This is a genomic window from Pseudomonas sp. S3E17, assembly GCF_024168685.1.
GTDB classification, from domain to species: Bacteria; Pseudomonadota; Gammaproteobacteria; order Pseudomonadales; family Pseudomonadaceae; genus Aquipseudomonas; species Aquipseudomonas marginalis.
Map to the genome: position 1 here is coordinate 6,614,419 of NZ_JALJWE010000001.1, position 110,672 is coordinate 6,725,090.

The 110,672-nt window shown below is 60.7% G+C and carries 114 protein-coding genes and 2 pseudogenes (2 of these 116 only partly in view); 64 read left to right on the top strand and 52 right to left on the bottom strand.

Going from position 1 to position 110,672, the window contains the following annotated elements; all coding sequences use genetic code 11:
- Positions 1-282 carry the 3' portion of a class I SAM-dependent methyltransferase gene (locus J3D60_RS30050; RefSeq protein ID WP_253493778.1) on the top strand. 27 nt of this gene lie to the left of the window's left edge, so 282 of the gene's 309 nt are visible here — the last part of the coding sequence; its start codon lies beyond the left edge, outside the window; the stop codon is at positions 280-282.
- A gap of 4 nt (positions 283-286) precedes the next feature.
- On the opposite strand, the gene J3D60_RS30055 is transcribed toward J3D60_RS30050, so the two are convergent.
- From J3D60_RS30055 to J3D60_RS30065, 3 genes are read right to left on the bottom strand one after another with little or no spacing between them, the layout of a single operon-like run.
- Complete coding sequence (locus J3D60_RS30055; RefSeq protein WP_253493779.1) at positions 287-2,032, bottom strand: Gldg family protein; 1,746 nt, start codon at positions 2,030-2,032, stop codon at positions 287-289.
- A 15-nt stretch (positions 2,033-2,047) separates the two neighbouring features.
- On the bottom strand, positions 2,048-2,773 hold the full coding sequence (locus J3D60_RS30060) for an ABC transporter permease (protein WP_065939987.1): 726 nt from the start codon (positions 2,771-2,773) through the stop codon (positions 2,048-2,050).
- Positions 2,770-3,696 (bottom strand): ATP-binding cassette domain-containing protein, encoded by a 927-nt coding sequence (locus J3D60_RS30065; RefSeq protein WP_065939986.1) that lies wholly within the window; start codon positions 3,694-3,696, stop codon positions 2,770-2,772. Before J3D60_RS30065 ends, J3D60_RS30060 begins: the two co-directional genes overlap by 4 nt.
- Before the next feature lie 212 nt (positions 3,697-3,908).
- On the opposite strand from J3D60_RS30065, the gene J3D60_RS30070 reads away from it, so the two are divergent.
- Positions 3,909-4,871, top strand: coding sequence for a hypothetical protein (locus J3D60_RS30070; RefSeq protein ID WP_065939985.1), 963 nt, complete (start codon positions 3,909-3,911; stop codon positions 4,869-4,871).
- Between the two features lie 111 nt (positions 4,872-4,982).
- Complete coding sequence (gene greB / locus J3D60_RS30075; protein WP_027606972.1) at positions 4,983-5,456, top strand: transcription elongation factor GreB; 474 nt, start codon at positions 4,983-4,985, stop codon at positions 5,454-5,456.
- Between the two features lie 46 nt (positions 5,457-5,502).
- Here greB and J3D60_RS30080 read toward each other — a convergent pair whose 3' ends face one another.
- Together J3D60_RS30080 and J3D60_RS30085 are read right to left on the bottom strand one after the other, a co-directional pair.
- Complete coding sequence (locus tag J3D60_RS30080) at positions 5,503-8,013, bottom strand: ABC transporter permease (RefSeq protein WP_065939984.1); 2,511 nt, start codon at positions 8,011-8,013, stop codon at positions 5,503-5,505.
- Complete coding sequence (locus J3D60_RS30085) at positions 8,013-8,696, bottom strand: ABC transporter ATP-binding protein (protein ID WP_253493783.1); 684 nt, start codon at positions 8,694-8,696, stop codon at positions 8,013-8,015. Before J3D60_RS30085 ends, J3D60_RS30080 begins: the two co-directional genes overlap by 1 nt.
- Positions 8,697-8,706: 10 nt before the next feature.
- Here J3D60_RS30085 and J3D60_RS30090 point away from each other — a divergent pair, with 10 nt between their 5' ends.
- From J3D60_RS30090 to J3D60_RS30100, 3 genes are all read left to right on the top strand, one after another.
- Positions 8,707-9,312 carry an arylesterase gene (locus tag J3D60_RS30090; protein WP_065939983.1) on the top strand — a complete coding sequence of 202 codons (606 nt, stop codon included), beginning with the start codon at positions 8,707-8,709 and terminating at the stop codon, positions 9,310-9,312.
- A 58-nt stretch (positions 9,313-9,370) separates the two neighbouring features.
- Complete coding sequence (locus J3D60_RS30095; protein WP_003172705.1) at positions 9,371-9,664, top strand: hypothetical protein; 294 nt, start codon at positions 9,371-9,373, stop codon at positions 9,662-9,664.
- A gap of 74 nt (positions 9,665-9,738) precedes the next feature.
- Positions 9,739-10,707 (top strand): L,D-transpeptidase family protein, encoded by a 969-nt coding sequence (locus tag J3D60_RS30100; protein WP_253493784.1) that lies wholly within the window; start codon positions 9,739-9,741, stop codon positions 10,705-10,707.
- Between the two features lie 138 nt (positions 10,708-10,845).
- Here the strand turns inward: J3D60_RS30100 and oprI are convergent, their stop codons facing one another.
- The gene (oprI, locus tag J3D60_RS30105; protein WP_003172710.1) at positions 10,846-11,097 is read right to left on the bottom strand and encodes an outer membrane lipoprotei OprI; all 252 of its coding nucleotides are present in this window, start codon (positions 11,095-11,097) and stop codon (positions 10,846-10,848) included.
- Between the two features lie 611 nt (positions 11,098-11,708).
- On the opposite strand from oprI, the gene J3D60_RS30110 reads away from it, so the two are divergent.
- Entirely contained in the window at positions 11,709-11,990 is a 282-nt protein-coding gene (locus tag J3D60_RS30110; protein ID WP_027606976.1) for a GNAT family N-acetyltransferase, read from the top strand.
- 77 nt (positions 11,991-12,067) lie between these two features.
- On the opposite strand, the gene J3D60_RS30115 is transcribed toward J3D60_RS30110, so the two are convergent.
- Together J3D60_RS30115 and J3D60_RS30120 are read right to left on the bottom strand one after the other, a co-directional pair.
- Positions 12,068-13,144, bottom strand: coding sequence for a 3-deoxy-7-phosphoheptulonate synthase (locus tag J3D60_RS30115; protein ID WP_065939982.1), 1,077 nt, complete (start codon positions 13,142-13,144; stop codon positions 12,068-12,070).
- A 130-nt stretch (positions 13,145-13,274) separates the two neighbouring features.
- Positions 13,275-13,709, bottom strand: coding sequence for a PilZ domain-containing protein (locus J3D60_RS30120; protein ID WP_065939981.1), 435 nt, complete (start codon positions 13,707-13,709; stop codon positions 13,275-13,277).
- Between J3D60_RS30120 and J3D60_RS30125 the strand changes: the two genes are divergently transcribed.
- From J3D60_RS30125 to cysB, 5 genes are all read left to right on the top strand, one after another.
- Complete coding sequence (locus tag J3D60_RS30125) at positions 13,708-14,094, top strand: co-chaperone YbbN (protein WP_027606979.1); 387 nt, start codon at positions 13,708-13,710, stop codon at positions 14,092-14,094. The genes J3D60_RS30120 and J3D60_RS30125 overlap by 2 nt on opposite strands.
- The gene (locus J3D60_RS30130; protein ID WP_253493785.1) at positions 14,091-15,044 is read left to right on the top strand and encodes a putative 2-dehydropantoate 2-reductase; all 954 of its coding nucleotides are present in this window, start codon (positions 14,091-14,093) and stop codon (positions 15,042-15,044) included. Before J3D60_RS30125 ends, J3D60_RS30130 begins: the two co-directional genes overlap by 4 nt.
- A 15-nt stretch (positions 15,045-15,059) precedes the next feature.
- Positions 15,060-15,977 (top strand): 5'-nucleotidase, encoded by a 918-nt coding sequence (locus J3D60_RS30135; RefSeq protein WP_065939979.1) that lies wholly within the window; start codon positions 15,060-15,062, stop codon positions 15,975-15,977.
- A 53-nt stretch (positions 15,978-16,030) separates the two neighbouring features.
- Entirely contained in the window at positions 16,031-16,531 is a 501-nt protein-coding gene (locus J3D60_RS30140) for a universal stress protein (RefSeq protein WP_027606982.1), read from the top strand.
- 104 nt (positions 16,532-16,635) lie between these two features.
- A complete protein-coding gene (cysB, locus tag J3D60_RS30145) occupies positions 16,636-17,610 on the top strand; it encodes an HTH-type transcriptional regulator CysB (protein ID WP_003189876.1) in 975 nt (324 codons plus the stop codon).
- 4 nt (positions 17,611-17,614) lie between these two features.
- Here cysB and J3D60_RS30150 read toward each other — a convergent pair whose 3' ends face one another.
- Both J3D60_RS30150 and J3D60_RS30155 read right to left on the bottom strand, forming a co-directional pair.
- Positions 17,615-18,097: a GreA/GreB family elongation factor gene (locus J3D60_RS30150; RefSeq protein WP_027606983.1), complete on the bottom strand. Its 483-nt coding sequence runs from the start codon at positions 18,095-18,097 to the stop codon at positions 17,615-17,617.
- Between the two features lie 5 nt (positions 18,098-18,102).
- The gene (locus J3D60_RS30155) at positions 18,103-18,471 is read right to left on the bottom strand and encodes a hypothetical protein (RefSeq protein ID WP_065939978.1); all 369 of its coding nucleotides are present in this window, start codon (positions 18,469-18,471) and stop codon (positions 18,103-18,105) included.
- Positions 18,472-18,603: 132 nt separating this feature from the next.
- Here J3D60_RS30155 and earP point away from each other — a divergent pair, with 132 nt between their 5' ends.
- On the top strand, positions 18,604-19,737 hold the full coding sequence (gene earP / locus J3D60_RS30160) for an elongation factor P maturation arginine rhamnosyltransferase EarP (RefSeq protein WP_253493786.1): 1,134 nt from the start codon (positions 18,604-18,606) through the stop codon (positions 19,735-19,737).
- A 48-nt stretch (positions 19,738-19,785) separates the two neighbouring features.
- Entirely contained in the window at positions 19,786-20,358 is a 573-nt protein-coding gene (locus tag J3D60_RS30165) for an elongation factor P (protein WP_003172723.1), read from the top strand.
- A 64-nt stretch (positions 20,359-20,422) separates the two neighbouring features.
- Here the strand turns inward: J3D60_RS30165 and J3D60_RS30170 are convergent, their stop codons facing one another.
- From J3D60_RS30170 to J3D60_RS30185, 4 genes are all read right to left on the bottom strand, one after another.
- A complete protein-coding gene (locus J3D60_RS30170) occupies positions 20,423-21,439 on the bottom strand; it encodes an alpha/beta hydrolase (RefSeq protein ID WP_253493787.1) in 1,017 nt (338 codons plus the stop codon).
- 27 nt (positions 21,440-21,466) lie between these two features.
- Positions 21,467-21,886 (bottom strand): organic hydroperoxide resistance protein, encoded by a 420-nt coding sequence (locus J3D60_RS30175; RefSeq protein ID WP_253493788.1) that lies wholly within the window; start codon positions 21,884-21,886, stop codon positions 21,467-21,469.
- Positions 21,887-22,121: 235 nt separating this feature from the next.
- Entirely contained in the window at positions 22,122-22,574 is a 453-nt protein-coding gene (locus tag J3D60_RS30180) for a MarR family winged helix-turn-helix transcriptional regulator (RefSeq protein WP_065939974.1), read from the bottom strand.
- Positions 22,575-22,653: 79 nt separating this feature from the next.
- Positions 22,654-23,604, bottom strand: coding sequence for a LysR family transcriptional regulator (locus tag J3D60_RS30185; RefSeq protein ID WP_115488072.1), 951 nt, complete (start codon positions 23,602-23,604; stop codon positions 22,654-22,656).
- 108 nt (positions 23,605-23,712) lie between these two features.
- Here J3D60_RS30185 and J3D60_RS30190 point away from each other — a divergent pair, with 108 nt between their 5' ends.
- Positions 23,713-24,462 (top strand): sulfite exporter TauE/SafE family protein, encoded by a 750-nt coding sequence (locus J3D60_RS30190; protein ID WP_027606990.1) that lies wholly within the window; start codon positions 23,713-23,715, stop codon positions 24,460-24,462.
- On the opposite strand, the gene J3D60_RS30195 is transcribed toward J3D60_RS30190, so the two are convergent.
- The gene (locus J3D60_RS30195; RefSeq protein WP_253493791.1) at positions 24,452-25,333 is read right to left on the bottom strand and encodes a LysR family transcriptional regulator; all 882 of its coding nucleotides are present in this window, start codon (positions 25,331-25,333) and stop codon (positions 24,452-24,454) included. The two genes, J3D60_RS30190 and J3D60_RS30195, sit on opposite strands and share 11 nt — an antisense overlap.
- Before the next feature lie 70 nt (positions 25,334-25,403).
- Here J3D60_RS30195 and J3D60_RS30200 point away from each other — a divergent pair, with 70 nt between their 5' ends.
- Both J3D60_RS30200 and J3D60_RS30205 read left to right on the top strand, forming a co-directional pair.
- Positions 25,404-25,610, top strand: coding sequence for a DUF1127 domain-containing protein (locus tag J3D60_RS30200; RefSeq protein ID WP_065924439.1), 207 nt, complete (start codon positions 25,404-25,406; stop codon positions 25,608-25,610).
- Positions 25,611-25,655: 45 nt separating this feature from the next.
- Positions 25,656-26,876, top strand: coding sequence for a winged helix-turn-helix domain-containing protein (locus J3D60_RS30205; protein WP_253493794.1), 1,221 nt, complete (start codon positions 25,656-25,658; stop codon positions 26,874-26,876).
- 61 nt (positions 26,877-26,937) lie between these two features.
- Here J3D60_RS30205 and J3D60_RS30210 read toward each other — a convergent pair whose 3' ends face one another.
- A complete protein-coding gene (locus J3D60_RS30210) occupies positions 26,938-28,284 on the bottom strand; it encodes a class II 3-deoxy-7-phosphoheptulonate synthase (protein ID WP_027606994.1) in 1,347 nt (448 codons plus the stop codon).
- Between the two features lie 124 nt (positions 28,285-28,408).
- Here J3D60_RS30210 and J3D60_RS30215 point away from each other — a divergent pair, with 124 nt between their 5' ends.
- Positions 28,409-29,164 (top strand): spermidine synthase, encoded by a 756-nt coding sequence (locus J3D60_RS30215; RefSeq protein ID WP_065939972.1) that lies wholly within the window; start codon positions 28,409-28,411, stop codon positions 29,162-29,164.
- 1 nt (position 29,165) lies between these two features.
- Here the strand turns inward: J3D60_RS30215 and J3D60_RS30220 are convergent, their stop codons facing one another.
- Positions 29,166-29,957 carry a crotonase/enoyl-CoA hydratase family protein gene (locus J3D60_RS30220; protein WP_065924442.1) on the bottom strand — a complete coding sequence of 264 codons (792 nt, stop codon included), beginning with the start codon at positions 29,955-29,957 and terminating at the stop codon, positions 29,166-29,168.
- A 422-nt stretch (positions 29,958-30,379) separates the two neighbouring features.
- On the opposite strand from J3D60_RS30220, the gene J3D60_RS30225 reads away from it, so the two are divergent.
- Positions 30,380-32,053, top strand: a complete 1,674-nt coding sequence (locus J3D60_RS30225) for a DEAD/DEAH box helicase (RefSeq protein WP_017136163.1) — start codon at positions 30,380-30,382, stop codon at positions 32,051-32,053.
- A gap of 69 nt (positions 32,054-32,122) precedes the next feature.
- On the opposite strand, the gene J3D60_RS30230 is transcribed toward J3D60_RS30225, so the two are convergent.
- Positions 32,123-32,890, bottom strand: a complete 768-nt coding sequence (locus J3D60_RS30230) for a class III extradiol ring-cleavage dioxygenase (RefSeq protein WP_065939971.1) — start codon at positions 32,888-32,890, stop codon at positions 32,123-32,125.
- A 105-nt stretch (positions 32,891-32,995) separates the two neighbouring features.
- On the opposite strand from J3D60_RS30230, the gene J3D60_RS30235 reads away from it, so the two are divergent.
- Positions 32,996-33,652, top strand: a complete 657-nt coding sequence (locus J3D60_RS30235) for a thiopurine S-methyltransferase (protein WP_253493796.1) — start codon at positions 32,996-32,998, stop codon at positions 33,650-33,652.
- A 54-nt stretch (positions 33,653-33,706) separates the two neighbouring features.
- On the opposite strand, the gene htpX is transcribed toward J3D60_RS30235, so the two are convergent.
- Both htpX and J3D60_RS30245 read right to left on the bottom strand, forming a co-directional pair.
- Positions 33,707-34,594 (bottom strand): protease HtpX, encoded by an 888-nt coding sequence (gene htpX, locus J3D60_RS30240; RefSeq protein ID WP_065939969.1) that lies wholly within the window; start codon positions 34,592-34,594, stop codon positions 33,707-33,709.
- A gap of 303 nt (positions 34,595-34,897) precedes the next feature.
- Positions 34,898-36,109, bottom strand: coding sequence for a pyridoxal phosphate-dependent aminotransferase (locus tag J3D60_RS30245; RefSeq protein ID WP_065939968.1), 1,212 nt, complete (start codon positions 36,107-36,109; stop codon positions 34,898-34,900).
- A gap of 202 nt (positions 36,110-36,311) precedes the next feature.
- Between J3D60_RS30245 and msrB the strand changes: the two genes are divergently transcribed.
- From msrB to J3D60_RS30260, 3 genes are all read left to right on the top strand, one after another.
- The gene (gene msrB, locus J3D60_RS30250; RefSeq protein WP_065939967.1) at positions 36,312-36,704 is read left to right on the top strand and encodes a peptide-methionine (R)-S-oxide reductase MsrB; all 393 of its coding nucleotides are present in this window, start codon (positions 36,312-36,314) and stop codon (positions 36,702-36,704) included.
- A 218-nt stretch (positions 36,705-36,922) separates the two neighbouring features.
- Complete coding sequence (locus J3D60_RS30255; protein ID WP_027607003.1) at positions 36,923-37,408, top strand: glutathione peroxidase; 486 nt, start codon at positions 36,923-36,925, stop codon at positions 37,406-37,408.
- Positions 37,405-37,896 carry a MarR family winged helix-turn-helix transcriptional regulator gene (locus J3D60_RS30260; protein ID WP_141157124.1) on the top strand — a complete coding sequence of 164 codons (492 nt, stop codon included), beginning with the start codon at positions 37,405-37,407 and terminating at the stop codon, positions 37,894-37,896. Before J3D60_RS30255 ends, J3D60_RS30260 begins: the two co-directional genes overlap by 4 nt.
- Here the strand turns inward: J3D60_RS30260 and J3D60_RS30265 are convergent.
- A complete protein-coding gene (locus tag J3D60_RS30265) occupies positions 37,850-40,159 on the bottom strand; it encodes a response regulator (protein WP_253493799.1) in 2,310 nt (769 codons plus the stop codon). The genes J3D60_RS30260 and J3D60_RS30265 overlap by 47 nt on opposite strands.
- A gap of 163 nt (positions 40,160-40,322) precedes the next feature.
- On the opposite strand from J3D60_RS30265, the gene J3D60_RS30270 reads away from it, so the two are divergent.
- Positions 40,323-41,213, top strand: a complete 891-nt coding sequence (locus J3D60_RS30270; RefSeq protein ID WP_027607006.1) for an ATP-binding protein — start codon at positions 40,323-40,325, stop codon at positions 41,211-41,213.
- On the top strand, positions 41,210-41,692 hold the full coding sequence (locus J3D60_RS30275; RefSeq protein WP_115488079.1) for a GAF domain-containing protein: 483 nt from the start codon (positions 41,210-41,212) through the stop codon (positions 41,690-41,692). Before J3D60_RS30270 ends, J3D60_RS30275 begins: the two co-directional genes overlap by 4 nt.
- Positions 41,693-41,721: 29 nt before the next feature.
- On the opposite strand, the gene J3D60_RS30280 is transcribed toward J3D60_RS30275, so the two are convergent.
- The 8 genes from J3D60_RS30280 to J3D60_RS30315 all read right to left on the bottom strand — a co-directional run bounded on the left by J3D60_RS30280 (position 41,722) and on the right by J3D60_RS30315 (position 50,500).
- Positions 41,722-45,354, bottom strand: a complete 3,633-nt coding sequence (locus tag J3D60_RS30280) for a transporter substrate-binding domain-containing protein (protein WP_253493802.1) — start codon at positions 45,352-45,354, stop codon at positions 41,722-41,724.
- Positions 45,355-45,362: 8 nt separating this feature from the next.
- The gene (locus J3D60_RS30285) at positions 45,363-45,983 is read right to left on the bottom strand and encodes a response regulator transcription factor (protein WP_065939963.1); all 621 of its coding nucleotides are present in this window, start codon (positions 45,981-45,983) and stop codon (positions 45,363-45,365) included.
- Positions 45,984-46,239: 256 nt separating this feature from the next.
- A complete protein-coding gene (locus J3D60_RS30290; protein WP_065939962.1) occupies positions 46,240-46,635 on the bottom strand; it encodes a response regulator in 396 nt (131 codons plus the stop codon).
- A 171-nt stretch (positions 46,636-46,806) separates the two neighbouring features.
- Entirely contained in the window at positions 46,807-48,138 is a 1,332-nt protein-coding gene (locus tag J3D60_RS30295; protein ID WP_115488082.1) for a deoxyguanosinetriphosphate triphosphohydrolase, read from the bottom strand.
- A 71-nt stretch (positions 48,139-48,209) separates the two neighbouring features.
- Entirely contained in the window at positions 48,210-49,373 is a 1,164-nt protein-coding gene (locus J3D60_RS30300) for an EAL domain-containing protein (RefSeq protein WP_065939960.1), read from the bottom strand.
- A 90-nt stretch (positions 49,374-49,463) separates the two neighbouring features.
- Positions 49,464-49,802 (bottom strand): hypothetical protein, encoded by a 339-nt coding sequence (locus J3D60_RS30305; protein WP_065939959.1) that lies wholly within the window; start codon positions 49,800-49,802, stop codon positions 49,464-49,466.
- Positions 49,799-50,182 (bottom strand): phage holin family protein, encoded by a 384-nt coding sequence (locus tag J3D60_RS30310; RefSeq protein ID WP_065939958.1) that lies wholly within the window; start codon positions 50,180-50,182, stop codon positions 49,799-49,801. The genes J3D60_RS30305 and J3D60_RS30310 overlap by 4 nt, the downstream gene beginning before the upstream one ends.
- A 3-nt stretch (positions 50,183-50,185) precedes the next feature.
- Entirely contained in the window at positions 50,186-50,500 is a 315-nt protein-coding gene (locus tag J3D60_RS30315; protein ID WP_012723021.1) for a YqjD family protein, read from the bottom strand.
- A 345-nt stretch (positions 50,501-50,845) separates the two neighbouring features.
- Here J3D60_RS30315 and J3D60_RS30320 point away from each other — a divergent pair, with 345 nt between their 5' ends.
- The gene (locus tag J3D60_RS30320) at positions 50,846-52,054 is read left to right on the top strand and encodes an ammonium transporter (protein ID WP_065940001.1); all 1,209 of its coding nucleotides are present in this window, start codon (positions 50,846-50,848) and stop codon (positions 52,052-52,054) included.
- Here the strand turns inward: J3D60_RS30320 and J3D60_RS30325 are convergent.
- Positions 52,041-53,777: a monovalent cation:proton antiporter-2 (CPA2) family protein gene (locus J3D60_RS30325; RefSeq protein WP_253493804.1), complete on the bottom strand. Its 1,737-nt coding sequence runs from the start codon at positions 53,775-53,777 to the stop codon at positions 52,041-52,043. The genes J3D60_RS30320 and J3D60_RS30325 overlap by 14 nt on opposite strands.
- 194 nt (positions 53,778-53,971) lie before the next feature.
- Here J3D60_RS30325 and J3D60_RS30330 point away from each other — a divergent pair, with 194 nt between their 5' ends.
- The 3 genes from J3D60_RS30330 to J3D60_RS30340 all read left to right on the top strand — a co-directional run bounded on the left by J3D60_RS30330 (position 53,972) and on the right by J3D60_RS30340 (position 55,576).
- Entirely contained in the window at positions 53,972-54,208 is a 237-nt protein-coding gene (locus J3D60_RS30330) for a glutaredoxin family protein (RefSeq protein WP_027607016.1), read from the top strand.
- 74 nt (positions 54,209-54,282) lie between these two features.
- A complete protein-coding gene (locus tag J3D60_RS30335) occupies positions 54,283-54,618 on the top strand; it encodes a hypothetical protein (protein WP_003209087.1) in 336 nt (111 codons plus the stop codon).
- Between the two features lie 67 nt (positions 54,619-54,685).
- On the top strand, positions 54,686-55,576 hold the full coding sequence (locus J3D60_RS30340) for a pseudouridine synthase (RefSeq protein ID WP_253493807.1): 891 nt from the start codon (positions 54,686-54,688) through the stop codon (positions 55,574-55,576).
- A 55-nt stretch (positions 55,577-55,631) separates the two neighbouring features.
- Here J3D60_RS30340 and J3D60_RS30345 read toward each other — a convergent pair whose 3' ends face one another.
- Positions 55,632-55,853, bottom strand: a complete 222-nt coding sequence (locus J3D60_RS30345; protein WP_010211805.1) for a YgdI/YgdR family lipoprotein — start codon at positions 55,851-55,853, stop codon at positions 55,632-55,634.
- 81 nt (positions 55,854-55,934) lie between these two features.
- Positions 55,935-56,537 (bottom strand): molybdenum cofactor guanylyltransferase MobA, encoded by a 603-nt coding sequence (gene mobA, locus J3D60_RS30350; RefSeq protein WP_253493808.1) that lies wholly within the window; start codon positions 56,535-56,537, stop codon positions 55,935-55,937.
- 76 nt (positions 56,538-56,613) lie between these two features.
- Here mobA and moaB point away from each other — a divergent pair, with 76 nt between their 5' ends.
- Both moaB and glp read left to right on the top strand, forming a co-directional pair.
- On the top strand, positions 56,614-57,153 hold the full coding sequence (gene moaB, locus J3D60_RS30355) for a molybdenum cofactor biosynthesis protein B (protein WP_141605862.1): 540 nt from the start codon (positions 56,614-56,616) through the stop codon (positions 57,151-57,153).
- Complete coding sequence (gene glp / locus J3D60_RS30360) at positions 57,137-58,363, top strand: gephyrin-like molybdotransferase Glp (RefSeq protein WP_253493809.1); 1,227 nt, start codon at positions 57,137-57,139, stop codon at positions 58,361-58,363. The genes moaB and glp overlap by 17 nt, the downstream gene beginning before the upstream one ends.
- Before the next feature lie 220 nt (positions 58,364-58,583).
- Here the strand turns inward: glp and J3D60_RS30365 are convergent, their stop codons facing one another.
- Positions 58,584-58,913: an EscU/YscU/HrcU family type III secretion system export apparatus switch protein gene (locus J3D60_RS30365; RefSeq protein WP_065939955.1), complete on the bottom strand. Its 330-nt coding sequence runs from the start codon at positions 58,911-58,913 to the stop codon at positions 58,584-58,586.
- Positions 58,910-60,487: a flagellar hook-length control protein FliK gene (locus tag J3D60_RS30370; RefSeq protein WP_065939998.1), complete on the bottom strand. Its 1,578-nt coding sequence runs from the start codon at positions 60,485-60,487 to the stop codon at positions 58,910-58,912. Before J3D60_RS30370 ends, J3D60_RS30365 begins: the two co-directional genes overlap by 4 nt.
- Positions 60,488-60,686: 199 nt before the next feature.
- Between J3D60_RS30370 and ccmA the strand changes: the two genes are divergently transcribed.
- From ccmA to J3D60_RS30420, 10 genes are all read left to right on the top strand, one after another.
- Positions 60,687-61,322 carry a cytochrome c biogenesis heme-transporting ATPase CcmA gene (gene ccmA, locus J3D60_RS30375; RefSeq protein ID WP_253493810.1) on the top strand — a complete coding sequence of 212 codons (636 nt, stop codon included), beginning with the start codon at positions 60,687-60,689 and terminating at the stop codon, positions 61,320-61,322.
- Positions 61,319-61,987, top strand: a complete 669-nt coding sequence (gene ccmB / locus J3D60_RS30380) for a heme exporter protein CcmB (RefSeq protein WP_065924458.1) — start codon at positions 61,319-61,321, stop codon at positions 61,985-61,987. The genes ccmA and ccmB overlap by 4 nt, the downstream gene beginning before the upstream one ends.
- Before the next feature lie 86 nt (positions 61,988-62,073).
- A complete protein-coding gene (locus tag J3D60_RS30385; protein WP_065924459.1) occupies positions 62,074-62,829 on the top strand; it encodes a heme ABC transporter permease in 756 nt (251 codons plus the stop codon).
- A complete protein-coding gene (ccmD, locus tag J3D60_RS30390) occupies positions 62,826-63,002 on the top strand; it encodes a heme exporter protein CcmD (RefSeq protein WP_003172771.1) in 177 nt (58 codons plus the stop codon). Before J3D60_RS30385 ends, ccmD begins: the two co-directional genes overlap by 4 nt.
- On the top strand, positions 62,999-63,454 hold the full coding sequence (gene ccmE, locus J3D60_RS30395; RefSeq protein ID WP_027607026.1) for a cytochrome c maturation protein CcmE: 456 nt from the start codon (positions 62,999-63,001) through the stop codon (positions 63,452-63,454). The genes ccmD and ccmE overlap by 4 nt, the downstream gene beginning before the upstream one ends.
- A 3-nt stretch (positions 63,455-63,457) precedes the next feature.
- Positions 63,458-65,446: a heme lyase CcmF/NrfE family subunit gene (locus J3D60_RS30400; protein WP_253493812.1), complete on the top strand. Its 1,989-nt coding sequence runs from the start codon at positions 63,458-63,460 to the stop codon at positions 65,444-65,446.
- The gene (locus J3D60_RS30405; RefSeq protein WP_253493814.1) at positions 65,443-65,979 is read left to right on the top strand and encodes a DsbE family thiol:disulfide interchange protein; all 537 of its coding nucleotides are present in this window, start codon (positions 65,443-65,445) and stop codon (positions 65,977-65,979) included. Before J3D60_RS30400 ends, J3D60_RS30405 begins: the two co-directional genes overlap by 4 nt.
- Entirely contained in the window at positions 65,976-66,449 is a 474-nt protein-coding gene (locus J3D60_RS30410) for a cytochrome c-type biogenesis protein (protein WP_065939952.1), read from the top strand. The genes J3D60_RS30405 and J3D60_RS30410 overlap by 4 nt, the downstream gene beginning before the upstream one ends.
- Positions 66,442-67,626 (top strand): c-type cytochrome biogenesis protein CcmI, encoded by a 1,185-nt coding sequence (gene ccmI, locus J3D60_RS30415; RefSeq protein ID WP_253493817.1) that lies wholly within the window; start codon positions 66,442-66,444, stop codon positions 67,624-67,626. Before J3D60_RS30410 ends, ccmI begins: the two co-directional genes overlap by 8 nt.
- Before the next feature lie 16 nt (positions 67,627-67,642).
- On the top strand, positions 67,643-68,038 hold the full coding sequence (locus J3D60_RS30420; RefSeq protein WP_065939950.1) for a hypothetical protein: 396 nt from the start codon (positions 67,643-67,645) through the stop codon (positions 68,036-68,038).
- A 175-nt stretch (positions 68,039-68,213) separates the two neighbouring features.
- On the opposite strand, the gene J3D60_RS30425 is transcribed toward J3D60_RS30420, so the two are convergent.
- A complete protein-coding gene (locus tag J3D60_RS30425; protein ID WP_253493820.1) occupies positions 68,214-68,489 on the bottom strand; it encodes a DUF6124 family protein in 276 nt (91 codons plus the stop codon).
- A 396-nt stretch (positions 68,490-68,885) separates the two neighbouring features.
- On the opposite strand from J3D60_RS30425, the gene J3D60_RS30430 reads away from it, so the two are divergent.
- The 4 genes and pseudogenes from J3D60_RS30430 to J3D60_RS30445 all read left to right on the top strand — a co-directional run bounded on the left by J3D60_RS30430 (position 68,886) and on the right by J3D60_RS30445 (position 72,170).
- Positions 68,886-69,476: a histidine phosphatase family protein gene (locus tag J3D60_RS30430; protein WP_253493822.1), complete on the top strand. Its 591-nt coding sequence runs from the start codon at positions 68,886-68,888 to the stop codon at positions 69,474-69,476.
- A gap of 78 nt (positions 69,477-69,554) precedes the next feature.
- Positions 69,555-69,722: pseudogene (locus tag J3D60_RS30435) on the top strand (alpha-D-ribose 1-methylphosphonate 5-triphosphate diphosphatase); the annotation flags it as partial.
- Entirely contained in the window at positions 69,722-70,294 is a 573-nt protein-coding gene (phnN, locus tag J3D60_RS30440) for a phosphonate metabolism protein/1,5-bisphosphokinase (PRPP-forming) PhnN (RefSeq protein ID WP_253493824.1), read from the top strand. The pseudogene J3D60_RS30435 and the gene phnN, both read left to right, overlap by 1 nt.
- A gap of 394 nt (positions 70,295-70,688) precedes the next feature.
- A complete protein-coding gene (locus tag J3D60_RS30445) occupies positions 70,689-72,170 on the top strand; it encodes a M57 family metalloprotease (protein WP_253493826.1) in 1,482 nt (493 codons plus the stop codon).
- 30 nt (positions 72,171-72,200) lie between these two features.
- Here J3D60_RS30445 and J3D60_RS30450 read toward each other — a convergent pair whose 3' ends face one another.
- Positions 72,201-73,082 (bottom strand): LysR family transcriptional regulator, encoded by an 882-nt coding sequence (locus J3D60_RS30450; protein WP_253493828.1) that lies wholly within the window; start codon positions 73,080-73,082, stop codon positions 72,201-72,203.
- Positions 73,083-73,278: 196 nt separating this feature from the next.
- Here J3D60_RS30450 and J3D60_RS30455 point away from each other — a divergent pair.
- Positions 73,279-73,466: pseudogene (locus J3D60_RS30455) on the top strand (type II toxin-antitoxin system HicA family toxin).
- Between the two features lie 11 nt (positions 73,467-73,477).
- Positions 73,478-73,882 (top strand): type II toxin-antitoxin system HicB family antitoxin, encoded by a 405-nt coding sequence (locus tag J3D60_RS30460; protein WP_253493830.1) that lies wholly within the window; start codon positions 73,478-73,480, stop codon positions 73,880-73,882.
- On the opposite strand, the gene J3D60_RS30465 is transcribed toward J3D60_RS30460, so the two are convergent.
- Positions 73,879-75,075, bottom strand: a complete 1,197-nt coding sequence (locus tag J3D60_RS30465) for an MFS transporter (RefSeq protein WP_253493832.1) — start codon at positions 75,073-75,075, stop codon at positions 73,879-73,881. The genes J3D60_RS30460 and J3D60_RS30465 overlap by 4 nt on opposite strands.
- Positions 75,076-75,216: 141 nt before the next feature.
- Between J3D60_RS30465 and J3D60_RS30470 the strand changes: the two genes are divergently transcribed.
- Positions 75,217-75,831, top strand: coding sequence for a DUF5666 domain-containing protein (locus tag J3D60_RS30470; RefSeq protein ID WP_253493833.1), 615 nt, complete (start codon positions 75,217-75,219; stop codon positions 75,829-75,831).
- A gap of 55 nt (positions 75,832-75,886) precedes the next feature.
- Here J3D60_RS30470 and J3D60_RS30475 read toward each other — a convergent pair whose 3' ends face one another.
- The 8 genes from J3D60_RS30475 to gcl all read right to left on the bottom strand — a co-directional run bounded on the left by J3D60_RS30475 (position 75,887) and on the right by gcl (position 85,235).
- Entirely contained in the window at positions 75,887-76,891 is a 1,005-nt protein-coding gene (locus J3D60_RS30475; protein ID WP_027607038.1) for a sulfate ABC transporter substrate-binding protein, read from the bottom strand.
- 96 nt (positions 76,892-76,987) lie between these two features.
- Entirely contained in the window at positions 76,988-77,812 is an 825-nt protein-coding gene (locus J3D60_RS30480) for an ion transporter (protein ID WP_027607039.1), read from the bottom strand.
- Between the two features lie 31 nt (positions 77,813-77,843).
- Positions 77,844-78,719 (bottom strand): urea transporter, encoded by an 876-nt coding sequence (locus J3D60_RS30485; protein WP_253493834.1) that lies wholly within the window; start codon positions 78,717-78,719, stop codon positions 77,844-77,846.
- Positions 78,720-78,856: 137 nt separating this feature from the next.
- The gene (gene pyk / locus J3D60_RS30490; protein ID WP_253493835.1) at positions 78,857-80,272 is read right to left on the bottom strand and encodes a pyruvate kinase; all 1,416 of its coding nucleotides are present in this window, start codon (positions 80,270-80,272) and stop codon (positions 78,857-78,859) included.
- A complete protein-coding gene (locus J3D60_RS30495) occupies positions 80,262-81,542 on the bottom strand; it encodes a glycerate kinase (RefSeq protein WP_253493836.1) in 1,281 nt (426 codons plus the stop codon). Before J3D60_RS30495 ends, pyk begins: the two co-directional genes overlap by 11 nt.
- 54 nt (positions 81,543-81,596) lie before the next feature.
- Positions 81,597-82,487, bottom strand: a complete 891-nt coding sequence (locus tag J3D60_RS30500) for a 2-hydroxy-3-oxopropionate reductase (RefSeq protein ID WP_253493837.1) — start codon at positions 82,485-82,487, stop codon at positions 81,597-81,599.
- Between the two features lie 179 nt (positions 82,488-82,666).
- Complete coding sequence (gene hyi, locus J3D60_RS30505) at positions 82,667-83,449, bottom strand: hydroxypyruvate isomerase (RefSeq protein ID WP_065939938.1); 783 nt, start codon at positions 83,447-83,449, stop codon at positions 82,667-82,669.
- A gap of 10 nt (positions 83,450-83,459) precedes the next feature.
- A complete protein-coding gene (gene gcl / locus J3D60_RS30510; protein WP_253493838.1) occupies positions 83,460-85,235 on the bottom strand; it encodes a glyoxylate carboligase in 1,776 nt (591 codons plus the stop codon).
- Between the two features lie 256 nt (positions 85,236-85,491).
- Between gcl and J3D60_RS30515 the strand changes: the two genes are divergently transcribed.
- Positions 85,492-85,932 (top strand): heme-binding protein, encoded by a 441-nt coding sequence (locus tag J3D60_RS30515; protein WP_253493839.1) that lies wholly within the window; start codon positions 85,492-85,494, stop codon positions 85,930-85,932.
- A gap of 114 nt (positions 85,933-86,046) precedes the next feature.
- Here the strand turns inward: J3D60_RS30515 and J3D60_RS30520 are convergent, their stop codons facing one another.
- Positions 86,047-86,652, bottom strand: a complete 606-nt coding sequence (locus J3D60_RS30520) for a TetR/AcrR family transcriptional regulator (protein WP_065939935.1) — start codon at positions 86,650-86,652, stop codon at positions 86,047-86,049.
- A gap of 135 nt (positions 86,653-86,787) precedes the next feature.
- Between J3D60_RS30520 and J3D60_RS30525 the strand changes: the two genes are divergently transcribed.
- Entirely contained in the window at positions 86,788-87,702 is a 915-nt protein-coding gene (locus J3D60_RS30525; protein ID WP_253493841.1) for a DUF808 domain-containing protein, read from the top strand.
- A 72-nt stretch (positions 87,703-87,774) separates the two neighbouring features.
- Here the strand turns inward: J3D60_RS30525 and J3D60_RS30530 are convergent, their stop codons facing one another.
- The 4 genes from J3D60_RS30530 to J3D60_RS30545 all read right to left on the bottom strand — a co-directional run bounded on the left by J3D60_RS30530 (position 87,775) and on the right by J3D60_RS30545 (position 91,231).
- A complete protein-coding gene (locus J3D60_RS30530) occupies positions 87,775-88,278 on the bottom strand; it encodes a hypothetical protein (RefSeq protein WP_065939933.1) in 504 nt (167 codons plus the stop codon).
- 211 nt (positions 88,279-88,489) lie between these two features.
- A complete protein-coding gene (locus J3D60_RS30535) occupies positions 88,490-88,957 on the bottom strand; it encodes a hypothetical protein (protein ID WP_253493842.1) in 468 nt (155 codons plus the stop codon).
- A 194-nt stretch (positions 88,958-89,151) separates the two neighbouring features.
- Positions 89,152-89,940, bottom strand: coding sequence for a VacJ family lipoprotein (locus J3D60_RS30540; RefSeq protein WP_027607049.1), 789 nt, complete (start codon positions 89,938-89,940; stop codon positions 89,152-89,154).
- Positions 89,933-91,231, bottom strand: a complete 1,299-nt coding sequence (locus J3D60_RS30545) for a serine/threonine protein kinase (RefSeq protein ID WP_027607050.1) — start codon at positions 91,229-91,231, stop codon at positions 89,933-89,935. The genes J3D60_RS30540 and J3D60_RS30545 overlap by 8 nt, the downstream gene beginning before the upstream one ends.
- Before the next feature lie 236 nt (positions 91,232-91,467).
- Between J3D60_RS30545 and J3D60_RS30550 the strand changes: the two genes are divergently transcribed.
- Entirely contained in the window at positions 91,468-91,836 is a 369-nt protein-coding gene (locus tag J3D60_RS30550) for a hypothetical protein (protein ID WP_065924484.1), read from the top strand.
- A 35-nt stretch (positions 91,837-91,871) separates the two neighbouring features.
- Here J3D60_RS30550 and J3D60_RS30555 read toward each other — a convergent pair whose 3' ends face one another.
- On the bottom strand, positions 91,872-93,425 hold the full coding sequence (locus J3D60_RS30555) for a glycosyl hydrolase family 17 protein (RefSeq protein WP_253493843.1): 1,554 nt from the start codon (positions 93,423-93,425) through the stop codon (positions 91,872-91,874).
- Between the two features lie 332 nt (positions 93,426-93,757).
- Here J3D60_RS30555 and J3D60_RS30560 point away from each other — a divergent pair, with 332 nt between their 5' ends.
- The 3 genes from J3D60_RS30560 to J3D60_RS30570 all read left to right on the top strand — a co-directional run bounded on the left by J3D60_RS30560 (position 93,758) and on the right by J3D60_RS30570 (position 96,838).
- The gene (locus J3D60_RS30560) at positions 93,758-94,609 is read left to right on the top strand and encodes a glycine betaine ABC transporter substrate-binding protein (protein ID WP_027607053.1); all 852 of its coding nucleotides are present in this window, start codon (positions 93,758-93,760) and stop codon (positions 94,607-94,609) included.
- Between the two features lie 262 nt (positions 94,610-94,871).
- The gene (locus tag J3D60_RS30565; protein ID WP_027607054.1) at positions 94,872-95,183 is read left to right on the top strand and encodes a DUF485 domain-containing protein; all 312 of its coding nucleotides are present in this window, start codon (positions 94,872-94,874) and stop codon (positions 95,181-95,183) included.
- Complete coding sequence (locus J3D60_RS30570) at positions 95,180-96,838, top strand: cation acetate symporter (RefSeq protein WP_065939930.1); 1,659 nt, start codon at positions 95,180-95,182, stop codon at positions 96,836-96,838. The genes J3D60_RS30565 and J3D60_RS30570 overlap by 4 nt, the downstream gene beginning before the upstream one ends.
- A 163-nt stretch (positions 96,839-97,001) precedes the next feature.
- On the opposite strand, the gene gltA is transcribed toward J3D60_RS30570, so the two are convergent.
- Complete coding sequence (gene gltA / locus J3D60_RS30575; protein WP_027607056.1) at positions 97,002-98,291, bottom strand: citrate synthase; 1,290 nt, start codon at positions 98,289-98,291, stop codon at positions 97,002-97,004.
- 365 nt (positions 98,292-98,656) lie between these two features.
- On the opposite strand from gltA, the gene sdhC reads away from it, so the two are divergent.
- The 10 genes from sdhC to brnQ all read left to right on the top strand — a co-directional run.
- On the top strand, positions 98,657-99,031 hold the full coding sequence (gene sdhC, locus J3D60_RS30580; protein ID WP_003172804.1) for a succinate dehydrogenase, cytochrome b556 subunit: 375 nt from the start codon (positions 98,657-98,659) through the stop codon (positions 99,029-99,031).
- On the top strand, positions 99,025-99,393 hold the full coding sequence (sdhD, locus tag J3D60_RS30585; protein WP_003172805.1) for a succinate dehydrogenase, hydrophobic membrane anchor protein: 369 nt from the start codon (positions 99,025-99,027) through the stop codon (positions 99,391-99,393). Before sdhC ends, sdhD begins: the two co-directional genes overlap by 7 nt.
- A 3-nt stretch (positions 99,394-99,396) precedes the next feature.
- A complete protein-coding gene (gene sdhA / locus J3D60_RS30590; RefSeq protein WP_053255229.1) occupies positions 99,397-101,169 on the top strand; it encodes a succinate dehydrogenase flavoprotein subunit in 1,773 nt (590 codons plus the stop codon).
- Between the two features lie 11 nt (positions 101,170-101,180).
- On the top strand, positions 101,181-101,885 hold the full coding sequence (locus J3D60_RS30595) for a succinate dehydrogenase iron-sulfur subunit (RefSeq protein WP_003172807.1): 705 nt from the start codon (positions 101,181-101,183) through the stop codon (positions 101,883-101,885).
- Positions 101,886-102,146: 261 nt separating this feature from the next.
- Positions 102,147-104,978 carry a 2-oxoglutarate dehydrogenase E1 component gene (locus tag J3D60_RS30600; protein ID WP_115488112.1) on the top strand — a complete coding sequence of 944 codons (2,832 nt, stop codon included), beginning with the start codon at positions 102,147-102,149 and terminating at the stop codon, positions 104,976-104,978.
- A gap of 44 nt (positions 104,979-105,022) precedes the next feature.
- Positions 105,023-106,249 carry a 2-oxoglutarate dehydrogenase complex dihydrolipoyllysine-residue succinyltransferase gene (gene odhB / locus J3D60_RS30605; RefSeq protein WP_065939928.1) on the top strand — a complete coding sequence of 409 codons (1,227 nt, stop codon included), beginning with the start codon at positions 105,023-105,025 and terminating at the stop codon, positions 106,247-106,249.
- Positions 106,250-106,350: 101 nt separating this feature from the next.
- Positions 106,351-107,787: a dihydrolipoyl dehydrogenase gene (lpdA, locus tag J3D60_RS30610; protein ID WP_027607060.1), complete on the top strand. Its 1,437-nt coding sequence runs from the start codon at positions 106,351-106,353 to the stop codon at positions 107,785-107,787.
- Between the two features lie 204 nt (positions 107,788-107,991).
- Positions 107,992-109,158, top strand: a complete 1,167-nt coding sequence (gene sucC, locus J3D60_RS30615) for an ADP-forming succinate--CoA ligase subunit beta (protein WP_003233235.1) — start codon at positions 107,992-107,994, stop codon at positions 109,156-109,158.
- A complete protein-coding gene (gene sucD, locus J3D60_RS30620) occupies positions 109,158-110,039 on the top strand; it encodes a succinate--CoA ligase subunit alpha (protein ID WP_003172813.1) in 882 nt (293 codons plus the stop codon). The genes sucC and sucD overlap by 1 nt, the downstream gene beginning before the upstream one ends.
- Before the next feature lie 355 nt (positions 110,040-110,394).
- Positions 110,395-110,672: the 5' portion of a branched-chain amino acid transport system II carrier protein gene (brnQ, locus tag J3D60_RS30625; RefSeq protein WP_253493844.1), read on the top strand. 1,036 nt of this gene lie beyond the right edge of the window; the window shows 278 of its 1,314 coding nt (coding positions 1-278); the start codon lies at positions 110,395-110,397; its stop codon lies off the right edge, out of view.

Below are 110,672 nucleotides of genomic sequence, written 5' to 3' on the forward strand. Positions count from 1 at the left end.
CTGGCCCCGATCACTGCGGACCTCACCCCGCGCAATCCAAAAATCCTCCTGGGCGGCAAGCATCAGCCTACGCTCTTACGTTATCTGGACGGGTGGCCACGTCGTAGCGGGCGGCCATCGGCATTCTTGATTCAGTTTGTGGAAGATGGCGATTCTCTTGCCCGGTTTGCGAATAACAGCTTCGATCTTGCGGTTATCCAGGCCCCCAGCGCCAGCGACGCGCAGGAAGTCATCCGACAATTGACCCGCATTGCCCGGCAGGGCCTGATTGCCAGGCGTTGAACGCTCAGTAGAGCGCGACTCCCGCCTGTAGTCGACGCCGTCGATTGCAGCGAAAAACCACCCAGGCAACCAGGCATAGCGTCAGGGGGATCGCCAAGGTCACAACCATTTTTATGACGAACTCCAGGCGATGTACCTGCGCGTATGCCTCGGCCCTCAAGGCATGTAATTCCATTGGTAAGCGCAGGCGTTCCTTGTTGAGTGCAACCAATTGGGTGGTGGTGTCTACTGTCTGGGAGCCGAGTGTGATCTGCGTTGGGCGCAGCATTTGCCATTCCTGTTCTGTTCGTAGCAAGCGTTGTTCCAATTCAGTCGCCTTCTGCGCGTAAGCGTGTGCGGCGCTGTCGCGCATCTGGTCCAGCCTGTTCGGCGATCGTTGCGCCGGCGCGCGCGGGCGAATAGTGGTCAATACATCACCGGCGGACAAGTTATCCAGCGTATTCAAGATAAACAGCGTGTTGCCGTCGGGCGCTGGGCTATTGACTTGATCCGTGAGCAAATCGGTGTCGGCGACTACCACCACATGGATCTGCGCCGCTTTTTGCACACCTGCCGGCTGTCCTCCAATACCATCGGGAAATGCTGAATAGGCAGGCCCCTCTATACGGGCTGCAATCACATGGCGTTGCGCTTGGCTGGAGGCCTCATCGGCCGCTGAATCGAACTCGGGTGCTGAGGCAAGCCGCTTGGTCTCCCGCAACTCGGATTGCCCGGAGCTGTATAGAAGAGGGGTCAGGGTGGTGCGACCTTTCTGACGGCGAAAGAGCGCGCCGCTGCTCGATACCGTCACGGTATTCAATTTCCAGGTGCTCGGGTCGTCTGTCTTCATCGCCTGCCGGGGCAGGGTCAACCGGCCCGGAAGCTGCACTGTGAGCTTCCCGTTCACAAGGGGGAGCGACGCCGCGTAGCGGTGGTCCAGCAGAAATTTGTCCGCTGGCATCTGTATCCCCCAAGCGGCAAGCAAATCAGGCAGTCGGTTGTTGGCGGATGTGATGTTCGAGCTTTGCTCGCTCAGGGGGTCGATAAATGCCATCAACTTACCGCCCTTCAAGACAAACTGTTCAATCTGATACATCGCTTGCTCAGGTAACGCCTGTGGATGCACGACCATGAGCGTCTTGACCTGTTCCGGTACGGGGTCGGTGGCCGCTTCGAGGTTAACCAGATTGAAATGTCGCTGCAGTTGTTTCAACAATCGACCAGAGGATTCTCCCATCGCCACCCCTGATAGCAGTCCGATAACGGGGCGCTCCGGATGCTGCAACTTGTAGATCAAATGACTGATTTCATATTCGAGCAATGGCTCACGGTCCAAGCTGAATGATTCGATACGTTGTGCCCCGTAGCCGGCTCGGGTACCGATCAGGCCCATGAATCCCCCATTGTTGTCGAGGCCAAACAACCTGGCTTTGTAGGCGTCTTCTGAAAAAGGCATGGGATCTATAAGGTGCAGGTTGATCATGCCTTTCGCTGCTTTTTCGTACTCCATCAACCGGTCTTCGATGCGCTTGCCATAGCGCTTCAAGGCGTAGCTTCGTTCAGGGGCGTCATGGGCATTGAAAAAATACAAATCCATAGGGCTTTCCAATGACGCGAGTAACTGTCGTACTTGAGGCGATAGGGTATGAGTTTTTCCTTGTGAGAAATCCCATCGAATATCCGGAATCTTTCCTACCCAAACTAAGTTAAACGCCAGGAATAGTAACAGGATGACAGTGAGTGTCATGCCGGTGCGCAGAGTAGGTCGCATGGAGGGCTTTCCTTCTCAGCTGTGTTTGTAGTTGAGAGTTACGGTCGTCGCTGCGAGAAACGCTAAGATCATGCTGATGAAGTAAAGCGTGTCGCGAAGTGTCAACTTTCCGTTGTCGATAGCGCTGTATCTCGAAAAAGGGCTGAGGGAAACCAAGCTGTCTACCGCCACAATTGGGGCTTGGTGTTCAAGTGTATCGAGTAAATAAGAGAGCGCGCTGACGATGAGCATTAAGAACACTGTCAGTATGAAAAGGACTGTGCGCTGGCGCACCAGTGTGAAAATAAAAAAACCGACGGCGAGATAACTGCCAGCCAGCAGCCAGCTCGACAAAAATTGCGAGGCAATAATGCTGTTGTCCGCCACGCCCAGGTAGTTGGCAATGATCACGAGAGGGAAGGTCAGCATTAGGGCGGTACCCGCCACGACCCAGGCTGCTAAAAATTTGCCAATAACCCATTCAAACGTGGTGATGGGCAATGTTTTCATCAGGTCGAGAAAGCCGGCATTGGACTCGTCCGCCCAGAGTTGTGCTGCCAGCACAGGAATCAGCAACAAATAGAGCCAGGGGTGTAGCTGGAAGAAAATCTGCAAGTGACTGCTGTCCTGTTCCGGCCACGCACTCATGTGCAACCCCAATGCCACGGACAGTACTGAAAAAATCGCAATGCTCAGATAAGTGCCGGGTGTTCCGGCATAGTGGGCGAGTTGACGCTTGAAAATGACGGGCAGCAGTTTCAACGGGGGATCTCTCGGCTCAGATGGTGAACTACGTCGCTGAGGCGACCAGGCTCCACGCTCAGTGAGTTGATTTTCCAGCGGCGATTGGCGATGAGCGTATTGATATGGGGGTAGATGGTGTGCCCCGGCATAGCCAGGACCGTCACCGTGCCGGGCGCGTGTCGATGTTCTTCAATGCCTGCCACCCCTGGCAGTACGGCGAGAGCCAGCAGATCCAAGGGGGCATCTGCGGTGAGGGTGACCGCTTGGAAATGGCGAGAGTCGCGTTGCAAATCCGGCATGGGGGCATCGGCCACCAGACGATCGCCTGCGATAACCAGCGCGCGCGTACAGAATTCGGACAATTCATCGCTGTGTCGGGAAGCGACGATCACTGTCATTTCCTGCGTCAATGACTGGATGAGGCTTCTGAGTTTGTATTTCTGATCAGATGCCAGCCCTTCGGTCGGTTCATCCAGTAATAGCAATGCCGGGGTGTGCAGGATGGCCTGGGCAATGGCGACTTTGCGTTCCAACCCCATGGAGAGAGCCTTGAGGGGCGCGTTGAGCACCGGCAACAACTCCAACCGTGTAGCGGCATATTCTACCTGAGCGCGTTTTTCGGTGCCGCGCAGTCCGCGAATGGCTGCGATGTAGTCAAGGAACTCTTTAACCGACATCGTAGGATGACTGACACTCCTATGCAGTTGGTAACCTATGAGTTTTTTTGTTTTAAATGGGTGGGTTTTAGTACTGAAGCCTTGAATGTTTATATGCCCGCTGGAAGGAGTGCTTGAGCCCGATATTACATCGAGAAGGGCTGTTTTAACTGTAGGATTTTCTCCGAATAGTCCCAGGCATTCCTGCTTATTTGCGCTGAATGAAAAATCGCTGATTATTTTTTTGTTGTTTAAATGTTTTGTCAGGTTGATTATCTCGATCATTTAGCGTGGTGTGGTCGTAGAAGAGGAGAGTTTGAAGAGGGTACGAGTAATAGCTGTTTTTGGGAACGCCGCTCTGCATTAATAGGAAAAGTCCTACGTGCGCGCCAGGCAGGTCGCTGAAACAATTGTTTTGTGTTTTTAACCTTTAATTGTTGAGTGAATGTCTGAAAGTTATAGAGACTTTTCGAATTTTGTAAGGAGGCCCGATTACCATGATGCTTCTACGTACCCTTGTTCTTGAACGCGACGGTCAGGATGCTCCGGTCAACGGTGCATTGCTCTGTGGGTTTGCTGTAGGTCAGATTGCCTCCAATTTCCTTGTCTATAGCTTGGATGAAGAGGTTGAGCCGGCGAGTTCCAGAGTTTATATCGCAGCCTTGCGCAAAAAACTTGATCGGTATTTTCTGAGCGGTGTCGAGTCTAAGGAAGACCTGCATGTGGCAATGCATGTCTTCAAGCAGATTCTTACATCGGTGGCGGCAGGCGCCAAGGCGGGTGTTACCGAAACTCAGGTTCCTTATCATTTTATTGATTTGAAAGGCTGCAAGCTGCCGCCTGCAAGGCCCGAAGAACATCACTCGGTGATCATCAAGAAGGCACTGGTGATGAAAGTGATCACCTGGGGAATGTCTGCGCCAGTGATGCCGGCAATCGAAAGTGCTTCATTGATTGTGCCTTCCATCCGTTTCTCGTCGAAAATGAGTTCACCTGTCAGGGGGGGGAAGTCCCCCGAGCCTGTACATGAACCTGTTGTAGAAGAGCCCCGAGAGATGTCGTTTGATGCGCCTGTGGCCATTGCTCAGGATGCACCTGTTGTCCCAAGCCCCGCGGCGCCGCAGCCGCAGCCGGCACCCGCGGATGACGGTACTTTGTCCGAAGTGGGCAGTACGTTGAACAACCTCGCTCGTGTCGCTCAGGAGCTGACCCAACAGAAACTCGCTGCAGTGGAGAGGGAAGCGGCGCTTGATCAATGGCAGGCCCGATTGCAGCAGGAGCAAACCCAGTTGGATGAAAGGGTCCGGGATCTGGAGCAGCGCACCGCCCAACTGCATGACCAGTCCCTGGCAGTCAGTCAGCGAACCGAGGCCCTGAAGGTGATGACCTCGCAAGTATCGGGCTTGCGCCAGAGCCTGCGAGGTGTGCTGCTTGAACTGGATCAGGCCTTGGATGGTTAGACCGGCCTGGCTACTTTCTCGGGTTCATTTATCATCTGCCAGCGAACCGACGCCAGGGTGTGATTTCCTGGCCTATCGGCATCTATGGACATTGCCTGGGGATGCATGCGTTTGAGTACCAAGCTGATAACCAAAGAAGGTCATGAAGCGCTGAAGAAAGAGTTGGATTACCTGTGGCGCGAAAAGCGTCCGGATACCACGCGCAAGGTGACATGGGCTGCTTCCCTGGGGGATCGCAGCGAGAATGCCGACTATCAGTACAACAAGAAGCTGCTGCGTGAAATCGACCGGCGGGTGCGTTACTTGCGCAAGCGCCTGGAAGACATGCGTGTGGTGGAATACATGCCCGAGCAGGAAGGGAAGGTGTTTTTTGGCGCCTGGGTCGAGATTGAAAACGAGCAGGGCGAGACCAAGCGTTTTCGTATCGTCGGCTATGACGAGATTTATGATCGGATGGACTATATCTCCATCGATTCACCGATGGCCCGTGCGCTGCTGCGCAAGGAAGTCGACGATGAGGCCATCGTGCAGACCCCTGGAGGTGAGGTGTGCTGGTGGATCACCGCTATCGAGTACGTGAAGTAAGCGACGTTGACCCGCCCCCCCGTGAGGCAGGCGGGTCATGGACCGCTCAGCCCTCGCGCAATACCGTCAGCGGGCTGGCGTTCAGCGCACGGCGTGTGCCGAACACCCCGGCACCGCCGATCAATACGGCGCCGATCACAGGCAGCAGCAACAGCCAGGGGTGCGGTTGCCAGGCCAGGTCGAAGGCATAGCGGTACAGCACCCACGTCACCAACTCGGTACCCAGCGCCGCCAGCAAGCCGCTGACTGCGCCCAGCAAGCCGAACTCGATGCGCCGTGCCTTGACCAGCAGCTTGCGCTCCGCGCCCAGTGCTCGCAGCAGTGCACCTTGGCGAATGCGCTCATCCAAGGTGGCTTGCAGGCCGGAGAACAGCACCGCCATCCCAGCGGCCAGCACAAACAACAACACGTACTCCACCGCCAGGGTCACTTGGGCGAGGATGCTGCGCAGTTGCTCCAGCAGCGCCTCGACCTGCAGGATGGTCACCGCCGGGAAGGCGCGGGACAGATCAACGATCTGCTGATCATGCCCTGGCGCGAGGTAGAAGCTGGTCAGGTAGGTGGCCGGCAGGTCCGTCAAGGTTCCCGGTTGGAAAATCATGAAGAAGTTCGGCTGGAAGTTATCCCAGTTGATGGTTCGCAGGCTGGCAACCCGTGCCTCACGGTTTTCCCCGGCGATGGTGAACACCAGGTGATCGTTCAACTTGAGCTTGAGGCTCTGCGCGACCTTGGCCTCTACCGAGACTCCTGGAATTCCATCGGTGGGTTGTTGCGACCACCATGAGCCTTCGGTCAGGGTATTGCCCGGCGGCAGGTCGGCGGCCCAGGTCAGGCTCAGGTCCCGTTGTACGGCGCGGTCACCGCTGGAGTCCTTGCTGACTATTTCCTGTACCGGCTCGCCATTGATACTGATCAACCGTCCTGGCACGACCGGGTACAGCGGCGCGGATTGCGCCTGCACTTCCAGCAGACGGGCGCCAAAGGCGTCCTTATCGGCCGGCAGGATATTCAGGGCGAAATAGTTGGGGGCGTCCTTGGGCAGCTGGTTTTGCCAGGTGTCCAGCAATTCGCCACGCAGCAAGGCGATCAAGCCCATGGACAACAGGATCAGGCCGAACGCCAGGGACTGGCCCGCCGCCGCCAGCGGGTGGCGCAGCAGTTGGCCCAGGCCCAGGCGCCACGGCAGGGACGCCCGGGCCAACAGGCGCCGCAGGCTCTGCAACAGCAGCAGAAGCAAGCCACCCAGAACCAGCGCGGCGACCACGCCGCCGCCCAGCAGGGCGAAGGTCAGCACCAGGTCGAGGCTCAGGCGCCACATGATCAGGCCCAGGGCGAACAACGCGGCGCCGTAGACCATCCAGGTGCTGGACGGGATAGGCAGCAGGTCGCGCCTCAGTACTCGCAGCGGCGGTACGCGACCGAGGGCGGCCAACGGTGGCAGCGCGAAACCCGCGAGAGCAACCAGCCCGGTGCCGATCCCGGCAATGGCCGGCAACAGTCCACCCGGTGGAACATCCGCCGGCAACAGGTCGTGCAGGAAATAGAACAGGCCAAACTGTGCCAACCAACCGAGGAGGGCGCCGGCCAGGCTCGCCAGTAACCCCAGTACGCTCAATTGCAGGCTGAACAGCAGCATGGCCTCGAGTCGCGATAACCCAAGACAACGTAGCAACGCACTGGCGTCGAAACGGCGGGTGGCAAAGCGGTTGGCCGACAGGGCCACGGCCACGCCGGCCAACAGCACGGCCACCAGGCTGGCCATGTTCAGGTAGCGTTCGGCTTTGCCCAGGGCGCCGCCGATCTGCTGGTTGCCGTCCCGTGAGTCCTGAAGACGCTGGTTGGCGGCGAGCCCCGGCTTGATCAGGTCTCGATAGGTTTGCAGCGCGGTACTGGCCTGCGGGCCACGCCATAGCTCGCGGTAGCTGACGCGACTGCCCGGCTGGACCACGCCGGTGGCGTCCAGGTCCGCCAGGTTGATCATTACCCTGGGTGTCAGGCTATAGAAGTTGCCAGCGCGATCCGGTTCGTAGGTCAGTACGCGTGCCAGGCGCAAGGTCTTCATGCCCACATCGATACTGTCGCCGACGTTCAGGTCCAGTGCCGTCAGCAGCCGCGATTCGACCCAGGCTTCACCGGGTTTCGGCCCGCCGCCCGGGGTTTCATCCCCAAAGGGGGCTGCTGCGCTCTTGAGCTCACCGCGTAGCGGATACTGCTCGTTGACCGCCTTGATGCTGGAGAGCTGGATACCATTGTCGGTGGCAATGACGCTGGAAAACTCAACCACACGGGCGTGATCCAGGCCCAGTTCGGTCCCGGATCTGATTTGTTCGGGGCGTGCCGGTGAGCTGCCTTCGAGTACCAGGTCGGCGCCGAGGAACTCGGTGGCGCGCAACAGCATGGCGCCGTTGAGGCGGGCGCCGAAATAACCGATGGCGGTACTGGCCGCCACGGCCACCAACAGGGCGAAGAACAACACACGCAATTCGCCGGCGCGGGCATCGCGCAGTAATTGGCGCAGGGCAAGGCTGAACAGGCGCAACAGCGGCAAACGTGCCATCAAGGCTCCAGGGGGGCGACCATCAGGCCGGCTTCAAGGCGGATCAGGCGTCGGCAACGATGAGCCAGGCGCTCGTCATGGGTAACCAGCACCAGGGTCGTGCCGCTTTCTTTATTGAGCTCGAACAGCAGGTCGCTGATGCGCTCACCGGTGTGGCTGTCGAGGTTGCCGGTCGGCTCATCGGCAAACAGCACGTCCGGTTCGGCGGCAAAGGCGCGGGCAATCGCCACCCGTTGCTGTTCGCCTCCGGAAAGCTGGCGTGGTGAGTGGGTCAGGCGCTGGCCGAGGCCGACGCGCTCCAGCAGGTGTCTGGCGCGTTCGCGGGCGTCCTTGCGGCCATCCAGCTCCAACGGCAGCATGACGTTCTCCAGCGCATTGAGGCTGTCGAGCAGTTGGAACGACTGGAACACAAAGCCCACGTGTTCGGCACGGATGCGCGCGCGCTGGTCTTCGTCGAGGGCGCTGAGGGCCTGGCCGGCGAGGGTGACTTCACCGCTGCTGGGCAGGTCGAGGCCGGCGAGCAGGCCGAGGAGGGTGGATTTACCCGAACCGGAGCTGCCGACGATAGCCAGGCTATCGCCCTTGTTCAGTTCCAGGCTCAGTTCGTGCAGGATAGTCAGTTCACCTTCCGCGCTGGGAACCACTTTGCTGAGGTTCCGCGCGGTGAGAATGATTGCGCCCATGGAGAATCCGATGCGAATGTGGTTTTTGAGTGCTGGCCTGGCCTTGATGTGCATGGCCCAGAACGCAGCGGCGGGTACAGTCCTGATCGTTGGCGATAGTATCAGTGCCGGTTTCGGCCTGGATACCAGCAAAGGGTGGGTCGCATTGCTGCAGCAACGGCTCAAGAAGGAAGGTTTCGACGATAAAGTGGTCAATGCCTCCATCAGCGGCGACACCAGTGCCGGAGGCCTGGCGCGCCTGCCGGCGGCGCTTGCAGAGCATAAGCCGGACGTGGTGGTGATCGAGTTGGGTGGTAACGATGGCTTGCGTGGGCAGCCACCGGCGCAATTGAAACAAAATCTTGCGTCGATGATTGATCAGTCCAAGGCCGGCGGTGCCAAGGTGCTGTTATTGGGGATGCAGTTGCCGCCCAATTATGGTCCGCGATACACCACGGCATTCGCCGAAGTCTTTGGCACGCTGGCCAAGGAAAAAAACATCCCGCTGGTACCGTTTTTCCTTGAAGGCGTGGGTGGTCATCCGGAGCTGATGCAGGCTGATCAACTTCACCCGGCTCTCGGCGCCCAGGGCAAATTGCTGGAAAATGTCTGGCCGACGCTAAAACCGCTGCTATGACGCTTTTCTACCGGCAGGCTTTCGGCTAAGGTGGCGCCCCCCCGATCTGGAGCCCCCGATGTCGCGTCCTGCCTGGTCCCTGTTTAACTACCAACTGATCGAGCCGGACGAGCAGCTGGATCTGTTCGCCTGCCAGGAAGTGCGGGTGCATCTGGTGACGCGTCAATTGGAACTGGGCGGCTCCATCGATCGCACCCTGTGCGGTACGTTATTGCCGGCGCAGCCGCGCTGGTCCCTGGTCGACCGTTCGATTTTCCAGGACCAGCGCCTGTGCCCTTTGTGCCGGGCGATCCTCGAGTCGCAGAAGCGTGGCACGCCGCCGATCTGGCCCGAGTTGCGTTTCGAGTTGTAGGGGGGCAGCTAGAAGCCCGCTTCACGTATACAATCGATTTTTACCTACCCGTCGTTCTGCGAAGGATTTTCCGGATGTTGTCGCGCCTTTCCGTCGTCACCTGCTGCCTGTCTCTTGCTGCCTTGTGTGCGGCCGGTCCTGCCGCCGCCTTGCAGTTGCCCCTGCCTCCACCCGGCGAAGACATCGTCGGGCAGGTCCAGGTGATCAAGGCCAAGTACGAAGACACCTTTGCCGACCTGGGTACCACCTACGACCTGGGCTATTCGGAAATGGTCGCGGCCAATCCGGGCGTCGATGCCTGGTTGCCGGGGGCGGGGACCGAGATCGTCCTGCCGACACGCTTCATCCTGCCTCCGGGCCCCCGTGAAGGCATCGTGATCAACCTGGCGGAGTATCGGCTCTACTACTTCCCCAAGGGGCAGGACGTGGTCTACACCTTCCCGCTTGGGATTGGTCGTGAAGGCTGGGGCTCGCCCATTGCGCACACCAGCATCATCGCCAAGACGCCGAACCCGACCTGGACGCCGCCGGCCTCGATCAAGGCTGAGCACGCCGCCAACGGCGACCCGCTGCCCAATGTGGTGCCGGCCGGCCCGGACAATCCCCTGGGGCCGTTCAAGTTCACCCTGGGGACGCCGGGGTATCTCATCCACGGTTCCAACATGAAGTTCGGCATCGGCACCCGTACCAGCCACGGTTGCTTCCGCATGTTCAACAACAACGTGTTGGAAATGGCCAGCATGGTCCCGGTGGGGACGTCGGTGCGGATCATCAACGATGCCTACAAATTCGGCAGCAGCGGCGGCAAGGTCTACCTCGAAGCGCACACGCCCCTGAACGACGACGGCACACCATCGGTGGTCGACAAGCACACGGCAGTGATCAACGCCTTGCTCAAGCGTGAAGACCTGGCCAATAACCTGCGGGTGAACTGGGATCAGGTGCGTGATGTGGTCGCGGCCGAAGATGGCCTGCCCACCGAGATCGGTGTGCCAGGTGGTGCACCGATAGCTTCCAGCGCGCCGATCGACCTGCAGCAATAAGCGACTGGCCCGCTCCTGAGCCCGCCACGGCCTTGCGCTGCGGCGGGCTTTTTATTGCGCGGGGTTCTGGTTCGAATCGCAGGCAATAAAAAAGCCGACCCAAGAATGGATCGGCTTGATAACAATCCCGCGGGATTATTACTTGCGGCTAGCTTTTTCAAGCATACGCAGAGCGCGCTCGTTAGCTTCGTCAGCAGTCTGTTGTGCTTTTTGAGCAGCAGCCAGAGCTTCATCAGCTTTACGGTAGGCTTCGTCTGCACGGGCCTGGGAGCGAGCTGCTGCGTCTTCAGTTGCAGTCAGACGAGCTTCGGTTTCTTTGGAGACGCTGCTGCAACCGGTAGCCAGAACTGCGGCCAGAGCCAGAGCAGAGAATTTCAGAACGTTGTTCATCGTGTTCCCCTTCAAGGACTTTCTATTAAATGGCTACTTTCTCAGAGTGAGCTAATAGCCGGCGTACATACTACCCATTACTTGTAGTAAGTAAACTGACGTAGCGCAAGAAGCAAAAAAAATTCTTGTGCCGAATCTATTTTGGCTAATCTTTTGGACATTCGTATAAAAACCGTACAGTTTTTTGCAGTCTGACGGAGATTGGATCCAGGCTGAGAGGGCCGGCCCGCATGTGTTAAGCCTTGTAAATAGATGAAATTTTATATATCGAGGCTGACACTTTCGTTTGGCTGGCCTTTACCACGCCCCGCATCTTTTGTGCATGTAGAGGTGACTTTAAGAGCGTCTGTTCGTCTCAAGGTTCAACTGCCGGCAATGTTCAGGCCTTGGATCACCGGTTGATCGAGGCCCTTTCTATATCCGCCAGCGGCAGGGATGACGGGTACGCCTTGAGCAATTACAGGATTGGTGCCTACTATTCCCTACGTGCTGGTTGTGAGCGCTCAAGGTTTTCTCGTTGTCGAAACCGGCACGGGGTGGCGTAGATGTTCCTTCGCCGGAAAAACATCGGTAAGGTAGGGGTCAGAATCCAAGACCCGCGAGGAGTAGTGATGAGCGAGGCGTTGTCCATCCACCATGACCAGGCTGGTCATCAGTTCGAGACCAATGTGGACGGTCATCGTGCCTATCTGACCTATATGGACCTCGGGAAGCAGACCCTGGACATCTATCGGACCTTCGTGCCCAACGCACTGCGCGGCCGTGGCATTGCAGCTGCGTTGACCGAGGAAGCGTTGAAGTTTGCCGAAGAGCAAGGCTACACGGTGATCCCGTCGTGCTCCTATGTCGAACGCTACATGGAGCGCCACCAGCGTCATGCCGCGAAGCTATAACGCACACCATAAAACGCAGCATGAAAAACGCCGGGCTCAGCCCGGCGTTTTTGTGTGCGCACACTTCAGATACAGGTTCAGCTGCGTTTGCGTTTCGGCAATACGTCCTTGAGCTTGGCGTGCATGCTGCGCAGGGTGTTCTCGGTGGCGGACCAGTCGATGCAGGCATCGGTGATCGACACGCCGTACTGCAAGTCGGCCAGGTCCTTTGGAATCGCCTGGCAGCCCCAGTTCAGGTGGCTCTCGACCATCAGGCCGATAATCGACTGGTTGCCTTCGAGGATCTGGTTGGCAACGTTTTCCATTACCAGCGGCTGCAGGGCCGGGTCCTTGTTGGAGTTGGCGTGGCTGCAGTCGACCATGATGTTTGGCTTGATCCTGGCCTTGTTCAGCGCCTGCTCGCAGAGCGCAACGCTGACCGAATCATAGTTGGGCTTGCCATTGCCGCCGCGCAACACCACGTGACCGTAGGCATTGCCCTTGGTGGTGACGATGGAGACGCCGCCTTCCTGGTTGATACCCAGGAAACGGTGAGGGCTGGAGACCGATTGCAGCGCGTTGATCGCCACGGTCAGGCCGCCGTCGGTGCCATTCTTGAAGCCTACGGCCGAAGACAAGCCGGATGCCATTTCGCGGTGGGTCTGCGACTCGGTGGTGCGCGCGCCGATGGCCGACCAGCTGATCAGGTCCTGCAGGTACTGCGGGGAGATCGGGTCGAGGGCTTCGGTGGCGGTGGGCAGGCCCATTTCGGCCAGGTCCAGCAGCAATTTACGACCGATGTGCAAACCGTCCTGGATCTTGAACGAGTCGTCCAGGTACGGGTCGTTGATCAAGCCTTTCCAGCCCACGGTGGTACGCGGTTTCTCGAAATACACGCGCATCACCAGGTACAAGGTGTCGGACACTTCCGCCGCCAGCACTTTGAGGCGTTCGGCGTATTCGTGGGCAGCCTTGAGGTCGTGGATCGAGCATGGCCCGATCACGACGAAGAGGCGGTGGTCGGTGCCATCGAGAATGTTACGGATGACTTCGCGGCCTTTGGTGACGGTCTGCAGGGCAGCGTCGCTCAGAGGGATTTCGCGCTTGAGCTGATCGGGTGTGATCAGGGTCTCGTTGGATTCGACGTTTAGGTCATTGATCGGTAAATCAGCCATCGTGTTACTCGCCAGGGTCACGGGTGCCGGCCGCCAGCCATCCCCGTGCGGCGGGCACAGCATGATTTGAATGCAGGGGGGAGGAACCTTAGCGCGTAACACGGGCCCGCGACAATGGGCAAAGCCCGCTTTAATCCAGCGCTGGCCGCACAAACGTCTCATGGGCGAACTCGCCGGCGTGGCGCGCCACCCACTCACGGGCCAGGGCTTCGAGTTGCTGCGGGGTCGGCTCGGCATCTTCGTGCTGGCGGCAGTAGCGCTCTATCCGGCATGCTTGCTCACCCATTCGCGCCCCGAACAACGCATGCTCATCGGTAAACGAAATGCCCACGCGGTAGCCGTTTTCCACCTTGCGACACCACGCCACATACCCCGGATAGCGGGCCGTGGCGCCCAGGGAGGGAATGTGCAGGTCAACGGCCGTGCCCTGGCGCCATGCGCGGGGCCAATTGCAGGCAACGCCGCCCAGGCCGATAGTGTGCAGGCGTTGGCGGGGGACGGCAGGAGAGGGGCGTTGGATTAACTCGACAGCGACATCATCAGGGTGAGGTAAAAAACGACCCATGTACACGGACTCCGAGCACCGTCCAGTTGACGGCGGTGGCAGCAGTATAGTGAAGGAACTGGAATTGACCGACCTGGATATTGACCAGCAATTGCTGGGATTGCCAGGTATTTCGCTGGTGGTGTTCACCAGCGTGGGGTGTTCCAGTTGCCGTTGGGCGCGCCAGCAGTTGCCGGGCTGGCGTTTGCCGGTGGACCGCGTGTGCTGGGTGGATGCCGGGCACAATGGCGGTGCGGTCGAACGCTACCAGATCTTTCATTTGCCGGCGTTGTTCGTGGTGTGCGAGGGTCAGTTCCTCGGGCAAATACAGACACGTCTTACGCTTTCTGACCTGACCGAAACCATTGACCAAGCACTTAGCCGCACTCCGGAGGAACTGCCATGACAGTACAGTCGCCACGTATCGGCATTATCGGCACCGGCGCCATTGGTGGCTTCTATGGAGTGATGCTGGCACGTGCTGGCTTCGACGTGCACTTCCTGCTGCGCAGCGAATATGCAGCGGTCAGCGAGCACGGCCTGCGCGTCAATAGCAGCGTGCATGGCAACTTGCACCTGCACCCGGTGCAAGCCTACGCCCGTGCTGCCGACATGCCGCCGTGCGATTGGTTGCTGGTGGGCACCAAGTCCACCGGCAATGTCGAGCTGGCCCCGACCCTCGCCCAGGTCGCGGCGCCGGACGCCAAAGTGGTGTTGCTGCAAAACGGCCTGGATGTCGAAGACAGTCTGCGTGAACACCTGCCGCCATCCCTGCATCTACTGGGCGGGCTGTGCTACATCGGCGTACACCGCTCCGCGCCTGGCGTTGTCGAGCATCAGGCGTTGGGCCGGGTCAACCTGGGCTACCACAGCGGCACGGCCGCCAACGATGAGGCCCGCCAGAAGGCTATTGTCGAAGCCGGTGCCGCGTTGTTTCATAAGGCCGGCATCGAGTCCCAGGCCATGGCCAATGTGCATCAGGCCCGCTGGCACAAGCTGGTGTGGAACGTACCTTACAATGGCCTCTCCGTACTGTTGGGAACTGGCACCACGGCAATGATGGCGGACGAATCCAGCCGTGAGCTGATCCAGGCGCTGATGGCCGAAGTGGTGCAGGGCGCCCATGCCTGCGGTCATGAAATCCCCGGCAGTTACGCCGAGCAGATGTTCGCCATGACGGAAACCATGGACGATTACCTGCCCAGCATGTACCACGACCATATACATAAACGCCCGCTGGAACTGGCGGCGATCTATGGGCGACCGCTCGCTGCCGCCAAGGCCGCGGGTTGCGAATTGCCACGAATGCAGGCGCTGTACCAGGCCTTGAGCTTTATTGATCGGCATAACCGCTGATTCGGGGGACGTACCATGGCAAAGGGATTGGGCGACAAACTGGTGCTGGCGATTTCCTCGCGGGCATTGTTCGACCTGAGTGACAGCCACAAGGTCTACCTGGCCCAAGGGGTGGAGGCCTACCGTAAATACCAGATCGAACACGAGGAAGAGATCCTCGAGCCCGGTGACGCCTTTCCGCTGGTCAAGAAGCTGCTGAGCCTCAATGCCAGTCTGGGCCGTGCTCGGGTCGAGGTGGTGCTGGTGTCGCGCAACAGTGCCGACACCGGCTTGCGCGTGTTCAATTCCATCCAGCATTACGGCCTGGATATTTCCCGCGCAGCCTTTGTCGGTGGGCGTAGTCCTTATCCTTATTTGGCGGCGTTTGGCTGTCACCTGTTTCTTTCCACCCATGCTGAAGATGTACGCAGCGCCCTCGATGCCGGCTTTGCCGCCGCGACGATTCTGTCGGGCGGTCCGCGCCGGGCGTCCAGCGAAGAGCTGCGGATCGCCTTCGACGGTGACGCGGTGCTGTTCTCCGATGAGTCGGAGCGCGTGTATCAGGCTGGCGGGCTGGAGGCGTTCCAGGCCAGCGAGCGCGAGTCGGCACGCCAGCCTTTGCACGGTGGCCCCTTCAAGGGTTTCTTGGCGGCACTCAACTTGTTGCAGCGTGAGTTTCCAGACGAGGCCTGTCCGATCCGCACAGCCTTGGTCACCGCCCGTTCGGCGCCTTCCCACGAGCGGGTGATCCGGACCTTGCGTGAGTGGGACATCCGCCTGGATGAGTCACTGTTTCTCGGCGGCCTGGAAAAGTCCGCCTTCCTGGAGGCGTTTGCCGCGGATGTGTTTTTCGATGACCAGGCCGGTCACTGTGAGAAAGCCAGGGAGGTGGTGGCCACCGGGCATGTGCCCCATGGCATCAGTAACGAGATGAGGATTCAGGCCGAGACCTAGGCGCGCTGCTAAGCTCATTCAATCTCCTCCATCCTGGCCGTCCGGGAGGTTTTATGATTCGTTCGATGCTGTACGCCACGGACCTTGGTCTGTACGCGCCGTATGTGATGCAACATGCACTGGCGCTGGCGCGAACGTTCAAGGCTGACCTGGATGTGATTCATGTGGTCGAGCCCATCGGGTTGTTCGCCGAATCGGTGTTGCAGAGCTACCTTGATGAGAAGGCCTTGAGTGAATGGCAGAGCCAGGGGCTGAGCACTGTCATGGCGACCATCGAGCAACGGGTGCTGGACAGTTTTCGCGAAGAATTGGGGGATGAGGGCCAGGATCTTGAACTGATTCGCTCGGTACGGGTGATTCAGGGCGACCCGTGCGAAGTGATACTCGAGCAGTTGCGCAAATTGTCCGTCGACCTGTTGATCGTCGGCAGCCACAGCCATGCCACGGCGGCCGCCACACCGCTTGGGCGCACCGCTGCACGGGTGCTGCAGTTGTCTAGCGTGCCGGTTTACCTGGTGCCTGCGTTACAGCGTCGACGCAGTGATGACGTGTGATGGGTAAGAAACGATAAAAAGTTCTAGATTTATCCGTCAAACCTTTAATATAGTTATATACCGTCGCTGATACCCGTGGCGTCTATCTGCTTTGAGGGACACATATGAAGCTTCAACAACTGCGCTACATCTGGGAAGTGGCGCACCACGACCTCAACGTTTCCGCTACCGCTCAAAGCCTTTACACCTCCCAACCCGGTATCAGCAAGCAGATCCGCCTGCTCGAAGACGAGCTGGGCGTCGAAGTGTTCGCGCGCAGCGGCAAGCACCTCACCCGTGTCACCCCGGCCGGTGAACGCATCATCACCACCGCCGGCGAGATCCTGCGCAAAGTCGAGAGCATCAAGCAGATCGCCCAGGAATTCTCCAACGAGAAGAAAGGCACCTTGTCGATTGCCACGACCCACACCCAGGCGCGTTACGCATTGCCGCCGGTGATCCGCGATTTCATCAAGCAATACCCGGACGTGGCGCTGCACATGCATCAAGGCTCGCCGATGCAGATCGCCGAGATGGCCGCTGACGGCACCGTCGACTTCGCCATCGCCACCGAAGCCCTGGAGCTGTTCGGTGACCTGGTGATGATGCCGTGCTACCGCTGGAACCGTTGTGTCGTCGTGCCCCAGGGCCACCCATTGGCCAAGTTGCCGAAGCTGACCCTGGAAGCCCTGGCCGAATACCCGATCGTCACCTACGTCTTCGGTTTCACCGGCCGCTCCAAGCTCGACGAAGCCTTCAGCCATCGTGGCCTGACGCCGAAAGTGGTGTTCACCGCCGCCGACGCCGACGTCATCAAGACCTATGTGCGCCTGGGCCTGGGCGTGGGCATCGTCGCCAAGATGGCCGTCGATACCAACCTCGATAAAGACCTGGTGGTGCTGGATGCCAGCGAGCTGTTCGAGTCCAGTGTGACCAAGATCGGCTTCCGCCGTGGCACCTTCCTGCGGGGCTTCATGTGCGACTTCATCGAGAAGTTCGCCCCGCACCTGACCCGCGAAGTCATGGCCAAGGCAATCCAGTGCCACAACAAGCAGGAACTGGAAGAGCTGTTCGACGGCGTGGAATTGCCCGTCCATTAAGGGGTTATTTGGCCTCGGTAACCGTAAAGTGTTGCCGGGCGCCTGCCACCAGAATCTCCACCTCATCACCTTCGAACTTGCCCAGCAGGCTTTTGCCCAAGGGTGAACGCGGGGTGATGACGGTCACCGGTTGCCCGACCACGTCCACCTTCAAACCCGCCGCATCCGGTGCCAGGAACAGCCACTGCTGGCGGCCGTTTTCGTCTTCCAGGCCCAGCAATGTGCCGACTTCTATGCCACGTTGATCATCGTACGCACGCAGTGGCAGGTTCTGGCACAGCGCCAGCGCCTGCTTGATTTCCTCGACGCGCCTGGCTTGCCCGGCTGCCAGGTAAGACGCCTCCAGCCCGAGGGTGTCGTATTTGTTTTCGGCGATATTTTCTTCGTGGGTCGCGGTTTCGTAGGCGGTCTGCGCGGCGCGCTGGGCGATGTCGAGGTCGACGGTGAGTTTTTCCAGGATCAGCTGGTGAACGGCGTGTTTATTCATGGTCATCAATCGCAGAATTGCAGGACATTGGCCCGGGTCTTTTCATTCGGTGCGTTCTGGTCCTGCTGCAGCCAGAACTGGCATTTGGGGTTGGACAGGTTGCGTGCGTTGTTGCGGGCCTGGTCCAAGGCTTGCTGTTGTTCCTGCTTCTGCAGGTTCTGTTGGTACTGCTCGAACATACGGTTCGGCGGCTCCGGCGCAACCGGTGCGGGTTTACCCAGTTGCTCAACGGCCTGGGCCACAGGCGCCAGGCTCTGCGGGAACAGATAGCGCGACGCCAGCCAGGTGGTCAGTGCAATGGCGATAAATCCCAGCCACACCCCCAGGGCAATGGCGAGCGTGAGCTTGGGCAGCGACAACGAGCGATCGGACATGATGGCCTCCTGGCAGGCATTAACGGCATGGCGGCGATTGTCGCACAGCCACTGTGCAGAATAATCGCGATCAAGCCTTCTGCATCGGCGCATTTATGCGGACAATCGAGCCTTTGAGCGTTGGAGCCCGGAATGAAAGCCCGCTGGGATATTTTTTGCAGCGTCGTCGATAACTATGGCGACATCGGCGTGACCTGGCGCCTGGCCCGGCAATTGGTGGCGGAGCAGGGCTGCGAGGTGCGCTTGTGGGTCGACGACCTGCGCGCCTTCGAGCGTATGTGCCCCGAGATTGATGTGCGTCTTGACCAGCAATGGCAAGAGGGTGTCGATGTGCGCCATTGGCCGGCCGTATGGTCGAGCGCACCGGCAGCCGATGTGGTGATCGCCGCCTTCGCCTGCCAGTTGCCGCCTGACTACATGGAAGCCATGGCCGTGCGTGAACGTACGCCGTTGTGGATGAACCTGGATTACCTCAGTGCCGAAGACTGGGTAGTGGGGTGTCATCGGTTGCCGTCGGTGAAGTTCAAGGGCGTGCAGAAGTACTTCTTTTTCCCAGGGTTCCGACCCGGTACGGGCGGGCTGTTACGCGAGGCCGGGTTGCTGGAACAGCGTCAGGCGTTTCAGCAGGATGCCGCTGCACAGCGGCAATTCCTGCAAGGCTTGGGTGTGTTTCCGGCACCGGGTGCGCGGCTGATCTCGTTGTTCGCCTACGAAAACGCCGGGCTGGCCAGTTGGCTGGATGCACTCTCGACCGACGGGCACACCACTCATCTCTTGGTGCCGGAAGGGCGCATCCTCGGTGATGTGCAGCATTGGCTCGGTGTCGAAAGCCTGGCGGTGGGGGACGTCCATCAACGCAACGCCCTGACCGTGCAGGTGCTGCCGTTTGTGCGCCAGGAGCAATATGACCGCCTGCTGTGGTGTTGCGACTTCAACGCCGTGCGCGGCGAAGACTCGTTCGTGCGCGCCCAATGGGCCGGGCGGCCGCTGCTGTGGCACATCTATCGTCAGGACGAAGACATCCACCTGGACAAGCTCGATGCCTTCCTGGACCTGTACACCGCCGCCCTGTCACCGGCCGCAAAGGCTGCCCTGGTCGAACTCTGGCAAGCCTGGAACACTGATGGCGATATGGCATACGCGTGGAAAATGCTGCTGCCGCACTGGCCTGAGTTAACTCAGCACGCGCAGACGTGGTGTCTGGAACAAGGCTTGCAGGCCGATCTTGCGACGGCGCTGGTACAGTTTTATGAAAGTTGGATATGATACGCGACCTTGATTTTTGTAATCCCATCCAAATTTCGGATATACGCAATGAAAACTGGTAAAGAACTGAAACCCGGTACAGTGATCCGTCTCGAAAACGACCCTTGGCTGGTTCAGAAAGCTGAGTTCACCAAGTCTGGTCGTAACAGCGCAATCATGAAGACCAAGCTGAAGAACCTGCTGACCGGTTACAAGACCGAGATCGTCTACAGCGCCGATGACAAACTGGACGACGTGATCCTCGACCGCAAGGAAGCGACCCTGTCCTTCATCAGCGGCGACACCTACACGTTCATGGACACCACCGACTACACCATGTACGAGCTGAACGCTGAAGATATCGAAGCTGTTCTGCCGTTCATCGAAGAAGGCATGGAAGACGTCTGCGAAGCTATTTTCTTCGAAGAGCGCCTGGTTTCCGTAGAGCTGCCGACCACTATCGTGCGTAAGGTTGCCTACACCGAAGGTTCCGCTCGCGGTGACACTTCGGGCAAAGTGATGAAGCCTGCCAAGCTGAGCAACGGTACCGAACTGCAAGTTGCCGATTTCATCGAAATCGACGACCTGATCGAGATCGACACCCGCGAAGGTGGTTCGTACAAAGGTCGCGCCAAGAAGTAATTCTGGCCCCGCCGATACGAAAAAAGCCCGACCTAGCGTCGGGCTTTTTCGTGGGCGCCGCTTTTTACTTCAGGTGCTGCTTCAGCTCGTCGGATGCCTGCAGCAAGGCCGAACGCACCGCTGGTACCTGGTTGACCACATTGAGCAAACCGTAGTCGTGGATCATGCCGTTATAGCGCACGGCTGTCACGGGAACCGCGGCCTGGTCCAGCTTGCGCGCATAGGCTTCGCCTTCGTCACGCAACACATCGGCACCGGCGGTCTGAATCAGCGCGGGCGGTAAGCCCTTGAGCTGATCCGTGGTCGCCCGCAGCGGCGAGGCGTAGATCTCGGCCCGCTGGTTGGCGTCGGTGGTGTAGTTGTCCCAGAACCACTTCATCATGTTCCTGGTGAGGAAGTGCCCTTCGGCGTACTGGTTGTAGGACGCCGTCTCGAAGTTGGCATCGGTCACCGGCCATAACAGCAGTTGGAACTTGATCGCAGGTGTGCCCTTGTCCTTGGCCATCAGGCTGACGACGGCTGCCATATTGCCGCCGACACTATTACCCGCGACCGCCAGGCGTTTGCCGTCGACGTTGATGTCCTTGCCATGCTCGGCGACCCACTTGGTTGCGCCGTAGGCCTGGTTGATCGCCACCGGATAGCGGGCTTCCGGTGAAGGTGTGTAGTTGACGAAGACCGCCACGGCCCCCGAACCCGCCACCAGATCGCGCACCAGGCGCTCGTGAGTCGGGTAATCCCCCAACACCCAGCCGCCGCCGTGGAAGAACATGAACACCGGCAATGTGCCCTTGACCCCGGCTGGCCGCACGATGGTCAGGTCCAGTGGCTGGCCATCGACCTGAATGGTCTTCTGGCTCACGTCCGCCTTGGGCAGGGTCAACTTCACACCGGCCTGGGCACCCGTCAGTACGGCACGGGCTTGCGTGGGTGTCAGTTGTTCCATCGGTTTGCCGGTGCCGGCGTTCAACACATCCAGGAAGGCCTGGGTAGTATGTTCAACGTCGCCATTGGCGGCAAACGCGTGAGTGACGGACAGGGCGAGCAGGCTGCCGGTCAGCACGTTGGCAAATGTGTTCATGTTCTTCTCCAGTGACAGCGGCAGTGGTTAGACGGTTACGTGCAGGCGCACTTCGACGTTGCCACGGGTGGCGTTGGAGTACGGGCAGACTTGGTGCGCAGCGTCGACCAGGCTTTGCGCATCGTCCTCGGCCAGGCCTGGCAGGCTGACGTGCAGGTCGATATCCAGGCCGAAACCGCCAGGGATCTGGCCGATGCCGACTTGGGCAGTGATCGAGGCATCATCCGGGATTTTGCGTTTGGTCTGGCTGGCGACGAATTTCAGGGCGCCGATAAAGCAGGCCGAGTAACCGGCGGCAAACAGTTGTTCCGGGTTGGTGGCCTGGCCGCCGGCGCCGCCCAATTCCTTGGGGGTGGAGAGTTTGACGTCGAGGATATTGTCGCTGGAAACAGCGCGACCATCACGGCCGCCGGTGGCGGTGGCTACTGCGGTATAGAGCGTTTGCATGGTGTCGTCCTCTTGGTTTTAGCACTAAAGTTTTGCGCGCTAAGTAGTTGGCGAGGTAAATGTATAGTGCTAATGTTTAGCGCGCAAGATAAATGTATAAATATTTTTCAGTCGCTGCAAACCAATGTGGGAGGGGGCTTGCTCCCGATAGCGGTGTTTCAGTCAAAAGATTCGTCGACTGATAAACCGTTATCGGGAGCAAGCCCCCTCCCACAGGTTGAGTGTTTTGCCGTGTTCAGATCGCGTTCTGCAGGTTGCCCCGCAACGCAAGCAAGTCAGCCTGCAGCTTGCGCAATTGGTCCAGCTCCAAACCGCTGGCGCCGAGAATGCACTGTGGAATACCCATGGCTCTTTCCTGCAAGGCACGCCCGGCGTCGGTCAGTTCCACCACCACCACGCGCTCATCTTCACGGCTGCGGGTGCGGCTGAGCAGGCCTTCGGCTTCCAGTCGCTTGAGCAGTGGCGTCAGGGAGCCCGGGTCGGTCAGCAGGCGGCTGCTGATTTCACCGACGGTCAAACCATCTTCTTCCCACAGCACCATCATGGCCAGATACTGCGGGTACGTCAGGCCGAGGGCTTGCAGCAGCGGTTTGTAGACCTTGGTCATCAGCAGCGACGTGGAGTGCAGGGCGAAACACAGTTGGTTGTCCAGCAACAGGGATTCGCACGGGGCGGGATTTTTGCTCATGGTGGTGCCTCAAAAAAGCGTGTCTGCCTGGAATCTAGCGGGCAAATCTTTAATGCGCCAGATAATTCTGTCCGGGTGGTCAGACCAGTCCGCTTTGCAGCGCCAGATCCCAAGGCGGCACGGGGCTGAATCGGGACTTGAGATATTCCAGCAGCAACCGGCTGCGCGCATTGGGCTGCTGTTCCAGGCGCAGTGCATAGATCCCGGTGGTCTCCGGGTTGGGCAGGCCGTCTTGGCAAAACAGTGGCAGTAACTCGCCGCGCACCAGGTACTCACTGGCCAGCCAGGTGGGGAGGTGGGCGATCCCCAGCCCGGCGAGAGCCCCCGATAACAGCGCTTCAGCGTTGTTGGCGCTCATGCGGATGCGCCGCGGGCGATGCGTTGCACGTCGCCCGTCCAACTCGAAGCGCCACGCGAACATCGGCGCCAGGCCGTCCCAGTCCAGGCCGTCATGCTCGCTCAATTCGTGAGGGTGGGCCGGGGTGCCACGGCTTTTCAGGTAGGCCGGACTGGCGCAGGCGATGCGCACGATACTGGCCAGGGGCGTGGCGATCAGCCGGGTATCGACGATATGCCCGGCGCGCAGCACCAGGTCGACCTTGCCCAAGTGCGCGCCCTGCATATCGACAAAGCTGTCAATCAGATGCAGGTGCACATCCAGCCCCGGGTACACATTCAGAAAGTCGGCGATCACGGGCGCCAGATGCCGTCGCCCAAATGCTGCCGGTGCGTCCACGCGGATCAAGCCCTCGGGTGCATGGCTCAAGGAGACCGCTTCCGCCCGCGCCAGTTGCAGCTCGCTGACAATCCGTCGTGCCCGCTCGGCGAAGGCCAGGCCCGCCGGGGTCGGCACCACCGCGTGAGTGCTGCGCTGGAACAGGCGGCTGCCCACGGAGCTTTCCAGGCTGTCGATGCGCCGCGCCACCGCCGAGGGCGTCAGCGGATGGCGACGGGCTGCGGCGGAAAAGCTGCCGGTTTCCAGTACATCGAGAAACAGGCTCAGTTGATCGGTCAGTGTGTTGGGATTCATCGATACGCGCTTATGCGAGATTGGCATAGCCATTGTGCGTTGCTGTGCGTTTCCGCGCCAGGGTCGACTGCGTAGCATGCAGGGCCTGGGAATGTGGAGTAGCGAGCGGTGTTGGATTTAGCGGTGTATCTGGTATTGGGCGTGGCCCTCGGCACGGTGGGTGGCCTGTTTGGTATTGGCGGTGGGCTGATTGCGATCCCGGTCCTCGGCGTATGGTTCGGCCTGGACCAACAACTTGCCCAAGGCACGGCGCTGGTGATGGTGGTGCCGAACGTGATGCTGGCCCTGTGGCGTTACCACCAGCGCAATCGCATCGAACTGCGCCACGCCCTGCCGTTGGGCATCATGGGCTTCAGCTTTGCCTGGCTCGGCTCGATCTGGGCCGTGGGGCTGGACGCAGGCGCCATGCGCATCGGCTTTATCGTGTTCCTGCTGACACTCTCGGCTTACAACCTGCTGCGCATGTTCACGCGCAATGCACCGCCGACGGCACACATGCGTTATTCCTGGCCCTGGCTTGGCGTGTTGGGCGCGGCGTCCGGTTCCATGGGCGGTTTGTTCGGAGTGGGCGGCGCGGTGGTGGCCACGCCGGTACTCACCAGTGTGTTCGGCACCACCCAGGTGGTCGCCCAGGGCTTGTCCCTGGCCTTGGCCCTGCCCAGTACCGGGGTGACGCTGGTCACCTATGCCTGGCACCACGAAGTGGACTGGCTGATCGGCATCCCCCTGGCCGTCGGTGGCCTGCTCAGTATCAGTTGGGGCGTGAAAGTCGCCCACGCCCTGCCGGAAAGGCTGTTGCGCGGCCTGTTCTGCGGCTTCCTGGTGCTGTGCGCGGTCATGCTGACCTTTAAAGTCTGAAGCCTTCGAGGATGTACTCGGCCAGGCAATCGGTGATCGGTGAGGTCATCAGGGGGTTACGCAGCAAACGCAGGTTCATTGACGGCAAGGGCGGTAACCCTTCCTCGCTGCCGAGTATGCGCAGGTCTGCAGTCACCAGGCTTTCCATGCTGACCATGGCCGCCAAGCCAGCGCTGACGACTGCCTGGATCGCCGCCCCATTGGTGCTGTGATAGGCGAGGCGATAACTGCGCTCGACCGAATCCAGTGCCCCCAGGGCCCACTGGGTGTAAAGGCAGTCAGCACCGGAAATCGCCAGGGGCAGGGCGTCGTGTTCGTCTACGCAAAAGCACGGTGCTGCGGCCCATACCATGCGTTCGGAACGCAACAGTTCCCCGACATCATTCCCGGGCTCTCGGCTGATCACGGTCAGGGCCAGGTCCCGGCGATGCATCAGTACCGTGGACGCCTCGCAGTGCATCTCAATCTGGATCAGCGGGTATGCCTTGGAAAACCGCTGGAGAATCCCCGGCAGGAAGCGCATCACGTAGTCATCCGGTGTACCGATGCGTACCAGCCCCACCATATGCGGCTCGCGCAGGGTGTTGAACACTTCGCTGTGCAATTTCAAGATGCGCCGCGCATAGCCCAGCAGCACTTGGCCCTCGGGGGTAAGCCGCACTTGCCGGCCATCGCGCTCGAACAGTTTGCGCTGCAACACGTCTTCTTCCAGGCGCTTCATCTGCATGCTCACCGCCGATTGGGTGCGGTTGACCCGTTCACCGGCGCGGGTGAAACCGCCCTGGTCGGCGATGGCGACGAAGGTGCGCAGCACTTCAGTGTCGATGCTCGGGTAGTCGGACAATTGATCAATCTCCGAGATGTATTTCATAAGAAACATTCGTTGGATTGATCATAAGGCCAGGCTCACACTCGTGTCATCCCCATTGGAGGGCGAGAAGATGAAAGGTCAAAGAGGCTTTGTGTTGATGGCAAAACGTCCGTTTTCCGGGCTGTTTCACAGGATTGCCCGTTGGCAGGCGCTGCATGGGGAGCGTCAGGTCCTGGCCAGCTTGAGCGATGATGCGCTCAAGGACATCGGGCTCAATCGCGGCGACGTTGAGCAGGATCGCCATCTGCATTTCTGGCAAGACCCGCTGCGAAAATGACCCCGGATGCAGTAGGGTGGTTGGCGAGCCCACATGGAGAACCTCATGGCCGCCGACCTGTCTTTTTCCCTCAAGCACGCTCGGCGCATGGCGCTGGCGGCCCAGGGATTTTCCGGGCGCCAGGCGCCCGTACTGATAAAAGCTGCGCACATCAACCGCGTGATCGAGCGCTTGGGCGTGTTGCAGATTGACTCGGTCAATGCGCTGGTGCGCTCTCATTACTTGCCGCTGTTTTCCCGCCTGGGCGGTTACTCGCCGTTGATGCTTGAACAGGCGGCCTGGAGCCAGGGCCGGCGGCGTTCGCTGTTTGAGTATTGGGGGCACGAGGCCTCGTTGCTGCCGATGGCGTTGTATCCCTTGATGCGTTGGCGTATGGAGCGGGCGCAGCAGGGACGGGGCATCTATTCGCAGATGGCGCGCTTCGGTCGTGAGCAACAGGCCACGATCCAGCGTGTTTTGCAGACTGTCGAACAGCAGGGCGCGCTGGGCGCGGGCAGTTTGTCGACCCGCGAAGAGCGAGCCGGTCCCTGGTGGGACTGGAGCGATGAAAAGCATGCGCTGGAGTGGCTGTTCGCCGCCGGCCTGGTGACCGTTGCCGGCAGGCGTGGCTTCGAGCGGCTCTATGACTTGCCCGAACGCGTCATCCCTGGCGATATCCTCCAGCAGGCGCCGTTGACCGAGGCCGAGGCCCAGCGTGGCCTGTTGCTGCACAGCGCCACCGCCCTGGGTGTAGGCACCGAAAAAGACCTGCGCGACTACTTCCGCCTTGACCCCGCCGACAGTCGCAGTCGCCTGGCGGAGTTGGTCGAGGACGGGCAATTGCAGGTGTGCAAGGTGCAAGGCTGGAAGCAGGCAGCATACTGCCTGCCCGAGCCCAAAGTGCCACGCAAGGTGTCGGCCAGCGCACTGCTGTCGCCCTTCGACTCGCTGGTCTGGGAGCGCAGCCGCACCGAGCGCCTGTTCGATTTCCGCTACCGCCTGGAGATCTACACCCCGCAACACAAACGGGTGTACGGCTACTACGTGCTGCCGTTTTTGCACAACGAGCGGATCGCTGCACGTATCGACCTGCGGGCCGAGCGCGCCAACGGGCGCCTGGCCGTGCATGGGGTGCACGAAGAGGAGCCGGGGCTGGATGATGAGGGGATGCAGGCGCTGGCCCTGAACCTGCGGCAAATGGCCGACTGGCTGGGGCTGGAACAGGTGCAGCTCAATTGCCAGCGGCCGAGTGCCGACCGGTTGCGGTTAGCCATGCTGCACGTGTAGGAGGAAGGTACTTGCGTGGCGAGCGGGCTTGCCACAACAAGCCCTATTTTCCAAACGTCTGCTAGCGTTTGACCTGCTTCAACGTTTCGGCAATCAGGAACGCCAACTCCAGCGACTGATCGGCGTTCATCCTTGGGTCGCAGTGGGTGTGGTAACGGTCCGACAAGCCATCTTCGGTGATCGGCCGCGCGCCGCCGATGCACTCGGTGACGTTCTGCCCGGTCATCTCGATATGAATCCCGCCGGCATAGGTGCCCTCGGCCTGGTGCACCTGGAAGAACTCCTTGACCTCGCCGAGGATCTGCGCAAAGTCGCGGGTCTTGTAGCCGCTGCTGGCCTTGATGGTGTTGCCGTGCATCGGATCGGAGCTCCACAGCACCTGCTTGCCTTCGCGCTGCACCGCGCGAATCAGCTTGGGCAGGTGGTCGCCGACTTTGCCTGCGCCCATGCGCGCGATCAGGTTGAGGCGGCCGGGGTCGTTGTCGGGGTTGAGGATGTCGATCAGGCGGATCAGGTCGTCCGGGTTCATGCTCGGGCCGACCTTCACGCCGATTGGGTTGTTCACCCCGCGCAGGAATTCGACATGGGCGCCATCCAACTGACGGGTGCGGTCGCCGATCCACAGCATGTGGGCCGAGCAGTCGTAGTAGTCGTTGGTCAGGCTGTCGCGGCGCACGAAGGCTTGTTCGTAGTTGAGCAGCAGCGCTTCATGGGCGGTGAAAAAGCTGGTTTCGCGCAACTGTGGCGAGCTGTCCATGCCGCAGGCGCGCATGAAGGCCAGGGTTTCGTCGATGCGGTCGGCCAACTGGCTGTATTTTTCCGCGAGGGCGGAGTTGGCGATAAAGTCCAGGTTCCACTTGTGCACCTGGTGCAGGTCGGCAAAACCGCCCTGGGCAAAGGCGCGCAGCAGGTTGAGGGTGGCGGTGGACTGGTGGTAGGACTGCAGCAGGCGGTCCGGGTCCGGCACGCGGCTTTTTTCGTCGAAACCGATGCCGTTGACGATGTCGCCACGGTAGGCGGGCAGGGTGATGCCGTCGAGGGTCTCATCGTTGGCCGAGCGCGGCTTGGCGAACTGGCCGGCCATGCGCCCGACTTTCACCACCGGGCAGCCGGCAGCGAAGGTCATCACGATGGCCATCTGCAGCAGCACCTTGAAGGTGTCGCGGATTTTTGCGGCGGAGAACTCTGCAAAGCTCTCGGCGCAGTCGCCACCTTGCAGCAGGAACGCGCGACCCTGGGTCACCTCGGCAAACTGACGGCGCAACTCGCGGGCTTCCCCGGCAAACACCAGCGGCGGATAGCTGGCCAGGCTCTGCTCCACTTGCAACAAGTGCGCAGCGTCCGGGTACTGGGGTTGTTGCTGGATTGGCAGGGCGCGCCAGCTGTCGGGGCTCCAGGGTTGGCTCATCATGAACTCGATTGGGTGGTTGACGGTCGGGCGCCAATGTTATCAGCAATTAGTGCGTGACCTGTTGCCGCCGGTTGGCCGACAATCGCGCCTTTGCCGTGGGGTAGACCCTTTAGGAGTAGTGATGAGCGAGGAGCGTGTCGAGCGCCTGCTGGCCGAAGTCCATGATGATTTCGGCATGATTCGTGTACTCGAGGTGGCCGATTACCGGTTTCTCGAGTTTGGCGACGCCATCGAGCAAAGCTGCGTGTTCACCGCTGACCCGAGCTGGCTGGAGTACGACTACACCCGCGCGATGCTGATCGGCGCGTTGTGCCATGAGCAGCCGGAGAGCGCACTGTTCCTCGGCCTGGGAGCTGGCACCTTGACCCAGGCGTGCCTCAAGTTCCTGCCGCTGGAGGATGTCGAAGCCATCGAGCTGCGCCCCGATGTGCCGCGCCTGGCCATCGAATACCTGGGGCTGGATGATGATCCGCGCCTGTATATCCGCATCGGCGACGCCTTGGAACTGTTGGAGAGCGCTGAATCGGCGGACCTGATTTTCGTCGACCTCTACACGGATGTCGGTCCCGGCGTCGGACACCTGGCCTGGACCTTCCTGGAAAACTGCCAGAAGAAACTCAACCCCGGCGGTTGGCTGGTGATCAACCAGTGGGCGACCGATGATGGCAAACCCTTGGGCGCGGCGCTGCTGCGTGGTTTGTACCACCGGCATTATTGGGAACTGCCGGTGAAGGAGGGCAATGTGATCCTGTTGGTGCCTTCGGAGCTGGACCAGGCTCTGGATCTGGATGCGCTTTCTACTCGGGCTGAGTTGTTGGCGCCGCGTCTGGGCTATTCGTTGCAGCCGTTGATCAAGGCGATTCGTCCGGCTACATAAGCTAGATGCCCTTGAACACCCCCGGCCGTTTCTCGACCATCGCCCGCACGCCTTCCTTGGCATCCTCGCTGTTCAGCAATTTATCCACCATCGGCGGCAGCGCGGCGGCGGCAACGGTTTCGCCTTCCATGTGTGCCAGGCGGGCCGACATCAAGGTGGCCTGGACGCCAAGCGGCGCCTGGCGCGCGATGCGGCTGGCGAGTTCGATGGCACGGGGCAGCAGGTCTTCACTGGCCATGACTTCCTGCACCAGGCCCAGGCGCAGGGCTTCGTGGGCGTCGAACTCATCGCCGGTGAGCAGCCAGCGCATGGCGTTGCCCCAGCCGGCGATCTGATGAAAGCGCAATGTCGCGCCTCCAAACGGAAAAATCCCACGTTGCACTTCCATCTGCGCAAAGCGGGTATTGCTCGCGCACAGGTTGATATCCGCCGCGAGCATCAACTCGATACCGATGGTCAGGCAGTAGCCCTGGGCCGCGACGATCACCGGTTTGCTGACCCTGGGGCCGGCGAAAACGCCCCAGGGATCGCAACCGCCCAGGGGCGGTTGCCAGCCTCCAGCCATCACGGCGCTGACATTGGCCAGGTCCAGGCCCGCGGTGAAGTGGTCGCCGTGGGCAAATACTACGGCCACCCGTGCTTCGTCATTTCGATCAAATTCGCCATAAGCCAGGCTCAGCTCATTGAGCAAGTCCAGGTCAAAGGCGTTGCGCTTGGCGACCCGATCCAGGCCCAACAGCAGGACATGGCCCTGGAGTTCACGGCTGACGCGGCTGCTGCTGGCTTGATTCATCGGGTGTTCCCTCGGGCGCAATGAAGGGTTTCAGACCAAAGGGTCTCGATGCAAGGTGAACCGTTTAAGCGTTATGACCAGCAGGGCCGGGCCTTTGAAAAATAGACCCTGCCGCGCTTATCTGCAAAGACTGTGATGCAGCGCGGTTTATCGGCGCCTGGCGATAAAAAAAGCTCCCTTTTTCAGGTATTTCCGGTATAGTGCGCGCCGGCCTTTAACCGGGCCGCGTTTAGGTAGCGCAATTCCCCGAAGTCAGCTTCGGCTGCACGTCCGCACAGCGGACTCTCCCTTGACGAATCTTTTTCATTCATTCGTTTTCGCAAATCCCCGCCGACAAAGCAGCCAGGGCGACTCTTGAGTCTCAACACGGCATGCGCAGCTTTGGAGCATGGGTCTTTGCGGATGCACTTAGAGGCAGACCCATGACCCAGGAAACCGGCGGCTTCGCCGCTTTTAATCTTAACCCGAACATTCTCGCTGCCGTCATCGCGACCGGCTACGAAGAACCTTCGGCGATTCAGCAGCAATCGATCCCGATCATCATGGCCGGCCAGGACATGATTGGCCAGGCGCAAACCGGTACCGGTAAAACCGCCGCGTTCGCCCTGCCTATCCTGCACTGCATCGATCCTGCCAAGCGCGAGCCGCAAGCCCTGATCCTGGCGCCAACGCGTGAGTTGGCGCTGCAAGTAGCAACCGCTTTTGAAACCTACGCCAAGCAAATGCCAGGCGTTACCGTTGTTGCCGTCTACGGCGGCGCGCCGATGGGCCCGCAACTAAAAGCCATCCGTAATGGCGCTCAGATCGTCGTGGCCACCCCGGGCCGTCTGTGCGACCACCTGCGTCGCGACGAAAAAGTCCTGTCGACCGTGAACCACCTGGTTCTGGACGAAGCCGACGAAATGTTGAAGCTGGGCTTCATGGATGACCTGGAAGTCATCTTCAAGGCACTGCCACCGACCCGTCAGACCGTCCTGTTCTCGGCTACCCTGCCACAGTCGATCCGTGCCATTGCCGAACGCCATCTGCGCGATCCGCAACACGTGAAGATCCAGACCAAGACTCAGACCGTTACCGCGATCGAACAGGCTCACCTGTTGGTTCACGCTGACCAGAAGACCTCGGCTGTATTGAGCCTGCTGGAAGTCGAAGACTTCGACGCCCTGATCATGTTCGTGCGTACCAAGCAAGCGACCCTGGACCTGGCCAGTGCCCTGGAAGCCAAAGGCTACAAAGCCGCTGCGCTGAACGGTGACATTGCCCAGAACCAACGTGAGCGCGTGATCGACTCCCTCAAGGATGGCCGCCTGGACATCGTTGTGGCGACCGACGTAGCGGCCCGTGGTCTCGACGTTCCGCGTATCACCCACGTGTTCAACGTTGACATGCCTTACGATCCGGAATCCTACGTTCACCGTATCGGCCGTACCGGCCGTGCCGGTCGCGAAGGTCGTGCACTGCTGCTGGTGACGCCACGTGAGCGCCGCATGCTGCAAGTGATCGAGCGTGTAACCGGTCAGAAAGTCGCCGAAGTCCGCCTGCCGGATGCCCAGGCCGTTCTCGATGCCCGCATCAAGAAACTGACCAACAGCCTGTCGCCCCTGGTGGCTGACGCTGAATCGACCCACGGCGACCTGCTGGACCGCCTGACCGCCGATATCGGTTGCACCCCGCGTGCCCTGGCTGCAGCCCTGCTGCGCAAGGCTACCAACGGTCAGGCCCTGACCCTGGCAGCCATCGAGAAAGAGCGCCCACTGGTGCCAAACAACGCGCCACGCGGTGATCGTCCAGAACGTACCGGCGACCGTCCGGACCGTGGTGACCGTGAGCGTCGCGCTCCGGTTCCATTGGCTGAAGGCCGTGCCCGTTGCCGTACCGCGCTGGGCGCGCGGGATGGTATCGCTGCCAAGAACCTGCTGGGCGCTATCCTCAACGAGGGTGGCCTGGCACGTGAAGCCATCGGTCGCATCCAGGTCCGTGACAGCTTCTCCCTGGTGGAGCTGCCGGAAGACGGTCTGGAAAAACTGCTGGCCAAGCTGAAAGACACCCGCGTTGCCGGCAAGCAATTGAAGCTGCGTCGCTACCGCGAAGATTGATCCGCCCTCGGGCTGATTGATCGCACATAAAAAATCCCCGACTGGTTCGGGGATTTTTTTTGTCCGCGGTTAACCGAAGCGGTAGATGTCCATACCCAGCGCGCCCATGGTGAACCCCTGGTGTGCAACGCTGAAGTCACCCCCTGCGCCGCGCGCAAAGTACAGCGGCAACAAATGTTCGTCGCTGGGATGGCTGCGTACGGCGTGGGGTGCCTGGCGACGGTAATCATGCAAGGCCGCCTCGTCGTTGGCGGCGAGTGTCTCCACCATCCAGTCACGGAAGTCGCGTGCCCAAGGCTCGATACTCTCAGGTCCGGCCTGCCAGTTCAGCTCGCCCAGGTTATGGGTGATGCTGCCGGAGCCGATCAACAGCACGCCCTGTTCGCGCAAGCTGGCCAAGGCATGCCCGACGCGGGTTTGCAGGGCAGGGCCCATGTGACTGGGCAAGGAGACTTGCACCACTGGGATATCCGCTGCCGGGTACATCAGCGAGAGCGGCACCCAGGTGCCATGGTCAAAAGGGCGGCGCTCATCGATTCGCGCATTCAAGCCGTCGGCATGAAGCAGTTCGACAATTTCGCCGGCCAATTGCGGGTCGCCCGGTGCCGGGTACTGCACGGCGAACAGCTCCCGGGGGAAACCGCCGAAGTCGTGCCAGGTCTCGGGCGCAGCACTGCCGCTGACCAGCAGTTCCTGGCTTTCCCAATGTGCCGACACCACCACAATTGCCTTCGGCCGTGGCAGTTCAGCGGCCAGGCGCTTCAGGGCGGGGCCGCTGGCGCCGGGTTGCAGGGCAAGCATGGGCGATCCGTGGGAGATAAACAGGCTGGGCAACATAAGGAAGGTCCTGAGGGTTAACATGGGCCCATCTTCAATCAGATCATTGATCTAAATCTAATATAAGTTTTAGCGGTTTTTGATCGAATTTTCGGAGGTGATTCCATGGAGCCCAAATTTTGGCAGGAGCGCTGGGCGCGCAATCAGATCGGCTTTCACCTGCCCGAGGTCAATCCTTACCTGTTGCGGTATTGGCCTGCGCTGGGCCTTGCCCAGGGCGCCAAGGTGCTGGTGCCGCTGTGTGGTAAAAGCCTGGACCTGATGTGGCTGGCCAGCAACGGCTATCACGTACTCGGCGTTGAACTGTCGGAGCAGGCCGTGGAAGCCTTTTTCGGCGAGCAGAACCTGAAGCCGCGCATCACTCGGCACGGCGTGTTCAAGGTGTACCAGGCTGATTTGATCGAAATATGGTGCGGCGATTTCTTTGCCTTGGACGCCGGGGCACTGGCTGACTGCACTGCGCTCTACGACCGTGCCGCACTGATCGCCCTGCCGCCGTTGATGCGTGCGCAGTACACCGAGCAGTTGAATAGCCTGCTGCGGCCAGGCTGCCAGGGGTTGCTGATCACCCTGGACTACGACCAGACGCAAAAAGCCGGCCCGCCCTTTGCGGTGCCGGATGATGAGGTGAAGGTACTGCTGGGTTTGCAGTGGAGCCTGGAGGTGCTCGAAGCCCAGGATATCCTGGGCGAGAGCTGGAAGTTCGTGCAGGACGGTGTTACGTGCCTTGAAGAGCGCGTTTATCGACTCATCAAGGTGTAAAACCCGCGCACAAAAAAAGGGGCGATCCAATCGCCCCTTTTGCATTACCGGGTATCAGCCCCGACGACGCAGCGCGTCGATACGCTCTTCCAGCGGCGGGTGGCTCATGAACATGCGAGCCAGGCCCTGCTTGACACCACCGTTGATGCCAAAGGCGGTCAGGCTGTCGGGCATATGCACCGGCAGGCCCTGTTCGGAGCGCAGGCGCTGCAGCGCACTGATCATTGCACTGGTGCCAGCCAGGCGCGCGCCGGCTTCGTCTGCACGGAACTCTCGTTTGCGCGAGAACCACATCACAATCGCGCTGGCCAGGAAGCCCAGTACCACTTCGGCAAAGATGGTCGCTACGAAGTAGGCGATCCCGCGGCCGCCTTCGTTCTTGAAGATCACCTTGTCGACAAAGTTGCCGATGATCCGCGCAAAGAACATCACGAAGGTGTTCACCACGCCCTGCACCAGCGCAAGGGTAATCATGTCGCCGTTGGCTACGTGGCCGATCTCGTGCGCGAGGACCGCCTTCACCTCATCGGGTGAAAAGCGCTCGAGCAGCCCTTGGCTGACCGCCACGAGGGCGTCGTTCTTGTTCCAGCCCGTCGCAAAGGCGTTGGCCTCGTAAGCAGGGAAAATCCCGACCTCGGGCATTTTTATACCTGCTTCCTGAGACAACTGCTCCACGGTCTGCATCAGCCATTGTTCATGGCGGGTGCGTGGTTGAGTGATGACCTGGGTGCTGGTGCTCATCTTCGCCATCCACTTGGAGATGAACAGCGAGAACAGCGAACCGGCAAAACCAAAGACCGCACAGAAAATCAGCAGCTGATTGAGGTTCAGATCAACCCCGTTGGCCGCCATGAACCCGTTGAAGCCAAAAAGGCTCAGGGTGATGCTGGCAATCAGCACGACCGCCAGGTTGGTGGCCAAGAACAGCAGGATGCGCATCATGGTTGTAGAGTTCTCCTCATGCTTAATATGTCGCGTACTGCGGGGTATATAAGGTGCGGCTTGGGGTGATTCAACCGAGCGACTATTTCAAACTGTGTCCTACAGCCTGAATGTAGAGCCTTGAAGGGATTTTCCGATGATGAATACTACCCGTGAAAAGCCACTTTTTGCCTTGCGGCCCCGTAACTACAGGGGCTTGTGGATGTAGAAACGCAAGTGCAGTACGGGGAAAGTGTATAGCCAGAGAAGTGTTGCCAGATAATCGCTGTACGACCGAATGCCGGTCGTACAGCGCCATGCCGGTTACTGGCGATAGGACTTGAGGAAGTTGCCGATACGGCCAATGGCCATGTCCAGGTCATCCACGCGCGGCAGGGTCACCACTCGGAAGTGATCCGGCCACGGCCAGTTGAACGCCGTGCCCTGGACCACCAGCAGCTTTTCCGAGAGCAGCAGGTCGAGCACGAACTTCTCGTCGTTGAGGATCGGGCAGACCTTCGGGTCGATCCTCGGGAAGGCGTACAGCGCGCCCATGGGCTTGACGCAGCTCACGCCCGGGATTGCATTGAGCAACTCCCAGGTGCGGTTGCGCTGTTCCAGCAGACGGCCCTGGGGCAGGACCAGGTCATTGATGCTCTGGTAGCCGCCGAGGGCGGTCTGGATTGCGTGCTGGCTCGGCACGTTGGCGCACAGGCGCATGTTGGCCAGCATGTCGATGCCTTCGATGTAGCTCTGGGCATTGTGCTTGGGCCCGGAAATCGCGATCCAGCCGGAGCGGAAGCCCGCTACGCGGTAGGACTTGGACAGGCCGTTGAAGGTCAGGCACAGCAGGTCCGGCGCCAGGGAAGCGGTGCAGATATGCACCGCATCGTCGTAGAGGATCTTGTCGTAGATCTCGTCGGAGAACACCACCAGGTTGTGCTGGCGTGCCAACTCGAGCATGCCCAGCAGCACTTCCCTGGAGTACACCGCACCGGTGGGGTTGTTCGGGTTGATGATCACCAGGGCCTTGGTGTTCGGTGTGATCTTGGCCTTGATGTCGGCCAGGTCCGGGAACCAGTCGGCGCCCTCGTCGCACAGGTAGTGCACCGGGTGGCCGCCGGCCAGGGTCACGGCGGCGGTCCACAGTGGGTAGTCGGGTGCTGGCACCAGCACTTCGTCGCCGTTGTTGAGCAGGGCCTGCATGGACATCACGATCAGCTCGGACACGCCATTACCCAGGTAGATGTCTTCGATGCCGACGCCTTCGACCTGCTTCTGCTGGTAGTACTGCATCACGGCCTTGCGCGCGCTGAACAGGCCCTTGGAGTCGCTGTAGCCCTGGGCGGTGGGCAGGTTGCGGATCACATCCTGGAGGATTTCATCCGGCGCTTCGAAACCAAAGGGCGCCGGGTTGCCGATGTTCAGCTTGAGGATGCGATGGCCTTCCTCTTCCAGGCGCTTGGCGTGCTTGAGCACCGGGCCGCGAATGTCGTAGCAGACGTTGGCGAGCTTGTTCGATTTGCTGACCTGCATGGCGATGTGATCCTGAAAATGAACGATCCAGACGGTGTGGGCACTACCGTACTGTGAATGCTGCAAGGCCCGCACCCATAAATACGTTTGAATGCCGGTAGCGCGGGTGCCAGACTGGCGTTTTGAAGAGGCGCAATCATACGTGCCGCCTGATCCATGGAAAAGATACAGATCAGGCTTTTTCAGTTGCCGAGGTGTACCGATGGAAAAGTTGCAGAAAACCGTTGAAGAATGGAAGGCAATGCTCGATCCGGAGCAGTACAACGTGTGCCGTCTCAAGGGCACCGAGCGCCCTTTCAGCGGCAAGTACAATGAGACCCGGACCGATGGGGTGTATCACTGCATCTGCTGCAATGCGCCACTGTTCGATTCGACCACCAAGTTTGACTCCGGCTGCGGCTGGCCGAGTTTCTACGCGCCGATCGCCGACAGCGCAATGATCGAGATCCGTGACGTCAGCCACGGCATGATCCGCACCGAAGTCACCTGCGCCAAATGCGATGCGCATCTGGGCCATGTGTTCCCGGACGGTCCGCCGCCGACGGGGCTGCGGTATTGCATCAACTCGGTGTGCCTGGACCTTGTACCCCGTTAACTCGACTGACGGCGGGCCCCTGTAGGAGCGAGCTTGCTCGCGAAAGTCGTCAACGATTACACGGGCATTCTGGTTCAGCCCGGTGTCCTTGAGTTTTTCGCGAGCAAGCTCGCTCCTACAGAGTGTTGATGAGGTGTCATCAGTGCGGTCAATTAAATTGCACACAATTGAATTGCCTACTATGTTTCATCCTCATTCTTCCTTATCGAGGCACTGCCATGAGCAACAACCTGCTGAGCATCCCTTGCACCACCATCAAGGGTGAGCAAAAGACCTTGGCCGATTTCGCCGGCAAGGCCGTCCTCGTGGTCAACACCGCCAGCAAATGCGGCTTCACCCCGCAGTACAAGGGCCTGGAGCAACTCTGGCAGCAGTACAAGGACCAGGGCCTGGTGGTATTGGGCTTTCCTTGCAACCAGTTCGGCAAGCAGGAGCCCGGTGACGAAGGGGCGATTTCCGAATTCTGCGAGCTGAACTTCGGTGTCAGCTTCCCGTTGTTCAAGAAGATCGACGTCAATGGCAGCGATGCCCATCCACTGTTCGTGCAACTGAAAAAACAGGCGCCGGGCCTGCTGGGGTCCAAGGGCATCAAGTGGAACTTCACCAAGTTCCTCATCGGCCGCGATGGCCAGGTGGTCAAGCGCTTCGGTCCTGCCACCAAGCCGCAGGACTTGACCCAAGAGATCGAAGCCTTGCTCAAATGACCGACCTGCCCAGCGTGTCCCTGGCCCTGGATAACCAGCTGTGTTTCAAGCTCTACGCTGCGTCACGCGCTGTCACCCGTGCCTATAAGCCGATGCTCGACCAGTTGGGTCTGACCTACCCGCAATATGTGGTGATGCTGGTGTTGTGGGAGTGGCACGCCACGCCTGCGCTGCAGCCGACGGTCAAGGCCCTGGGGGAGCGCCTGATGCTCGACTCGGGCACGCTGACGCCGCTGCTCAAGCGCCTTGAACAGCTTGAGTTAGTGGCGCGTCGGCGCAGTGCCAGGGATGAGCGTGAAGTGCACTTGAGCCTGAGCGAGGCCGGTGTGCAACTGCGGGACCAGGCCCATGGCCTGAAAACCCGCCTGCTGTGTGATCGCGGCATCGACCTGAATCAAGCCGATGCCTTGCGCGACGGTCTCGACCAGTTGCTTGTGCAACTTAAAGACTTGTCGTCCCAGGCACCCACAAGTCCAGCAGGGCATTGAGTTCTTCGCGGCGGAACGGCTTGGCCAGGTAGTCATTCATCCCCGCCGCACGGCAGCGCTCGCGTTCTTCGGACAAAGCGTTGGCGGTCAACGCGACAATCGGCAGGTCCGGCCAGCGCCCGCTGCGCCGAATCTGCCGGCTGGCCTCATAGCCATCCATCACCGGCATGTTGCAGTCCATCAGCACCATATCGAAGCGCTGTTCTTCAAGAAACTTGAGCGCTTCGCCACCGTGGGCGGCCACGATCACTTCGCAGCCCAGTTTGCTGAGCATGCCCTTGGCCACCAGTTGGTTGACCGGGTTGTCCTCCACCAGCAGGATGCGCGCCCGATGTGCGAGCGGTGCGGCATCCAGTTGGACGGGGTCAAGCACCAGGTGCGCGTCGGTGCGCAAGTTGCGTTGCAGGATCTGGTACAGCGCGTTGCGGCTCAGGGGGCGTGCCTGTTGGTGCAACGGCGCCAGTGCCGCCACTTCTTCGCTGGGCATGAAGTTGCCATAGGCGGTCACCAGCAGGATGGGCGCGGTAATGCCCGGCCGTATGCGGAACAGGCATTCCGGGCAGTCGGTAATCAGCAGATCGGGGGTTTGCCCGCTCAAATCGTCATCCATGGTGAAACAGCGCAGGGACAGTCCCCAGCAGGGCAGCAGGGTCGTGAGCAACTCTGTCAGGCCGCTGCCGGCGTTGGTGATGGCGATGACCTCGCCTTTGAGAGGCGCTGGCTGGACCGCGGGCAAATGGGCGGGCAGTGGCAGGTCTGCGCAGAACTGGCTGCCAAAGCCCACCTCCGAGCTGATACTCAAGCGCCCCTTCATCGCTTCGCACAGGTTGTGCGTCAGTGCCAGGCCCAGGCCCGTCCCGCCATACTGGCGAGTGATGCCGGCGCCGGCCTGGGTGAACGGTTGGAAGATTTTCACTTGGGCCTCCTGCGCAATACCGATGCCGGTATCGCAGACTTCAATGCGCACCCCGCCCTCATGGGTACGCAGGCGCACATCAACCCGACCAAAGCGGGTGAACTTCAAGGCGTTGGAGAGCAAGTTACTGACAATCTGCCGCACACGGGTCGGGTCACCCAGCACCTGGGCCGGGAACTGCGGGTCGATCAGGCAGCTCAGTTCCACACTCGGTGCGGCGTTCTGCGATAACAGGTTGGCGGTGTCTTCCACCAGTGCGCCGAGGTCGAACGGGATGCGCTCCAGCTCCAACTGGCCGGCGTCGAACTTGGACAGGTCGAGAATATCGTTGAGCAGTTCCACCAGCACTTTGCCGGAGTCATGGGCGATAGACAGTTGCTGGCGTTGTTCGGCGTTCAACGGGCTGTCCAGCGACAGTGCGATCATGCCCAGCAGGCCGTTGAGCGGGGTGCGGATTTCGTGGCTCATGTTCGCCAGGAAGGCCGCCCGGGCCTGGGCCATGCCCAATGCATGCATCTTGGCGGCTTCCAGCTCATCGTTGGACTGGGTCAGCCGCTGGTTGCTGGCCTTGAGTTCAAGGGTGCGCGCGGACACGATATGTTCCAGTTGCCCCAGGTATTCAGTCAGCCGATCCTCGGCGTGGCGGCGCTGCTGGATTTCGGTTTCCATGTTTTCGAATTGCTGGTTGGCGACGTCCACCAGCACGCCGATTTCATCGTGCTCATGTCCTGGCGGGCAGTCCAGGCGTGCCTGCTTGCGGGTACTCAGCTCACGAATAATGCGCACCAGCGGTTGGGTCAGCATGACGTAGAACAGGCCCAGCAAAATCCCGGTCAGCAGCAGGCTGCGCGCGAACCCGTTGAGCAGGGTGATCTCGGCGCGGCGCAGGAACCGGCTACCAAAGGCGTAGGTGTCGACGTCCAGGCGCAGTACGCCAAGTGACTCGTTGGGCATGTGGCTCAGGAACAGTTGGTCTTCGAACTGGCGGTTGGCGCCAAACATGAAGTCACTGATAGGCCGGTAGGTGCTTTCCTTGCGTGGCCGGTCGACATCGGCCAGCACCACGCCGTTGTTGTCGATCAACTGCGCGCGAATGATGGCGGGGGAGTGCAGCAGGCCCAGGGTCAGTTCCTGGGCCAGTTCGGCATCGATGTTGTAGGCGATACGTGACGCGGGGTTATGGCTGATTTCGATCAGCGAACGTATTTCGCGGTTGATGGATGCGTCTTCGCTGGCATAATCAATGCCGATTTGGATCAGGCTGAGCAAGGTTCCCAAGACGAAACCGACCAGTACCGTCAATCTGGCTTGTTTATAAGACAAGCGGTGGGCGAACTTGATATCCATTGAGTGTTGAACCACTTCACGTTTCCCTTCGCCCGGCAAGCATAGCTGAACATCCACAAGCCCAGGCCTGCCCGGCATGAATCGTTTTTTACGCAGCCCCAAGCGGTCTGTCGCAGGGTTGCCAATACGCCATCTTTTGCAAGAACTTGCCAGAGGAATAATCGTGGATTCTCGATTGAGTGCCTTTCTGGAGCGAGCCGATGCCGTGCTCGCCCGCCTGGAACCCTTGTTGCCCGCGCCGCGCCAAACCATCGACTGGAACCAGTGCCTGGCCGCCCGTTGGCAGCGCGAGGGCCGCAGTGGCTTCCTGTTGCCGCTGGACGTGAGCCTGGACATGCGCTTGTCCGACCTGATCGGCGTGGACAAGCAACGTGAAACCCTGGCGCGCAACACCCAGCAGTTCCTGGATGGCCTGCCTGCCAACCATGCGTTGCTGTGGGGTTCGCGGGGCACCGGTAAATCGTCCATGGTGCGCGCTTTGCTCGCCCAACACGCCAAGGCCGGTCTGCGCCTGATCGAAATCGAGCGTGACCACTTGGCCGACCTGCCGCGGGTGGTTGAGCAACTGCTCAAGTTGCCGCAACGTTTCATCCTGTTCTGCGACGACTTGTCGTTCGAAGCCGGCGAAGGCGACTATCGGGTGCTCAAGAGCGTGCTGGATGGCTCCCTGGAACAGGCCCCTGAAAACGTGCTGCTGTATGCCACGTCCAACCGCCGCCACCTGGTGCCGGAAAACCAGAGCGACAACGATAACTGGAAGCGCGTGGACGGTGAGTTGCACCCGAGCGAGGCGGTGGAAGACAAGATTGCCTTGTCCGACCGCTTTGGCTTGTGGCTGTCGTTCTACCCGTTCACCCAGGAACATTTCCTGGATGTTGTCGAGCACTGGATCGGTGAGCTGGCGAACAAGGCGGGTTTGCAGTGGCAGCGTGATGAGGACCTCGACATTCTCGCCGTGCGCTGGGCCACCGGGCGTGGCAACCGCAACGGTCGTTGCGCGTATCAATTCGCCCGTTACTGGGTGGGTCTCAAATTGCTGGAGCGTCAACCATGATCGATTTACAACAAGCCGGCACCGGCCTCGGTGGCTATGCCCTGCTGAGTGCCCAACTGGAGTCGCTGCTGGCCGATGAGCGTGATTTCATCGCCAACAGCGCCCAGTTTTCGGCTTTCCTGTTCAGCCAGCTGGATGACCTGAACTGGGCGGGCTTTTACCTTAACCGCAATGAAGAGCTGGTGCTTGGCCCGTTCCAGGGGCAGATCGCCTGTGTGCGTATTCCGTTCGGCCGTGGGGTGTGCGGTGCGGCCGCAGCCTCGCGGCAAACCCAGCGAGTAGACGATGTGCACGCGTTCCCCGGGCATATCGCCTGTGATAGCGCCTCCAACAGCGAATTGGTGGTGCCACTGGTCAAGGACGCCAAATTGATAGGTGTCCTTGACCTCGATAGCCCGTCGTTGGCCCGCTTTACCCCTCAGGATCAGGCGGGTATCGAACAGCTGGCGGCGATTTTCCTGCGGTTGACCGACTGCTGATCGAAATAGGGGGCGCGACCCGCCCCTTATCAGCCATCCAGTTCCTCAAGCCGCACTTGCAGCATCCTCTCCAACTCCAGCATCAGCTTCTCCAAGGACTTTACACCTGCCTCGATCAGGGGCCGATCATCACCCCGGGCACAGGCCTGTTCGACGGCTTCGCATTGCGAGGCCAGCGCAGAGGCTTGAACGATGCGCGCGGCCCCCTTGATCTTGTGAGCCTGTTCGATGATCTCTTCGGGCAAGGCCTGCGCTGCGATCAGTGCGACCAGCTCCTGGCGATCCTGGCGACTGCTGTTCAGCAACTCTTCCAGCAAGAGGCGGCTCATGTGCGGATCGCCACCGGTAAGGGCCTCGAAGTTGCCGATGTCCAGGGTCATGCCGCTGGGTTGAGGACTTATCTTCGCCAATTGCCGCTCCAGCGCCGTAAGGTTGATGGGTTTGAACAGGCAGTCATCCATGCCTGCCTGCGCACAGCGTTGTTTCTCTTCGGGCTGGGCATTGGCAGTAAAACCCAGTACCACGCAAGGCGTCAGCTGTTCGCGTTCCTCGTATTCGCGTATCGAACGACTCAGCTCGTAGCCATTCATGATCGGCATGTTGCAATCGGCGATCACCAGGTCAAAGCGCTCCTGGCGCCAGGCCTGGAAGCCGGAGGCGCCGTTCTGGGCGGCGGTGTATTGATGACCCAGGTAGCCGAGCTGCTGGCACATCAACAGGCGATTCGCCGGGTGATCGTCCACCACCAGCACATTGAGCACCGGCACGTTCGAGGTTGCGGCGGGCTTGAGCTCTTCGGCCACCTGCAGCGCCGGCAGGCGATTCATTTTCAGGCTTACATGCACCTGGGTGCCCACCATGGGCACGCTGCTCAGGCTCAGTTGCCCGCCCATCATCGCGCACAGGCTGCGACAGATCACCAGCCCGAGGCCCGCACCGCTCCTGGCCAGCTGTCCTGAGTTGTCCGCCTGGGCAAAGGGTTCGAACAGGCGCATCTGGTCGTCCCGGCTGATACCGATGCCGGTGTCCTCCACCACCAGTTTCATCTCGACCTGCTGCGGCAGTTCGGTGGCTGATACTTCCACCTTGATCTTTACCTGGCCACGTTCAGTGAACTTGATGGCGTTGCTGATCAGGTTGGACAGCACCTGCTTGAAGCGCAGCGGGTCGATCAGCACTTCGGTGTGTTCCAGATCAGGCGTGAACTCCAGCAGCAGGCTAAGGGTTTTCTGGCGTGCCAGGCCGTCGAAGACACGCACCACCGACTCGATCACCTCCCTCAGGTTGACGCGTTCCGGTGCCAGGCTGAGGCGACCGGATTCAATCCGCGCGATGTCCAGGATGTCGCCGATAAGCTCGAGCAGATCCTTGGCCGAGTTGTAGGCAACCTCAATGGCCGGGCGGTCGAGGTGGCCCTGGTCCGCCCGTTTGAGGGTCAGCTCGAGCATGCCGATCACCGCGTTCATCGGCGTGCGGATTTCGTGGCTCATGGTGGCGAGGAATGTGCTTTTGGCCCGATTGGCCTCGTCGGCCCGCTCCTTGGCGGTGCGGAGTTCGTCGAACAACTGGCGTCGTTCACTGATATCGATCCAGCCACCGATGATGCCCTGAACTTCACCGACGGAGTCGCGGTACGGCAGGATCCAGTGGTAGATCGTCAGTTTTTTTCCGCGAATATGCAGGGTGCGGTCCAGGATCAGCGGGTTGCCCTCGGCCACCACGCGCCGATAGTCGGCATGGTATTGCGCCGCCTCGACGGCGAGGGCTGTGCTGATCTGGACCGCGCTTTTACCTATCACGTCCTCGCGCTTGACGTCGAACGCCTGCAGGTAGCTGTCGTTGCAGGTCTGCAGCAGTCCCTTGTTGTCACGTACGTAGATCGGGTGCGGGGTTTCATTGACCAGGGCGCGCATGAACTCGAACTGATCATTGAGGGCGCGCTCGGCCATTTTCCGTTGCTTGATCTGGCGGCGCATGTACGCGTTCCAGCTCAGGGAAATCAGCAGCAGCAGGCCGGTGCCGATAACGATGCGCGCAATCAGTTGGTGATAGTCGCGCCAGTAACTGTCCGAGGCGGCGGTATAGCCGCGCCAACGACTGTTGATCACGCCGAGTTCGTCCGGGGCGATGCTGAGCAACGCCTTGTCGAGAATCGAGCTGAGTTCGGTGGCGCTGCGGGAGGTCGCCAGCCCGAAGGTGGCCGGCATCGTGCCAATACTGAAGCTGATTTGGATCTTGTCCTGGAGTATCTGCGAGGACAGGAAGTAATTGGCGACCACCAGGGTATTCACCGCGCCCTCTACATGGCCTTGTACCAGCAGTTCGGCTGACTTGAACGTGTCGCCGGTATCTACCAGCTGAATCTTTGGGAAGTGCTCACGCAGGAATTTTTTCAGCGGGCTGCCTTGCGTGATCGCCAGGCGCTTGCCCTCCATTTCCTCAAGGCCTGTGGGGGCCTGGCCGTCCTTGCGTGTCAGCATCACGTAGGAGTTTTCCAGGTAGGGACGACTGAAGTTCAGTTGGGCTTCTCGCTCGACGCTGGGGATGATTGCTCCGACGATGTCCGCTTTGCCGGTTTCAACGTGCTCGATCATGGTGTTCACATCACGCCCGCGCTGAATCTCGAAGCGCAACCCGGTGCGCAGGCGAATCAGTTCCAGCAGGTCGGCCGTAATGCCGCGGAAAGTGCCATCGGCGTCGAAGAAGGTCAGCGGCGCAAAGGTGGGGTTCACGATCACTTTGACGACCGGGTTTTCTCTCAGCCAACGTTCTTCGCGAAGGCTCAGTTGCAACTTTTGGTCGGTCAGGAGGATGTCGCTGCCGGCACTCCAGCGTTTGGCAATCGTTTCCCGTTCGGCAGTGGGCACGGCCCTCAGCACGGCGTCGACGATGCTCAACAGTGTCTGCTGGTCCTGGGGCATTGCAAAGCTGAATCCATAGGCTTCATGTTTGCCGAAATTCGCCATGCGGATGTTTTTCAGGTAACCCTTGTTGATCATGTAGTGGGTGGAAATGGTATCGCCGAGAAAGACGTCTGCCTGGTCGAAAGCCACGGCATTCAAGGCGTTTTGATAAGAAGGGTAGGCACGGATGATTGCCTTGGGGTATAGCCTTTCCACTTCGTGCAGTGGCAGATAGTGATAGACCAGTGCCAGGCGCATGCCGGCCAGCCCATCATTCAGGCTGCGGGTTTCGCCTTCGCGGGTCACCAATACCGGCCGGTCCACGGCGTACGGTTCTGACAGCGTCAGGTTGGGATTTGCCGCTTCAAAGCTGTTGGAGGAACCCAGTAAATCGATTTCCCCTGCTTCGAGGGCACGAATGGCGGCCTCTCGGGAGGAGTAGCGCAACACTTTTACCGGCACGTCCAGCGCCATTGCCAGCAGGCCGGCGTAGTCGGCGGTGAGTCCCTCATAGTCACGCCCGCTGGAGGTGAGGTCAAAGGGCGGGTAGTCAGGAAACGCCGCGCCCAGTACCAGTTCGCGTTTGTTCTGGAGCCATTGGCGTTGGGCCTTGTTCAGGTAGGGTTCCAGCTGCACGGAGCTCGCGCGACTCAATAGGTTGAAATGCTCCGGGCTCGCTGGAGGGGTGGCAGGCACGGCGGTGCTGAAGCACAAACCGGCACTCAATATAATCAAATAGTCCTTTATACGCCTGGGCATCCGGTTTCTCACACTAGCGCGTTTCGTTTTGCCATCTCGATAAGTTCTACCAAGGACTTGGCTTGAAGTTTTTGCATCAGCCTCTTTTTATATGTGCTTACTGTTTTGTTGCTCAGGAACATACCTTTAGCTATTTCCTTATTGGTGCGGCCCTGTGCGAAAAGTTGCAATACCATCAACTCGCGATCATTTACGGCCTTGAACAGTTCAAGTTCCTTGCCGCTTTCATCGCAGGGGGTCAAGGCCTGGCTGGGGAAGTAGTTGTAACCGGACAGTACGGCGCGGATGGCGCTCATCAGCTCGCTCAGGTCACCTTCCTTGCACACGTAGCCATCGGCCCCCGAACGCATGCAGCGCGTGGCAAACAGGGTGGGGGATTGAGCCGTCAGAACCAGGGTTTTCATCGAGGCGTTCATGGCGTTGAATCGGCACAGCACTTCCAGGCCATCGAGTTTTGGAATGCTGATGTCGAGGATGATCAGGTCCGGCATGCATTCGCGGACCATTTGTATGGCGTCGCATCCGTTATCCGTTTCGCCGACTACTTTGAAGTTTTCTTCGTGCTCCAGCAACATTCGTATGGCCAGTCTTATAACGGGATGGTCATCAATAATAAAAACTGTGTTCATGATCATATTCCATGCAGGTACAAATAAAGCGGGCACATTAGCTCAGAAGCCGATGGGTAAGCATGAACTTGGGTGGCAACAGGTATAAAACAGGAAAGTTCCTACATTAAAAAAGGTAAAAGCCTACCCATCTCTAAGGAGTCGTAACGCGAAAGGCCAATGCTCCGCAGAGGCGCGGGCTGAAGGAACGTGGCAGGGACTTTACGGTTGTTGTGCGCGAATTTTCTGACTGATCAATTTGTTTAAAGTCCTACATTTATAACGTGAGTAATGTATGGGTCAAACGTGCAAGCTCATCTTTATTCAACGGCTTTGGTAAGTAACCGAGCAATGGCAGGCCACGTTTGTGGGCTTGGGTTTGCAACGCTGAAAGTTCTGCCTCGGGAAGTCCGCTGAGCAAGATGGCGGTCTTGATAAAGCGTTGGCGACTGGCGATTTCAATCAATTCAAGCCCAGGCAGGTCGGGCAGGCACTGGTCACAGAGGATGATGTCGAAGGGCGCTTCGGCCTGGGTCATCAAACGGATTGCCTCTTCGGCGTTTTCGGCCGGGACCAGGTGCTCGAAGCCGAAGCTCCTCAGCAGGCATTGGGTGGCGAGCAGTTGAAAGGGATGGTCCTCCACCAACAGGATCCGAAGGGGGTAACGGGGCATAGAAGGCACACGGTGAGTCAAGCGTCGATAGGGGGCACGTAGGAACTGTTCGCCAGACCTGCCCGGAGCGTGCGCGATTATTCTTCGGGTGCTTGTGCGAATTCGATCAGGCCGCTCTGTTCCCATCGTAGGCAGATTCTGTTCAGTGAACAGGCGGCGTGATCAGCCAGGTTATTGAGGGCTGGAGCGCCCGGTCATCTCCCGTGCCATCTCGGTGGCATAGCTGTCGGTCATGCCGGCAATGAAGTCGATCATCCGCAGGAACGACCTGTGCAGCGGCCACGCAGGGTCCGGCGCGTTGTTGCCCAGAAGGTCGAGAATGCGCCGGTTCTTGAACGATGGCGTGCGTCCGCCGTGCTGCTCCAGGGCTGCGCCGCAGAAGGCGTTCAACAGGATTTCCAGGGTGGTGTAGGCACCGATCTCGTGCAGGGTCTTGCGCTTGTCCTGGAAGATTTTCTTGCGCGCCATGTCCTTGGCATCCAGCACGCAGCGTTTGGCGGGGCCGTGCATGTGTTCCACCAGGTCGCCGGGCAGGGTGCCGGCAAGCAAGGCATCCTGTTGTTCGACGAAGGCGCGCGCCGCGGCGTTGGTCAAGTGCTCGATGGCCTTGCCGCGCAGGATCGCCAGCTTGCGTCGGCGCGAGTCCTGGGCGCCCAGTTGCCGGTAGGTCTGCGGCAGGTCGTCGCCCACCAGGTCGAGCAGCAGTGACTCGACTTCGGTGTACTCCAGCAGGTCCATCTCCAGGCCGTCCTCCAGGTCGATCAAGGCGTAGCAGATGTCGTCTGCCGCCTCCATCAGATAGACCAGGGGATGGCGAGCCCAGCGTTGTTCCTCGAGTTGCGGCAGGCCGAGCTTGCTGGCGATCTGTTCGAGGATCGGCAGTTCGCTCTGGTAGCAGCCGAACTTGTGTTTCTTGTAACCCAGGGAGTCGGCGTGGCGGGCGGTCCAGGGGTACTTGAGGTACGTGCCCAAGGTCGCGTAGGTCAGGCGCGTGCCGCCGTCGAACTGGTGGTATTCCAGTTGGGTCAGTACCCGGAAGCCTTGGGCATTGCCTTCGAAGTTGAGGAAGTCATTGCGCTCGGCGCTGCTCATGTCGTCCAGCCAGCCGCGCCCTGCTGCCTGCTGGAACCAGTGGCGGATGGCGTCTTCGCCGGAATGCCCGAACGGCGGGTTGCCGATGTCATGGGCCAGGCAGGCCGATTGCACCACCATGCCCAGGTCGCTCGGGTCGCACCAGTCGGGCAGGGCGCTGCGCAGGGTTTCGCCCACGCGCATGCCGAGAGAGCGGCCTACGCAACTGACTTCCAGGGAGTGGGTCAGGCGTGTATGGATATGGTCGTTGCTGGACACCGGGTGCACTTGGGTCTTGCGGCCCAGGCGGCGAAACGCGCCGGAGAAGATAATGCGGTCATGGTCTTTGTGAAACGGACTGCGGCCGAGTTCTTCCGGGCTGTGCAGGGGTTTTCCAAGGCGTTCGCGGGTAAGCAGGGTGGGCCAATCCAAGGCGGGTACTCTCCGTACGGTGAATGACCCTCCCAGCTTCCCGGTTCCGCCTTGGCGGGGCAAGCGAAAATCTACAGCCCGGCCGCGTCGATATCGATTAACAGCAAGCGCTGACCGTTATCGAAGAATTGTCCGGCGGTGAGGCAGTACTGGTTGGTGGTGGCGTCGCGGTAGGTCGAGGACAGCGTCAGGCGACGCTCCTCCCAACCTTCGGCCAGCAGGTGATAGAAGTACGGGCGCCATGACCAGTTGTGGCCCAGGTAGCGGCTGTCGGCCTGCCAGGCGTCCTGGCGCCATTCGAAGTTGGGGGTCAGCTGGGTGCCATGCCGGTCGCACTGGTAAAAGCGCAGCAGCCAGGGGAAGGCCGGCAGTTGGGGCAAGTGATCCAGCGGGGCTTGGGCCTGTGCCCAGGATTGCAGGATCTTCATCAGTTCGGTCAATTGCTGGCGCAGTTGCATGATGCGCCCGCGTTCGGCCAGCTTCTGCTGGACATACGCCGCGCGCAGTTGGTCAAAGCGCGGCACGAAGGCGTCGGTGGCGAACCAGTCCAAGTGCGCCTGGGCAAACAGATAGCCCTGCACGTAGCGCGAACCGCATTCCAGGGCGAAGCTCAGCTGCGCCTCGGTTTCCACGCCTTCGGCAATGATCCAGCAGCCGGTCTTTTCCGCCATCTGCGCCAGCGCCCGCACGACGTCACTGCTCGGTCCGCCCCTGGCGGCTTGCTGGAACAGGCGCATGTCCAGCTTGAGGATGTCCGGCTGCAGCGCCAGTACCCGGTCAAGCTGGGAATAGCCGGCACCGAAATCATCGATGGCGATGCGCGCACCGGCCTCGCGATAGCGCGCCACCACCTCGGCCAGGCGCTGGATGTCGCCGCCCAGTTCGGTGATCTCGAACACGATGCGCTGCGGGTCGACGCCATGGCTGTGGATCTGTTTGAGGCTCGGCAGCGCCTGGCCCGGACGCAATTGGTTGATCCAGCGCGGCGAGATATTCAGGCTCAGGAACCAGTCTTCCGGGGCTTCATGCAGGCGGCTCAAGGCATTGTCGCGAATCTGCCGGTCGAGACGGCGCAAGGTCGCGCCTGGCGTGCGTGGGTCGGCGAACAGCGGGCCAACGGACTGCAGGCGGCCATCAGCCTGGCGTAGACGCCCCAAGGCCTCGACGCCGGCAATGCGCCCGGTGGCGGTATCGATAAACGGTTGGAAGCAGGCGAGCGGTTGCCCGTCGATCACGGGGCCTCCTTAAAAGCACTGGCGAAAAAAGGCCCGGTCCTCGAAAACGAGGACCGGGCCATTCTGTTAGCAAGAATGCAGCCAGCAGGCTCAACTTTTGCGTGAATTGCCCTGCATGGCCAGTTTGATCAGCGGGATCAGGCCGGCACCGAGGCGCACCAGGCGCGTCACGCTGCTGATACCGCCGCCCTTGGCGCCTTTGCCGGTCAAGAACCCCATCAGCGTCACCGCGGCCACGCCCCACAGCGGCGCGTGCTTGATGCCCAGGCCACCCTGAAAGCTCTGGCCCATGTTGCGCACCTTGTTCAACGGCACCATCAATTGCTGGGACTCGTGGCGAATTTCCTGGCGGTGCATCTCCATGCGCAGGCGGATCAACGCCTTGCGCATTTCCCGGCGGGAGGTTTGCTGGATTTCATTCGAGCTCATGGCAGCAGGCGCTCCCGATCATTGGCCAGCTCTTCGAGGGTGGCGTGGAACGGCGTGGATTCATCGAACACCGCCGCTTTCAAGCGCACCCCGCAGAAGGCAGCGGCCAGGCTGTAGAACACACAGAGGCAGATGATCCCGGTCAGGCGGTAGCCGGTGTCCCATACCAGGATCATCACCAGCGTCGACAACCCCACCAGCAACAACAGGGCAAACACCAGCGCCAGGCCGGCAAACAGCAGCAGGCTGACGGTACGGGCCTTCTGCTCCTGCAGTTCGATGCCAAACAGTTCGACGTGGCTGTGCAGCAAACCAAGAACGGCCGCGCCCAGGCGTCGTGAAGTTGAGCCCGTGGACGAGCTGCTTTCGCCGATAGACATGATTTAGCGCCTTGTAGCCAGAAGGCCGATCAAAAAGCCCACGCCGGCGGCAATGCCTACCGACTGCCAGGGGTTGGCCTGCACGTAATCTTCGGTTGCGGTGACCGCCGCCTGGCCGCGTTCGCGCAGGGAGTCTTCGGTTTGCTTGAGGGTTTCGCGGGCCTGCAGCAGCGTGTCATGAATCTTGGCGCGCAGCTCATCGGCCTGGTCGCCCGCAAGCACCTTGGTGTCGTCGAGCAACCTTTCGGTGTCAGTGACCAGGGTTTGAAAATCCGCCATCAGTATTTCTTGAGCAGTCTTTGCAGTTCTTCTGGCCATGGTTATCTCCGTGATTGGCTGATCGGTACGTGTGGTTTCGAGTCACCGGTATCGGTGAAGGTTCAGTGCAATTGTCTGGTACAGCTTTTGCTTTGCCTTGGTGCGCACGCCCTGGGGCTTGCGCTGAATCCGGGCGGTCGGGGCTCAAGTCTCGAAAAACCTTACCCTAAATAATTGAAACTCGCGGAAAAACCCTGTCGGCAACGGCCGGTTGTGTTGAACGCTGCGCTAAAGCGGTTCACGCCCTCTGAAGAGGGGCGGTACCGGTGGTGCCAATTTAGTGCGCGCAACCCCTGGCTTGAACCGCTTTGGTGCTTTTGCCTTTACACAGGCCTGCCAACCTCCATGGAAAATCTGCAAAGTGCGGTGGACACTCTGGTCCACAGCTCCAATACCCTGTTTATCCTGATCGGTGCGGTCATGGTCCTGGCCATGCACGCCGGCTTCGCGTTTCTGGAAGTCGGGACGGTGCGCCAGAAGAACCAGGTCAACGCTCTGTCGAAGATCCTCAGCGACTTCGCCATCTCCACGCTGGCCTATTTCTTTATAGGCTATTGGATCTCCTACGGCGTGAGCTTCATGCAACCGGCGGCCGTGATCAGCGCCGACCATGGTTATGGCCTGGTGAAGTTCTTCTTCCTGCTGACGTTTGCGGCAGCGATCCCGGCGATCATCTCCGGCGGTATTGCGGAGCGTGCAAAGTTCGCTCCGCAGTTGTGCGCCACTGCGTTGATCGTGGCGTTTATCTATCCGTTTTTCGAAGGCATGGTGTGGAACGGCAATTTCGGTTTGCAGGCCTGGTTGCTCAAGACGTTCGGCGCCAGCTTCCATGACTTTGCCGGCTCTGTGGTGGTGCATGCCATGGGCGGCTGGCTGGCGCTGGCGGCGGTGCTGCTGCTGGGCCCGCGCAATGGGCGCTACCGCGAAGGGCGCCTGGTGGCGTTTGCGCCGTCGAGCATTCCGTTCCTGGCGTTGGGCTCGTGGATCCTGATTGTCGGCTGGTTCGGCTTTAACGTGATGAGCGCGCAAACCCTGGACGGCGTCAGCGGCCTGGTGGCGGTGAACTCGCTGATGGCCATGGTCGGTGGCACCGTCGCCGCCCTGGTGATCGGTCGCAACGACCCAGGCTTCCTGCATAACGGTCCGTTGGCCGGGCTGGTGGCGATCTGCGCCGGGTCCGACCTGATGCATCCGGTGGGCGCGCTGGTCACCGGTGTCGTCGCTGGCGGACTGTTTGTGTGGTGCTTTATCGCTGCCCAGGACCGCTGGAAGATCGACGATGTGCTGGGGGTGTGGCCACTGCATGGCCTGTGTGGTGTATGGGGCGGGATTGCCTGCGGCATCTTTGGCCAGACCGCGCTGGGTGGATTGGGCGGTGTGAGCCTGATCAGCCAATTGATCGGTACGGGGCTCGGCGTGGCCGTCGCGCTCGGCGGCGGCCTGCTGGTGTACGGCGTGATCAAGCGCGTACACGGGCTGCGCCTGAGCCAGGAAGAGGAGTATTACGGCGCAGACCTGTCGATCCACAAGATCGGTGCGGTCAGTCAGGATTGATCGGCGCCTCTTCGTCGGTGCTCGGGTGCGTGTAGAAACCGTGCAGCAGGCGATAGCGGTTATGCCGGACTTCATCGACCCGCGCCTGGACCTGTTGGTCCGGCAGGCCCAGCAGGATCAAGGCGTGGGAGGCGAGCATCAGGCTTGACTCCAGCAGCTCGGGCACCACTTCGCTGGCGCCCGCGGCTTTCAATTCAGCCCACTGGCTGTCATCGCGGGTGCGCACCAGGATCGGCACGTCGGGGTTGATATGGCGGGCTTCCTTGAGCACCGCCAGGGCCACATCACTGTTGTCCACGGCAATCACCACCAGGCGCGCCCGTTCCAGGCCCACGGCACTGAGCAAGGCGCCACGGCGACAGTCGCCGTAATGCACGCTGCTGTCTTCGGTGGCGGCTTCCTGGACCCGTTCCGGGTCGTCATCCAGGGCGATAAACGCCTGTTGCTCATTGCGCAGAAAGCGCCCGATGGATTGCCCGACCCGGCCATAGCCGCAGATGACCGCATGCCCGTGTAATTGGGCGTTGAGGGCGGCAATTTCTTCAAGTTGCACCTGTTGGTTGGGCTTGCGGTGCAGGCGCAGGGCCATCGCCGGCGCGGCGCGCAGCAGCAGTGGGGTCAACAGCATCGAACAGAACGTGGCGGCGAGCAGCAGACCGTTGAACTCATCGGGGATCAGCCGGCTCTGCTGCATTTGCGCCATCAGGGCAAAACAGAACTCACCGCCCTGGGCCAGGGCCAGGCCGCTGCGCCAGGCGGTTTCACTGTCGCTGCCGCGCAGCTTGACCAGCGCGGCCACCACTCCGCCCTTGATCAGCATCAGCGTGAGAGTCATGCCGAGGATCAACAGGCTGTGGCTGACGAACAACTGCAGGTCGATGAGCATGCCGATGCTGACGAAAAACAGCCCCAGCAGGATGTCGCGAAACGGGCGGATATCCGCTTCGATCTGATGGCGGTAATGGCTTTCACCCAGCAGCATGCCGGCCAGGAAGGCGCCGAGGGCAGGGGAGAGTCCCAGCAGATGCGTGAGCCAGGCTGTCAGCAAGACGATCACCAGCGCCAGCAGCACAAACAGCTCTGCCGAATGGGAAGCGGCGACCTCATGAAACAAGCGCGGCAGTAACCAGCGGCTGGCGAGCAACAGGCCCACGAACAACACCACGGTTTTGCCCAGCGTCAGCGGCAACGCCCAGTACCAGGCCTGTTCGCTGCTGCCGGCGAACACCGGCACCAGCGTCAGCAGCAACACCGCCACCACATCCTGGAACAGCAACACGCCGATCGCGTTCTGGCCATGGCTGCTGAAGATTTCGCCGAGGCTGGTCAGTTCCTTGCTGACGATCGCCGTGGACGACAGCGCCAAGCCCGCACCCAGCAACAAGGCGATGCCCGGCGCCACGCCAAAGGCCATCAACAGGCCCCCCAGCAGCACGCTGCACCCCAGCACCTGCAAGCTGCCCAGGCCAAACACCACGCGGCGCAGGGCGAGCATCCTGGTCAGGGAAAACTCCAGGCCCAGTGAGAACAGCAGGAACACCACGCCCAGTTCGGCGAGGTCGGGCAGCTCTTCGCTGTCATTCACCCAGTCCAGGGCCGTCGGCCCTACGGCCAGGCCCACGCACAGGTAGCCCAGCACGGGGGGCAGTTGCAGCCGGCGAAACAGCGCAATCACCACCAGGGATGAGGCCAGAATGATCAGCAGGTTGGCGAACACAAGCATCTCCGTTGCAGGGTGAGCGGGCAAAAAGCCGCGAGAATCGCTGAATCAGTTATAGGCCATGGTGATCTGGGTCAGGGTTTATTGTGGTCGGCGGATTTCCGGAGAGTGAACGCTGTACCTGTGGCTAGCCCGCTCGCCACAGGTTTTTGTCAGGCTTAGAATGCTCGTCTACTTACTGATCGGGGCCAGTCGCCATGCTTCCTGAATGCCAGTTGTTCGGCACCCTGGGTTGCCATCTTTGTGAGATTGCCGAAGCCGAAATCATGCCGCTCGTCGAACGCGGGTTGCTGGTCGAGTTGGTTGATATCACCGACCCCGACGACCTGACCGACGCCTACGGCCTAAGGATTCCGGTGCTTCGGCGGGTGGACACGGGGGCTGAACTGGATTGGCCCTTCGATGCGGATCAGGTTGTCGCCTTCCTGCGCTGACGTTTATGCGATGGCGGGTTTCCGAATATTACGTTACTGTATGTTTGTACAGCGATTGAATAGAGGGAACGCCCGTGGTGAATGTTGAACAACTGAAAAGCAGCGTCAATCGCATGTCTGCCGATGTCGTGCGCGACGCGGTGAACGAGCTGCGCCTCGACGGCCTGGTCACGGAAGGCAAGACGCCGTTTAACAAAGTGCATTTCAATACCTGCTTTGCCGAGATCGAGGCGCTGTTCCAGCGCGCCGGTTATCACAAGCAGCTCGATGTGGTGGGTTACCAGGGTCTGTTGTACGCGCTTTACGATCCCGGCCGCTGGGAAGCGGTAGACGTGCTGCGCTGGCTCAAGGAGTTCACCGAGGCGGCGAGTGCTTCGCCGGTCCTGCGCGCGGAATTGGCCAAGGCCTGAGATCCGCCCTAGGTTTCATCCCGCTTGATGCGGGATAATGCCCGCCTGTTTTTTCAAGGCTTCGAGCATGCCCACATCCGCTTTTTCCGCGTCCCAGCACCAAGCCAGCACCCTGTACCTGCCACCTGGCCCCTGGGCGACGGTGCTGGAGTGCCTGTGCGAACATTTTGCGGCGATCAGTCGCGAACACTGGCTGGACCGCATCGCCCGCGGGCGGGTGCTGGATGTCAATGGCAGCCCGATCCCCCTGGACCTGGCCTACAAGGAAGGCCTGTGCATCTATTACTTCCGTGAAGTCCCCAACGAAAAAGTCATCCCGGTGCAGGAAACCATCCTCTACGCCGACGAGCACCTGGTGGTGGCGGACAAACCGCACTTCCTGCCCGTGACCCCGGCCGGCGAGTACGTCGAGCAAACCCTGCTGCGCCGCCTGATTCGCCGCTTGGACAACCCGGCGCTGGTGCCCTTGCACCGCATCGACCGACACACCGCCGGGCTGGTGTTGTTCTCGGCCAACCCGGCCAGCCGCTCGGCCTATCAGCAGCTGTTTCCCACGCGCCGGATCGATAAATTCTACGAAGCCATTGCCCCGGCCTTACCGGGACTGACATTCCCGTTGGTACACAAAAGCCGCCTGGTGGATGGCGAACCGTTCTTCCGCATGCAGGAAGGCCCTGGCGCCAGCAACACCGAAACAGCGGTGGAGGTGCGGGAAAAGAACGGCGACTTATGGCGCTACGGCCTGTTTCCCGTGACCGGCAAGAAGCACCAGCTGCGCGTGCACATGACCGCGCTGGGGGCGAGCATCTGCAACGATCCGTTCTACCCCGACGTGATTAAGGATGCTGTGGACGATTACGCCAATCCCCTCAAGCTGCTGGCCCAGGGCGTGCGGTTTATCGACCCGGTCACCGGTGAAGAACGCCGTTTTCGCAGCCTCATCACCCTCGACTGGTAACCCCCGGAAACGACAAGGCCCGCGCGAGGCGGGCCTTGTGTGCAGGCGCTGAGGCTTACAGGTCTTTAACGGTGCGAACCTGATCCTTGTTGATGCGGGTACGCTTGCCATCAAGCTGTTCGAATTCGTAGAAACCCGAATCTTCGTTGTATTTCGGGGTGTCGACGGCCTGGATTTCGCGACCGTCATTCAGGGTGATCACTGTCGGCGAGGCGCAACCGGCGAGGGTAGCCAGGCCCAGTGCAAGCATGAGAGCGGCGATGGTCCGTTGAGTCATGGGTGTTGTCTCCAAGAGAATACTTTTTGATTGCTGACCTTGTGACGTGTGAGACGTCGCCAAAGTTCCTTGTGCGAAGGTTCATTCTGACACGTCAGACCTTGGGCGCAACAGCTCTGGTGTATTCAGGTTGGCCAGGCGCGGGTCATCGGTTGGGCATTCCACGCCGACGCCGCCCAATTGCAGGAGGATCTTTCGCGGGCTGCGTTCACCGGCATGCCAGGCCTGTTCTACCTCGGCTTGCAGGCCGATGGGGATGATGCAGATCAAGGGTTCCCAGAATTCACCGTGGCGCACCATCACCGGCAACAAGGGATGGCGTTGTGCGGTTTCACGCAGGTCGGCGAGGAGTCGAGCGTCGATATGGGGCACATCGCACGGCAGGATCAGCAGGTGCCCATGGCGCGCGGCGGCCAGTCCTGCGCGGATACCGGCCAATGGCCCGGGAAAATCCGGGCTGTCGTCGCTTACCAATTGGTCGGCATAGGCGGCGTACTGCGCCAGGTTGCGGTTGCACGAGATGATCAGGTCATCGGTCAGTGGCCGCACCAGGCGCTGCACGTGTGCGATCAAGGGCAGGCCGTGCCAGTCCAGCAGGCCTTTATCCTGGCCGCCCATGCGCTGGCCGCGGCCGCCGGCCAACAGCAGGATCGAACAGGGCAGGGGGATTGAATCGAGTGGCATGTGGGTTCCGCGCAGGCAGCTGAACAGGGGCCTGTGATATAACATCGGGCCGTTCCTTCGACAACCGGACCGTGCCATGAAAGCCAAGGCCGATGCACCCTTCGTACCCCTGAATATCGCGGTATTGACCGTCAGCGACACCCGCACCCTGGACACCGACACCTCGGGCCAGGTCTTCGTCGACCGCCTCACCGCCGCCGGCCACCACCTGGCCGAGCGCGTGCTGCTCAAGGACGACCTCTACAAGATCCGCGCCCAGGTCGCCCACTGGATCGCTGAAGACGTGGTGCAAGTGGTGTTGATCACCGGCGGCACCGGCTTCACCGGCCGCGACAGCACCCCCGAAGCGGTCAGCTGCCTGCTCGACAAACAGGTCGACGGCTTTGGCGAACTGTTCCGCCAGATTTCCGTGGCCGACATCGGCACCTCCACCGTGCAATCCCGTGCACTGGCCGGCCTGGCCAACGGCACCCTGGTGTGCTGCCTGCCGGGCTCCACCAATGCGGTGCGCACCGGTTGGGATGGCATCCTCGCCGAACAACTGGATAACCGTCATCGGCCGTGCAACTTCGTGCCGCACCTGAAGTTGGCCGAACCCTGTGAATCCCGTGGGTAAGCCCGGCAAGACCGGCGCCCTGATGCCGGTAGAACAAGCCCTGCAACAGCTGCTGGCGATGGCCGAAGCCGCGCCGATCCGCGAGCAGTACGTGCTGCCCCTGGCCGAGTGCGACGGCCGTGTATTGGCCCAGGATCTGGTCTCCACCCTCGACCTGCCGCCCTGGCCCAACAGCGCCATGGACGGTTACGCCGTGCGCCTGGCGGATTGGACCGGTGAACCCTTGCCCGTCAGCCAGCGTATTTTCGCTGGCCAGGCGCCGCAGCCGCTGGCGGCCGGCACCTGTGCGCGCATCTTCACCGGGGCGCCGGTACCGGAAGGCGCGGACTGCGTGGAAATGCAGGAAAACGCCGTGGTCCACGCCGATGAGCGCGTGAGCTTCAGCGAACCGTTGCAGCTCAACCAGAACATCCGCCCCCAAGGCCAGGAAACCACCGTCGGTGAGTTGGTGCTCGCGGCCGGTACGCGCCTGGGCCCGATCGAACTGGGCCTGGCGGCTTCCCTTGGTCGTGACCGTCTGGACGTGATCCGCCGCCCGCGTGTCGCGGTGTTGTCCACCGGCGATGAGCTGATCGAGCCCGGTTTGCCCCTCGGTCCGGGCCAGATCTACAACAGCAACCGCCGCGTGTTGTGTTCCTGGCTTGAGCGCATGGGTTGCGAAGTCATCGACGCAGGCATCCTGCCGGATGACCTGGAGCAGACCCGTTCGCGCCTGGCAGGCTTGAGCGCGGTTGATCTGATTTTGTCCACGGGCGGTGTGTCGGTGGGCGAGGCGGATTTCCTGGGTATTGCCCTGCGCGAGGAGGGTGAGCTGGCGTTATGGAAGCTGGCGATCAAGCCGGGCAAACCCCTGACCTTTGGCCATTTCCGTGGCGTGCCGGTGATCGGCCTGCCGGGCAACCCGGCCTCGACCCTGGTGACCTTTGCGCTGTTGGCGCGCCCCTACTTGCTGCGCCGCCAAGGTGTGGCGGACGTGGAGCCGCTGCGTTTCGACGTGCCGGTGGGGTTCACCTGGCCCAAGCCGGGCAACCGCCGCGAGTATCTGCGCGGGCGCATCGAACAGGGCAAGGCGATCATCTACCGCAACCAGAGCTCCGGCGTGCTGCGCAGCGCGGCGTGGGCGGAGGGGTTTGTGGAGGTGTTGGAAGGGACGACGCTGGACATCGGCGATCGAGTCAATTTCATCCCTCTGAGTGAAGTCTTGAATTGACCCCCAATCCAAATGTGGAAGGGGGCTTGCCCTGATGCCAGTCAGTTAAGCGTACATCGCGTCCTGTAGGAGCGAGCTTGCTCGCGAAAAACGTCAACGATAACGCGTGCTTCCTGAATGAACGCGGCGCCTGTGAGTTTTTCGCGAGCAAGCTCGCTCCTACAAAAAGCCTTAGGGCAAGCCCCCTCCCACATTTGAACCTGTATATGCCCGTGGCTATTCAGTAATCGTCGCCACGCTCCGTGACATCCCGCTCCACCGGCCCGGCATCCGGGTCATAGCCCACCGGGAACTTGCCCTTCAACGTCCAGGCAAATGCAATGATCTCGGCGATGGTGCGGTACAACTCCTCCGGGATACTGTCGCCCAGTTCCATGCGTGCCAGCAGCTTCACCAGCTCGGCATTTTCATAGATCGGCACTTCATTTTCCCGCGCCAACTTGAGGATGGCTTCGGCCAGGGCATCGTCGCCCTTGGCGGTCAGGGTCGGTGCCTGTTGGCCGTCGTACTTGAGGGCAATCGCCTGGCGTGGCGGGTTGGCGTTGTTCATGCGGTTTCATCCACCCAGCGTTGTTCCAGTCCGGTTTTCGGCCCGCGTGGCGGGGTGCCGAGGTGGCAGTCCAGGTCGCCGACATTGAGCCCCGACGACACCAGGCGCTCGCGCAGGCTGCCCAAATGGCTTTCGATCAGGCTGGCAGTGAAAGGTCGGGTTGCCCACAGTTGGCTGGACAGCTTGCCCTGGGTCAGCTGCGCCTGGACCTGCAACGGCCCCAGGGGCTCCATGTCGAAGGCCAGTTCGACGCGCCAGAGCATCTGTTTGGGCTCCTTGGAATCCTTGCGTTCGGGCTGGTCCTTGTCCGGCGCCGGCTCTTCGCGCTGGAACTTGACCTGCAACGGCACGATGTCCTGCAGGGTGCGCATGGGGATCTCCAACTGCCAGGTGGTTTGCAGGCGGCCATCGGCGGTGGTGCCGGTTTGCTCCAGGCTCGACAGCTGGTGGCTCTGCAAGCGGGAAATGGCCCCGGCGGCCAGGCGCAGCAGGTTTTCCAGGTCGCCTTCGCCCTCCAGTTTTGCCATCAGCCGCTCCGGCAGTGGGAAGCTGACCGGTGCTTGCCGCGCGCCGACCTGACCGAGGGTGCCCAACGGGCTGCGCACGAAGTTGGGCAGCACCTGGGCCAGGGTGTTGGCGGCAAGAATGGCATTCAGGTTGGTGCTCGCAGGCAGGGCGGGCAGCAGGTCGGCGACCAGGCGCAGCAGCGCTCCTTTCATATCCAGCGGCGGCACCTGCGGGTTTTGCCCGGCGAGTAGCTTGGCTTCAAGAAAGGCGCCGCTGTTCTGGATAACCTGGGCCAGCACTTTGGGGTTGCTCACCTGTGCCAGGTCGGGTAAGGCCGCCAGCAAACGGTCGGCGGCAGCGCGCAGGTCGGAGGAGGTGCTGTCGCCGCGGGGCAGATTTTGCAATGCCGTGAACACCGCATCCAGGGAGCCCTGGCGACTTTGCTGGGTCGACAATTGCTGGGTGACGGCCAGTTGATCCTTGAGCCCGCTCAACGGCACAAAATTCAGGGTTTGCGCGTTCTGTACCACGGCGCTGAGCAAGCTGCCCACGCGCAACGGTTGCGGGCTTTCCAGTGTCAGCGTCGCACCGGCCATGGCGCTATTGAGTACGCTCACCAACGAACGGTAGATCGCCGGCTGCGCGGTGCCTTGGGGGAGGGCCTGGGTGGTCAGCACCTTGGCCTGCAGCAGGGTGCCTTCCGGCATCTTGGCCGTATCGATACGGGTGAGGGCGGCAACGTTGGCGCTCAGGGCTTGTTGCAGGCTGATGGCCAGGTTGCCTGCGGGCGTCTGGCTCACGGCCACATTGCTGCCCAACGGCAAGGGTTGTGGGCTGCTGGCTTGCACCAGCGTCTGGCGGCCGCCTTCAAGGGTCAGCTTGAGCAACAGCTGAAACGCCTCACCGCCTTGTTTCAGGGCGAGCACCTCGGCATTCACGGTTTTGCCCGGTTCGATCAGCCCGGTCTGCGGCTCCAGCAGTTTCAGCAGCGCCCCGGGCGCAGGCGCAGGGCTTTGCCCGGCTGCCGGGGTGGGAGGAAGCGTAGGAAGGTTGATCTCGCCGGTCATCGTGCGCATCGTCTCTGGGAAATAGCCCTCTTTAGCGTAGGGCATCGCATGTATAATGCCGCCCGTCTGCAAAGAGAGCGGTAAAAACCTCACAACTATTTGATCCAGCTCTCTAAAATCGGTCGCCAAAGCCGTTATTGTGCTTCTTTCTATAACGGCCGCTGCACCGCCGACTTGAACCGTAAAGGCCCGCGATCTCTTGACCAGCCCTCTTCTTGAAGCCGTAGCGCTCTCCTGTGAACGCGACCTGCGCCTGCTGTTCGAGCACCTCGACCTGCGTGTGGCGGGCGGCGACATGGTGCAGATCAGTGGCCCCAACGGCAGCGGCAAGACCAGTTTGCTGCGCCTGCTGGCCGGCCTGATGCAGCCCACGGCCGGTGAAGTGCGACTCAACGGCAGGCCGCTCAACGAACAACGCACCGAACTGGCACGCAACCTGATCTGGATCGGCCACGCCGCCGGGATCAAGGATGTGCTCACCGCCGAAGAAAACCTCAGCTGGCTCAGCGCCCTGCATCATCCTGCAACCCGCGACGCCATCTGGCAGGCCTTGGCCGCCGTCGGCCTCAAGGGTTTCGAAGACGTGCCCTGCCACACCCTGTCCGCCGGCCAGCAGCGCCGCGTGGCCCTGGCGCGCCTGTACCTGCCTGGCCCGCCGCTGTGGATTCTCGACGAACCCTTCACCGCCCTCGACAAACAAGGCGTCACCCAATTGGAACGGCACCTGGCGCAGCACTGCGAGCAGGGCGGCCAGGTGGTGCTCACCACCCACCACACCCTGGCGCGCATGCCCGTCGGTTACCGCGACCTCGACCTGGGGCGGTGGTCGGTATGAGTGTGTTTGCCCTGTTGGTCGCCCGCGAAGCCCGCTTGCTGTGCCGTCGCCCGGCCGAACTGGCCAACCCGCTGGTGTTCTTCGCCATCGTGATCGCATTGTTCCCGTTGGCGGTTGGCCCCGAGACTAAACTGTTGCAAACCTTGTCTCCGGGACTGGTGTGGGTCGCGGCCCTTTTGTCCGTCCTGCTCTCGCTGGACGGGCTGTTTCGCAGTGATTTCGAAGACGGTTCCCTCGAACAGTGGGTCCTTTCGTCGCACCCCCTGCCACTTCTGGTCCTGGCCAAGGTACTGGCACACTGGGCTTTTTCCGGCCTGGCGCTAGTCTTGCTCTCGCCACTGCTGGCGATGATGCTCGGATTGCCCGGCGAATGCCTGCCGATCCTGTTGCTGAGCCTGCTGCTCGGCACCCCGGTACTCAGCCTGTTGGGGGCGGTGGGTGCCGCGTTGACCGTCGGCTTGAAACGGGGTGGCCTGTTACTGGCCCTGTTGATTCTGCCCTTGTACATCCCGGTACTGATCCTGGGCAGCGGCGCATTGCAAGCCGCGCTCATGGGCATGCCGGCGACCGGTTACCTCCTGTGGCTTGGCAGCCTGACCGCCCTGGCGGTAACCCTGACACCCTTTGCTATAGCCGCCGGCCTGAAGATCAGCGTCGGTGAATAATGAGGTCTGACTGGGCGGTATACGCATAGTCAGTAAAGACCCTACGCTTCTTGCCAAGACAAGAAGCAACCGTGATGGAAACAGCAATGAACTGGACCTGGTTTCACAAGCTCGGCTCGCCCAAATGGTTCTACGGCATCAGTGGCAGACTGCTGCCCTGGTTCAGCATCGCCGCCGTGTTGCTGATCGGCATCGGCCTGGTCTGGGGCCTGGCCTTCGCGCCGCCGGACTACCAGCAAGGCAACAGCTTTCGCATCATCTACATCCACGTGCCCGCCGCGATGCTGGCCCAGTCCTGCTACGTGATGCTGGCGGTGTGCGGCGTCGTCGGCCTGGTGTGGAAGATGAAACTCGCGGACGTCGCTCTGCAATGCGCCGCGCCCATCGGTGCGTGGATGACCGCCGTGGCGCTGGTCACCGGTGCGATCTGGGGCAAACCCACCTGGGGCTCGTGGTGGGTGTGGGATGCGCGACTAACGTCGATGCTGATCCTGCTGTTCCTGTACTTCGGTCTTATTGCCCTGGGCAACGCGATCAGCAATCGTGACAGCGCCGCCAAGGCCTGCGCGGTGCTGGCGATTGTCGGCGTGATCAACATCCCGATCATCAAGTACTCGGTGGAGTGGTGGAACACCCTGCACCAGGGCGCCACCTTCACCCTCACCGAAAAACCGGCGATGCCCGTGGAAATGTGGGCGCCGTTGTTGCTGATGGTACTGGGGTTCTACTGCTTCTTCGGCGCCGTGCTGCTGATGCGCATGCGCCTCGAAGTGCTCAAGCGTGAAGCCCGTGCCAGCTGGGTCAAGGCCGAAGTGCAAAGCTGCCTGGGAGCGCGCGGATGAGTTTTGCTTCTTTCAGTGATTTTCTCGCCATGGGCCACCACGGCCTGTATGTCTGGACGGCCTATGGCATCTGCCTGGCCGTGCTGGCCCTCAACGTCGCCGCGCCGATCCTGGCCCGCAAGCGTTACCTGCAACAAGAGGCGCGTCGTCTGCGCCGGGAGACCGAAAAGTGAATCCGCTGCGTAGAAAGCGTCTGTTGATCATCCTTGCCATCCTGGCCGGTGTCAGTATTGCCGTGGGCCTGGCGATGAGCGCCCTGCGGGAGAACATCAACCTGTTCTACACCCCGACCCAGATCGCCAACGGCGAAGCGCCGCTTGACACGCGCATCCGCGCCGGCGGCATGGTGGAGAAGGGCTCGCTGAAGCGTTCCGGCGATTCCCTCGACGTCACCTTCGTGGTTACCGATTTCAACAAGGCCGTGACCATCACTTATCGCGGCATCCTCCCGGACCTGTTCCGCGAAGGCCAGGGCATCGTCGCCCTGGGCAAGCTCAACGCCGACGGCGTGGTGGTGGCCGATGAAGTGCTGGCCAAGCACGATGAGAAATACATGCCGCCTGAGGTGACCAAAGCCCTCAAGGACAGCGGCCAGTCCGCACCTACCCCCGCCAAGGAGGGCTAAGCCATGACGTCCGCACTGTTTATTCCGGAGCTGGGCCAGTTGGCGATGATCCTCGCCTTGTGCTTTGCCATCGTCCAGGCGGTGGTGCCGTTGCTCGGTGCCTGGCGCGGTGACCGCCTGTGGATGAGCCTGGCGCAGCCGGCCGCCTGGGGCCAGTGTGCGTTCCTGGTGTTTGCGTTTGGCTGCCTGACCTACGCCTTTATGACCGACGACTTTTCCGTCGCCTATGTAGCGAATAACTCCAACAGCGCCTTGCCCTGGTACTACAAGTTCAGCGCGGTGTGGGGCGCCCATGAAGGTTCGCTGCTGTTGTGGGCGTTGATCCTCGGCGGTTGGACCTTCGCGGTGTCGGTGTTCTCGCGCCAGTTGCCGCAAGTCATGCTGGCACGGGTGCTGGCGGTGATGGGCATGATCAGCATCGGCTTCCTGCTGTTCCTGATCATGACCTCCAACCCGTTCACCCGCATCCTGCCGCAGATCCCGGCGGACGGTCACGACCTCAACCCGCTGCTGCAGGACATCGGCCTGATCGTGCACCCGCCGATGCTCTACATGGGCTACGTGGGTTTTTCCGTGGCCTTTGCCTTCGCTATCGCCGCCTTGCTCGGCGGGCGTCTCGATGCGGCCTGGGCGCGCTGGTCGCGGCCGTGGACCATCGTCGCCTGGGCGTTCCTCGGCATCGGCATCACCCTCGGTTCGTGGTGGGCCTACTACGAACTCGGCTGGGGCGGCTGGTGGTTCTGGGACCCGGTGGAAAACGCGTCCTTCATGCCATGGCTGGTCGGCACGGCACTGATTCACTCCTTGGCCGTTACCGAAAAACGCGGCGTGTTCAAGAGCTGGACCGTGTTGCTGGCCATCGCCGCATTTTCCCTCAGCCTGCTCGGCACCTTCCTCGTGCGTTCGGGCGTATTGACCTCGGTGCACGCGTTTGCGTCCGACCCGGAGCGCGGTGTGTTCATCCTGATCTTCCTGCTGTTTGTGGTCGGCGGCTCCCTCACTTTGTTCGCCCTGCGCGCACCAGTGGTCAAGAGCCAGGTCGGCTTCAACCTGTGGTCGCGGGAAACCCTGCTGCTGGGCAATAACCTGGTGCTGGTGGTGGCCGCGTCGATGATCCTGCTCGGCACCTTGTACCCCTTGGTGCTGGATGCCCTGAGCGGCGCCAAGCTGTCCGTCGGCCCGCCGTACTTCAACGCGTTGTTTATTCCGTTGATGGGGCTGTTGATGGTGGTGATGGCGGTCGGTGTGCTGGTGCGCTGGAAGGACACCCCGGTCAAATGGCTGGCCGGCATGCTGATGCCGGTGCTGCTCGGCAGCGTGGCCCTGGCCGTGGTCGCCGGTATCGCCTACGGCGACTTCAACTGGGCGGTGCTCGCCACGTTCCTGCTCGCCGCTTGGGTGCTGCTGGCCGGTGTGCGTGACATCGTCGACAAGACCCGCCACAAAGGCCTGATCAAAGGCCTGCCGACCCTGACCCGCAGCTACTGGGGCATGCAGATCGCCCACATCGGCATCGCCGTGTGCGCCCTCGGTGTGGTGCTGTCCAGCCAGAACAGTGCCGAGCGCGACCTGCGCCTGGCGCCGGGCGAGTCCATGGACCTGGCCGGTTACCAGTTCATCTTCGAAGGCGCCAGGCACTTCGAAGGGCCGAACTTCACGTCAGACAAAGGCACCGTGCGCGTAGTCCGTAACGGTAAAGAGATCGCTGTGCTGCACCCGGAAAAACGCCTGTACACCGTACAAAGCTCGATGATGACCGAAGCCGGCATCGATGCCGGTTTCACCCGTGACCTCTACGTGGCCCTGGGTGAACCCCTGGGCGATGGCGCCTGGGCCGTGCGGGTGCATGTGAAACCGTTCGTGCGCTGGATCTGGTTCGGTGGTTTGCTCACCGGCTTTGGTGGTTTGCTCGCGGCACTGGATCGCCGGTATCGGGTCAAGGTCAAGAGCCGGGTGCGTGAAGCGCTGGGCCTGCAAGGAGCGGCGGTATGAAGCGTTGGTTGATGGTCGTGCCGCTGGCCCTGTTTCTGGTAGTGGCGGTATTCCTGTATCGCGGCTTGTACCTGGACCCGGCCGAGTTGCCCTCGGCGATGATCGGCAAGCCGTTCCCCGCGTTCAGCCTGACGACCGTGCAGGGTGACAAAACCCTGACCCAGGCCGACCTGCTCGGCAAACCGGCGCTGGTCAATGTGTGGGGCACCTGGTGCATCTCCTGCCGCGTCGAGCACCCGGTGCTGAACAAGCTGGCCGAGAAGGGCGTGGTGATCTACGGCATCAACTACAAGGACGACAACGCGGCGGCCTTGAAGTGGCTGGCGGAATTCCATAATCCCTACCAGCTTGATATCCGTGATGAAGACGGCAACCTCGGTTTGAACCTCGGCGTGTATGGCGCCCCGGAAACCTTCTTCATCGATGCCAAGGGTGTGATCCGCGACAAATACGTCGGAGTGATCGACGAAGTGGTGTGGCGCGAGCAACTGGCCGCCAAGTACCAGGCCCTGGTCGACGAGGCCAAGCCATGAAGCGCCTGTTAGCCGTTGCCGTGCTGGCGTTGGGCTTGGCCGGGGTGGCCCACGCTGCCATCGACACTTACGAATTCGCCAAGGACGGTGACCGCGAGCGTTTCCGCGAATTGACCAAGGAGCTGCGCTGCCCCAAGTGCCAGAACCAGGACATCGCCGACTCCAACGCGCCCATCGCCGCCGACCTGCGCAAGGAAATCTTCCGCATGCTGGGGGAGGGCAAGGACAACCAGCAGATCATCGACTTCATGGTCGACCGCTACGGTGATTTCGTGCGCTACAAACCGGCCCTCACCGGCAAGACCGCACTGCTCTGGTTCGGCCCCGCCGGGCTGCTGCTGGCCGGCGTGGTGGTGATGGCCGTGATCGTCCGCCGTCGCCGCGCCGCGCCTACCGATGGTTCCGACGCGCTATCCCCCGAAGAGCGTAAACGCCTCGACCAATTGCTGGACACCAAGACTGATGATTGATTTCTGGCTCGCAGCCGGCTTGCTGCTTCTGATTGCCCTGAGTTTCCTGTTGATCCCTGTGTTGCGTGGCCGCCGTGCCCAGCGTGAAGAGGATCGCACCGCGCTGAACGTGGCGCTTTACCAAGAACGTGTGGCCGAGCTGCAAGTGCAGCAGGACGAAGGCGTGCTCAACGCCGCGCAGCTCGACAGCGGCCGCGCCGAAGCCGCCCGCGAGCTGCTGGCCGACACCGAAGGTGTGGAAAAGCCCCGCGAATCGCGCCTGGGCAAGCCGATGCCGTTGCTCGCCGCCATCCTTGTGCCGGTGCTTGGCCTGGGCCTGTATATGCATTTCGGTGCCAGCGACAAGGTTGAACTGACCCGCGAATTCGCTCAGCCGCCGGTGTCCATGGAAGACATGACCCAGCGCCTGGAACGCGCCGCCGCCGCCCAACCGGACTCGGCGGAAGGCCTGTACTTCCTCGGTCGCGCCTATATGGCCCAGGACCGTTCCGCCGATGCCGCCAAGGTCTTCGAGCGTACCGTGGCGCTGGCCGGGCGCCAGCCGGAACTGCTCGGCCAGTGGGCCCAGGCGCAGTACTTTGCCGACAACAAACAGTGGTCGCCCAAGGTCCAGGCGCTGACCGACGAAGCCTTGAAGCTTGACCCGAAGGAAGTCACCAGCCTCGGCCTGCTCGGTATCGCCGCCTTCGAAGGCCAGCGTTATCAAGAGGCCATCGACTACTGGAGCCGCCTGCTGGCGCAACTGCCACCGCAAGACAATTCCCGCGTGGCGCTGCAAGGCGGCATTGACCGTGCCGCGGAAAAACTCAAGGAAGGCGGCGGTAGCATGGCGCAGAAAGCGGTGATGAACGTCCGCGTGGACCTGTCCGCCGAGGTCAAGGCCAAGGCCCTGCCCACCGACAGCGTATTCATCTTCGCCCGCGCGGTAAAAGGCCCGCCGGCCCCCCTGGCGGCCAAACGCGTCACCGTCGCCGAACTGCCCGTAACCGTCGAACTCGGCGATGCCGACGCGATGATGCCGCAGTTGAAACTGTCCAACTTCCCCGAAGTCCAACTGGTTGCGCGCATATCCCGGGCCGGTCAACCGACCACCGGCGAGTGGATCGGCCGCAGCCAACCCCTGGCCAGCACCACCACTGCGCTGCAGCAGCTGACCATCGACAGTCCGGACAAGTAATTTCGAGGAAACGCCCATGACCGCATTTGCACGCATCACCCTGCTCAGCCTGGTAGTGGGCCTGAGCGCCTGTGCGGTCCACCGCCCACCGCCTGCGCCGACCGGCCCGACTATCCCACCGTCAGGCCCGTCGACCCAGCCGAGCACCAGGCCCTCTGGCCCGGTGACCCCGCCGCCGAAGCCGCTGCCGACCAAATCGCCCACCTTCGCCCCACCACCGGGCGCCGCCAGCCACTGGGACGGCAAGATGCAGGTGTACGTGCTCGACGACCAGCCCGACACCTTCTACCGCCAGCGCACCTACTACCGCTGGAGCAACGGCTGGAGCCGCTCCATCAGCCCCAACGGACCCTGGGAAGACACCGACGTGCAGGGCGTGCCGCCGGGCTTGAGCAAGCAGTACGCGCAATGACAAAAGGCGACCTTCGGGTCGCCTTCTTCATGCCTGTGAAACCCATTCTTCCAAACACTGGAGGGCAAATGTGGGAGGGGGCTTGCCCCCGATAGCGGTGTTTCAGTTGATTAATGTCTGACTGACCTACCGCTATCGGGAGCAAGCCCCCTCCCACAGGAGATCTCCTCAGCCATCAAGCCACGGGACACTCCCGCTCCAGCGCCGCCCCCACTAACAACTGCGCAATCTCAACCATCTGTACCACCGCCAGCACCTGCCTGCGGCTTGAACCATCCAAGTGCTCGGCACAGTCGTAGGCACACACAGTCGCCGACTCCAGCATCGCGCTGGCATTGCTCAAGGCAGCTTCGGTGCTGAGGCCGGGGTGGACGCTGAAGATGAGATTGGGTGGGGTTTGCGGGGTGTCATCCATGGAGGATGGCGGGGGATTTGGCGTGACTTTTTTCATGCAGTAAATCTCCATTCAGTTGGAGCTCACCACATCCGCGACCAAGCGGAAAGGCGGCGAGCTGTACGCAGGTTGGTCGACCAGGGAATGGAAACCCGGCAGGGCCCTAAGCCCTCCCACGCACAGCTCGCCATAACGCGAACACAATAATGCCGCTTGCGCGGCACTGTGCGCCATTCTAATCCAGGCGACCAAGCCTGATCGCTGATGAGCAGCGACTGCGAGAGGCTAACGGTGCGTTATAGCTACTGCAAGCCACAGAGATCGTAGGAAACGTCCTGTTAGCGTTTCGCTGATTTGATTGATCACCCGGAGCATGGGAGCGATCATTAGGCGATAGGCGGCACTATCATCAGGACCAGATTAACTCCCCACCCTTCAACGAGACGGACCCTCATGAACCTCTACGTCATACGCCACGGCGAAACGTGGGCCAACGCGGAGCATCGCTACCTCGGCGCACTCGACCCGGAACTGACCGAGCGGGGCCGGGAACAGGCTGTTTTGCTCAGCGAAAAACTACCCGGCGGTATTGAGGTGTTGATCGTTTCTCCACGCTTGCGGGCGCGGCAAACGGCGCAGATTCTTAACCGTGTGTTAAACCTTGAACCTGTGACGATTGACAGCTTCCGCGAGCGCGATGTGGGTGTGTTCGAAGGGTTGACTCAGGCGGAGGCCAAGGCCATGCATCCAGCGCTTTGGGCACAGGACATCACGCGCCAATGGGCGGCAGGGCCTGACGGTGGTGAGTCGATAGCTGATGTGGTCACGCGAGTACACCAAGGCTTGGTCCAGTTAACGTCGCTTTATCCAACACAGGCTGTTTTGCTGGTGGCACATGGTTTTGTGGCAAAGGTGATTCGTGCATTGGCCAGAGGGGACTTCTCGGATTTCTACACCTGGCAGCTTTCAAATGGGGCGATGTTGGCTCTGGAGGATTTTGAATTGAAGATACTTCCGGCTATCTCGCCCTTTGAAACGGACTGAATCACCGCAACACGCGACTTTCAAAAAACCTCACCAACCCGTCAGGGTTGAGCAAGTATTAAGCCCAGCAAATATTGAGGCGGCGCGCACTTCAGTAACGTGGTCTCTGCCGAGGGATTGCTGGATATACTTTCCAGTGCGGGGAAAATCGCCATTGGCCTGCGCGCCGACCTGGTCCAAGCCAGGAGCCGCGCAGGGCTTCCCGTGGTGCAACACGTCTGGCGACAAGCGAAGAGGGTGTTTTGATGGCGGGCAGGTTGATCTATCTCATCGGGCCATCGGGTTCGGGCAAGGACAGCCTGTTGGAGGCTGCACGCCCACGATTGGCCGAACGCGGTTGCCGGATTGTGCGCCGCGTGATCACACGCTCGGCGGAAGCGGTGGGTGAGGCGGCCCAGGGCGTCAGCCCGGAGCAATTCGCCGTGATGCAGGCCGAGGGCGCGTTTGCCCTCAGTTGGCACGCCAACGGGTTGTCCTACGGCATCCCCAAGGTCATCGACGAATGGCTGGCGGCGGGGGAAGACGTACTGGTCAATGGTTCTCGCGCGCACCTGGCGAAGACCCGCGAGCGCTACCCGGATATGTGGGTGCTGTTGCTGACGGTGGATCAAGCCGTATTGCGCCAGCGCCTGGTGGCGCGGGGGCGTGAGGCCCAGGCGGATATCGAGGAGCGCCTGGCGCGCAATGCGCGGTTCACCACCGAACTGATCGCCGGCAATGGCTCAGGGTTGTTTGTGCTGGATAACTCCGGGCCACTGGAGCACACGGTCGAGCGCCTGCTGTGTTGCCTGAACTCGGGGCATTCCGTATGCGCCTGACCAACGATGCAAGCCTGTGCCGTCAACCGTGCAGCGCATTGATCGAGTGCGGCATGGGGCATGTCAAGCGGCGAAATCCTGACAGGCCGTGAACTCGGCGGAAAAGTTAAGTGCATGTATCTGTCTGAGGGCGGATTTGGTGTAGTCAAATCAGCGCCATTGTGTAGGATTTTGTTTTTTTTCTGAGAATCCAATAAGTTTTTTGGCGCGAAAGTGTGTGTTCAGTTGTTTAAAGTGCAAGCGGTTTATCGCATGTCTTAACGCATGTTGCGCCACCTTAGTGTGTTTCAGTAGGAACTAAATCAGTGCTGTCCTGAGTGTTTTCTACATGGGAGCTTATTGCGTCGATTCTGATTGAGTCGACTCATTAACTTACTGTAGGGAGCGCTATCTCATGATTAACTCTGAATGTTCTCGTCTCAACGTATCACCTGAAAACCTGCCGCCTTCCGAGTCTGGCCCCTATGGTGTGGGCGCCGGTCGCAAACCAACCTTCACAACGGAGCAGGCCGGAAAGTACATCACCCGCGACAACCTGCATTTCCACGACCGTAATGGCGACAAGCGCATCGACCTCTCCTATACGGTAGACCCGACGTTCAGCGCCGCGCAGCAACGCCGGGTGCGCCAGGCGGTGCAACATTGGGAGGACGTGGCCAACATCAGTTTCAAGGAACGGGCAGCCGGCGCCGATGGCACGGTTCACATCAAAAACAACCCGCGCGGTGACCGTGGCGTCGCCAGCTTACCCTCGCGCGGCATTACCACCACCACGGCCACGGTCGGCACACTGCGAGAAAGTAGTTCGCCTGCGCTGGGCAGCCACTTTTCAGTCACTGCCGTGCATGAGATCGGCCACGCCATCGGCCTGCAGCATCCGGGTGATTACAATGGCGGCGGTGCTGATTACAACAATGGTGCCAAATATGCCGGCGATACAAAGGCGCGCAGTGTGATGAGCTACTGGTCGGAGAAAAACCAGGCTGGTCACGACTTTCGGTATTCGAATCCCTCTGCCCCGATGATGGATGACATCGCTGCCGTTCAGCGGCTCTATGGGGCCAATCACAAAACCCGCAACACCGACACCACCTACGGCTTCAATTCCAATACCGGCTGCGAAGCCATGACCCTCACCAGCGCCAGGGATAAACCTATCTTTTGCGTATGGGATGGTGGCGGTAGCGACACTCTGGATTGTTCCGGGTTTTCCCAGAACCAGAACATCAATTTGAACGCCGAGTCGTTTTCCGATGTGGGCGGCTTGAAGGGCAATGTTTCCATCGCCAAGGGCTGCGTGCTTGAAAACGCCATCGGTGGGGCCGGACGTGACGTGTTGACGGGGAATGAGGCAGACAATCGGCTCAAGGGCGGCTTGGGTGCAGACAGGCTGCGGGGCGGCGGCGGGGCGGATATTTTTGACTACGACAAGGCCAGCGACTCCACACCGCAAGAGCCTGACCTGATCGAGGACTTTACCAGCGGGACGGACAAGATTGACGTCTCGGGTGCATTGAGAGAGGCGCGCGTCGGTGCCCTGACGTTCACTGATCGGTTCACGGGTCGCGCCGGCGAGGCATTGCTCAGGCACGACGCGGCCACGGGGCGTTCAAGCCTGGAGATAGATCTGAAGGGGAGCGGCAGCGCCGACCTGGTGGTCAAGAGCATTGGCCAGATCAAACCTGCCGATGTGCAGTGGCAGGGGCAAAAGCCGGAAGTGAACCCCGCACCGAGGGTTGTCCCCACTCCAGCCCCTGCGCCCCCGCTTGATACCAACACGGACCCGCTTGTCGCGTTACAGGAGGTGATGGCCAAGGCGTTGGCGGCCTTGTTGCAATGGATGCAAGGTATCGTCCAGTCGGATGCCCGCCGATAACACATGCCACATGACGAGGCGCTGACAGGCTCAGGCCTTGATCAGCGCCTGCACATAGTCGACAAACGCCCGCGCCTTGGCACTTGCCATGCGCCCGGAAGGGAACACCGCCCATAAATCCCGCGACGGCAATGCCCAGTCAGTCAACACGGCCTTGACCTCGCCGCTGGCCAGCTCCGGTGAAAACATCCAGGTTGACGACAGGGTCAGCCCCAAATGACTCAGCACGGCTGCGCGCACACCTTCAGCTGCAGTGACGCGCACACGGCCCTGGGCGACGATGGGGGCGAGGGTACCGCCTTGGGTGAAGTTCCAGTGCGCGCCTTCGCCGCGGGTGTAGATGATTGCCTGGTGTTGCATCAGGTCGGCGGGGGTAGCGGGTTCGCCGAAGCGTTCGAAGTAGGCGGGGGTACCGAGGATGACGCAGGGCGATTCGCCGATCTTGCGCGCCGTGAGGCTTGAATCATTCAGGTTGCCCATGCGCAGGGCAACGTCGATACCTTCTTCCACCAGGTTGAGGCTGCGGTCATCGAGCACCACGTCCACGTTCATCCCGGGATATTGCGCCAGGAACGGCCCCAGGTGCGCAATGATGTGCAGGCGGGCGAAGGTCACCGGCGCGCTGATCCGCAGGTTCCCCGAGAGTCCGGAGCCTGCACCGCGCGCCGCTTCGTCGGCCGCGTTGGCCTCATCGATGGCGCGCTTGGCTTTATCGAAAAACGCCAGCCCCGCCTCGGTTGGCGTCAGGCCTCTTGTCGAACGCATCACCAAGCGTACAGCCAGCCGTGCCTCCAATTGCGCGACGCTCTTGGAGACGGCCGGTTGACCGATGCCCAGGCGCTTGGCGGCGGCGGAGAACGAGCCGGTCTCGACAACGTGGACGAAGGTTTCCATGGCGGTGAGACGGTCCATCGGGTGTTCCTTGCTGGATTGAGCGCATCGCGAGGCAGCGCGGCGTACAAGCCTAAGGGTAATGCCCATGGAGTGTCATCCGGTTGGTGGTTTTCAACATGGCGCAAAACAACCATCAGTCAGCCTGACCTATTTTGTGCTTGAGTGAAGATAACTCTAGGGTTGCTTTTGTTTAGGCCAAGCCAAGGAGGCTGGGGTGCAAAGCAGGCTATTGATCAAGGAGCTGCAAGAGGCAGGTTGGGTGCTGGATCGGGTCACGGGCAGTCATCATATTTTACCCACCGCTATAACCCGTACACGATCCCGGTGCCGCATCCGAAGAAGGATCTGCCGCTGGGCACCATCAGAAGCATCAGGAAACGTGCCGGGCTGTTTCAGTTTTAAGGAGAGCATTCATGCAATACCCAATCTGTATCGAATGGGGCGATTACTTCACCGCCACCGGTATCCAGATCCCCGATATTCCAGGTGCAGTCACCGCCGGGGACAGTTTCGAAGAGGCCTACAACGCCGCGGTGGAAGTCGCGCACATCCTGCTGCAGGAGATCGCCGCAGAAGGCGGGGTGATTCCGATGCCAACGTCGGTGGCCGATCATCACACCCACGAAGATTACGCCGGGATGGGCTGGGGTATGCTCGAACTGGACATCTCGCCCTATCTGGGCAAGACCGAGAAGGTCAATGTGACCTTGCCCGGCTATGTCATCCAGCGAATCGACCGCTATGTGCGCGAGCACAAGGTCAAAAGCCGCTCGTCATTTCTGGCGGATGCGGCTTTGGAGAAGTTGGTGCGTTCCTAGGCGGTGGCGACAGCCGTTTGCCGCGACGCACTGAGGAAACGCAACAACGCTACCAGCGGGAACGCGCTGCCCACCAGCATCACGCCCAGCCAGCCGCCGTGTTCGTACACGCTGCTGGCAATCGCCGAGCCGAAGGCACCGCCGATGAAGATGCTGGTCATGTACAGCGCGTTCAAGCGGCTGCGGCTGTTGGCGTCGAGTGCATAGATGGCGCGTTGGCCGAGGACCATGTTCATCTGCACGCAGAAGTCCAGGACCACGCCGGTCACCGCCAGGCCGATCACGCTGTACAGTGGGTGCACAAAGGCCGCCAGGAAACTCAACACCGCAAAGACCATGGCCAGCAGCGACGCGCGGTGGGTGTGGCCGGCATCGGCCAGGCGTCCGGCGATGGGGGCGGCAATGGCGCCGATGGCACCGACCAGGGCGAAGATCGCGATCTGGGTTTGGCTCAGGCCATGGTTGCGCACTAGCTCCAGCGGGGCGGCGGTCCAGAACAAGCTGAACGTGGCGAACATGCAGCCTTGGTAAAACGCGCGTTGACGCAGCAGCGGTTGTTCACGCAACAGGGTGCCCAGGGAGCGCAGCAATTGACCATAACTGGCGCTGTGGTCCGGCTGGCGCTTGGGGATGGTCAGCATCAGCACCACGCTGATAAACACCATCAACGCGGCGGCCGCCATGAACATCGCGCGCCAGCCAAAATGGTCAGCCACGACGCTGGACACTGGCCGCGCCAGCAGGATGCCCAACAGCAGCCCACCCATGATGCTGCCGACCACCCGACCCCGAGACTCGGCGGGCGCCAGGTGTGCGGCCAGGGGGATCAGGATCTGTACCGACACCGAACTGAAGCCGATCAGCAACGACACCAGCAGGAACAGGTTCGGTTGTTCGGTAAAGGCCGCGCCCAACAGGCTGGCAATTGCCACCAGGGTCGTGATGATCATCAACTTGCGGTTTTCCAGCAGGTCGCCCAAAGGCACCAGGAAGAACAGGCCGAGGGCATAGCCGATCTGCGTCAGGGACACGATCAGGCTGGCCATCGCGGGGGTGAGGCCGATGTCCGGTGCGATCAGTTCGATGATCGGCTGGGCGTAGTAGATGTTGGCGACGATGGCGCCGCAGCAAAACGCAAACAGCATCACCATCGCGCGGGTCATGGTGCTCGTAGCGTGGGGGGTAGCATTCATGGTGTTCTCATAAAAGCGAAGGAAGATGGCGAGCGAGAGTAAAGACAAGGTTCAACGGCGAGTAGGCCGCTTGTGGTGATATCACTTATGCCGGGTGATGATACATTCAGACACAACTGCCGAAACAGGAAATCCAGCGCCATGCAAATCACGCTCAACAAGATACTCCTGGCTTCAAGCCTCGCTGCTGCAATGGCCCTGGGCCTGGCCAATGCCGCCGATGCGCCGCGCGTAGGCGTACGCGGGGCAATCACCGCGATGGACGGTGATGCGATGCAGGTCAAGGTCAACAGCGGTGAAGACGTCACCGTGCACCTGACCAAGGACACCCAGGTGCGCGCCGTCACCCTGGCCAGGATCGATGAAATCAAGCCGGGCAGCTACATCGGCTCGGCCGCCATGCCCAACGCCGACGGTACCCTGACGGCGCTGGAAGTGCATGTGTTCCCACCGGCCATGGCCGGCACCGGCGACGGGCATCGGGCGTTTGACCTGAAGGAAGGCAGCAGCATGACCAACGGCACCGTCGGCGACTTGGTGGTCAGCAAAGGGCGGACGTTGACCGTGAAATACAAGGGCGGCGAACAGAAGATCGTGGTGCCGGAGGATGTGCCGATCGTCAACCTGGAACCGGGGGACCGCAGCTTGCTCAAGCCGGGGGTGAAGGTGGTGTTGTTTGCCGCGCAGGGGGCGGATGGGAAAATCACTGCCCAAGCCATTTCAGCCGGCAAGGATGGCGTGACACCGCCGATGTAACTGCAAAACCCAGATCTAAATGTGGGAGGGGCAAGCCTCCTCCCACATTTGTCAGTTACTGACCGGAGTAGATCTGGTCGAAAACCCCACCATCATTGAAGTGGGTTTTCTGCACGGTGCGCCAGTCACCAAAGGTCTTCTCCACCGACAGGAAGTCGACTTTCGGGAAGCGGTCGGTGTACTTGGCCAGCACCTTCGGATCACGCGGGCGCAGGTAGTTGTTGGCAGCGATTTCCTGGCCTTGCGGCGACCACAGGTACTTCAGGTAGTCTTCTGCCGCCACGCGAGTGCCTTTCTTCTCGACTACTTTATCCACCACCGACACCGGCGGCTCGGCTTCGGCGGAGACGCTTGGGTAGATCACTTCGAACTGATCGCGACCGAATTCACGGGCGATCATTTCGGCTTCGTTCTCGAAGGTCACCAGCACGTCGCCGATCTGGTTGGTCATGAACGTGGTGGTGGCGGCGCGGCCACCGGTGTCCAGCACGGGCGCCTGTTTGAAAAGCTTGCCGACAAAGGCCTTGGCCTTGTCTTCGTCGCCGCCGTTCTTGAGTACATAACCCCAGGCCGACAGGTAGGTGTAGCGGCCGTTACCGGAGGTTTTCGGGTTGGGCACGATCACCTGCACGCCATCCTTGAGCAGGTCCGGCCAGTCTTTCAGGGCTTTGGGGTTGCCCTTGCGTACGATGAACACGGTGGCCGAGGTAAACGGCGCGCTGTTGTTCGGCAGGCGGGTGACCCAGTTGTCCGGCACCAGTTTGCCGTTGTCGACCAGGGCGTTGATGTCGGTGGCCATGTTCATGGTAATCACGTCAGCCGGCAGGCCGTCGATCACCGAGCGCGCTTGTTTGCTGGAACCGCCGAAGGACATCTGCAGGGTCAGCTTGTCGTTCGGGTGCTCGGCTTCCCAGTGCTTCTGGAAGGCGGCATTGTAGTCCTTGTAGAAATCGCGCATCACGTCGTAGGAGACGTTGAGCAGAGTGACCGGGGCGGCCTGGACGGCGCCCGCGAGGGCAAGGCCGGCGGCCAGGAGAGAGGCGCTTACGAGTTTTTTCACTGCTCATTCCTTGTTGTTCGGGAGAAGAGGGGAGGCACATTGCCAGCGACTATAGCCGGGGGCACTTAGTCGCTTAAAGATTAAAAAGAACTTTGCTTATTCCACTTTCTTAAAAAGAGCGCTGCCACAGCGCGAACAGAACGCCGCGTTGGGCTCGTGGCTGTTTTTCCTGCACACCGGGCAGTCGTGTTGCAGTTGCTCACCGCGCATGGCACTGGCCAGTTCGGCCGTAAAAATACCCGTGGGCACGGCGATGATCGAGTAACCGGTGATCATCACCAGCGACGAAATCACCTGGCCCAACGGCGTCTTGGGCACGATATCGCCAAAGCCCACGGTGGTCAGCGTCACGATCGCCCAATAGATGCCCTTGGGGATACTGGTGAAGCCGTGCTCCGGGCCTTCGATCACATACATCAAGGTGCCGAACACCGTGACCAGGGTGCACACGCTCACCAGGAACACCACGATCTTCTGCTTGCTGCCGCGCAGCGCCGCCATCAGGTAGTTGGCCTGCTTGAGGTACGGGCTGAGCTTGAGCACGCGGAAAATCCGCAGCATCCGGATGATGCGGATGATCAGCAGGTACTGCGCGTCGCTGTAGTACAGCGCAAGGATGCCGGGCACGATGGCGAGCAGATCCACCAGCCCGTAAAAGCTGAAGGCGTAGCGCAACGGCTTGGGCGAGCAGTACAGGCGCAACCCGTACTCGATCAGGAAGATCAGGGTGAAGCCCCATTCAATGTAGGCCAGCACATCGGCGTAGTTCTGGTGGACCTGGTCGATGCTGTCGAGCATCACGATCACCAGGCTGGCGAGGATGATCAACAGCAGGATGCCATCAAAGCGCCGCCCGGCGACCGTGTCGCTCTGAAAAACCATGATGTAGAGCCGCTGACGCCAGTCGTTGTTGCTGTCCATAAAGCCCGCCTGAATCGAATATCGAGCAAGCCTAGGGGGATTCGAAGGGGCTGTCCATGCGCGGTTTCCTGAGTATTCGGGCGCCGGCGAGTACCAGCCAGCAGGCGAGGATAAACGGCGCGGTGAGTGCGGGCAGGTGCAGGGCAGCAAAGCCCGGAGTGAGAAGGATCGCCAGCAGGATGCCGAGCAGCGGCAGCCAGGGTTGGCGCCGTGCCTGGCTCAGCGCCAGAGCCGCGAGAGCCGGGTTGTAGCTGTGCAGGCCGAGGAGGGCGGCGCTGGTGTCGTCCAGCAGCCATCCGATCAGTACGCCGCTGCTGGCGCCGATCACGGCCCAGACCGCGGCACGCCGGTTCGCCAGCCACAGGCCGAGGGCAATCAGCGCGCCCGCCAGCGGCTGGTCCAGCAGCATGATCTGCGCGAGGCCGGTGAACGGCGCGCCGAGCACCGCCAGGGTCTCGGGCTCGCCCAGGGCCAAGGCACTGTGTGGGACGCTGCCCAGCAGCAGCCAGCCCAGGCCGACAAAGGGCGCGGTGTAGGCGGGCAGGTCATGCGGCCGGCTGGCGTGTTTCAGCCACTGCCGCGTGAGGATCGCGCTCAAGCCGCCGCACGCGAGGATCAGCGGCGGCAACAACGCCGACCAGGCGAAATGCTGGCTGATCAACAGGCCTAGCAATACGCCGTTGTAGCTATACAGCCCGGCCTGGCGCTCGGCCTTGGGATAGTCGCGACGCTGGGCCGTGAGCAACCCGGCGACCCCACCCAGCAGCGCACCGCCGAGCAAGGTCGGAGCGCCGATCAGGATCGCCAACAGGCACAGCAGGCCGCACAGCGGATGGCGTTGCAGGAAGATCTGGCTGAAGCCGTTGAGCAGGGCTTCGGCCCAGTCGGGGCAGGTTGGGGTGTGCATGATGGGTATTCAGTGGGACCGAGTTGGGCCCATCGGGGGCAAGCCCCCTCCCACACTTGATTGGGTTCACATAGTTGGATGTGTGAATGCCGTCCAATGTGGGAGGGGGCTTGCCCCCGATGGGGCCTCTGCAGGCGCTAGATCAGCGTCTCTATGCGCAAGGAGTTGGTCGACCCCGGTTGCCCGAACGGCACCCCGGCAGTAATCACCAAGGTATCCCCGCGCTGCGCCATGCCCTGGGCCTGGGCAATCTCCAGCGCGGTGGAACACACTTCATCCACCTGCCTCAGTCGATCATTGACCACCGAATGCACGCCCCACGCCACGCTCAGGCGGCGCGCCGTGGACAGGTTCGGTGTGAGGTTGAGGATCGGCGCCACCGGCCGTTCCCGCGCTGCGCGCAAGCTGGAACTGCCCGACTCGCTGTAGTTCACCAGCACCGCCACCGGCAGGATGCTGCTGATGCGCCGGATCGCGCAGCTGATGGCGTCCGACACCGTGGCATCGGCCTTGGGCCGGCTGACGTCGAGTTGGGTCTGGTAGTCTGGGCCGTTTTCCACCTGGCGGATGATCTTGCTCATCATCTGCACGGCTTCCAGCGGGTACTCGCCCGACGCGGTTTCCGCCGACAGCATCACCGCATCCGCGCCTTCGGCCACTGCATTGGCGACATCCGTCACTTCCGCGCGGGTCGGCGCCGGCGAGAAGCGCATGGACTCCAGCATCTGCGTCGCCACCACCACCGGTTTGCCCAACTGGCGGCAGGTGCGGATGATGTCTTTCTGGATTTGCGGCACGCTCTCGGCCGGCACTTCCACGCCCAGGTCGCCCCGGGCCACCATGATCGCGTCGCTCAGCTCGGCGATTTCCCGCAGGCGTTGTACGGCTGAGGGCTTCTCGATCTTGGCCATCAGGAAGGCCTTGTCGCCGATCAGCTCGCGGGCCTCGCGGATGTCTTCCGGGCGCTGCACAAACGACAGCGCCACCCAGTCCACGCCCAGCTCCAGGCCGAAGCTCAGGTCGCGACGGTCCTTGACGGTGAGCGGGCTGAGTTCCAGCAAGGCTTGTGGGACGTTGATGCCTTTACGGTCGGACAACTCGCCGCCATTCAGTACGGTGGTGTCGATGGCAGCGGCGTGCCGGGTGATCACGCGCAGGCGCAGCTTGCCGTCGTCGAGCAACAGGTCCATGCCCGGTTCCAGGGCGGCGATGATTTCCGGGTGGGGCAGGTTGACCCGGCGCTGGTCACCCGGCGTCGGGTCCAGGTCCAGGCGCAGGGCCTGGCCACGCACCAGTTGCACCTTGCCTTCGGCAAACGTCCCGACGCGCAGCTTCGGTCCCTGCAGGTCCATGAGGATGCCCAGCGGGTAGTTGAGCTGGCGCTCCACCTGGCGAATCAAGTGGTAGCGCCGGGCGTGATCGGCATGCTCACCGTGGCTGAAGTTGAGGCGGAAGATATTCACCCCGGCTTGCACCAGCTCGCGGATGTCGTCGATACCGTCGGTGGCCGGGCCCAGGGTGGCGAGGATCTTGACCTTCTTGTCAGGCGTCATGGTGGGCAGTCTCAAGGATCAGGATGGCGCGCACGTCATTGACATTGGTGCGGGTCGGCTCGGTAACGATCAAGCCGTCGAGGGCGGCGAAGTAGCCATACCCGTTGTTGTTGTCCAGCTCGTCGCTGGCCGACAGGCCCAGGGCTTCGGCGCGCGCATAGCTGCACGGGGTCATGATTGCGCCGGCGTTGTCTTCCGAGCCGTCGATGCCGTCGGTGTCGCCGGCCAGGGCGTACACGCCGGGCAGGCCTTTGAGGCTGTCGGTCAGGCTCAACAGGAATTCGGCATTGCGTCCGCCACGGCCGTTGCCGCGCACGGTGACCGTAGTTTCCCCACCGGAGAGGATCACGCACGGCGCCGCCAACGGCTGGCCGTGCTGCACGATTTGCCGCGCGATGCCGGCGTGCACTTTGGCCACCTCCCGCGCTTCGCCTTCCAGGTCGCCGAGGATCAGCGCGCTGAAACCGGCCTGGCGCGCTTTCACCGCCACCGCTTCCAGGGATTGTTGCGGGCGCGCGATCAGCTGGAAGTGGCTGCGGGCGAGCACCGGGTCGCCGGGCTTGACGGTTTCCGAGGCCGGATTCTGCAACCAGCTGCGCACGGCGGCCGGTGCGTCGATGCCGTAGCGCTTGAGGATCGCCAGGGCCTGTTGCGAAGTGCTGGGGTCGCCGACCGTGGGGCCGGAGGCGATGACCGTGGCCTGGTCGCCCGGCACATCGGAAATCGCATAGGTGTAGACCGTCGCCGGCCAGGCCGCCTTGGCCAGCCGACCGCCCTTGATTGCCGAGAGGTGCTTGCGTACGCAATTCATCTCGCCAATGGTGGCGCCGGATTTGAGCAGGGCTTTGTTGATGGCCTGCTTGTCGGCCAGGCTGATGCCTTCGGCAGGCAGTGCCAGGAGTGCCGAGCCGCCGCCGGAGAGCAGGAAGATCACCCGGTCGTCTTCGCTCAGGTTGCTGATCAATTCCAGCACGCGCTTGGCCACCGCCAGGCCGGCGGCATCGGGCACCGGGTGGGCGGCTTCGACCACTTCGATTTTCTGGCAAGGGGCGCCGTGGCCGTAGCGGGTGACCACCAGGCCTGAGACGTCGCCTTGCCAGCAATTCTCGACGACCAGCGCCATGGCGGCCGCCGCCTTGCCGGCGCCGATCACGATCACGCGGCCGCTGCGGTCGGCGGGCAGGCAGGGTTCGAGGACGTGCCGGGGGTGGGCGGCATCGATGGCTGTGGCAAACAGCTCGCGAAGCAGGTGTTGCGGATCGACCGACATAAGCGGGCTCCCGGGGTATTTTTGTTATTAGAGGTACAGCCCTTTCAAAGGGGGTTACTTATCGCGAATCGAAAAGTTCGCCATATGCTCCAACCCCTTGATCAGCGCCGAGTGGTCCCAGTTACCGCCGCCAAGCGCCGCGCAGGTGCTGAACACCTGCTGGGTGCCGGCGGTGTTCGGCAGGTTGATCCCCAGTTCCTTGGCACCGGCCAGGGCCAGGTTCAGGTCCTTCTGGTGCAGGTTAATGCGAAAGCCCGGATCGAAGGTGCCCTTGATCATGCGTTCGCCATGCACTTCGAGGATCTTCGACGAGGCAAAGCCGCCCATCAGCGCTTCACGCACCTTGGCCGGGTCGGCGCCGTTCTTGGCGGCGAACAGCAGCGCTTCGGCCACTGCCTGGATATTCAGCGCGACGATGATCTGGTTAGCCACTTTGGCGGTCTGGCCGTCGCCATTGCCGCCCACCAGGGTGATGTTTTTGCCCATGCTCTGGAACAGCGGCAGGGCACGTTCGAAGGTCTGCGGCTCGCCACCGACCATGATGCTCAAGGTACCGGCCTTGGCGCCGACTTCACCGCCGGACACCGGGGCGTCGAGGTACTGCGCGCCGTGCTCGTTGATCTTTGCCGCAAACGCCTTGGTGGCTGTGGGAGAGATCGAACTCATGTCGATCACCACCTTGTTCGGCGACAGGCCCGCCGCCACACCGTCGGCGCGGAACAGCACGTCGTCGACCTGCGGGGTGTCGGGGACCATGACGATAATGAAGTCGGCTTCCTGGGCCACTTGCTGCGGGGTGGCCAGGGCCACTGCGCCGGCGCTGATCAGCTCGGCCGGCGCCTTGCCGTGGTGTTCGGAAAGAAACAGTTGATGACCGGCTTTCTGCAGGTTTGCGGCCATGGGTTGGCCCATGATGCCGGTGCCGATAAATCCGATTTTAGCCATGATGAAATCCTCTTTTTATGCTTTGTGGGCGCTGGGCTTGCGGTGGTGAGCGGGCTTGTTGTGGTGAGGGGCTTGTTGTGGTGAGCGGGCTTGTCCCGCGCTGGCTGCGTAGCAGCCCCATGGGGTCTAAGCCCCCTCACTACAGCAACCCCCTCCCACAAGGTTTTGTATGGTGTCGGTTAGATGGCGTTGTGGGTTTTAAGCCAGCCCAAACCCGCTTCGGTGGTGGTCAGCGGCTTGTATTCACAGCCGACCCAGCCCGCGTATCCGATGCGGTCCAGATGTTCGAACAGAAAGCGGTAGTTGATCTCCCCGGTTCCCGGCTCATTGCGCCCAGGGTTGTCCGCCAGCTGGATGTGATTGATCTCCTCCAGGTGCGCCGCCATGGTCCGGGCCAGATCGCCTTCCATGATTTGCATGTGGTAGATGTCGTACTGCAGGAACAGGTTGTCACTGCCCACCTGTTCGCGAATTGATAGGGCCTGTGCAGTGTTGTTGAGGTAGAAACCCGGAATGTCGCGGGTGTTGATCGCTTCCATCACCAGCTTGATGCCCGCCGCCTGCAGCTTGTCGGCGGCGTACTTGAGGTTGGCGACAAAGGTCCTTTCCACGGTTTCATCATCCACACCCTTGGGCCGAATCCCCGCCAGGCAGTTGATCTGGGTATTGCCCAGCACCTGGGCGTAGGCGATGGCCAGGGTGACCCCGGCGCGAAACTCCTCGACCCGGTCCGGGTGGCACGCCAGGCCGCGTTCGCCCTTGGCCCAGTCACCGGCCGGCAGGTTGAACAGCACCTGGGTCAGGCCATGGGTATCGAGTTGGGCCTTGATTTCAGCCGAGCTGAATTCATAGGGGAACAGGTACTCGACACCCTGGAAACCGGCATCGGCTGCGGCCTTGAAGCGAGCGAGAAAGTCTTGCTCGGTAAACAGCATGGACAGGTTGGCGGCAAAGCGCGGCATAAGGTTCTCCTTAATCGAGCAGGGAAATGGCGGTCGGCGCATCGTTGCCGACCAGGGCCAGGTCTTCGAATTCGTTGACGGCGTTGATTTCGGTGCCCATGGAAATATTGGTCACGCGCTCCAGAATGATCTCGACGATCACCGGCACCTTGAACTCCTCGATCATGTGTTCGGCCTTGCGCAACGCCGGCGCGATCTGTCCCGGTTCGAACACGCGCAGGGCCTTGCAACCCAGGCCTTCGGCAACTGCGACGTGGTCGACGCCATAGCCGTTCAGCTCGGGAGCGTTGAGGTTGTCGAAAGACAACTGCACGCAGTAGTCCATTTCAAACCCGCGCTGGGCCTGGCGGATCAGCCCCAGGTAGGAGTTGTTCACCACTACATGGATGTACGGCAGCTTGAACTGTGCGCCCACGGCCAGCTCTTCGATCATGAACTGGAAGTCATAGTCGCCGGACAGCGCCACCACCTTGCGGCTCGGGTCGGCCTTGACCACGCCCAGCGCGGCAGGAATGGTCCAGCCCAACGGACCGGCCTGGCCGCAGTTGATCCAGTGGCGTGGCTTGTACACATGCAGGAATTGCGCGCCGGCAATCTGCGACAGGCCGATGGTGCTGACGTAGCAGGTGTCTTTGCCGAACACCTGGTTCATCTCTTCGTAGACCCGTTGCGGCTTGACCGGCACGTTGTCGAAGTGGGTCTTGCGGTGCAGGGTCGCCTTGCGCTGCTGGCAGTCATGCAGCCAGGCGCTGCGGTCCTTGAGCTTGCCGGCGGCTTTCCACTCGCGGGCGACTTCGATGAACATCGTCAGCGCGGAGCCGGCGTCGGACACGATGCCCAGGTCCGGGGTGAATACGCGGCCAATCTGCGTCGGTTCGATGTCGACGTGAATGAATTTACGGCCTTCGGTGTACACCTCCACTGAACCAGTGTGGCGGTTGGCCCAACGGTTACCGATACCCAGCACCACGTCTGACTTGAGCAGCGTCGCGTTGCCGTAGCGGTGGGAGGTTTGCAGGCCGACCATACCGACCATCTGTGGGTGATCGTCGGGAATGGTGCCCCAGCCCATCAGCGTCGGGATCACCGGGATGCCGGTCAGCTCGGCGAACTCCACCAACAGCTCGCTGGCGTCGGCGTTGATCACACCGCCGCCGCTCACCAGCAACGGGCGTTCAGCCTGATCCAGCAGGGCCAGGGCCTTTTCGACCTGGATGCGGGTGGCCAAGGGCTTGGCCAGTGGCAGCGGCTGGTAGGCGTCGATATCGAATTCGATCTCGGCCATCTGCACGTCGAACGGCAGGTCGATCAGCACCGGGCCAGGGCGGCCGGAGCGCATTTCATAGAAGGCTTTCTGGAATGCGTACGGCACTTGGCCCGGCTCGAGGACGGTGGTCGCCCACTTGGTCACCGGCTTGACGATGCTGGTGATGTCCACGGCCTGGAAGTCTTCCTTGTGCAGGCGGGCCCGTGGTGCCTGGCCGGTGATGCACAGGATCGGGATCGAGTCGGCCGAGGCGCTGTAGAGGCCGGTGACCATGTCGGTGCCCGCCGGGCCCGAGGTGCCAATGCATACGCCGATATTGCCGGCCTTGGTGCGGGTGTAACCCTCGGCCATGTGCGAGGCGCCTTCAACGTGGCGAGCAAGGACGTGATCGATGCCACCCACCTTCTGCAAGGCTGAGTACAGCGGGTTGATCGCAGCGCCTGGGATACCGAAGGCGGTGTCCACGCCTTCACGGCGCATGACGAGGACGGCGGCTTCGATTGCTCTCATTTTGCTCATGATTTTGGTGCCTCTTGCGTTTTGTAATTGTATACAAGTGGTGTCTGTCCAAAGTGTATTCACGGCGGGCGGCGCAGGTCAATCCATTTTATTGGTTGGCCTTTGCGTTCGTCGGAACCGCTTTTTTCGACGTATGGAGCCTTTGTTTGAAAATATTGTATACAAAAATAAATGTCATTGTGTTCTATTTGTTTGATCGGTCATCTGATCAAACAGACCTCCACCGCTTTCCCAATAACAAAAGAAGGACGGCACCATGAGCGCTTTAACCTTGAAGATTGCCACCCAACTGGCCAGCCAGGCCCTCAGCGCCGGCCGCACGATTTCAGCCGCGCCGCTGACCATCGCGGTCCTCGACAGCGGCGGCCACTTGATCACCCTGCAGCGCGAAGACGGCGCCAGCCTGCTGCGCCCGCAGATCGCCATCGGCAAGGCCTGGGGCGCGATTGCGCTGGGCAAGGGCTCGCGCCTGCTGGCACTGGACGCACAGCAACGGCCGGCGTTTATCGCGGCGTTGAACAGCCTGGGGCAGGGTAGCGTGGTGCCGGCGCCGGGTGGGGTGTTGATTCGGGATCAGGCGGGGGCGGTACTGGGGGCGATCGGGATCAGCGGGGATACGTCGGATATTGATGAGCAGTGTGCGATCACGGCGATCGAGGGGCTGGGGTTGAGGGCGGATGCGGGGGTGTCAGCTTGAGTCGTGTGTGACTGTAAGGGCCTCATCGGGAGCAAGCCCCACAGTTTTGAGCGTGTTCACAGTTCAATCTGTGGGAAGGGGCTTGCCCCCGATTGGCACAGGCACCTCGGTGCATCAGTCCGGCGCACAGCCCTTGAGCACCAACCGAATAATCGTCTGCGCCGCCGCTTCATAATCGGCCTCATCCAGCTTGGCCTTGCCGGTCACCGCGGAAATCTGCCAGTCGAAATCCGCATAGGTCTGCGTCGCCGCCCAGATGCTGAACATCAGGTGATGAGGGTCGATAGCCGCGATCAACCCGCGATCCACCCAGCTCTGGATGCAGTCGATATTGTGCTTGGCCTGGGCATTGAGTTGTTGGACCTGCTCGGCACTCAGATGCGGTGCGCCATGCATGATTTCGCTGGCGAACACCTTGGAGGCGAAGGGCAGGTCGCGGGAGATGCGGATTTTCGAGCGGATGTAGTTGCTCAGCACCGCTGAAGGCTCTCCCTCGGGGTTGAACGGCGTGGACGCCGCCAGGATCGGCTCGATAATGCTTTCGAGCACCTCGCGGTAGAGGTTGTCCTTGGACTTGAAGTAGTAATAGACGTTGGGCTTGGGCAGCCCGGCCTTGGCGGCGATGTCGCTGGTTTTGGTCGCGGCGAAGCCCTTGTCGGCAAACTCCTCGCTCGCCGCCCGCAGGATCTTTTCTTTGTTGCGCTCGCGAATGGTGCTCATAAACCAGGGTTTTCCTTGCCAGTGCAGGCGGTCGGGCATGTTAGCACCGGCTATCCGCGAGCCTCAACAATGTGTCCGCAACGCCTTGCGCCGCGCTATGCTCGCGTCATCTTTTCTCTTACGGAAGTGCGTTTCATGGCAGGAAGCAGTTTGCTGGTGTTGATCGACGACATCGCCACCGTCCTCGACGATGTCGCCCTGATGACCAAGATGGCCGCCAAGAAAACCGCCGGCGTGCTGGGCGATGACCTGGCGCTCAACGCCCAGCAGGTTTCCGGCGTGCGTGCCGAGCGGGAAATCCCGGTGGTATGGGCCGTTGCCAAGGGCTCGTTTATCAACAAATTGATCCTGGTGCCCACCGCGTTGTTGATCAGCGCCTTCGCTCCCTGGGCCGTGACACCGTTGTTGATGCTCGGCGGCGCTTACCTGTGTTTCGAAGGCTTCGAGAAGCTCGCGCATAAATTCCTGCACAGCAAGGCTGAAGTCCAGGCCGAACATACGCAGCTGGTTGACGCGGTGGCCAACCCGGCTACTGATCTGGTGGCTTTTGAAAAGGACAAGATCAAAGGCGCGATCCGGACTGACTTCATCCTCTCTGCGGAAATCATCGCCATCACCCTCGGCACCGTGGCCGATGCGCCGTTGATGCAGCAAGTGGTTGTCCTGTCGGGCATCGCCATCGTCATGACCATCGGCGTCTACGGGCTTGTGGCTGGCATCGTCAAGCTGGATGACCTGGGCCTGTGGCTTACCCAGAAGCCTGGCCAGATGGCTCGCAGTATCGGTGGCGGCATCCTGCGCACGGCACCGTACATGATGAAGAGCCTGTCGGTGATCGGCACGGCGGCGATGTTCATGGTCGGCGGTGGCATCCTTACCCATGGTGTGCCGGTGGTGCATCATTGGGTGGAAACGGTGAGCCAGAGTGTCGGTGGGGTGGCGTGGCTGATGCCGACCCTGTTGAACGCGGGTGTGGGGATTGTCGCCGGGGCGGCGGTATTGGTGGTGGTGTCGGGGGTCGGTCGGTTGTGGCGTACGGCGAGGGCCTGACATTTCAGTCAGGCCACCGACGTGTATCAGCGCAGCGGGCGTCGTCACGCCCGCTGCCTGCAACCTTGCCGATTACTGGGCGAAGGCCTTGTAGCCATTCTGCTCGAAGTTGTAAAGCGTGTTTGCTTCTGAACCTTTCACGTAGTCATAGCTACTGTCAGAGGAGGCGCTTGCAGTCATTGGTCGGGTGTAAAGCGTCCCTTCTATCTGGTTGTTATTGGGTGTCGACTCGGTGCCGCCCTTGGCATCGGCGTATTGGAATACGCGCTCGGCATTTGCGGCCCGGTCGGCCCGAGTATCGTTCGATGCATTCATGTCGTCCCAATCGCCTGTCTGAGACTTGATCCCCGTCAGTTTGTCATCCTTGAGCGCTTCGCGCGCGCTCGCAAAAAGCGGGTTGTTGGTAATGGCGTCGACGCTGCGATGATCGCCAGGTGCCCTGCCCGTATTGCCGGTAGGCGCACTGATAGAGGCTTGCCCCTGCTGGCCTGTCGACGACTGGGAGCCTGCCGGGCCGTTTGCCTGGGCGTATCCGGTATTGTATTGATTGGAGCCGCTGGAGTTACTTACATCCATCAAGGTTTTCCGTTTTTCAATGATTAGGCGTCTGATTGGGAACCCGTGGGTTCGCGCCTTAAGTGGTTTTCCCGAATGAAACGGTTCCCGTAGACCTAGGAAATCTAGTGGTCTGCATGTGGGGGAAATTACCGGTTTACGCCGAGCTCGTGAGTATCGGTGTCTGCGGGCGCGAGGCGTACCCTTCAGAGGCACGCCCGCCGCGTTTGCTTCAGGAGGGGTATTGCAAGGCGCTGTAACCTTTTTCGCTGAAAGCCTTGAGCAACTGCGCTTCGGAACCGGCGGACACACTGCCGAACTGGCCAAAGCCCTGCATGCCGTGATCGCCTTGTTGCGATGAACCCTGCCGCTTGAGGCCTTCGCGACCATCGATGTGGTTCACCACTTCCGACAGGTTATAGGCCGCATCCGCACGGGCTTCAGGATTGTCGTTGGCAGGGCCCCAATCGCCGGTCTGCTGTTTGAGCTTGTTAAGAAAGTCGTTGGAGAACGGGCCGTTCTGCTTGAGCACGTCTTTGAGCGCCGGATTGTCGCTGAAGATTTTTTCTGCGCCGCGGTGATCGCCGGCAGGCCTGCCATAAGCACCTGTGGGAGCACCCGTGCCAGCGTTCTTCGATGCCTGCGGTTCGGCTGCTGGAATGCTATTCGCAGAAGGGGTGGAGGAAATAGATTGCGTCATATTGAAATATCCACTCAAAGTTCAAGGTGGGTATCCGCCTCATCCGCCTGATGTTTGTCAGGCATGTCTGTGGGGGGGGGGGCCTGGACACTGTGTGGCGTGGCTGTGCGGCTGGTTCTCGTCATGCTGCTGTTACCCGCCACTGCGCGCAAAAAAAGGCCATTCATTCGAATGGCCTTTTTGGTCGGCGCTATTTACTCGGCAATCTGCAACTTGCGCGATTCTGTATAGATATACCGCACCTTTTCATACTCGAACGGCGAGTTCATCTGACCGTAGCGGAAGCTGGTCTGGTAGCGCTTGTCCACCGCACGCAGGGCCCAGATTTCCGGGTGGTTGGAGCTGACTTCGGAGACATTGAGGAAGTTGATCTGGGACTCGGCGGTGTAGTCCACCAGCAGGCCGCCGGTGTCGCGCAGGTTCGACGGACCAAAGATCGGCAGTACCAGGTAGGCACCGCCGGGAACGCCGTAGAAGCCCAGGGTCTGGCCGAAGTCTTCGCTCTGGCGCGGCAGGCCCATGGCGGTCGCCGGGTCCCACAGGCCGGCGATGCCGACGGTGGTGTTGAGCAGCAGGCGCCCGGTGGTCTCCAGGGAGCGGTGGCCTTTGAGCTGCAGCAAGCTGTTCAACAGGTTGGGCACGTCGCCCAGGTTGTTGAAGAAGTTGCTCACGCCGGTGCGCAGGAAGCTTGGTGTGACGTAGCGGTAACCGTCGACCACCGGCAGGAACACCCATTGGTCAAAGCGGTAGTTGAAGTGGTACACGCGGCGGTTCCACGATTCGAGCGGGTCATACACGTTGAGGGCGTTGACCGACGAGCGTTCGAATTCGCGCTGGTCCAGGCCCGGGTTGAACTTGAGTTTGCTCAGCGGCTCCTTGAAACCGTCGGAGTCCATCACCACAGGCGCGTGAGCTTTGCTGTTGTCGGCATTGGCAACGCCTGCGCACATCAGGGCGGCAAGCAGCAGAAGATATTTAGCCACGGAAGAACTCCAGCATGGCGTCGGCGTTGACGCGGTAATTGAGGTTGCCGCAATGGCCGCCCAGGGGATAGACGGTCAAGCGATCGCCGAAGGTCTTGCGCAGGAAGCCGAGGTCGCCCGGGCCGAGGATCACGTCGTCGGCGTTGTGCATGACGGCGATTTTCGGGCTGGCATGCAGGTAGTCCTTGAGGGCGTACAGGCTGACCTGGTCAACCAGTTGCAACAGGCTGCCGCCGTCGGAGCGGGCGCGCCACATCGGGATCACCTGTTCGGTGAGGTAGCAGTCGAAGTCGCATTGCAGCGCACGCTTGAGGAACGGCGTGAGGCTGGTGCCTTCGCTGATCGGGTACTTCGGCGGGATGATCAGGCCACGGCGGTTGATCAGGTCCGAGGTAAAGGCGATGTCGGCCGCCGAGAAGCGGAACGAGGTGCCGATCAGCATGGCCATCTGTTCGTTGGTCAGGTGCTGCTTGGATTGCTGGAAGTCGTAGAGCAGGGCGTCGTTGAGGTCGATGTAGCCCTTTTGCTGGAAGTAACGGGTCAGCTTGTTCAACACCAGTTCATAGAAGGTGGTGGTGTTGTTGATGCCCTTGACCTCGGTCTGTACCAGCTTGTCGAGGTTGGTGATCGAGGTGTAGAGGTTGACCGGCGGGTTGAGCAGCAGCACTTTCTTGAAGTTGAAGCTGCGGCGGGTCTCGTCGAGCTTGCTGACAAACGCCGCATCCAGCGCGCCGAGGCTGTAGCCGGTGAGGTAGAAGTCGGTCACCGGCAGCGAGGCATTCTGGGCACGCACGGCCTGCATCACGCGGTACATGTCTTCGGCATCTTCCTGGCTGATGCCGGGGGTGGCGAAGCGCGAAGCCGAGGCGATGAAGTCGAAGCTGGTGGGCGACGACAGTTGCACCACATGGTAGCCGGCCTGGTAATACAGTTTTTTCAAGTATTCGTTGATGCTGCTGTCAAACCGCGCACCGGTGCCCGCGATCAGGAAGATCAGCGGCGCGGCGCGGTCCTGCTTGGCGATGCGGTAAGTGAGCTTCTTCACTGCCCAGAAATTGTCCGGCAGGCTGAACTCGCGCTCGGGGCGCATGTTCAGGGTGTAGTCGGACTGGTTGATCTCATCGTCGGTCGGCAATGTCGGCCGAAGGTCGGGCGGTGTGGTGGCGATGGTCGCTTCGAATGGGTTGGTCAAAGGGTAGCCATAGCTGGCTTGGTCGATATCGACGGCCAGTGCTGACGCACTCAAAAAAAGGCTGCCCAGTAAGGCAGCACAGCGCAAGGAACGGAGCATGACTTAATCCCTAAGAGGAAACGTGCTTAATGAAGTTCGCAGGCTATGACCACCGCGTTGCCACCGAAGTGCCAGCTCTCGGCACGAAAAGTCGGAAAATAACGTCTGAATCGGGGTAATAGTAGCGAGACGATACACTTTGCCATGCATTAGTGAACACTAATTGTGTGTATGCACCTTGCTAACGGCCGCTGGCGCATTAAGCTGAGCGCCGTTTTTGCCTATCGGAGTGCTCCATGTCCCGCCGCTTGCCGTTGATTTTGCTGCTTATTGCCCTGCCGTTATGGCTGGCTGCCAGTTATGGCGCGCGTTACGGCTTTATGGAAGATGGCCAGTGGGTCGGCATCTGTGCCGACGAGGCCAGCCGCTGGGAATGCCAGGTGCGTTCGAACCTGGGCTTGATGATTCACTTCAAGGTGCTGGGCTGGGCCGCGCTGGTGACCTCGGTGCTGGCGTTTTTCGTGCCGGGCCGTGCGGGATGGGGCTTGGCGGTACTGGGGCTGGTGTTCGGGCTGCCGGCCCTGGCGTTGTACAACACCTCGTTTGCGGTGTTTGCGGTGGTGATTGCGGGGTTGCGGTTGGTCAGGCAGTCGCGGCGCGCCTGATAAGGCCAATCGGGGGCTTGCCCCCGATGGCGCTCTTACGCCTTGCGCACCCGCAAGCACCGCCACAAAGCCACAACCATCAACCCACTGACCACCGCCCAACCCCACGCCTGCTGGTTCAGCAGGCCTTCACGGTACAGCTGTGGCGCAATGCCGGCCCCGATGATAAAGGTCAGCAAGGCAATCTCCCGGCGTGGCCCGGCCACCGGACGAACCAGATACACCAACGCCGGCAGCAGCAGCGCCGCACTCGGGAAGCTGCGGTAGCGTGGGTCAAACACCAGTGCCAGCATCATCACGGCGCCCGCGAATCCGGCGATTGCCACCAGCCAGCCGGCACGTTGTTCCAGCCAGTTGAACAGCCGTTCGCGCCAGCCTTCACGGGCACTCAGGGCCAGTGCGGCGTGGGCCAGCACCAGCAGGTTCAGCGCCACGAGTAAGCCGGCCCATGCCCACTCATCGTTGAAGCGCGCAGTCACGCGGGTCAGTTCGGCCCAGGTGCCGATGGCGCAGGCAGCCACTGCACCCAGCAGGGGCAGGGCGATCGCGGCGCGCGTGCTGCGGACGCGACCACCGAGCACCAGCGTGCCCAGCAGGATAATTCCGCCGACCCCCAGCCACAGCGGCCAGTGCGGCACATTGGTCACCGGCCCGGCGAGGATGCCCTTGTCCTGGCGGTCGGCATCGAACAGGCCCCAGTAGCCGCCCACGGCACCTTCACTGGCGCGCTTCCACGGTTGGTCAAACGCTTCGATCAGGTTGTAGTGCCAGCCATTGGCTTCGGCCATGGCCACGAAACCGCGCATGAACTTGGCCTCATTGACCCGGCTCGGCACCGCAGTTTCGCGTTGGCGGCCTTCGCTGGGCCAGCCCGTCTCGCCGATCAATATGTCCTTGGGCGCGAATTTGTTGCCAAAGGTCTGGCGTACATCGCCCACATGCTTGAGGGCCTGGTCGATACCGGAGGGGTCATCTTCCCAGTAGGGCAGCAAGTGGATAGTCAGGAAGTCCACCGCCGGCGCGATTTCCGGGTGCTGCAGCCAGAACTCCCAGACGTCGGCGTAGGTGACCGGCTGCTTGATCTGGCTTTTGACCTTATGGATCAGCGCCACCAGCTGTTTGGCGGTGACTTCCTTGCGCAGCAGCGCTTCGTTGCCGACGATCACCGAGGTGACCACATCGGGGTTGGCGTTAGCCGAGGCGATCAGTTGGTCGACTTCTTTTTCGGTCGCGACCGGGTCGCTGCTGACCCAGGCGCCCGCCATCACCTTTAACCCATGCTTGCGCGCCAGGTCCGGCAAGGCTTCCAGGCCGGTCATGGAGTAGGTGCGGATGCACTCGAAGCGGGTGGCCAGCAGGGCCAGGTCGGCGTCCATGCGCGCGGGGCGCAGTGTGAACGGTTGGTCGAAGGGCGATTGGTCTTTGTCGAACGGTGTGTACGACGCGCATTGCAGCTTGTGACTGGCACTGGCCACATCTGGCAGCACCACCGGGCGGCCGAGGCCATACCAGTAGCCGACAAGGGCCAGCAGGCCGAGGATCAAAGCGAAGCAATAGGGCAGGGCAGGGAAGCGGGCAGTGGCGGGCATGGTCGGCTTATCTGGGGGAGCAAAGGCGCGCATCTTACCCGGATTTGCGCTATCCCAGTGGGGCTGCATAATTTTGACATGCAAAGTTCGGGCGGGATCGTGGGGTTAAGTCCTACAAAAAGTCCTACTGGCGATGTGATGTCGTTTCTTGCTTGCATGAGGTCGCTGACAGAGCAGGTCGAAGGCTGCGGCAGGTTGATGATCGACGTGTCAGCACTCCACTGATGTCGCAGCAGCCGGATCGATGCGCGTGAAGGGGGCGCGGCGCACCACATAACAACAGGTTGACGTCGCTCGACATCCGTCGGGCGCAGCACTTTCGGGGAAGTACGATGAAGATGCGACGACTCTTGGGCGCAGCTGCCACTCTGGTAGTTGCGATGAGCTCCACACTGGCCAGCGCCGACAGCAAAACCCTGAGCATCGGTTATGTAGATGGCTGGTCCGACAGCGTTGCCACCACGCATGTGGCGGCAGAGGTGATCAGGGAAAAGCTCGGTTATGACGTCAAACTGCAAGCGGTTGCCACCGGGATCATGTGGCAGGGCGTGGCCACCGGCAAGCTCGATGCCATGCTCTCCGCCTGGCTGCCGGTAACCCATGGCGAGTATTGGACCAAGAACAAGGACAAGGTGGTCGACTACGGCCCCAACTTCAAGGATGCGAAGATCGGCTTGATCGTGCCGGAGTACGTCAAGGCCAAGTCCATCGAAGACCTCAAGACCGACACCACCTTCAAGAACAAGATCGTCGGCATCGACGCCGGTTCAGGCGTGATGCTCAAGACCGACGAAGCCATCAAGCAGTACGGCCTCGACTACAAGCTGCAAGCCAGTTCGGGTGCGGCGATGATCGCCGAGCTGACCCGTGCCGAAGACAAGCAGGAATCCATTGCGGTCACCGGCTGGGTGCCACACTGGATGTTCGCCAAGTGGAAACTGCGTTTCCTGGACGATCCAAAAGGGATTTATGGTGCTGCTGAAACCGTCAACAGCATCGGCAGCAAGGGCCTGGAGAAGAAAGCGCCGGAAGTCGCGGCCTTCCTGAAGAAATTCCAGTGGGCCTCCAAGGATGAGATCGGCGAAGTCATGCTCGCTATCCAGGAAGGCGCCAAGCCTGATGCAGCGGCCAAGGACTGGGTTGCCAAGCACCCTGAGCGCGTAGCCGAGTGGACCGGTAAATAACCCCCCAATGCCTTGATAAAACCCCTGTGGGAGGGGGCTTGCCCCCGATTGCGGTGTGTCAGTCGTCAATGATCTGACTGGCTCACCACTATCGGGAGCAAGCCCCCTCCCACATTATTTTCGTCACCCGCAAATGTTTCTGCGCCCTCTCAATCCCTCGCTACACTCCGTCTAATACTAAGGTCGTCTGGAACCTGTTCCGTAGCCGCATACAGTGGATACGTTCCAATAATAAAAAAGCTGTGCTGCGAGGATAAAAACAATGAACGACAGCATTTACCTCTCGATTCAAAACAGCCCGCGTTTCAAGGAGCTGGTAAGAAAAAGGGAAAGGTTCGCCTGGATTCTCTCGGCGATCATGCTAGGGCTGTACTCCGGATTCATCCTGTTGATCGCCTACGGGCCACAAGTACTGGGGGCTAAACTCAGCCCCGGCTCATCCATCACCTGGGGCATCCCCATCGGGGTCGGGCTGATTGTGTCGGCCTTTGTCCTCACCGGCATCTATGTGCGACGCGCCAACGGCGAATTCGACGACCTGAACAATGCGATTCTCAAGGAGGCTGCGCAATGATCCGTCGTCTATTGGCAGTATTCGGCGCTTCGGTCTTCGCTCCTGCGGTGTGGGCGGCGGATGCATTGACCGGTGAAGTGCACAAACAACCGCTGAATATCGCAGCGATCCTGATGTTCGTGGCCTTTGTCGGCGCGACGTTGTGCATCACCTACTGGGCGTCCAAGCGCAACAAGTCGGCGGCCGACTACTATGCGGCCGGCGGCAAGATCACCGGTTTCCAGAACGGCCTGGCGATTGCCGGCGACTACATGTCGGCCGCGTCCTTCCTGGGAATTTCCGCACTGGTGTTCACCTCCGGCTACGACGGCCTGATCTACTCGATCGGCTTCCTGGTGGGCTGGCCGATCATTCTGTTCCTGATCGCCGAGCGCCTGCGTAACCTGGGCAAGTACACCTTTGCCGACGTGGCGTCCTATCGCCTCGGGCAAACCCAGATCCGCAGCCTGTCGGCCTGTGGTTCCCTGGTCGTGGTGGCGTTCTACCTGATCGCGCAAATGGTGGGGGCGGGCAAGCTGATCCAGCTGCTGTTCGGCCTCGACTACCATGTGGCGGTGATCCTGGTCGGGATCCTGATGTGCCTGTATGTGCTGTTCGGCGGCATGCTGGCGACCACCTGGGTGCAGATCATCAAGGCGGTACTCTTGCTGTCGGGTGCCTCATTCATGGCGCTGATGGTGATGAAGCACGTCAACTTCGACTTCAACACGCTGTTCTCCGAGGCGATCAAGGTTCACCCTAAAGGTGAAGCGATCATGAGCCCCGGCGGCCTGGTGAAAGACCCGATCTCCGCGTTCTCCCTGGGCCTGGCGCTGATGTTCGGTACCGCCGGCCTGCCGCACATCCTGATGCGCTTCTTCACTGTAAGTGACGCCAAGGAAGCGCGTAAGAGCGTGCTGTATGCCACGGGCTTCATCGGCTACTTCTATATCCTGACCTTTATCATCGGCTTCGGCGCGATCCTGCTGGTCAGCACCAACCCGGCGTTCAAGGATGCAGCAGGCGCCTTGCTGGGCGGTAACAACATGGCGGCGGTGCACCTGGCTAACGCGGTGGGTGGCAGTATCTTCCTGGGCTTCATCTCGGCAGTGGCCTTCGCCACCATCCTGGCCGTGGTTGCCGGTTTGACCCTGGCCGGTGCTTCGGCGGTGTCCCATGACCTGTACGCCAGCGTGATCAAGAAAGGCAAGGCCAACGAGAAGGATGAGATTCGCGTATCGAAGATCACCACCATCGCCCTGGCAGTGCTGGCGATTGGCCTGGGCATCCTGTTCGAAAGCCAGAACATCGCGTTCATGGTCGGCCTGGCGTTCTCGATTGCCGCCAGCTGTAACTTCCCGGTGTTGCTGCTTTCCATGTACTGGAAAAACCTCACCACCCGTGGCGCGATGATTGGCGGCTGGTTGGGCCTGGTCAGTGCGGTGGGCCTGATGGTGCTGGGTCCGACCATCTGGGTCTCGATCCTGCATCACGAGAAGGCGATCTTCCCGTACGAATACCCGGCGCTGTTCTCGATGATCATTGCGTTCATCGGTATCTGGTTCTTCTCCATCACCGACAAGTCGGCGGCGGCAGAGAAAGAGCGCGCGCTGTACTTCCCGCAGTTTGTGCGTTCGCAGACTGGCCTGGGGGCGAGTGGGGCGGTTAACCACTAAGGTTATAACTGGATAAGGAAGTGCCCCGGTCGAAAGGCCGGGGCATTTTTTTGTCTGGTGTTTATGGGGGGGCTGCTACTGACCCCGATGGCGGTAGATCACGCGCCACAAATAAAAACGGCCTCCACTGAGGGAGGCCGTTTTCGGTTCTGCTGAAAGGTGCTTACTTGCGATCTTCCAGCTTGGTAATGTCACGCGACTCGTAGCCGGTGTACAGCTGGCGTGGACGGCCAATCTTGTACGGGCTGGAGAGCATTTCTTTCCAGTGGGAGATCCAGCCCACGGTCCGCGCCAGGGCGAAGATCACGGTGAACATGCTGGTTGGAATGCCGATCGCCTTGAGGATGATCCCCGAGTAGAAGTCGACGTTCGGGTACAGCGAGCGTTCGATGAAGTACGGGTCGGTCAGGGCGATCTCTTCCAGGCGCATGGCCAGTTCGAGTTGCGGATCGTTGTTGATGCCCAGTTCCTTCAGCACTTCGTCGCAGGTCTGCTTCATGACGGTGGCGCGCGGGTCGCGGTTCTTGTAGACCCGGTGACCGAAGCCCATCAACTTGAACGGATCGTTCTTGTCCTTGGCCTTGGCGATGAACGTGTCGATGTTGGACACATCGCCGATTTCATCGAGCATGGTCAATACGGCTTCGTTCGCACCGCCGTGGGCAGGGCCCCACAGTGCGGCGATACCGGCGGCGATACAGGCGAACGGGTTGGCACCCGAAGAACCTGCCAGGCGCACGGTAGAGGTGGAGGCGTTTTGCTCGTGGTCGGCGTGGAGGATGAAGATCCGGTCCATTGCCTTGGCCAGCACCGGGCTGATCGGTTTGATCTCGCACGGGGTGTTGAACATCATGTGCAGGAAGTTTTCCGCGTACGTCAGGTCGTTGCGCGGGTACATCATGGGTTGGCCCATGGAGTACTTGTAAACCATTGCGGCCAGGGTCGGCATCTTGGCAACCAGGCGGATCGCGGAAATTTCGCGATGCTGCGGGTTATTGATGTCGAGGGAGTCATGATAGAAGGCCGACAGGGCGCCGACCACGCCGCACATGACGGCCATCGGGTGGGCGTCGCGACGGAAGCCGTTGAAGAAGGTCTTCAACTGCTCGTGAACCATGGTGTGGTTCTTCACGGTGCTGACAAACTGGGCTTTTTGCTCGGCTGTTGGCAATTCGCCATTTAGCAGCAGGTAGCAGGTTTCCAGATAGTCCGATTTTTCCGCCAGTTGCTCGATCGGGTAGCCCCGGTGCAGCAGGATGCCATTGTCGCCGTCGATATAGGTGATCTTCGACTCGCAAGAGGCGGTCGACATGAAGCCTGGGTCGAAAGTGAAACGGCCCGTGGCCGTCAGGCCCCGTACGTCGATAACATCGGGACCAACGGTGCCGGTTAAAATGGGCAGCTCGACGGGGGCTGCGCCCTCGATGATCAACTGCGCTTTTTTGTCAGCCATGTGGCCTCCTATTTATGCTTCAAATCATCAGACAGACCCCCCACGCAGGGCCCGCACCACTATAGTGAGATAAATTCAGATGTCAATTTGCCTAAAGTCTTGCCCCAGAAGGCTTTAACCGGACTTTTTCCTCGAAATTGCCCGCCATTTACGCCTTTTATCCCGCCAGCGCAATCCGCTATTAGGGTGAGGTGCGCGCGTTGTCATTAGTAACCTAACTGTCTATACTCGGCCACCGACCGCCAAGGGCTTTTGGGCTTGCTTTCATTGGGGGTCGCACTCCCTGGGTGGTGCTTACCTGACCAGTCGCACTCCCCAACAACTTTGCCCTGATTGTTAGGGGCTCTTCAGTGTGAAAAAAAGCCGTGAATAGCCAACGACCTGTAAACCTAGACCTAAGGACCATCAAACTCCCCATCACCGGCGTTACGTCGTTCCTGCACCGTGTTTCCGGCATCATCCTGTTCCTGGGCTTGGGCATCATGCTTTATGCATTGAGCAAATCCCTGGGTTCCGAGGAAGGATACGCCGAGGTGAAGGCATGCTTGACCAGCCCGCTGGCCAAGTTCGTAGCATGGGGCCTCCTGTCCGCTCTGCTGTATCACCTGGTAGCCGGTGTGCGCCACTTGATCATGGACATGGGCATCGGTGAGACGCTGGAAGGCGGCCGCCTGGGCTCGAAAATCATCATCGCCATTTCCGTGGTGCTGATCGTTCTGGCAGGAGTTTGGATATGGTAACCAGCGTTACGAACCTATCGCGTTCGGGCCTCTATGACTGGATGGCGCAGCGTGTGTCTGCGGTCGTTCTCGCGGCTTATTTCATTTTCCTGATCGGATACCTCGTCGCAAACCCGGGCATTGGCTACGAGCAATGGCACGGGCTGTTTTCCCACAATGCGATGCGAATCTTCAGCCTGCTGGCCCTTGTAGCCCTGGGCGCTCACGCCTGGGTCGGCATGTGGACCATCGCGACCGACTACCTGACGCCGATGGCGCTGGGCAAGTCCGCGACCGCAGTCCGTTTCCTCTTCCAGGCAGTATGCGGCGTCGCGATGTTCGCTTACTTCGTCTGGGGTGTGCAGATTCTTTGGGGTATCTGATTCATGGCTAACATTCCAACTATTTCCTTCGACGCCATCATTATTGGTGGCGGCGGTGCTGGCATGCGCGCAGCGCTGCAGCTGGCCCAGGGCGGTCACAAGACTGCCGTGATCACCAAGGTATTCCCGACGCGCTCCCACACCGTATCGGCCCAGGGTGGCATCACCTGTGCCATCGCGTCCGCCGACCCGAACGATGACTGGCGCTGGCACATGTACGATACCGTCAAGGGTTCCGACTACATCGGTGACCAGGACGCTATCGAATACATGTGTCAAGAAGGCCCGGCCGCGGTGTTCGAGCTGGACCACATGGGTCTGCCGTTCTCCCGTACCGAGCAAGGTCGTATCTACCAGCGTCCATTCGGCGGCCAGTCGAAGGACTACGGTAAAGGCGGCCAGGCTGCCCGTACCTGCGCCGCATCCGACCGTACCGGTCACGCGCTGCTGCACACGCTTTATCAGGGCAACCTGAAAGCCGGCACCACGTTCCTGAACGAATACTACGCAGTGGATCTGGTGAAGAACGCCGACGGTGCATTCGTTGGCGTGATCGCCATCTGCATCGAAACCGGTGAAACCACCTACATCCGCGCCAAGGCTACCGTTCTGGCGACCGGCGGTGCAGGCCGTATCTATGCTTCCACCACCAATGCCCTGATCAACACCGGTGACGGCGTCGGCATGGCACTGCGTGCCGGCGTGCCGGTGCAGGACATCGAAATGTGGCAGTTCCACCCGACCGGCATCGCCGGCGCCGGTGTACTGGTCACCGAAGGTTGCCGTGGTGAAGGTGGTTACCTGATCAACAAGCATGGCGAGCGTTTCATGGAGCGGTATGCTCCGAACGCGAAAGACCTGGCGGGTCGTGACGTCGTTGCCCGTTCGATGGTCAAGGAAATCATCGCCGGTAACGGCTGTGGCCCGAATGGCGACCACGTACTGCTGAAGCTCGATCACCTGGGTGAAGAAGTGCTGCACAGCCGCCTGCCGGGTATCTGTGAGCTGTCCAAGACCTTTGCCCACGTGGACCCGGTGGTTGCTCCGGTTCCGGTGGTTCCAACCTGCCACTACATGATGGGCGGTGTTCCGACCAACATTCATGGCCAGGCGATCACCCAGAACGCCGAAGGCGTGGACGAGATCATCCACGGTCTGTTCGCGGTAGGCGAAGTGGCTTGCGTATCGGTACACGGTGCCAACCGCCTGGGCGGCAACTCGCTGCTCGACCTGGTGGTATTCGGCCGCGCGGCTGGCCTGCACCTGGAAAAAGCCCTGACCGACGGCATCGAATACGATGACGCCACCGACGCCAACATCGAGGCCGCCCTGGCGCGCCTGAACGCTCTGAACGAGCGCACTGATGGCGAAGACGTGGCAACCCTGCGTCGCGAGCTGCAAAACTGCATGCAGAACTACTTCGGTGTATTCCGTACCGGCGAATACATGCAGAAGGGGATTGCCCAGCTGGCCGATCTGCGCAAGCGCATCGCCAACGTCAAGATCAACGATAAGAGCCAGGCGTTCAACACCGCTCGTATCGAAGCCCTTGAACTGCAAAACCTGCTGGAAGTGGCTGAAGCGACTGCGATCGCCGCCGAGGTTCGTAAGGAATCCCGTGGTGCCCACGCTCGTGAAGACTTTGAAGATCGCGATGACGAAAACTGGTTGTGCCACACCCTGTACTTCCCGGGTGACAAGCGCGTAACCAAGCGTGCCGTGAACTTCTCGCCGAAGACGGTTCCGACGTTTGAACCGAAGATTCGGACTTACTAAGGGTGGCTGCCATGTTGAAAGTCAGTGTTTATCGCTACAACCCTGATCAGGACGCTGCGCCGTTCATGCAGGAGTTCCAGGTCGATACCGGTGGTAAAGACCTGATGGTGCTGGATGTATTGGCACTGATCAAAGAGCAGGACGAAGGTTTCTCCTATCGTCGCTCTTGCCGTGAAGGTGTGTGCGGTTCCGACGGCATGAACATCAACGGCAAAAACGGCCTGGCGTGCATCACGCCGCTGTCCGCCGTTGTCAAAGGCAACAAGCTGATCGTTCGTCCTCTGCCAGGTTTGCCGGTTATCCGTGACCTGGTCGTCGATATGAGCATCTTCTACAAGCAATACGAGAAAGTTAAGCCGTTCCTGCAGAACGACACGCCGGCTCCGGCCATCGAGCGTCTGCAGTCCCCTGAAGAGCGTGAAAAGCTCGATGGCCTGTACGAGTGCATCCTGTGCGCCTGCTGCTCGACCTCGTGCCCGTCCTTCTGGTGGAACCCGGACAAGTTCCTGGGTCCAGCTGCCCTGCTGCAAGCGTACCGCTTCCTGGCAGACAGCCGCGACACCAAGACGTCCGAGCGCCTGGCTTCGCTGGATGACCCGTTCAGCGTATTCCGCTGCCGCGGGATCATGAACTGCGTCAACGTATGTCCTAAAGGCCTGAACCCGACTAAGGCCATTGGTCACATCCGTAACATGCTGCTGCAAAGCGGTGTGTAACTGACGTTGTAACAAAGCAGGACCGTTGTGCCCGTAAATGCTACGGCGCAGGCTTCAACCGGCGCCGTAGTTTTAACTTGAGCAGCGACTTACAAAGCCGCAGCTCTTATTTTGAAGAAATGAGACAAGCAGGGGCATTCGGGTTGGTACCCGAACTATCAGCGTGATCCTAAGTGGCTTGTTTTGGTCGCTGCACTTGGCCTTTTGCAAGCAAACTCGGTGTTTTCGCCGGTGGTGTCCCCAAATCGAGGGTGACCAAGCATGCAAGAAAGCGTGATGCAGCGCATGTGGAACAGCGGCTATCTTTCAGGTGGTAACGCTGCCTATGTGGAAGAGCTTTATGAGCTCTACCTGCACGACCCTAACGCTGTGCCAGAAGAATGGCGCACCAAATTTCAGACGTTGTCTTCAGACGGCAACGCTGCCACCGATGTATCGCACGCAACAATTCGCGATCAGTTCGTGCTGCTGGCAAAGAACCAGCGCCGCGCCCAACCGGTTTCCGCCGGCAGCGTGAGCAGTGAGCACGAGAAGAAGCAAGTTGAAGTACTGCGACTGATCCAGGCCTACCGTATGCGTGGCCACCAGGCAGCCCAGCTTGACCCGCTGGGGCTGTGGCAGCGTCCTGCACCTGCAGACCTGTCGATCAATCATTACGGCTTGACCAATGCCGATCTTGATACGACCTTCCGTGCCGGCGACCTGTTCATCGGCAAAGAGGAAGCGAGCCTACGCGAAATTCACGAAGCGTTGCAGCAGACATATTGCCGCACCATCGGCGCTGAGTTCACGCACATCACCGATTCCGAGCAACGCCACTGGTTCCAGCATCGCCTGGAAGGCGTGCGTGGCCGTCCGGTATTGTCCGCCGACGTGCGCAGCCACCTGCTTGAGCGCGTGACCGCAGCCGAGGGCCTGGAAAAATACCTGGGTACCAAATACCCGGGCACCAAGCGTTTCGGCCTGGAAGGCGGCGAAAGCCTGATCCCGATGCTCGACGAACTGATCCAGCGTTCCGGTTCCTACGGCACCAAGGAAATCGTGATCGGCATGGCCCACCGTGGTCGCCTGAACGTGTTGGTCAATACCTTCGGCAAGAACCCGCGTGAGCTGTTCGACGAGTTTGAAGGCAAGAAGAAGGTCGAGCTGGGTTCCGGTGACGTTAAATACCACCAGGGCTTCTCGTCCAACGTGATGACCACCGGCGGTGAAGTTCACCTGGCCATGGCCTTCAACCCATCCCACCTGGAAATCGTTTCTCCAGTGGTCGAGGGTTCGGTCCGTGCTCGCCAGGATCGTCGTAACGACACCACCGGTGAAAAGGTCCTGCCGATTTCCATCCACGGTGACGCGGCATTCGCCGGTCAAGGCGTGGTCCTGGAAACCTTCCAGATGTCGCAGACCCGCGGCTTCAAGACCGGCGGTACCGTTCACATCGTCATCAACAACCAGGTGGGCTTCACCATCAGCAACCCGTTGGACGCGCGTTCCACCGAGTACGCCACCGACGTTGCCAAGATGATCCAGGCGCCGATCCTCCATGTGAATGGCGATGATCCGGAAGCCGTGCTGTTCGTGACCCAACTGGCTGTCGACTACCGCATGCAGTTCAAGCGTGACGTGGTGATCGACCTGGTTTGCTACCGTCGTCGCGGTCACAACGAAGCCGACGAACCAAGCGGCACCCAGCCGTTGATGTACCAGCAGATCACCAAGCAGCGCACTACCCGTGAGCTGTATGCCGAAAGCCTGACCAAGGCCGGTATCGTTGACGATGAACGTGTTCAGGCGAAGATCGATGAATACCGCAACGCGCTGGACAATGGTCTGCATGTCGTAAAAAGCCTGGTCAAGGAGCCGAACAAAGAGCTGTTCGTTGACTGGCGTCCGTACCTGGGTCACACCTGGACGGCGCGTCACGACACCTCGTTCGATCTGAAGACCCTGCAGGAACTGTCCGCCAAGCTGCTGGAAATTCCGGAAGGCTTCGTGGTGCAGCGCCAGGTTGCGAAGATCTACGAAGACCGTCAGAAGATGCAAGCCGGCGGCCTGCCGATCAACTGGGGTTACGCCGAAACCATGGCGTACGCGACCCTGGCGTTCGAAGGTCACCCGATCCGCATGACTGGCCAGGACATCGGCCGTGGTACGTTCTCGCACCGTCACGCGGTTCTGCACAACCAGAAAGACGCAGGCACCTACGTTCCGCTGAAGCACCTCTACGAAGGCCAGCCACGTTTCGACCTGTACGATTCGTTCCTGTCCGAAGAAGCCGTACTGGCGTTCGAATACGGTTACTCGACCACCACGCCGAACGCGCTGGTGATCTGGGAAGCCCAGTTCGGCGACTTCGCCAACGGCGCCCAAGTGGTTATCGACCAGTTCATCACCAGCGGCGAGCACAAGTGGGGTCGCCTGTGCGGTCTGACCATGCTGCTGCCACATGGCTATGAAGGTCAGGGCCCTGAGCACTCCTCGGCCCGTCTGGAGCGTTACCTGCAACTGTGCGCCGAGCACAACATCCAGGTATGCGTGCCGACCACCCCGGCACAGATCTACCACTTGCTGCGTCGCCAGGTAATCCGCCCGCTGCGCAAGCCGCTGGTCGTGCTGACGCCGAAGTCGCTGCTGCGTCACAAACTGGCCATCTCGACCCTGGAAGATCTGGCCGATGGCTCGTTCCAGACCGTTATTCCAGAAATCGACACGCTGGATCCGGCCAAGGTGACTCGCCTGGTGCTGTGCAGCGGCAAGGTCTACTACGACCTGCTGGAAAAACGCCGTGCCGAAGGCCGCGAAGACATCGCCATCGTGCGTATCGAGCAGCTTTATCCGTTCCCGGAAGACGACCTGATGGAGGCCATCGCGCCTTACACCAACCTCACTAACGTGGTGTGGTGCCAGGAAGAGCCGATGAACCAGGGCGCTTGGTACAGCAGCCAGCATCACTTGCGTCGCAGCATCGGCAACCACAACAAGGCCCTGGGCCTGGAGTACGCCGGCCGTGATGCTTCCGCTGCACCTGCGTGTGGTTATGCGTCGATGCACGCCGAGCAGCAGGAAAAACTGCTGCAAGATGCTTTCACTGTTTAACGCCTTCGCGCTGACTGAAACCGAATTTTAAGGACCCACAGATAATGGCTATCGAAATCAAAGCCCCGTCATTCCCGGAATCGGTTGCCGATGGCACCGTTGCCACCTGGCACAAGAAACCAGGCGAGGCTGTAAAGCGTGACGACCTGATCGTCGACATCGAGACCGACAAAGTCGTGCTGGAAGTGTTGGCCGAGGCTGACGGCGTGCTGGGCGCAATCGTTGCCGAAGAGGGCGCCACCGTTCTGTCGAACCAGGTACTGGGCTCGATCGAAGAGGGCAGCGCTGCCGCTCCTGCTCCTGCTGCCGCTGCTGCACCGGCCGCTGCTTCGGCGCCTGCTGCCGCTCCGGCTGCTGGCGCAGAAGATCCAATCGCTGCACCGGCTGCTCGCCAGTTGGCTGAAGAAAACGGCATCAACCTGGCGTCCATCAAAGGCACCGGCAAAGACGGCCGTGTGACCAAGGAAGACGTGGTCGCTGCTGTTGAAGCCAAGAAAAACGCTCCGGCTGCCGCGCCTGCCAAGGCTGCTGCCCCGGCTGCCGCTGCGCCTGTGTTCGCTGCCGGCGACCGCACCGAGAAGCGTGTACCGATGACCCGCGTGCGTGCCACCGTGGCCAAGCGCCTGGTTGAAGCACAGTCGAACATGGCGATGCTGACCACTTTCAACGAAGTCGACATGACCGAAGTCATGGCCCTGCGTTCGAAGTACAAGGATCTGTTCGAGAAGTCCCACAATGGCGTGCGCCTGGGCTTCATGTCGTTCTTCGTGAAAGCGGCCACCGAAGCGCTGAAACGCTTCCCGGCAGTCAACGCTTCCATCGACGGCGGCGACATCGTTTACCACGGTTATGCAGACGTCGGCGTTGCCGTGTCCAGCGACCGTGGCCTGGTGGTCCCGGTCCTGCGTAACGCCGAACTGATGAGCCTGGCTGAAATCGAAGGCGGCATCGCCGGCTTCGGCAAGAAAGCCCGTGACGGCAAGCTGACCATCGACGAGATGACCGGTGGTACCTTCACCATCACCAACGGTGGTACCTTCGGTTCGATGATGTCGACGCCGATCGTTAACCCGCCACAAGCCGCGATCCTGGGCATGCACAACATCATCCAGCGTCCGATGGCCATCAACGGCCAAGTCGTGATCCGCCCAATGATGTACCTGGCGCTGTCTTACGATCACCGCCTGATCGATGGTAAAGAAGCCGTGACTTTCCTGGTGACCATCAAGAACCTGCTGGAAGACCCGGCTCGTCTGCTGCTGGATATCTGATAGAAGCAGCTGCAGGTCTCAAGTGACAGATTGCCGGATAAGGCAGTTGGGCTTGGGGCTTGCGGCTTGAAAGCTTGCTGCTAAATAGAGGAACTATTTTCATGTCGCAGAAATTTGACGTTGTAGTGATTGGTGCGGGTCCTGGCGGCTACGTTGCCGCCATCAAGGCCGCACAACTGGGCCTCTCGACTGCTTGCATCGAAAAATACACCGACAAGGAAGGCAAACTGGCACTGGGCGGTACTTGCCTGAACGTCGGTTGCATTCCTTCCAAGGCGCTGCTGGACAGCTCCTGGAAATTCCACGAAGCCCAGGACGGCTTCGCGATCCACGGCATCAACCATGCCGGCGTGACCATGGACGTGCCAGCAATGGTCGGCCGTAAAGCCAACATCGTCAAAGGCCTGACTTCCGGCGTTGCGACCTTGTTCAAGGCCAACGGTGTGACTTCCCTGCAAGGCCACGGCAAACTGCTGGCCGGCAAGAAAGTTGAGATCACCAAGCCGGACGGCTCGGTAGAAGTCATCGAAGCCGAGAACGTGATCCTGGCCCCAGGTTCGCGTCCAATCGACATTCCACCGGCTCCGGTTGACCAGAACGTGATCGTTGATTCGACCGGCGCCCTGGAATTCCAGGCCGTGCCTAAGCGCCTGGGCGTGATCGGCGCTGGCGTCATCGGCCTGGAACTGGGTTCGGTCTGGTCCCGCCTGGGTTCCGAAGTGACCGTGCTGGAAGCCCTGGACACGTTCCTGCTGGCTGCCGATACCGCGGTATCCAAGGAAGCGCTGAAAACCCTGACCAAACAAGGTCTGGACATCAAGCTGGGCGCTCGCGTGACCGGCTCTAAGGTCAACGGCGAAGAAGTGGTCGTGACCTACACCGACAAGGATGGCGAACAGACCATCACGTTCGACAAGCTGATCGTCGCCGTGGGCCGCCGTCCGGTGACCACCGACCTGCTGGCTTCCGACAGCGGCGTGAACATCGACGAGCGTGGTTTCATCCACGTTGACGATCACTGCGCTACCACCGTTCCGGGCGTCTACGCCATTGGCGACGTGGTTCGCGGCATGATGCTCGCGCACAAGGCTTCCGAAGAAGGCATCATGGTGGTCGAGCGCATCAAGGGTCACAAGACCCAGATGAACTACGACCTGATCCCATCGGTTATCTACACCCACCCGGAAATTGCATGGGTCGGCAAGAACGAACAGCAGTTGAAAGCTGAAGGCGTTGAAGTTAACGTCGGCACCTTCCCGTTCGCCGCTTCTGGCCGTGCCATGGCAGCCAACGACACCGGTGGTTTTGTCAAAGTCATCGCTGATGCCAAGACTGACCGCGTATTGGGCGTCCACGTGATTGGCCCAGGCGCAGCAGAACTGGTTCAGCAGGGCGCGATCGGTATGGAATTCGGCACCAGTGCCGAGGACATCGGCATGATGGTCTTCTCCCATCCGACCCTGTCCGAAGCGCTGCACGAAGCCGCGTTGGCAGTGAATGGCCATGCCATCCACATCGCCAACAAGAAGAAGCGCTAAGCGAGATAATAAGAAACCACGGCGGAGTTGCCCGTCGTGAGCCTTGCGCGCAAGACTCACCGCGGAATATCCGCTGGACGCAGTCTTGCGCAGCTTTACGGGCCTTGAGCCCCGCAAGTTGCGCAAGCAGCAGTCACAGGTGGCGCGGCACTCATAATGAGCGCAGCGCCGAATGCGCAGTACCTAACGAAGACGGTAAAAAGCATGAATCTTCACGAGTATCAGGGTAAGCAGCTGTTCGCTGAATACGGCCTGCCAGTTTCCAAGGGCTACGCAGTAGACACCCCGGAAGCAGCAGCAGAAGCTTGCGACAAAATCGGCGGCACCGAGTGGGTTGTCAAAGCCCAGGTCCACGCTGGTGGTCGCGGTAAAGCGGGCGGCGTTAAGCTGGTTCGCAGCAAAGAAGACGCCAAGGCCTTCGCACAGCAGTGGCTGGGCAAGCGTCTGGTGACTTACCAGACTGATGCCAATGGCCAGCCAGTCACCAAGATCCTGGTTGAATCGTGCACTGATATCGCTAAAGAGCTGTACCTGGGCGCTGTCGTTGACCGTTCGAGCCGTCGCATCGTGTTCATGGCTTCCACCGAAGGTGGCGTGGACATCGAGAAGATCGCTCACGAAACCCCAGAAAAAATTCTGAAAGCCACTATCGATCCACTGGTTGGCGCCCAGCCATTCCAGGGTCGCGAGCTGGCTTTCCAGCTGGGCCTGGAAGGCAAGCAAGTTGCCCAGTTCGCCAAGATCTTCGTAGGTCTGGCCAAACTGTTCCAGGATCACGATCTGGCCCTGCTGGAAGTGAACCCGCTGGTGATCAAGGCTGACGGCGATCTGCACTGCCTCGACGCCAAGATCAACATCGACGCCAACGCCATGTACCGTCAGCCTAAGCTGAAGACTTTCCACGATCCGTCGCAGGACGATCCGCGCGAAGCGCACGCTGCCAAGTTCGAACTGAACTACGTAGCCCTGGAAGGTAACATCGGTTGCATGGTCAACGGTGCCGGCCTGGCCATGGGTACCATGGACATCGTCAACCTGCATGGCGGCAAACCAGCCAACTTCCTCGACGTAGGCGGTGGTGCTACCAAAGAACGCGTAACCGAAGCCTTCAAGATCATCCTGTCCGACTCCAACGTCGCTGCAGTACTGGTCAACATCTTCGGCGGCATCGTTCGTTGCGACATGATTGCCGAAGGCATCATCGGTGCAGTGAAAGAAGTCGGCGTTAAAATCCCGGTTGTTGTTCGCCTTGAAGGCAACAACGCTGAACTGGGCGCTAAAGTACTGGCAGAAAGCGGTTTGAACATCATCGCGGCTACCAGCCTGACCGACGCTGCTCAACAAGTTGTCAAAGCTGCGGAGGGCAAATAATGAGCGTCCTGATCAATAAAGACACCAAAGTTATCTGCCAGGGTATTACCGGTTCGCAAGGTAGTTTCCACACCCAGCAAGCCATCGAATACGGCACCAAGATGGTTGGCGGCGTAACGCCGGGCAAAGGCGGCACCGAGCACCTGGGCCTGCCAGTGTTCAACACCGTGAAAGACGCTGTAGCTGCCACTGGCGCCACCGCCAGCGTGATCTACGTTCCAGCTCCTTTCTGCAAGGACTCGATCCTGGAAGCGGCATTCGGCGGCATCAAGCTGATCGTGTGCATCACCGAAGGCATTCCTACCCTGGACATGCTGGACGCTAAAGTTAAGTGCGACGAGCTGGGCGTAGTCCTGATCGGCCCTAACTGCCCAGGCGTGATCACTCCAGGCGAATGCAAGATCGGCATCATGCCAGGTCACATTCACTTGCCAGGTAAAGTCGGTATCGTTTCCCGTTCCGGCACCCTGACCTACGAAGCTGTGAAGCAAACTACTGACGCCGGTTTCGGTCAGTCGACTTGCGTCGGCATCGGCGGTGACCCGATCCCAGGCTCCAACTTCATCGATATCCTGAAGCTGTTCCAGGAAGACCCGAAGACCGAAGCGATCGTGATGATCGGTGAGATCGGCGGTTCGGCTGAAGAAGAAGCGGCTGCCTACATCAAGGCACACGTGACCAAGCCGGTTGTTTCCTACATCGCTGGTGTGACTGCCCCTGCGGGCAAGCGCATGGGCCATGCTGGCGCAATCATCTCTGGCGGCAAAGGCACTGCAGACGAGAAATTCGCTGCACTGCAAGACGCAGGCGTTAAAACCGTGCGTTCGCTGGCAGACATCGGCAAGGCCTTGGCCGAGCTGACCGGTTGGGCTGTCAAGTAAGTCTCGCGCTTAGCTGACGCTTTACCAGCAAAGGCCACCTTCGGGTGGCCTTTGTGCATTCTGCAGATTGTTGACGATTCAAATGTGGGAGGGGGCAAGCCCCTCCCACAATTTTGTTTGTATTGCCAAATTAAGTATGAAAACGCGACATCAAGATGTCGCTTATCGGACAGTCCGCCCCGCAACAGTGCGTTTGTCAGCCTAATTCTGTACCCTAGCCGCCTCTTTATGCGTCCGCCTCCCAAAAGGAAGCTGCGCGCTAGACCGGCCGGTGCCCATAAGGGCCGGCAGCATTTCCCTCATCCATAGGGAATCCCTCTCTAAATTCCGATTCAGTAGTGTGGTATTTCCTCAAATGAAAGTGTTGAAAAGCCAGGACATCCTGGCGTTGGGCTTCATGACCTTCGCCCTGTTTGTGGGCGCCGGCAACATCATCTTCCCGCCTATCGTTGGTTTGCAGTCCGGGCCTCATGTCTGGATGGCGGCGCTGGGCTTCCTGATCACCGCCGTTGGCCTGCCGGTGGTCACCGTGATCGCCCTGGCCAAGGTCGGTGGCGGCATGGACGCGCTGAGCAGCCCGATCGGCAAGATCGCCGGTGGCCTGCTCGCGGCGGCGGCGTATCTGGCGGTAGG

Bases quoted from the DNA above. Each gene is read 5' to 3' on its own strand.
- J3D60_RS30055 (WP_253493779.1), bottom strand. From the start codon at position 2,032: ATGCGACCTACTCTGCGCACCGGCATGACACTCACTGTCATCCTGTTA.
- J3D60_RS30065 (WP_065939986.1), bottom strand. From the start codon at position 3,696: ATGATCGAGATAATCAACCTGACAAAACATTTAAACAACAAAAAAATA.
- J3D60_RS30070 (WP_065939985.1), top strand. From the start codon at position 3,909: ATGATGCTTCTACGTACCCTTGTTCTTGAACGCGACGGTCAGGATGCT.
- J3D60_RS30080 (WP_065939984.1), bottom strand. From the start codon at position 8,013: ATGGCACGTTTGCCGCTGTTGCGCCTGTTCAGCCTTGCCCTGCGCCAA.
- J3D60_RS30085 (WP_253493783.1), bottom strand. From the start codon at position 8,696: ATGGGCGCAATCATTCTCACCGCGCGGAACCTCAGCAAAGTGGTTCCC.
- J3D60_RS30090 (WP_065939983.1), top strand. From the start codon at position 8,707: ATGCGAATGTGGTTTTTGAGTGCTGGCCTGGCCTTGATGTGCATGGCC.
- J3D60_RS30095 (WP_003172705.1), top strand. From the start codon at position 9,371: ATGTCGCGTCCTGCCTGGTCCCTGTTTAACTACCAACTGATCGAGCCG.
- J3D60_RS30100 (WP_253493784.1), top strand. From the start codon at position 9,739: ATGTTGTCGCGCCTTTCCGTCGTCACCTGCTGCCTGTCTCTTGCTGCC.
- oprI (WP_003172710.1), bottom strand. From the start codon at position 11,097: ATGAACAACGTTCTGAAATTCTCTGCTCTGGCTCTGGCCGCAGTTCTG.
- J3D60_RS30110 (WP_027606976.1), top strand. From the start codon at position 11,709: ATGAGCGAGGCGTTGTCCATCCACCATGACCAGGCTGGTCATCAGTTC.
- J3D60_RS30115 (WP_065939982.1), bottom strand. From the start codon at position 13,144: ATGGCTGATTTACCGATCAATGACCTAAACGTCGAATCCAACGAGACC.
- J3D60_RS30125 (WP_027606979.1), top strand. From the start codon at position 13,708: ATGTACACGGACTCCGAGCACCGTCCAGTTGACGGCGGTGGCAGCAGT.
- J3D60_RS30120 (WP_065939981.1), bottom strand. From the start codon at position 13,709: ATGGGTCGTTTTTTACCTCACCCTGATGATGTCGCTGTCGAGTTAATC.
- J3D60_RS30130 (WP_253493785.1), top strand. From the start codon at position 14,091: ATGACAGTACAGTCGCCACGTATCGGCATTATCGGCACCGGCGCCATT.
- J3D60_RS30135 (WP_065939979.1), top strand. From the start codon at position 15,060: ATGGCAAAGGGATTGGGCGACAAACTGGTGCTGGCGATTTCCTCGCGG.
- J3D60_RS30140 (WP_027606982.1), top strand. From the start codon at position 16,031: ATGATTCGTTCGATGCTGTACGCCACGGACCTTGGTCTGTACGCGCCG.
- cysB (WP_003189876.1), top strand. From the start codon at position 16,636: ATGAAGCTTCAACAACTGCGCTACATCTGGGAAGTGGCGCACCACGAC.
- J3D60_RS30150 (WP_027606983.1), bottom strand. From the start codon at position 18,097: ATGAATAAACACGCCGTTCACCAGCTGATCCTGGAAAAACTCACCGTC.
- J3D60_RS30155 (WP_065939978.1), bottom strand. From the start codon at position 18,471: ATGTCCGATCGCTCGTTGTCGCTGCCCAAGCTCACGCTCGCCATTGCC.
- earP (WP_253493786.1), top strand. From the start codon at position 18,604: ATGAAAGCCCGCTGGGATATTTTTTGCAGCGTCGTCGATAACTATGGC.
- J3D60_RS30165 (WP_003172723.1), top strand. From the start codon at position 19,786: ATGAAAACTGGTAAAGAACTGAAACCCGGTACAGTGATCCGTCTCGAA.
- J3D60_RS30170 (WP_253493787.1), bottom strand. From the start codon at position 21,439: ATGAACACATTTGCCAACGTGCTGACCGGCAGCCTGCTCGCCCTGTCC.
- J3D60_RS30175 (WP_253493788.1), bottom strand. From the start codon at position 21,886: ATGCAAACGCTCTATACCGCAGTAGCCACCGCCACCGGCGGCCGTGAT.
- J3D60_RS30180 (WP_065939974.1), bottom strand. From the start codon at position 22,574: ATGAGCAAAAATCCCGCCCCGTGCGAATCCCTGTTGCTGGACAACCAA.
- J3D60_RS30185 (WP_115488072.1), bottom strand. From the start codon at position 23,604: ATGAATCCCAACACACTGACCGATCAACTGAGCCTGTTTCTCGATGTA.
- J3D60_RS30195 (WP_253493791.1), bottom strand. From the start codon at position 25,333: ATGAAATACATCTCGGAGATTGATCAATTGTCCGACTACCCGAGCATC.
- J3D60_RS30200 (WP_065924439.1), top strand. From the start codon at position 25,404: ATGAAAGGTCAAAGAGGCTTTGTGTTGATGGCAAAACGTCCGTTTTCC.
- J3D60_RS30205 (WP_253493794.1), top strand. From the start codon at position 25,656: ATGGCCGCCGACCTGTCTTTTTCCCTCAAGCACGCTCGGCGCATGGCG.
- J3D60_RS30210 (WP_027606994.1), bottom strand. From the start codon at position 28,284: ATGAGCCAACCCTGGAGCCCCGACAGCTGGCGCGCCCTGCCAATCCAG.
- J3D60_RS30215 (WP_065939972.1), top strand. From the start codon at position 28,409: ATGAGCGAGGAGCGTGTCGAGCGCCTGCTGGCCGAAGTCCATGATGAT.
- J3D60_RS30220 (WP_065924442.1), bottom strand. From the start codon at position 29,957: ATGAATCAAGCCAGCAGCAGCCGCGTCAGCCGTGAACTCCAGGGCCAT.
- J3D60_RS30225 (WP_017136163.1), top strand. From the start codon at position 30,380: ATGACCCAGGAAACCGGCGGCTTCGCCGCTTTTAATCTTAACCCGAAC.
- J3D60_RS30230 (WP_065939971.1), bottom strand. From the start codon at position 32,890: ATGTTGCCCAGCCTGTTTATCTCCCACGGATCGCCCATGCTTGCCCTG.
- J3D60_RS30235 (WP_253493796.1), top strand. From the start codon at position 32,996: ATGGAGCCCAAATTTTGGCAGGAGCGCTGGGCGCGCAATCAGATCGGC.
- htpX (WP_065939969.1), bottom strand. From the start codon at position 34,594: ATGATGCGCATCCTGCTGTTCTTGGCCACCAACCTGGCGGTCGTGCTG.
- J3D60_RS30245 (WP_065939968.1), bottom strand. From the start codon at position 36,109: ATGCAGGTCAGCAAATCGAACAAGCTCGCCAACGTCTGCTACGACATT.
- msrB (WP_065939967.1), top strand. From the start codon at position 36,312: ATGGAAAAGTTGCAGAAAACCGTTGAAGAATGGAAGGCAATGCTCGAT.
- J3D60_RS30255 (WP_027607003.1), top strand. From the start codon at position 36,923: ATGAGCAACAACCTGCTGAGCATCCCTTGCACCACCATCAAGGGTGAG.
- J3D60_RS30260 (WP_141157124.1), top strand. From the start codon at position 37,405: ATGACCGACCTGCCCAGCGTGTCCCTGGCCCTGGATAACCAGCTGTGT.
- J3D60_RS30265 (WP_253493799.1), bottom strand. From the start codon at position 40,159: ATGGATATCAAGTTCGCCCACCGCTTGTCTTATAAACAAGCCAGATTG.
- J3D60_RS30275 (WP_115488079.1), top strand. From the start codon at position 41,210: ATGATCGATTTACAACAAGCCGGCACCGGCCTCGGTGGCTATGCCCTG.
- J3D60_RS30280 (WP_253493802.1), bottom strand. From the start codon at position 45,354: ATGCCCAGGCGTATAAAGGACTATTTGATTATATTGAGTGCCGGTTTG.
- J3D60_RS30285 (WP_065939963.1), bottom strand. From the start codon at position 45,983: ATGAACACAGTTTTTATTATTGATGACCATCCCGTTATAAGACTGGCC.
- J3D60_RS30290 (WP_065939962.1), bottom strand. From the start codon at position 46,635: ATGCCCCGTTACCCCCTTCGGATCCTGTTGGTGGAGGACCATCCCTTT.
- J3D60_RS30305 (WP_065939959.1), bottom strand. From the start codon at position 49,802: ATGAGCTCGAATGAAATCCAGCAAACCTCCCGCCGGGAAATGCGCAAG.
- J3D60_RS30310 (WP_065939958.1), bottom strand. From the start codon at position 50,182: ATGTCTATCGGCGAAAGCAGCTCGTCCACGGGCTCAACTTCACGACGC.
- J3D60_RS30315 (WP_012723021.1), bottom strand. From the start codon at position 50,500: ATGGCCAGAAGAACTGCAAAGACTGCTCAAGAAATACTGATGGCGGAT.
- J3D60_RS30320 (WP_065940001.1), top strand. From the start codon at position 50,846: ATGGAAAATCTGCAAAGTGCGGTGGACACTCTGGTCCACAGCTCCAAT.
- J3D60_RS30325 (WP_253493804.1), bottom strand. From the start codon at position 53,777: ATGCTTGTGTTCGCCAACCTGCTGATCATTCTGGCCTCATCCCTGGTG.
- J3D60_RS30330 (WP_027607016.1), top strand. From the start codon at position 53,972: ATGCTTCCTGAATGCCAGTTGTTCGGCACCCTGGGTTGCCATCTTTGT.
- J3D60_RS30340 (WP_253493807.1), top strand. From the start codon at position 54,686: ATGCCCACATCCGCTTTTTCCGCGTCCCAGCACCAAGCCAGCACCCTG.
- J3D60_RS30345 (WP_010211805.1), bottom strand. From the start codon at position 55,853: ATGACTCAACGGACCATCGCCGCTCTCATGCTTGCACTGGGCCTGGCT.
- mobA (WP_253493808.1), bottom strand. From the start codon at position 56,537: ATGCCACTCGATTCAATCCCCCTGCCCTGTTCGATCCTGCTGTTGGCC.
- moaB (WP_141605862.1), top strand. From the start codon at position 56,614: ATGAAAGCCAAGGCCGATGCACCCTTCGTACCCCTGAATATCGCGGTA.
- J3D60_RS30365 (WP_065939955.1), bottom strand. From the start codon at position 58,913: ATGAACAACGCCAACCCGCCACGCCAGGCGATTGCCCTCAAGTACGAC.
- J3D60_RS30370 (WP_065939998.1), bottom strand. From the start codon at position 60,487: ATGACCGGCGAGATCAACCTTCCTACGCTTCCTCCCACCCCGGCAGCC.
- ccmB (WP_065924458.1), top strand. From the start codon at position 61,319: ATGAGTGTGTTTGCCCTGTTGGTCGCCCGCGAAGCCCGCTTGCTGTGC.
- J3D60_RS30385 (WP_065924459.1), top strand. From the start codon at position 62,074: ATGAACTGGACCTGGTTTCACAAGCTCGGCTCGCCCAAATGGTTCTAC.
- ccmD (WP_003172771.1), top strand. From the start codon at position 62,826: ATGAGTTTTGCTTCTTTCAGTGATTTTCTCGCCATGGGCCACCACGGC.
- J3D60_RS30400 (WP_253493812.1), top strand. From the start codon at position 63,458: ATGACGTCCGCACTGTTTATTCCGGAGCTGGGCCAGTTGGCGATGATC.
- J3D60_RS30405 (WP_253493814.1), top strand. From the start codon at position 65,443: ATGAAGCGTTGGTTGATGGTCGTGCCGCTGGCCCTGTTTCTGGTAGTG.
- J3D60_RS30410 (WP_065939952.1), top strand. From the start codon at position 65,976: ATGAAGCGCCTGTTAGCCGTTGCCGTGCTGGCGTTGGGCTTGGCCGGG.
- ccmI (WP_253493817.1), top strand. From the start codon at position 66,442: ATGATTGATTTCTGGCTCGCAGCCGGCTTGCTGCTTCTGATTGCCCTG.
- J3D60_RS30420 (WP_065939950.1), top strand. From the start codon at position 67,643: ATGACCGCATTTGCACGCATCACCCTGCTCAGCCTGGTAGTGGGCCTG.
- J3D60_RS30425 (WP_253493820.1), bottom strand. From the start codon at position 68,489: ATGAAAAAAGTCACGCCAAATCCCCCGCCATCCTCCATGGATGACACC.
- J3D60_RS30430 (WP_253493822.1), top strand. From the start codon at position 68,886: ATGAACCTCTACGTCATACGCCACGGCGAAACGTGGGCCAACGCGGAG.
- phnN (WP_253493824.1), top strand. From the start codon at position 69,722: ATGGCGGGCAGGTTGATCTATCTCATCGGGCCATCGGGTTCGGGCAAG.
- J3D60_RS30445 (WP_253493826.1), top strand. From the start codon at position 70,689: ATGATTAACTCTGAATGTTCTCGTCTCAACGTATCACCTGAAAACCTG.
- J3D60_RS30450 (WP_253493828.1), bottom strand. From the start codon at position 73,082: ATGGACCGTCTCACCGCCATGGAAACCTTCGTCCACGTTGTCGAGACC.
- J3D60_RS30460 (WP_253493830.1), top strand. From the start codon at position 73,478: ATGCAATACCCAATCTGTATCGAATGGGGCGATTACTTCACCGCCACC.
- J3D60_RS30465 (WP_253493832.1), bottom strand. From the start codon at position 75,075: ATGAATGCTACCCCCCACGCTACGAGCACCATGACCCGCGCGATGGTG.
- J3D60_RS30470 (WP_253493833.1), top strand. From the start codon at position 75,217: ATGCAAATCACGCTCAACAAGATACTCCTGGCTTCAAGCCTCGCTGCT.
- J3D60_RS30480 (WP_027607039.1), bottom strand. From the start codon at position 77,812: ATGGACAGCAACAACGACTGGCGTCAGCGGCTCTACATCATGGTTTTT.
- J3D60_RS30485 (WP_253493834.1), bottom strand. From the start codon at position 78,719: ATGCACACCCCAACCTGCCCCGACTGGGCCGAAGCCCTGCTCAACGGC.
- pyk (WP_253493835.1), bottom strand. From the start codon at position 80,272: ATGACGCCTGACAAGAAGGTCAAGATCCTCGCCACCCTGGGCCCGGCC.
- J3D60_RS30495 (WP_253493836.1), bottom strand. From the start codon at position 81,542: ATGTCGGTCGATCCGCAACACCTGCTTCGCGAGCTGTTTGCCACAGCC.
- J3D60_RS30500 (WP_253493837.1), bottom strand. From the start codon at position 82,487: ATGGCTAAAATCGGATTTATCGGCACCGGCATCATGGGCCAACCCATG.
- hyi (WP_065939938.1), bottom strand. From the start codon at position 83,449: ATGCCGCGCTTTGCCGCCAACCTGTCCATGCTGTTTACCGAGCAAGAC.
- gcl (WP_253493838.1), bottom strand. From the start codon at position 85,235: ATGAGCAAAATGAGAGCAATCGAAGCCGCCGTCCTCGTCATGCGCCGT.
- J3D60_RS30515 (WP_253493839.1), top strand. From the start codon at position 85,492: ATGAGCGCTTTAACCTTGAAGATTGCCACCCAACTGGCCAGCCAGGCC.
- J3D60_RS30520 (WP_065939935.1), bottom strand. From the start codon at position 86,652: ATGAGCACCATTCGCGAGCGCAACAAAGAAAAGATCCTGCGGGCGGCG.
- J3D60_RS30525 (WP_253493841.1), top strand. From the start codon at position 86,788: ATGGCAGGAAGCAGTTTGCTGGTGTTGATCGACGACATCGCCACCGTC.
- J3D60_RS30530 (WP_065939933.1), bottom strand. From the start codon at position 88,278: ATGGATGTAAGTAACTCCAGCGGCTCCAATCAATACAATACCGGATAC.
- J3D60_RS30535 (WP_253493842.1), bottom strand. From the start codon at position 88,957: ATGACGCAATCTATTTCCTCCACCCCTTCTGCGAATAGCATTCCAGCA.
- J3D60_RS30545 (WP_027607050.1), bottom strand. From the start codon at position 91,231: ATGCTCCGTTCCTTGCGCTGTGCTGCCTTACTGGGCAGCCTTTTTTTG.
- J3D60_RS30550 (WP_065924484.1), top strand. From the start codon at position 91,468: ATGTCCCGCCGCTTGCCGTTGATTTTGCTGCTTATTGCCCTGCCGTTA.
- J3D60_RS30555 (WP_253493843.1), bottom strand. From the start codon at position 93,425: ATGCCCGCCACTGCCCGCTTCCCTGCCCTGCCCTATTGCTTCGCTTTG.
- J3D60_RS30560 (WP_027607053.1), top strand. From the start codon at position 93,758: ATGAAGATGCGACGACTCTTGGGCGCAGCTGCCACTCTGGTAGTTGCG.
- J3D60_RS30565 (WP_027607054.1), top strand. From the start codon at position 94,872: ATGAACGACAGCATTTACCTCTCGATTCAAAACAGCCCGCGTTTCAAG.
- J3D60_RS30570 (WP_065939930.1), top strand. From the start codon at position 95,180: ATGATCCGTCGTCTATTGGCAGTATTCGGCGCTTCGGTCTTCGCTCCT.
- gltA (WP_027607056.1), bottom strand. From the start codon at position 98,291: ATGGCTGACAAAAAAGCGCAGTTGATCATCGAGGGCGCAGCCCCCGTC.
- sdhD (WP_003172805.1), top strand. From the start codon at position 99,025: ATGGTAACCAGCGTTACGAACCTATCGCGTTCGGGCCTCTATGACTGG.
- sdhA (WP_053255229.1), top strand. From the start codon at position 99,397: ATGGCTAACATTCCAACTATTTCCTTCGACGCCATCATTATTGGTGGC.
- J3D60_RS30595 (WP_003172807.1), top strand. From the start codon at position 101,181: ATGTTGAAAGTCAGTGTTTATCGCTACAACCCTGATCAGGACGCTGCG.
- J3D60_RS30600 (WP_115488112.1), top strand. From the start codon at position 102,147: ATGCAAGAAAGCGTGATGCAGCGCATGTGGAACAGCGGCTATCTTTCA.
- odhB (WP_065939928.1), top strand. From the start codon at position 105,023: ATGGCTATCGAAATCAAAGCCCCGTCATTCCCGGAATCGGTTGCCGAT.
- lpdA (WP_027607060.1), top strand. From the start codon at position 106,351: ATGTCGCAGAAATTTGACGTTGTAGTGATTGGTGCGGGTCCTGGCGGC.
- sucC (WP_003233235.1), top strand. From the start codon at position 107,992: ATGAATCTTCACGAGTATCAGGGTAAGCAGCTGTTCGCTGAATACGGC.
- sucD (WP_003172813.1), top strand. From the start codon at position 109,158: ATGAGCGTCCTGATCAATAAAGACACCAAAGTTATCTGCCAGGGTATT.